Raw genomic sequence first — 112,358 nt, 5'->3', positions numbered from 1 at the left:
CCCTCGGCGGCATGACCGGGCAGGCGCTGGCGATGCGGGCGCCCGAGCGGGTGCTGAGCCTCACCCTGATGGCCACCGCCGCCGAGATGCCGAGCGAGCAGAGCTGGAACGAGCGCGCCGCGACCGTGCGGGCGGAGGGCACCGCCGCCATCGTCGACGCGACGATGGAGCGCTGGTTCAGCCCGGATTTCCCGCGCACCAGCCCGGGCGCGGTCGAGCCGGTGCGGCGCCAGTTCGTCGAGACTGACCGGGCGGGCTACGCGGTCTGCTGCAACGCGATCGGCCGGATGGACCTGCGTCCCGGGCTCGGGCGCATCACCGCCCCGACCCTCGTCATCGCCGGGCGGGACGATCCCGCGACGCCGCCGGCCAAGTCGGAGGAGATCTGCGCCGGCATCCGCCACGCGGAGCTGGTGGTGCTGCCGGGCGCGCGCCACCTCCTCGCCGTCGAGCGGCCGGACGCGACGGCCTCGCACCTCCTCGCCTTCCTGGACCGGCATCGCGGCGCGGCCGGGGCGGCGACCGGGGCGGTGGCCTTCGCCGAGGGCTTGGCGAACCGGCGCGGCGTGCTCGGCGAGGTGCATGTGGACCGCTCGCTCGCGGCGGCCGGGAGCTTCGCGGGCCCCTGGCAGGACTTCATCACGCGCATTGCCTGGGGCGAGATCTGGGGAGACCCGCGCCTGCCCTGGAAGACCCGCTCCCTGGTCACGCTCGGCCTGATGGTGGCGCTCGGCCGCGAGGAGGAGTTCAAGCTCCACGTCCGCCCGGCCCTGCGCAACGGGGTCACGCCGGCGGAATTGCAGGCCCTGCTGCTCCAGGCCGCGGTCTACACGGGCGTCCCGGCCGCGAACGGCGCCTTCCGCTGGGCCAAGGAGGTGCTGGGGGACGAGCTGGAGTAGCCTCCGCCGGCCCCGTGTGGTCCGGGGCTGTCCGGTGCAGAGGCGCTCGGCACGCAATCTGCGCCGGGTCCAAGCCCCGAAGGGCCAGCCTCGTCGACGTCGAACGGCGGCGTCGGCGAGCGCTGCGCGGGTTCGTGCGAACAGCGCGAGGTCGTTCGATCGCGCACGCGCTTCCGCGGGCGGCCTCGAACGGCCGCGCCGAACCCGATGCTGACCCTACATACGTTTCCCGGAAGCTCACTTCCGGGAAACGTATGACAAGCCCGCGCGGCGCCTGAGCGAAGCCGACATCCGCATTGCGAAGCAATCCGTCGGATGTCGTATGACAAGCCCGCGCGGCGCTTGAGCGAAGCCGACATCCGCATGGCCGAAATGGGAGATGGCGAAGCAATCAATCGGATTTCGTATCAAACGTGAACCGCATGGGTCGCTCCGACCAGGCGCGAGCGCGCCGCGATGGCGACGCGCCCGGCCTCTCAGCGCGGCGAAGGGCGCAGGTTCGCCTGCGGCGGGATCGGGCGGCAGCGGCCCTTCTGCCACGCGCATAGGCGGCTGGCGTCGAAGCGGAGGTCCCGGAGGGGTCCGGCCGCGGAAGCATCCGGCCCGTGGCGCGGGGCCGACAGGATCATCGGTCGGTTCTGGTGCGCGGCGCGCTCGACGGTGCTGGCGAGACCGGTGGCGTCGGGGGCGACGAACCCTGCCGGCCGGGGCCGCGCCAGGACGTCGAGGAACGCTTCGGCGGCGAGGACGTAGTTGGGCGAGGCATCAAGGGTGCCTTGCGTGATGGTGTAGTTCCCCGGCTCGCTCTGCGCGGTAGCGGCCGTGGCGAGATGACCGGAGAGGCCGTCGCCGCCGACGAGGCCGCGCACAGTGTAGGTCAGAGCCGGATTCGCGTCGCCTTAGGCGCGCGTGAGGGAAGCCGGAGTCACGACGAGGGCGCGCGGACGCACTGGTTGGTGAGCGTGCCGGCGACCGTGAGGGTCACCGGGCTGTCGGCGACCCCGGTCCGCGCCGTGATGCCGAAGCTGTTGGACAGCCCGGTCAACACCTCGACGCCCTGCCCTCCCTGGAGACCGCTGGCCGCCAAGCCCGGATCGGTCGGGCGCTCGCCATAGATCGAGGCGCCGGAGCGGGCCGACACGACGACGGGGGCAGGCGTCACCGTCAGCGTGCCGCTCGCCGGCAGGCGGTAGTTCGACGCGAGCCCGTTGCCGCCCGCGACCGCGAGAACCAGTCCGGCCAGAGGCGAGCCCGCGTAGAGGCCGGCATCCGATGCCGCCGTACGGCCATTGCCCGCGACGAGCGTCAGGCGCTCTCCATCGGCGGCGCCTGCCACCTGGAGCGTGCCCGTGCCGAAGCCGGTGGCGGCGTCATAGGTCCTGCGCCCCGTCAGCGTCACCGGCCGCGGCGTCACGGTGAGGTCGGCGCCCCGGTAGATGAGGATGTAGTTCGGGGACACGGCGAGAGTGCCCTGCCCGATGGCGTACGCGCCGATATTGCTGGCGCCGTCGGCCGCGGTGGTGAGCGCACCGGCGAGCGCGTCGCCGTTCACCAGGCCCATGCCGCCGACGCGGTAGCTCAGGGCCGGGTTGGCCTCGCCGTAGACCCGGCTGACCGGCCCGCCCACGACGGTGAGCGGCCGCGGCGTGATGGCGAAGCGGGGCGCGTCCGGCGCCAGGGTCAGCGTGTAATTCGCGCCTGCCGCGAGCGAGCCCAGCGTGTACGCGTAGGGGCCGTCCGCCACTGTCTCGCCCGGCGCGCGGCCGAGCGCGCCGGAGAGCCTCAGCCCGCTGTCGTCGACGCCGAGCCCCGGATTCACAACGAGGCCCGTCACCCCGTAGCGCAGGCCCGGATCCGCGCCGCCATAGACCTTGGACTGGCCGGCCTCCGGCGTGACCGTCAGGGTCGCCGGCGCGACCGTCAGCCGCCCGCTCGCCGCGAAGGCGAAGCCGTAGCCGGCGGGCGAGCCCAGCGTGCCCGCCGCCACGATCCCGTAGGGGGCCGCCCGCCACCCCGGCCGGCGCGCCCGCCTCGGGGGAGGTGACCCTCGGCGCCCCGGTGACCGCGCTCGCTGCGTCGTCGCCGCGATTGGCCCCGGCCACGCCCGGGTCGAAGCCGGTGATCCGGTCGGCGCCGGCCACGATCGCGGTCGCGTCCTCCCCGTAAGTCTTGGCCGCATCCGCCGTCGTCACGGTGAGCATGCGCTGCGCCGCGAAGACGTAGCGGTTCCCGCCCGGCGTGACGCGCCCGCCCGCGGCCGAGTTCCAGAGCGCCGCATTGCCGCTGTCGAGCCCGCCGAAGCTGTCGCCGGCCGGATCGGCCGAGTAGATCAGCCAGCGCCCGCCGCTCGTGCCACCGCCTCCGCGCCCGCCCGGTTGACGAAGGCGCCGGAGGTCGCGAGCGCGACATCGCCGGCCGCCCGCACTCCTGCCCCGGTCGCCAGGGTCAGGCTGCCGGCCGCCGCGATCAGCGTCACCGTTCCGCCGGGATTGCTCACCCCGTCGCCGGCCGCGCCGGTGCCGATCGTGAGGGCGCCCGCATTGGTGAAGGCGAGGTCGCCGCTGCCCGCGTTGGTGAGGCGAGCGAGCCTCCCGACCTGGTTTGCCGCGCCCAGGGCGAGGCCGCCGGCGGCGCTCGCCGTGAGCGTGCCGGCCGTGAGCGTTCCGGCGGTCTGGGCGACGACTCCGGCCGCCGCGAGGGTGACGGCGTTGCGGCCGGCATCGAGGGCGGCCGCCAGGGTGATGGGTGCGCCGGCGGCCGTGGTGGTCACGGCGAAGTCCCCGCCGGAGGCGACGGCGCTGTCGAGGGTGAAGGAGGGCCCGTGGGCGCTGATGCGGGTCGAGGACGACGCCAGAGCGGTGTCGAGGGAGGTGAGGAGGCCCGCCCCGAACGTGGCGGCGAGGCCGGCGCGCAGGCCGCCATAGGTGGTGGCGGCGGTGATCTGCCGGCTCAGTCCGGCCGAGAGGGTGCCGAGGGAGAGGAGGGATCGGTCGAAGGAGCCGTCGTCGGTGGCGAGGAGCCCGGCGGCGGTGTCGGCGCCGGCGGGCGTCACGGTGGCGCCGATGCGGATGCCGGAGGATGGCAGGGTACCGGCCGGGAGGATCGCGTAGACAGCGCCGTTGGCGCCGGCCGAGACCGTGCCGCCGAGCGGGGTGCCTGCCTGGTAGAGGCGGATCTGGGCTGCGGCGAGGGCTGCGCCGGCAGCGTCCCGCGCGGCGGCGGTGATGGCCTGGACGCCAGTGGGATAGAGGTTCCGCAGGAAAGGGTAGAGTATTGTAGGAGCCGCTCAGCAATGAATATGAACAGGATATTTATCTGAACAATATGATAAGGCATATCAACTGCAGCGTGAAGGAAGGTCTCCACGAGATAGCGCGCCACGGCGTGAACCTATCAAAATACACTGGATGGCAAATACGATCTAGTGCAAAGACGCCCACGAACGCACCACACGCTGGTTCCCCAATTGCTTGCAAAAGCACGGGAAAAGACGCTGATCTTTGTACGTTTTGAAGGCGTCAGCGCACTAGGTTGCGGTGTGATCAGCAGGGACCAACTCAGTAAAATCTGAGCGTACATGATCTCACGACGGGTGGCTTGCCGTCGTGCCGCGCGTCGGTCCGTCCCGGGCCGGTGGTGCCGAAGGCTCTCTCGGGGGCTGCCACGTGGCACTGCTCTGCCCTCAGGCGCAGCGCCGCCGCGGGTTCGCCGGCAAGGTCCGGTCCGGGGCCCCGTCGCGGGTGGGAGCGCTCGCCGAGGCGCATCCCGCCTGACCCTGCACGGCGGGCCGAGCGGCCCGCCGTCCGTGCGCCGCGGCCGCCTCGCGCAGCGCCCGATCAGGTTGCAATCGGACGCTGCCCTCGGTCATTGATTGTGCCGCCTTGTCCTCGACGAAGCAGATGCTGCTTCGTCGAACCATGCTCTAGCGCGCGCCCGGCAGGCGCTCGGCCATGGCGAGGTGCGATTCCATCGAGGGCAGCACCTGCTGGGCGTAGGTGCGCAGGGCCGGGTTCGGGCCAGACTGCAGATAGGCTTGGTGGGCCGCGATCGACATCCGGTGCGACTGGACCTGCATCCGCGCGTAGGTGCGGTCGAAGCGCGGACCGGGCGGAGTCTGGGCGAGTTCGGCCAGCATCGCCTGCTGCTCGGGGCTCAGCGGCACCACGCTGGTGGCGGCCGTCGTGGTCACGTCGCCGTCGACGAGGTCCGCCCCCGCCCGGGCGCCGCGGGCCGCCCCGGCGCCGAGCCCTTCGAGGCCCCCGACCGGGCCGCCCTGCAGCGTGCCGCTCACCGCCCCGGCCGCCGCGCCCGTGGCCGCCCCGACCGCGCCGCCGGCGATCTCGAACGGCGCCGCCACGAGGCCGCCGATGCCCGTCGCGCGGGCCACGTTCTCTCGCCCGCCGAGCAGCGCCACGTTCGCCGCGCGATGGTCGCGGATCATCTCCCGGGCGTATTCGCGCACCCGCGGGTTGCGGCTCCTGTCGAGGGCGATCTGGCTCGAGCGCACCTCGAAGGCGTTCGACATCAGCGCCATCTCGCGGAAATCGCCCATCTGGGCGAGAGCGGGCGTCGCCGCGAGGGCGGCGAGCGTCGCGAGCGCGAGCTTGGTCTTCATCGGGTCTCTCCGGTTTCTCTGCCTGGTCTCGGGACGAGGGGCGGCCGCCGCAGCGTCACGGCCCGCGCACCGCCGCGCTCGTCCGTTCGGCCCGACAACGACGCTCCTACCGCTTGGTTCCAACCCAGCGTCATGCAGCGGCGGACCAGGTTTCGCGGCGGGCCGAGCGGTCACTCCGGGAGATCGGTCCCGACCTCGACGACGCGGACTCCGTGCTCGTCGCAGAGCTCGCGCAGGGGACGCGAGGGCAGCGCGTCGGTCACGAAGACGTCGAGCTCGCCGACATGCCCGACCCGGATCGGCGCCGTGCGGTCGAGCTTCAGCTTGTCGGCAACCAGCATCACCCGCCGCGAATTGTCGATGATGGCGCGGGCGACGCGCACCTCGCGGTAGTCGAAATCGAGCAGCGCGCCGTCCTCGTCGATCGCGGAGGCGCCGATCACGGCGTAGTCGACCTTGAACTGGTTGATGAAGTCGACCGCCGCCGAGCCGATCACCGCCCCGTCCGCCCGCCGCACCGGGCCGCCCGCGACGATCAGGCTGATCCGCGGGTGCCGGTAGAGAAGCGTCGCCACGTTGAGGTTGTTCGTGATGACGAGCAGGTCCTCATGCTCGACGAGGGCGCGGGCGACCTCCTCGGTCGTCGTGCCGATGTTGATGAAGAGCGAGGCGCCGTGGGGAATGAGCCTGGCCGCGGCGAGGCCGATCGCCCGCTTCTCGGCGTGGGCGACGAGGCGGCGGGCCTCGTAGGCGACGTTCTCGACCCCGCTCGAGAGCACGGCGCCGCCGTGCACCCGCGACAGCAGGCGGCTGTCGCAGAGCTCGTTCAGGTCCTTGCGGATGGTCTGGGGGGTGACGTCGAACCGGACCGCCAGATCCTCGACGCTGACCCGGCCCTGCTGCCGGGCGATCGCCAGGATGTCGTGCTGGCGCGGAGAGAGGGTGTCGCTCAAGGGGGGTCCGGTTCACGGGGCGGGCCGCCCGCATTGTTCCGGGAAACGGAAGGGGGCGCAACGTGCGCCCGGGCGGCCGGCGGGGGCCCCGCCGTCCGGGCCGGAGCCTCAGTGCCCGTCGGCGCCGCCGCGGCGGCTCGCCTCGTAGAGGAACCAGGTGCGCTCCTCGGCCTGGTCGATCCACTCCTCGATCAGGCTCGCCGTCGCCACGTCGTTGTGCTCGTCGCAGAGGTCGTGCAGCTCGCGCATCCGCGACGTCGTCGCCTTGTTGTCGTCGCGCAGCTCGGCCAGCATGTCGAGCGGGTCGACGTAATCGGCGTTGTTGTCGACGATCCGCGCCTTCTGGGCCGCTTGGCCGAGGGAGCGCAGCGTCGTGCCGCCGATCTTGCGGGCCCGCTCGGCCACGTCGTCGGTCGCGGCGAGGATCTGGGACGCCTGCTCGTCGAGCAGCAGGTGGTAGTCGCGGAAATGCGGCCCGCTGACGTGCCAGTGGAAGTTCTTGGTCTTGAGGTAGAGGGCGAGGAAGTCCGAGAGCAGGACCGTCAGCCCCTCCGCGATCTCCCGGGAGGCCTCGGGCGAGAGGTCGGAGGGCGTGTTGAGCCGCTCGGCGGTGACGCGCACGCGCGCGTCGGAGGCAGCGGTCTTCGGCTGCGCGGCGCGGCCGATGGGCACCGCGGCGGCCTTGGTGGAACGGGCCATTGGGAAAGTCTCCGGATCTGCGCGCGCCGCGAGCAGCGCGCTGTTCGCTCGCCAATTCGAGCGCGGCCGGTTGGTTCCGCAGGGGAGCCGCCGGACTTGGCCGTGCGGCATCAGGTCCGGGGCGTCGCGGCCGACCCCTGCGCGCGCGGGGCCGGACCCTGCGCGCGCGGCGCCGAACCGGGCTTCGGCGCGGCCAGGGGCGCCGGAGCTCCGGCGGGCGCGGGAGCGGCCGCGGCCCTGGCGGCGGGCCTCGGCGCGATCGCGGCCGTGGTGGCCACGTCGGGCGCCGGCTTCTCCGGGCCGGCGCCGTCGAGGTTGTAGACGTCGTCGCGGAAATGGGCCCGTCCGTCCGGGGTGGCGTAGCCCGTCAGGTACACGAAGGTCACGGGCACCGGCTTGGCGAGCTTGATGTCGCGCCGCTCGCCGGTCGCGATCCCGGTCTCGATCTCGATCGGGCCCCAGACCGTTCCGGGCCCGCCGGGACCGGGCGTCCCCTCGAGCAGCCACGCGACCAGCCCCTTCACTTCCGCCACCCGCACGCAGCCCGAGGAGTGGAACCGGATCGTGCGGGTGAACAGGCTCTTCGAGGGCGTGTCGTGCATGTAGACGGCGTGGCGGTTCGGCATGTCGATCCGCACCTGGCCGAGCGAGTTGTCGAAGCCCGGATCCTGCCGCACGGTGTAGTTCACCGCCTTCTCGGTCGACCAGTCGATCGCGGTCGGCTGCACCTCGTTGCCCTGCCCGTCCAACATCCGGATGTGCATCTTGGCGAGGTAGCCCGGGTCCTTCCGCATGTGCGGGATGATGTCCTTCTTGATCAGCGAGACCGGCACGGTCCAGGTCGGATTGAAATTGACGTTGGTGATCCGCGTCTCGACCATCGGCGAGGCGCGGTCGGGCTTGCCGACCACGGCCACGTAGCGGCGCACGACGGCGCCGCGCTCCACCGCCTCGACGGCGGCGGCCGGGATGTTGGCGACCACGTAGCGCTCGCCGAAGGGGAAGCGCGAGCCCATCAGGCGCGCCGCGGAGGCAGCGAGCTGGCGCTGGCGCACGCTGGCCGGCACGTTGAGCGCCTTGACCGTCATGGCGCCGACGAGCCCGGTCTCGGGCAGGCCGTGCCGGTGCTGGAAGCGCGTCACCGCCGCCACGAGCGCCTCGTCCATGCGGTCGGAGACCGGCGCGTCGGCCGGGAGATCCTCGGTCGCCGCGAGGCGGCGGCGCAGGGCCAGCACCCCCGGATGCCGGTCGCCGGGCTTGAGGGACAGGCTGGCGGGGACGGAGGGCCAGCCGCCGGCCTGGACGATGGCCTGGTAGCGGTCCGCCATCCGCAGCGTGTCGAGGAAGGTGGCGGGCGTGAGGGTCGGGGTCGGGTCCTGGGAGACCGGCGCGAGGACGAGCGGCGGCAATTCGCGCGAGGCGCGCCGCGGCGCCTCCCTGGCGGGCGCGGGGCTCTCCTCGGCGGCGGGCGCGGCCGGCGCGGATGCCGCGGGGGCGCCGGCGGGGCCGGGCGCCGCGACCGGGCCGGCGGGCGCGGCCGCCCTGCCCGCCTCGGGGAGCGGGGCCTTGGCGGGGTCCGGCGCGGGCGCCCCGGAGGCGGCGGACGCCTCGGCGGGCACCAGGACGGCGGCGGGGGGCACGGGCGGCGCCTGCGCGACCACCGCCCCCGCCCCGAGCAGCCAGGCCGCCGCGGCGAGCGGCAGCACGGGCCGGGCCGACCCGGACGGGGGGACAAGCTGACGACGCATGATGGCCGGCCTCGTGTGCGGACGCGGGCGGAGCATCGCCCGGCCATGGTTACGGAAACCCTGCCGCGCAGGAGCCGCCCGCGCCGCGCGCCGGTTGCGGCTGCCGGGCTCCGCCGCTCCCGGCAACGATGGGCCCAAGCTTGGTCCCGGTCCGCGGCACGGTAGCGCGACCGCGGCAAGGTCCCTCCCCGGTCATCCGCGTCGAGGAGACCGATCTTCCGGCTGATCCGGGATCCGCGTGATCAAGGTGGATCCCGGATCGCGAGCCTGCGCGGCGCCTGAGCGACGCCGACATCCGCATGGCCGACATCGGAGATGGCGAAGCCATCAACCGGATGTCGGATGATGCGCCGCGACCGCACATGCGGTTCTCCTGCGCTGCTGTTCCCGCCTCGGCCAGGCCTTGGTCGGAAACTTGCCTTCTTCTCGTTCGACAGCGGGCGGCGAGAATGAGCGCCTGACGAGGACGACGGCGAGGCCGGGCCATGGGGCAGAGCGAAGTGCGGCGGCGCGTCGGAACGGCCGCGTCGGCCTGCGTGACCTTCGGGGCGGTGGCGCACCTCGCCAATTGTCTCGACGGCACCTCCGGTCTGCTCGCGGAGGGCGCGGCCGGACTCCTGCTCCTGGCGGGCGGCGCGGCCGCCCTCGCGGCGGGGTTCGCCGGGCTGCTCGGCCGGGCGGCCCGGCGCCCGGCCCTCGGGCTCGCCGGGCTCGGGCTCGGCGCGGCCCTCGCGCTCGCCACCCAGGTCTATCCCGCCCTGTCGCGGGGCCTCACCGAGCGCTTCGGCCCACCCGAGGACATCCCCGACACGCTGCTCGCGCTGGGGCCGGGCGGGCGCGACGTGCGCCTCTCCGGCACGCTGACGGCCGGGGCCGGGGCGCGGCTCGCGGCCCTGCTCGCCGCCAATCCCCGGGTCGAGCGGATCCACCTCACCAGCGACGGCGGCCTCGTCGAGGAGGGGCTGGCGCTCGGGGAGGCGATCGCCGCGCGCGGCCTCTCCACCTACGTGCCGGATTACTGCGTCTCGGCCTGCACCCTCGCCTTCCTGCGCGGGCGGGAGCGCCTTCTGATGGCGGAGGCCCGCCTCGGCTTCCACTCCCCCTACGAGACCGGGATCTTCGGCGAGATCCTGGCGATCGACAGCGCGCCCGAGCGCCGGGCGTACCTGCGCACCGGCCTGTCGCCGGACTTCGTGGAGGCGGCGCTGCGCGTGGCGCCGAAGGAGGTCTGGACGCCGACGCCCGAGCGCCTGCGCGCGGCCGGAGCCGTCACGGGGATCGTCGGCGCGGACCGCCTGCCCGATTCGACCCTCGACGACGACCCGACCCTCGCGGGGGCGCGCGCCGCCGTACTGAGCGCGGTCGGGCTGATGCGCCCCCTCGCGGAGGGAGCACCCGCGCGCCTCGACGCGGTGGCGGCGCGCTACCTCGACGCCTACCGGCAGGGCCGCAGCGAGGCGCACGGGCAGGACGTGATCCGGCTCCACGCCGCCCGGCAGATCGCCGAGGTGCTGGCCGGCGCGCCCGACGCCGTGCTCCTCGATCTCGGCCGCTTCCTGCTCCGGGCCGCGCGGGCGAGCGACCCCGACGAGGCGGAGGAATGCGCGGCCCTGGTGCGGGAGGCCGACCTGGTGAGCGCCGCCGAGATCCTCGGGCGGCGCGAGCCGCGGGCGGCGGAGAGCGCCCGCGCCCTCCTGGGGCGGGCGCTGGAGGGGCGGGACGGCGCGGGCGCGATCCGCCCCCGGCGCCGCCCCCTTGCGTCCCCCGCCCGCCTCCTCGGCTGCGGCGACCTGCAGGACGCGCTCGCCCGCGACCTCGCCCAGCCCGAGGCGGCGGCGCACCTGCGGGCCCTGCTGTTCCCCGGCGCCCGCCCGCCCGGCGCGCAAGACGCGCGAGTCGCGCAAGACGCGCGAGTCGCGCAAGACGCGCGAGTCGCGCAAGACGCGCGAGGCGCTCGCGAGGCGACGGCGCGGCCGCGGGAATAGGCCCCTGGACAAGCCGGCATCGCCCGCCAAGGATGCCCGGCCCCGGATCAGGGAGGTTCACTGCCGCATGTCCCCGCTCGACCGCATCACCGCCCACCTCGACGAACTCGTGGCGATCCGCCGCGACCTGCACGCTCACCCGGAGATCGGCTTCGAGGAGACGCGCACCAGCGCGATCGTGGCGGAGCGGCTCGAAGCCTGGGGCATCGAGGTGCATCGCGGCGTCGGCCGCACCGGGATCGTCGGGGTGCTGACCGGGCGGGGCACCTCGTCGCGCCGGATCGGATTGCGCGCCGACATGGACGCGCTCCCGATCGAGGAGGCCACGAATCTGCCCTACCGCTCGACGCGGCCCGGCACCATGCATGCCTGCGGCCACGACGGGCACACCGCGATGCTCCTCGGCGCCGCCAAGTACCTGAGCGAGACCCGCGACTTCGACGGCACGGCGGTGTTCATCTTCCAGCCCGCCGAGGAGGGCCTCGGCGGCGCCCGGGCCATGCTCGCCGACGGCCTGTTCGCGCACTTTCCCTGCGACGAGGTCTACGGCCTGCACAACCAGCCGAACGGGCGGCACGGGCAGCTGTCGATCCGGCGCGGGCCGGCCATGGCGGCGGCCGACTTCTTCGACATCCGCATCGGCGGCCGGGGCGCCCACGCGGCCCAGCCGCATCGCGGCGTCGACCCGGTGGTGATCCAGGCCGCGCTCGTCCAGGCGTTGCAGGCGGTGGTGAGCCGCAACACCGACCCGGTGCAGTCGGCCGTCCTGTCGATCACCCGCGTCCAGGCGGGAGCGGCCTACAACGTGATCCCCGAGGAGGCGCACCTCGCCGGCACGATCCGCACCTTCGACGACCGCGTCCGGGCGATGGTGGCGTCCCGCCTGCGGGAGACCTGCGCGGGCCTCGCCGCCGCGTTCGGCGCCGAGATCGCGGTCGAGATCCGGGACGTCTTCTCGGTCCTGCGCAACAGCGAGGCGCAGACCGAGGCCGCCCTCGCGGTCGCCCGCGAGCTGTTCGGGCCCGAGCGCGTGGAGGACGACCCTGACCCCAAGATGGGCAGCGAGGATTTCGCCGACATGCTGCTGGCCGTTCCGGGCGCCTATGCGTGGCTCGGGGCGAAGGCGGGTGTGGCGCTCCACAACGCCGCCTACGACTTCGACGACAGCATCATCCCGCTCGGCGCCGCCTACCTGGCCCGCCTCGTCGAGCGCCGCGCCGCCGCCGGCCTGTGACGCCGGCTCCCTGAGAGCCCGAGCGGAGCGGCCGCACGCCGTCCCGCTCCGGCTCCCGCCGCCGCATCACCGCTGCGGCCCGACCGGTGATCCCTTCGGCGACCCAACGCTCAGCGGAGCCCTCATGACCACGCCCGCCTACGACCCGAACAACGTCTTCGCCAGGATCCTGCGCGGCGAGATCCCCGCCCACCGCGTCTACGAGGACGCGCATTGCCTCGCCTTCATGGACGTGATGCCGCAAGTGGACGGGCACACCCTGGTGGTGCCCAAGGCCCCGAGCCGGGGACTCCTCGACGCGGATCCGGCCTCGCTCGGCCCGCTCTTCGCCGCCGTGCAGACGGTCGCGGCGGCGGTGAAGACCGCCTTCGCGGCGGACGGCCTGGTGGTGAGCCAGTTCAACGAGCCGGCGGGCGGTCAGACCGTGTTCCACCTCCACGTCCACATCCTGCCCCGCCACGAGGGCGTGCCGATGCGCCAGCACGCCCGCGGCATGGCGGACGGGGCCGTGCTCGCCGCCCACGCGGAGAGGATCAGGGCGGCGCTGGCGGCGCGCCCCGCCTGATCCGGGATCCGCTTGATCGAAGCGGATCCCGGATCCCAAGCCTGCGCGGCGCCTGAGCGCGGCGCCTGAGCGACGCCGACACCCGCATGGCCGAAATCGGGTATGGCGAAGCCATCAACCGGATGTCGCATGAGGCGGCGCGGCGTCCCGGCCGCGGGGCCGCGCCCTCAGCGCTTCTGGAACAGCGGCTGGGCCAGGGCCTCGGCGCGGGCCATCCACAGGTCGCGCTCGGCCCGCAGCTCGTCCGTGCGCTTGATCTCGCTCTCGACGTGGTGGCGCAGGGCGCGCAGCTCCTCGGCGATGATCGCCTGGAGCTCCTCGTAGCGGTCCGCCTCGCTCTTCAGGCGCGCCTTGAGGACCATGTTCTCGGCCATCAGGGCGGCGATGTCCTCGTCCTCCGTCGGAGCCTCGGGCGCGGGCGCGGGGGCCGGCGGCGTGGACACGATGCGCGGCTCCCAGGCCGCGGGGGCCTCGGTGGAGCGGCGCAGCTCGGGCTCGGCGCGCTCGGGCGCGCGGGCGGGCGCGGCCGCCCCGTCGATGCGCGAGAGGGTCGCGAGCCAATCCCGCAGCGGTCCCGCGGGCTGGCGCGCCGGGCTGGACGAGGTCTTGTAGGCGGGTTCGGACACGCCGCGTCTCCTGGAACTGATTGACGCAGAAGAGATCTCATTAAGGTTAACGGGCCGTAAATGATCCGGCCGGGGCTGGACCCGGGGCGCCGGACGCGCTACGTGCCGGCCATCCTCCTCATGACCCGTGGGACTGCGCGCGATGGTCGGGGCCGCTCGGGCGGCGTGACCGGATTCGGGCGTGACTCCGCTTCCTCGAGCGGTCCTGCCCGCGCGTCGTCACCTGGGACGTCCCTGCTTTGGCTTTTCCTCCCCTCCCCGCCCCCCTCGCCCGGGCGCTCGACGCCCGCGGCTACGACGAGCCCACTCCCGTCCAGGCCGCCGTGCTCGAGGCCGACCATGCGGGCCGCGACCTCCTGGTCTCGGCCCAGACCGGCTCGGGCAAGACCGTCGCGTACGGCCTCGCCCTGGCCGAGACTCTGCTCGGCGAGGCCGAGGCGTTCGGCGCCCCCGGCGCCCCGCTCGCCCTGGTGATCGCGCCGACCCGCGAACTCGCGCTCCAGGTGCACCGCGAACTCGCGTGGCTCTACGGGGCCGCGGGGGCGCGGGTCGTCTCCTGCGTGGGCGGGATGGACCCGCGCCGGGAGAGCCGCGCCCTGGCGGAGGGCGTGCACATCGTCGTGGGCACGCCCGGGCGCCTGCGCGACCACCTGGAGCGGCGCAATCTCGATCCGTCGCGGCTGCGCGCCGTGGTGCTCGACGAGGCCGACGAGATGCTGGACCTCGGCTTCCGCGAGGATCTCGAATTCATCCTGGGCGCGACGCCGGTCGAGCGGCGCACCCTCCTGTTCTCCGCGACCCTGCCGAAGGGCATCGTGGCGCTCGCCGAGCATTACCAGCGCGAGGCGCGCCGCATCGCGGTGGCGGGCGAGCGGCGGGGCCACGCGGACATCGAGTACCGGGCCGTGCGCATCCTGCCGCGCGAGACCGAGCTCGTCGTCGTCAACACCCTGCGCCTCGTCGAGGCGCGCACCGCCATCGTGTTCTGCAACACCCGCAACGCGGTGCGCCACCTCCAGGCGGTGCTGACCGAGCGCGGCTTCGCGGCGGTGGCGCTGTCGGGGGAACTCGGCCAGGGCGAGCGCAACGCGGCGCTCCAGGCCCTGCGGGACGGGCGCGCCCGGGTCTGCGTCGCCACCGACGTCGCGGCGCGCGGGATCGACCTGCCCGGGCTCGGCCTCGTCATCCACGCCGAGCTGCCGCACGACGCCGAGGTGCTGCAGCACCGCTCCGGCCGCACCGGCCGGGCCGGCCGCAAGGGGATCAGCGTGCTGCTGGTCCCGGGCTCGCGCCGGCGCAAGGCCGAGGAGCTGATGGCCCAGGCGGGCGTGGTGCCGGTCTGGTCGGGGCCGCCGCCGGCCGACGAGATCCGCGCCCTCGACCAGGAGCGGCTCCTGGTCGACCCGCTCCTCACCGAGGAGACGAGCGAGGAGGACCGGGCGATGGCGCAGGCGCTGCTCGCGCAGCGCTCCGCCGAGGATCTCGCGGCGGCCCTGGTGCGGGCCTACCGGGCCCGCCTGCCCGCGCCCGAGGAGGTGACGGATCCGGGCTTCGCGAGCGGGCGCCCGACCGCGGCCCGGCGCGAGGGCCCGCGGCCGGCGCTCGGCCCGAGCGTCTGGTTCCGGCTGAATGTGGGCCGGCGCGACAATGCCGACCCGCGCCGGCTGCTGCCGATGCTCTGCCGCCGCGGCGGGATCACCCGCGAGGAGGTCGGAGCGATCCGCATCTTCGATCGCGAGACCAAGTTCGAGATCCGCGGCGGCGCCGCGGCGAACTTCGCCGACAGTTTCGGGCGCAGCGGCTCGGCCGACCTGCGCGTCGAGCCCCTCGACGGCACGCCCGAACTGCCCCGCCGCCCCGCCCGGCGCCGCGGCTGAGACCCCGTTCTTCGGCGGCTTCGAAATCGCCGAAGAACCCGCACGAGACGGCTGGACAGGCGGCCTTCGCCTGACTATACCCCCGCCATCGCCGCTGCCCCGCAGCCCGGCGCGCCCAGGTAGCTCAGTTGGTAGAGCATGCGACTGAAAATCGCAGTGTCGGTGGTTCGATTCCGCCCCTGGGCACCATCAGCCTTTTAAGGCTCTGATCCCCAAAGAACTTCAGCCAGATCATGTAGTTAGGCGGTTCCGCGTGCTACACCGCGGTACTACACACATGGTCCTGTCGATGTCCCGACCTCAGCTGCATCCGCGCACGCAGACGTACTGGCTGCGTAAGCGGGTACCTGCCGACCTCGTGTCGGTCGTCGGTCGGAAGGAAGTCACCCTCAGCCTTCAGACGAAGGATCCTGCCGAGGCAAAGCGGCGCTACGCTGAGGAGCTGGTCAAACTCGAAGCGCGCTGGGCGGCCTTGCGGAAGGGGCCGCAGAAGTTGAGCGAGCGCGAGGCGCATGAGATCGCGACCACTGTGCATGACTCTTGGCTGGCCCGGCATGCCGACGAGCCAAGCACCCAAACCTTTTGGCCGGTCGAGCTGGGCAAACGGGTCTTCACGCGGCCGCCTCTCGACATCTCACGTCCGGCGGTAGAGGCCTTCTGCGACCCTCCAGAGATTGGCCGCCTGATGGTTCTGGAGCAGTGGTGTCGTGAGGCCGCTGACCACGAGCTACAGGTGCGCGGCCTGCTCGCTGACGAAGATACCCGCACGAAGTTGGCAAGGGCGATTGGTGCGGCAGTCCAGAGGGCGAGCCTCAGCCTCCAGCAGATGGCGCGAGGTGAATGGCCCAACGGATATTCGCTGCCGGCCTCCTTGCCGGCGCGTCGGTCGATAGAAGCGGCAGCGAAGGTGGCCGCACCACCGCACGCGAATCAGGCTCCCAACAGAAATGCGGGGTTCGTGACGTTGAGCGGTCTTGTAGAGAAGTGGTGGCTGGAGGCGGAGAAGGCAGGCAAATCGCCCTCCACCCGTGAGTCGTACACGAACACGTTTAGAAGTTTGGTGAACTTCCTGAAGCACGACGACGCTACGCGGGTCACCTCTGAGCATGTGATCGCGTTTAAGGACCACAGGCTGGCGAGCGTCGGGCGCAACGGGAAGCCGATCTCGCCACGTACGGTGAAGAACAGCGATCTTGCTGGCCTGAAGTCCGTGTTCGGCTGGGCGGTGGCGAATCGGCTGCTAGCGGACAACCCTGCTGCGGGCGTGACGGTCCAGTCTGGAGCACGAGTGCGCACGCGTGATCCGTCATTCACGGAGGAGGAAGCGACTACGATCTTGCGGGCCGCGCTGCACTTCCAGCGGGGCGGCGAGTTGGCTCAGACGTATGCTGCCAAACGGTGGGTGCCATGGTTGCTGGCTTTCACCGGCGCTCGGGCAGGCGAGATCGTTCAGTTGCGCCGGCAGGACGTGCGTCGCGTGGAGGTAGCTGGGCATCCCGGGGGCACATGGGTGCTGACGATTACGCCCGAGGCCGGCACCGTGAAGACGAAGCAGGCACGCGAGGTTCCCGTCCATCCTCAGCTCGTGGAGCTTGGATTCGTGCGCTTCGTGGAGAGCGTGCGGGAGGAGCGACTGTTCCTCGTACCTGACGCGAAGGGCGGCGTGGCGGGGCCTCTGCAGGGCGTGAAGAACCGGCTGGCGGAGTTCGCACGCGAGCAGGTCAGCGATCCGGGGGTGAGCCCGAATCACGGTTGGCGGCACCGCTTCCGCTCGGTGGCGATCGAGGCAGGCGTGTCAGAGGGCGTCATAGACGCTCTGTGTGGCTGGGCGCCGAGGAATGTCGGTGGCCGTTATGGAAGCGTCTCGCTGAAGGCCCGCGTTGACGCGATTTCGCGGCTGCCCCGGATTTTGCTCTGATGATCGGAGCGATGCTGTCTATCACGGTTCGTGCGACGGTTGGCCTAGCCTCTAGGGGTCTGGGCATGGACATCCTGCGGGGCTGGGCTGTAGCCGGTCCGCTCTCCGAGGAAAAGTGACGGCGGAGTATCGTCGAATGGCGCTCGTCGCCGACAGAGCTGCCTTTGATCTCGCCGGCCGCTGCATCCGCCCTCTTGGATTCGGCCTTCCCGGCGACGAGCACTACGGCATGCCCATGATCGAGGTCGACGCGGGCAGCGGACGCCGCGACCGTAACCTCATCATCGGTCTGCAGGGCAGCTGCACGCTGATCTCCTACCGCGGATGGCCATTCGTCCTCTTCACGCGCCACCAGATCGCCGAACCTGCCCGTAGGACACCCGAGGACCTGCAGCGGAACATGGATCTCGCGTTTGTCATGCTGAGTGACGGCCGAGATACCGTCAGCATTCCCTTGAACGGTCTCTTGGCTCCCTTCGAAGAGGATCAGGAAGACGAGAACGATTTCCTGATTGCAGTCGTCGAACCATCGATGCTCGATGACTTCGCGGCGTCGCACTTCTTTCCCGTATGCACGGCGGATCGCGGACAGGTTGGAGACGACGCGGTCTGCGGCGGCTATCCGCTACACCGCCAGGAACTGCTCATGGAGCGAGGGGGTCAGCGAACCGAACCTGTCGCGCAGACCGGCACGATATCGCATCGCACTGCACACTCGACGGGGATCGTCGACTATCCCCCGGACGGCGAGCCTCTGAACGGTTCGAGCGGCGGGGCCGTCTTCGCGATCAGGCCGGAGCATGGTCTTGTCGAACCGGTCCTGCTCCTCGACGGCCTTATCCAGCGGGGTGGAGGCGGTCGCGTCAGGTACCTAACCATCGAACGCATCCTGTCGAGGATCGACGTCGGTTTCACAACTTGCGCATCGGACCCGTCGGGAAGCGGAATGCGCGACTAAAGGAGCGGCGCGGCGGCGAGTTCGATGACAGTCGGCTAGCGCGGGGTTACGGCGTAGCTGATGGGCGCCAGTAGCGTTTCTCGACGTCCTGGGGTTGGTCTTCAGGGCGGCGGAATCGTTCCTCTCTCACCGAGATGCCGAGATGACGATGGAAGAGTGCCACATAGTCTAGGTCGTCCTTTAGATCGGTAGCGACAGTCCCGAGGCGCTCCGCGAGCTTCAGCGCAGCCCCTCCAGTCGAAACTACAGGTACGACCGCAGCGTTCCGCTGGAGCCGACTGAAAAGATCAAACTCGTCGACGATCCCACCCATGCCGCCGATGAATACGGCTGCCTTGAACTTGTGATCAGTGAACATTTTTTCGCGCATAGCGCGTAGACTTTGCTCCCGGTTCCCTTGTACCTCGTCAACGTATGTCACGTTCTGGAATCGTGCGTTGTCTTCAGGGAACTCGTCTTGAAAGAAGCGCGATTGGTAGAGCTGAACCCACCGGCTATAGTCGACTCCTATCTCTTCAGCTACTACGCAGATCATTGGAGTTATAGCGGGATGACCGCCCCACACTAGGGGACGACGGCCGAGGGTCACATGTACCAGCGCGGAAACCGCTGCAGTAATCGCGACCGTATCAGCTGTCGTGGCATACTCCGCCCCCCTTTTCGGGTCAGGTACTCCTGCCGACAGGAAGATTGCCTCCCCCATGATTAGCCCTCCCACGCGGCGAGTGCCCAACCAGCTTCCGATACCTTTATGGCTCGAACGGCCTGAATGTTCTCATCCAGCCACTTCAGATGGGCACTCCAGGCATCTCGAATTCCGACGTGATCGTAGACCAGCACAGGGATTTCGGCTTGATCAGCTCGCCGAGCCTTTTCCGCTACGTCGTTCAGAACCTCGGCTGTGGGAACGCCGACGACTGGATAGGCCCAAACCTTTTTGTCATTCAGGAGTCGGACAGCGATGGCTCGGTGTGCGCCGATGCCTTCGACCGCGGCGCCGATCTTCTCGATGTCAGCTCGCAGCTTCCCTGTGATCGACATGTAACGGGCGGCGATGCTTCGGCTCCTCAGCTTTTCCACCCCGAGAACGATGGCTTCCGCCTTGTCGGCCGTGATTGGACCGTCCGGCCCCGCTAGATCCGCAGACTCCAGGTAAATTGTCTCGGCGAGGTCCGTTAGCTTGCTCGGCGTGTGCTCAGGCCAGATGACGCGCAGCACCTGAATGTCCTTGGCGCGTGCGCGACCGATCTCCTGGCGGGTCCAACGACTGTCGAAGTACGATGGTGTATCGAGCATTACCATTACGTCGGAGTCGACGAGTCGATGCCAGAGAACATCTTGGAATGGGTCGCCTGGGCGGATATCGTGAGTATCGAGGAAAACATCGAAGCCGCGCGCCGAGAGTGAATCATGGAGCTGTAGCGCGGCAGCCCGAGACTCCACCCTGCGATAGCTGATGAATACGCGACGTTGACGCCGCAGTAGCCCCACGCATTCGAGCAGCGCTGCCGCGAGTTCCGTCATCTCTGGGTCGTCGGCGCGGCGGCGCAGACCGTTTGCTGCCTGCAAGAAATCGGGTATCGCGACGCTAAAATCTTCGTTCGTCGCAACAGTTGGTATAACTGGCGCACTCTTGAGTAGTAGTGCGTGCGCGGCTTCGCGGTCTGGGTGGCCCGCGCCGCCGAAGTAGACGGCGGCGAAGGCAGCATGCTTGTCGCGATCGGCTACGGTGTCAGCGTCATGGATCATCAACTCCGTGCCCGACGCGAGCCCGAAGTCCGCTACCATCTGCCCAAGCGTGTTGATGAGGCAGCTGCGTTCGTCCGGGGTGGCCGCTCCTAGAACGGCCAGTTCATAGATTGCCACGGGATGTCACCGTCCAGCCGCTTTCGCAGCATTCTCGATCCACACCGGCATGTTAGCGTAGCCGTTGTCACGAACCCAGTCGTAGCTTTTGTGGAGGCTTGATAGAGGAACGTCACGGCCGCCCTGCTTTACAGTGACGTAACCAAGAGGGTTTTCTCCTTGGAAGTCAGTTCCCAGCTGCGGATCCTTCACGTTATGGATATCGATGGCTAGGAGACCTTTACCGAGTTCATGGCTTCTCTTGATCTCATGCAGCACCCAGGGGCGCTTATAGGTCTCCGCCCCAAATAGGACCACGGTGACCGACGTTCCCTTGAGCTGCTCCTCGATCCAGTTCGCGATGCCGCCGGCACGCCGCTTCGCCTCCTCAAACTCCGCTTTGTCGTAGAACGGCTGTGCCTCACCACCCGGACGGACGACCCAAGAGTTGCGTACCTGCACGATGCGCCGAACATCGCGGTCGTAGTGGAAGCTGAAGAACACCCTACGGGCCATGCCGCTCCTCCGTATATGGCAGCGCTTCTAGCAGCGGGACAGCGACGAGTCAGCCTTCCTCGGAAGCCCCTGGCCGTTGTAACGGCTAGCCTCTGGAGTAGGCGCGCAAACGGAGCGAGGGAGCGAAGAAACGGAATGGAACCCTGCACATCTGCGTCTAAGCCATTGAGAAGAAGGCGGCTTTTTTAGGCGCGAACAAAGCCCGCGGACGGGCCTTTCCGGTCACGTCAGATCACGCCGAGGCGAAGGAGCCAGGAGGGGTGGCCGTGCCGGCAGACGCCGTCCGGCTCGACGAGGCACCCGTCGGTGGCGTCGGCAGCGGCGTCGAACAGGAACTGCGCGAGGGTGACGAACTCCGGCTCTGGGGTGATGGGGGCGGGCCAGGGCAGGCCGGTATCGGGATCGTAGGTGACATGCGGAACGGGCGCGTCGTCGGGGTCGTCAGGGAGCGATTTGGAGAGCTGGATCTGGTTCATACGGTGATCCTCCCGGCAGTCTGCGCCTCTGCAGCGTAGGCCGAGAGTGGGCGGTTCGCGCGGAAGTGGATGTCACGTTCGACAGGCAGACGAAGGCTGCCCCGGAGGGCCGCGAGTTCGAGCAGGCAGACGTAGCCGAGTTCGGGCGAGCCGAGGCCGGTGTCGCAGAGGCCAAAGGCACGCGTTGGCTCGGCCGGATCCATCTCTGTGAGGAGCCAGGTGCCGGCGCCGTCAGGCATGAACAGCTTCACCACCGGAGGCGGATCGATCTCTTCGCCTCGAGCAGTTCGGCGGCCATTGGCGAGAAGCTGTTCCCGCTGAGAGAGCGTGAGGAGCGGCTGGGCCATCAGCGCACCTCCGAAACAGCTGGTATGATCCCCTCGGCGGACGAGTCCAGCTTGCGCCGCCCGACCCTGCTCGGGGCTTTGCCGATGGACGGCCGCTTCTGTCGCGTTGTGGCCGAGGGTGGAGACCCTCGCCGGGAAGAACGGCGACGTGGTGCAGTCGTGAGAGCCGGGTCGGTGTTGTCGATGCTGGATGAAGTGGCCGCAGCGTCGTTGGGTGTCGGCGCAGGCAGAGCGAGCAGAGGCGCAGCCGGAGGCGGTTCATCGTCCGGAGCGGTGGCTTGGGCCAGGACGAGGTCAAGGACGGGCCTCAGGTCGAGGTAGCGGTGATGAAGGTAGGCCGCTTCCGCACCGCCGCCCGCCTGCGCCAGCGCGGCGACGAAGGTCTCCAGCGTGTGGGCGGTGTAGCCGACGGTGGTGGGCGATGAACCTGCTGGATCGGTCAGTTCGGCGGCGTAGAGGCGGGTGGCTGTACGGACGCGGCGGTTGCGCTGCGGGTAGAGGACCAGCAGGTGCGCCCGCGGCGTGACGCCGTGTTGGACAGCCAACTTCGAGAGAAGATGAAGCCGCCAGAACTGCTCCAGCATCGTGGAGCGGAGTGCGGGCGCGTCGGGGTTGTGATGAAGGGCGGCCTCGCGGCTGGCTTCCTCGTAGCGAGGGCGGTGCGTGGCAGCTGGACCGGTGCAGCCCTCTGAAAACTTCACCTCGATGAAGACTGTGGCCCGCTCCTTTTCCGGCGTGATCACCGTCAGCGCAGCGTCGAAGGCAGACGCGTCGTTCAAGTAGCGGGGATCGTGCCGACCCGGTGAGGTTTCGAAGCGGATAGCAGTGACGCGATCGACGAAGTCCGGCAGGAGCTGTCGGAAGACGGCGGTCGCGAGGTCGAGGTTGAGGGCCAGCGGGGCGAACAGATTGTACGTGAGCGCCTCGGAGCTGAGCAGATTCCGATGAAGCCGGTCGTAGTGGACGAGGGCTCCTTCTTCTCTGAGGACGAGCGTGCGGCTGACGAAGGCGTAGACGGCGGGGCTGAGGAAGTTCAGGCCGCGGGCAGCGTCGGCCCGCTGAAGGAGGGAGCCCAGAGGGGCGCAGGGCAGGTTGCGGCTGCCACCGGGGCGATGAAGGCCGGCCGGTAGGCCCTGCTCCTCGCGCCAGATTGACTGGCGCAGGCGAGCGGCGGCGCGGAAGCGGGTGTCGCCGAGGATGAAGCAGGCGTGCTGACGAAGGAGTGGCTCGGGCACGAGCGGTGCGCGGACGAGTGGCTGAACTACGGTTGATGCTAGATTGGTAGTGCCGTCAGACGAAGGGCAGTGGTCCATCAGACTGGCCTCGGGCTGCGAGTAGGGACAGCCGGAGGTTCAGGGCGGCGTGAGAGAAGTTGCGGGCACCGGGATGACGGGCGATGTCAGCGGTGCGACAGGTAGGTAGGCAGGCGGAAGGGGTAGCACTGAGAGCGGAGGTTGGGAGGTACGTCGGCAGGGTGAGCGTGGCGGTGTATGGACGGAGTGGCCCTGGAGGAGAGAGCTTCCCTGTGACCCTCTCGGCTACGCAGACAGGGATTCCATAGTCACCTTCCGCCGGATCATCTCACTTGCCGGGGTTACAGGGGTTGTGGATCTATGTAGCTCGCCAACCAGCGAGCGCGCAGGCCAAAGTGCGCCTACACCCCCAGCCTTTTACGGGACACCGAACCGCGCCGCGCTTGAACGATGAGCGGCAGAGATGCGCCATCACCAGACCTTCGCAATTCAGCAGCGGAGGGGCCGCTTTAGGTGTACGAGCGGACCTCTCAACGCTGCTTGGCTGGTGGCGCCAGCGTCCTCGTCTGAGACGTAGGTTCCGGCGAGACGCGGAGGATCACGCCGTACGTGTCGGTTAGGTGCTAGTCAAACCGCTCGTGGCTCTCGCCGCACGCCTCCACCTTCACGGCGACCAGGGTGAAGTCATCCATGGCGCCAGATCCTCAGCCGTCTGCGTTTGAGCCGCTCAGCGTTAGGTCGAGGTGGGGCTAACGTTCAGCTCACCGGCTTCAGCTACCGGTGGAACCGGCCGCCGCGGAAGCCTCCGCCGTGGAAGCCGCGCCCGCCCGCGAAGCCGCCCACACGCCGCCCGTAGACGCCGCGACCGCCATAGACCCGGCCGCCATAGACGCGCCGCCCGTATACGGCGCCGCCGCGATAACCATAGACGGCACCGCCGCGGTAGCCATACACGGCGCCCCCGCCGTAGTACCCGGGGCCGCCGTAATAGCCTCCGTAGACATTTGGCCGGCACACGCCGTAGGGCCCGCGATGGAAGCCGATCCCGCAGCCCCCCGCGGCTTCGGCGGTGTCGACGCCGATCCGGCCCTTCTCCAACGCGCCGAGCCCGAGCCAAGCCCCAAAGGCCAAGGCAAAGAGCGCCACCAATCCCCTGCTTTGCATAGCGTGCACTCCAGCGTGAGCCCGGGCTGGCCGAGCGGATGGTTGTGCCGGCGCCCCTCCTACCGCTCGCCGCCCCTGACGAGGCGCGACGGACGGAGGGACTAGAGCGCCGGCCCGCGGGGGTGTCACCGCTGTAACAGTAACAGTGATGACATCGGAGTCAGGGAGCGGAGAGGATCTCCCGGCGGGTGACCTGAGGCGGGTGGGCCCGCGCTACCCAGGTCCGACGGAGCGGTCCGGATGCTAATTCTTCGCGACGAGCGGACGAGGCTCCGGGGCGGCCTTCGGGGGAGCCACCCAGAGCGGGAAGGCGACGGACACGAACAGGGTCGTGCCGGCGAACCGGTTCTGCACCTCGACGTCGCGCAGCACCTTCACTCGCGTCGTGACCGGGGTCTGGCCCACCTTGAAGTCGTAGCCGAGCATGCCTCCCAGCGCCGTCACCCGGCCGCGGAACGGGCCGATGCGGTTGCCGGAACCGCTGTCATCCGTGAACTGCTGGTAGTGGAAGCCGACGAATCCGAGGGTGAACTCCTTCGTCAGGAACTTCGTGGCCGACCACTCGACGTGGAACTCGTTGCCCGAGATGTAGCGGGTCGCGGGGTTCTCGAAGTTGAAGGTCACGCCGGGTATCACCGAGAGCTCGTAGCCGGCGACCGGGTCGAGGTAGGTGAGCGCGCCCGTGAGATCGATGGCCGGCCGGTTCAGGGCCACGTTCGAGAGTTGGCCGACCTCGTATGCGCCCGCCGGGATGTTCCCGCTCAGGTTCAAGCTCCAGTGGAAGTTGCCGGCATGCCAGCCGACGAAGGCGGACACGAAGGGGTCGCCGGCGTTGAAGGTCGAGTCGCTCACCCGTCCCCCGACGAGGCGGTCGATGCGGGGCGAGTACAGCACGGCGGCCGCGCTCACGGTGGGCTCGCCGAACGGTATCGCGACCGAGAAGCCGAGCTGTCCCCCGAAGATCTCGACCGGCGTCACCCAGAGCGGGGTGACCAGATTGATGCTGGTGTCCTGCCGAACGTTCGCGGCCACCACGCCACCCGACTGGAAGACGCGGCCGCCGCCGAGCGCTCCGGAGTAGTGGTAGAAATCGTTCTCGAAGTAGAAGCCCGGCGGCGGCGTGATCCCGGCCAGGGGGCCTCGAATACCCAACAGGTAAACACCCGTCGCGGCCTCGGCGGCCTCGGCCTCCCGCTCGAACGGGAGGCTGCCGAATACCGCCGCAAGCGCGAGGGCGGCAATGGCCCTCAGCGAGCTTCCGAAAGTGGCCCCGTTCCCTTGCATGGTTGGCACCCTTCGCCCCGGCGTCGTTGCTACTAAGATGAGGCTATGGAACACCCCGGATGAAATAAATAGAAAAACGTACCATCTCCTAGGTATCGCGACAGGTGTGGAGTTATTGCAACGGCATCTCGCCGACGAGCTGCCGTGTCAAGATCCATGAACGCAGATGCGGAGCGGCATAAGATGCGGATGAACGCCCTTATTACTTGCATGGCTCTCCTTGCATTGGCTTCTCCTGCGCCCTTGGAGTCCGCGCAGGCGGCTCCGCTGCCCGTCGCCGCAATGACCGACGTCGGTCCAGACGCGATGCTGGTGCCCGTCGCGCGCCGACACAACTTTCGCGGCGGCTTTCGCGGTGGCGGCTTCAGGGGCGGCTTTGCAGCGCGCGGAATGGGAGGCTTCCGGGGCGGATTGGGGCGCCCGGGCTTCGCGGGCGGCGGCATCCGCCGCCCTATCGCCGGCAGGGTCCGGCCCGGCTGGCACGGCGGCGGCGTCCGGCGCCCTATCGCCGGCCGGGTCCGGCCTGGCTGGCATGGCGGCGGCGTTCAACGACGCGGCGTAGTCGTGCGCCGAAACGTCGTGGTGGGCGGCGTCTACCGGCCTTACGGGGCTTGGTGGCCCGCAGGGGGAGCCCTTGCAGCCGGCGCGGCGCTCGGCTTCGTGGGAGCCGCGACCGCAGCGGCCTGGGCGGGCTCGCCGCCGGCCCCCGGCTACTGCTGGTACTACACCGACTCCTCTCGGACGAAGGGCTTCTGGGACCGCTGCCCGGCCTAAGCTTAAGAGGCTTCCATGGACATCCGCAAGTGCGCGGCCGAGGCCGTCGGCACGTTCTGGCTCACCTTCGCCGGCTGCGGCTGCGCCGTCGTCGCGGCAGCGTTCCCCGAGGTGGGCATCGGCTTGGTCGGGGTCTCGCTCGCCTTCGGCCTGACCGTCGTCACCATGGCCTACGCCATCGGTCACATCTCGGGCTGTCACCTCAACCCGGCCGTCACCTGCGGACTCACCGCAAGGGGGCGCTTCCCGGCACGCGAGATCCCTCCTCACGTCATGTCGCAGGTCGTCGGCGGCCTTGTCGCTGCGGCTCTTCTCTGCGTCATCGCGAGCGGCGCGCCGGTCTTCGACCTAGCCAAGGGCTTCGCCGCCAATGGCTACGGCGAGCACTCGCCCGGTCGCTACGGCCTGATGTCGTGCCTCGTAGCCGAGGTGGTGCTAACCATGATGTTCCTGTTCGTCATCATGGGGACGACGCACGGCAAGGCACCCGTCGGCTTCGCGCCGCTGGCCATCGGGCTTTGCCTGACGCTCGTCCACCTGGTCGGCATCCCGATCACGAGCCTGTCGGTCAACCCGGCGCACAGCACGGGACCGGCCCTGTTCGTGGGTGGCTGGGCAATCGCGCAGCTCTGGCTGTTCTGGATCGCGCCGGTGCTCGGCGGCGTCCTCGGCGGCATCCTCTACCACTGGATCAGCAAGCAGCCCTCGGCTCAGGTGACCAGTCTGACGCCGCCCGCCCCGGCAGAGTGAGCCGAAAAACGCGCCCGACACCCCCGACGCTTTAGGTCCGGGCCGGCGCCACGTGCACCCGGACCTAGGATAAAGACCTACCCTTCAGGAGCTGACCATGAGCGAGACACGCCGACCGAACGACGTCGATGCAGAGGAGGCCGCGAGCCGGGCATTCAGCCGCCGTGCGATGCTCCTGGGGGGAACCGCGCTGGCTGCATCCACGATGGGCGCCACGCCGGACGCGCGCGCGCAGGCGCCAGCGCCGGCCCCGCAGCCCGCTCCCGCCCGGACCGGCGGCTCAGGCCGTCCGGTCAACATCCTCGTGATGTTCGGCGACGATATCGGACAGTCGAACATCAGCGCCTACACCTTCGGCTTGATGGGCTACCGCACGCCCAACATCGACCGCATCGCCCGCGAGGGCATGATGTTCACCGACTATTATGCCGAGCAGAGCTGCACGGCCGGCCGCTCGTCCTTCATCACGGGGCAGTCGACCCTGCGTACGGGGCTGTCGAAGGTCGGCGTGCCCGGCGCGACGGTGGGCCTGCAGAAGGAGGACGCGACCCTCGCCGAACTCCTCAAGCCGCTGGGCTACGCCACGGGGCAGTTCGGCAAGAACCACCTCGGCGACCGGGACGAGTACTTGCCGACCAACCACGGCTTCGACGAGTTCTTCGGCAACCTCTACCACCTCAACGCCGAGGAGGAGCCCGAGCAGCGGACCTACCCGCGCGATCCCGAGTTCCGGAAGAAGTTCGGCCCCCGCGGCGTCCTCAAGGCGTCCGCGGACGGCAAGATCGAGGACACGGGCCCGCTCACCAAGAAGCGGATGGAGACCATCGACGACGAGACCTCGGCCGCCGCGATGGATTTCATGGAGCGCCAGGTTCGAGCCGACAAGCCGTTCTTCTGCTGGTTCAACTCGACCCGGATGCACTTCCGCACCCACGTCGCGGCGGACCGCCGGAGCCCCCCGGGCCTCACCGCCCGGACAGAGTACGCCGACGGGATGGTCGAGCACGATGGGCACATCGGGCAGCTCTTGAAGAAGCTCGACGAACTCGGCATCGCGAACGACACCATCGTCCTCTACACGACCGACAACGGCCCGCACATGAACTCCTGGCCGGATGCCGCGATGACGCCGTTCCGGAGCGAGAAGGACACCAACTGGGAGGGCGCCTTCCGGGTGCCCTGCATGATCCGCTGGCCCGGGCACATCCAGGCCGGCTCGGTCTCGAACGAGATCGTCAGCGGGCTCGACTGGCTGCCCACCCTGATGGCTGCCGCCGGTGACCCCGACATCACCGGCAAGCTGCTGAAGGGTCACACGGCCGGGGCGAAGACCTTCAAGGTCCACCTCGACGGATACAACCAGCTTCCCTATCTGACCGGGCAGCAGGACCGTAGCGCCCGCAACAAGTTCTTCTACTTCAACGACGACGGCGACCTCGTGGCGATGCGCTACGAGAACTGGAAGATCGTCTTCGAGGAGCAGCGCGCGCCGGGCACGATGCGGATCTGGGCCGAACCCTTCACGACGCTGCGCCTGCCGAAGCTGTTCGACCTGCGGGCGGACCCTTACGAGCGGGCCGACATCACCTCGAACACCTACTACGACTGGTTCGTCTCGCAACCCTACCTGATCTTCCCCGCCCAGGAGGAAGTCGCCAAATTCCTCGGAACGTTCCGCGAGTTCCCGCCACGCCAACGGGCAGCCAGCTTCAGCATCGACCAGATCATCGAGAAGATGCGGCGTGCCACCGAGGCGCAGGGCAAGTAGCGCGTCAGGAGGCAGGCGATGTCTACCAGGGGAGGTACCTTCAGCCGCCGCGGACTGCTTGCGGCCGCGGCGGCCGTCCCTATCCTTGCGGGGCCGCCATGGGTGAGCGCGGCCCGCTCCCAGGATGACCCGCTGCCTTCCTGGAACGACGGCGCCCCGAAGCGGGCGATCCTTGATTTCGTCGGGCGCGTCAGCCATGGGAGCGGCCGGGACTTCGTCGTGCCGGCCGAACGCGTCGCGGTGTTCGACAACGACGGCACCCTCTGGGCGGAGCAGCCGATCTACTTCCAGATCGCGTTCGCCCTGGATCGGGTGAAGGCGCTCGCGCCGGAGCATCCGGAGTGGAAGGATACGCAGCCCTTCAAGGGCATCATCGAGGGCGACCCCAAAGCCGTGGCGGCCTCCGGGGAGCGAGGCCTGCTCCAGGTCATGGCCGCGACCCACGCCGGCATGACCACCGAAGCCTTCAACGGCATCGTCGCGGACTGGCTGAAGACCGCGCGCCACCCCCGCTTCGGCAGGCCCTACGACAGCCTCGTGTACCAGCCGATGCTGGAGCTGCTCGCCTACCTGCGCGCCAGCGGCTTCAAGACCTTCATCGTCTCCGGCGGAGGCGTCGAGTTCATGCGCGTCTTCGCGGAGCGGACGTACGGCGTCCCGCCCGAGCAGGTCGTGGGCTCGTCTGGTGCCACGAAGTTCGAGATGAGGCCCGACGGGATGCCGGTGCTCGTGAAGGAGCCCAAGGTCGAGTTCATCGATGACGGTCCCGGCAAGCCGTCCGGCATCAACCGCTTCATCGGGCGCCGGCCCATCCTCGCCTTCGGCAACTCGGACGGTGACCACCAGATGCTGCAGTGGACCGCCGCCGGAGCCGGGCCCCGCTTCCTGGGCCTTGTGCATCATACCGACGCCGAGCGCGAATTCGCCTACGACCGCCAGTCCCACGTTGGACGCCTCGACAAGGCCCTCGACGAAGCCGAGCGGCGCGGGTGGACGGTCGTCGACATGCAGCGGGATTGGAACGCGGTCTTCCCGCCCGCGCCAAGGAGCGCCCGATGACGGATACGGCCCTTCTCGACCGGCCCGCCGCTTCGGATGCGGTCCGGGATATGGTCTTCCTGCCCGGCGGCACGTTCCGCATGGGTTCAGACCGGCACTACCCGGAGGAGGCGCCGGTCCACCGGGTCCGTGTCGATGGCTTCTGGATCGACCCGACGCCGGTCACGAACGCGCAGTTCCGGGCGTTCGTGCGCGCCACCGGCTACGTGACCATGGCCGAACGGAAACCGGACGCCGCCGACTACCCCGGCGCTCTGCCGCACATGCTTCAGGCGGGCTCCCTGGTGTTCAAGCCGCCGAAGGGGCCGGTCGACCTGCGGGACTGGAGCGCATGGTGGCGCTTCAAGTTTGGTGTGCACTGGCGCCGCCCCTACGGGTCCGGTTCGTCAATTGCCGGGCTGGACGACCACCCGGTGGTGCACGTGGTCTACGCCGACGCCGAAGCCTACGCGGCCTGGGCGGGCAAGGAACTGCCGACCGAGGCCGAGTGGGAATACGCCGCGCGCGGTGGCCTGGACGGGGCGGAGTTCGCCTGGGGCGACGAACTCGCGCCCGGCGGCCGCCACATGGCCAACACCTGGCAGGGCGCCTTCCCGCACCAGAACCTGGCCGAGGACGGTTACGAGCGCACCTCGCCGGTCACGGCCTTCCCGCCGAACGGCTACGGCCTCTACGACATGACCGGCAACGTCTGGGAGTGGACGACCGACTTCTACGTCCCGAAGCATCCCGCCGACGCGGCGAAGGCCTGCTGCATCCCGCAGAATCCCAGAGGCGGCCGAGCGGACGAGAGCTTCGACCCGAACCAGCCCGAGATCCGCATCCCGCGAAGGGTGGTCAAGGGCGGCTCGCATCTCTGCGCGCCGAACTACTGCCGCCGCTACCGCCCTGCCGCCCGTCATCCTCACCCGGTCGACACCTCGACCAGTCACATCGGGTTCCGCTGCATCCGACGGACGGGAGGGCCCCGATGAGCGGCCGGGCCCGGTGGGCGGAAGGTCGGCGGCAGCTACTCCTGTCGCTGATGATGATCGTGCCCATCAGCGCGGCGGTTCCGCCTCATGCGCACGCACCGCCGTCCAACGTCAATGGCTGGGACAACGCCTACTCCCAGATCCTGACGGAGAGCCTGCGCCGGGCCGAGCGGGGGAAGTGGGTCTACACCTCCGATGGTCACGCCATCAGTCGCATCACAGATGTCCACACCGCGCCGTACGGCATGCACGTGGTCGCGGTCGTCCGCGTGCGCCGTCTCCTGGGCGGCGGGATCGCGCTCCCGGTCTATCGCCTGAGCCGGCGGAAAGGCCGAATTGTCTCTGCGGAGGACCTTTCGGCCATCCGCGCGATGGCGCACGTGGACGTGGCAGTGAGGGACGGACGCGCATGAGCCGCCGGTCGGGTCGCGCGCTTGCCCTTGCTTTCCTGTGCGTCATCCTGTTCATCGAAGCTGCGGAAGCACGCGGAGCTACCTCCACGGGTTCGGACCGCATCCGTGTCGTCTACGAGGCCCCGAAGAAGGCGGCCTACCGCGAGATCTACGATTCCATGCGTCGGCAGCGTGTGCTGGAGCGTGTCGGCGCCATCGTCGGACTGGCCCGCCTACCGACCCGGCTGACGTACCGCCTCAAGGAGTGCGCCGGGGAGCTGAATGCCTGGTACGCGCCCGAGAACCGGAGCGTGACGCTCTGCTACGAGTTGGTCGCCAGCATCCACAAGATCGCGCCGAAGACCAAGTCGCCCGCCGGGGTCTCCCACCACGACGCGCTCGTGGGTCCCGTGGCCCAGATCCTCATGCACGAGAGCGGGCACGCCCTCTTCGACCTGCTCCGCGTGCCTATCCTCGGGCGCGAGGAGGACGCTGCCGATCAGGTCGCGTCCTTTGCCCTGCTCCAGCTGGGCGGCAAGGAGGCGCGCACGGTGGTGAACGGGAGCGCCTACTTCTTCGCGACGACGGGCAAGTACGAGCCGGTCGACAAGGGCGGCTTCGCGGACGTCCACGGCTTCTCCTGGCAGCGCTTCTACAATCTCGGCTGCCTGGCCTATGGATCGGACGAGAAGCGGTTCGGCTACATCGTGGCCAAGGGCTACCTGCCCAAGGAGCGGGCCGAGAGCTGCGGCGAGGAGTACGACCAGGTCGCCTTCGCCTTCGACAAGCTGATCGTCCCGCACCTGCGCGTCCGACCGGGCCGCGGGGAGCGGCTGCGCCGTGCGTTCGAGCGCGCCGCGAGGGGGCGGTAGGCACCGCGGCACCGAGTTCAACGGGGTTCGGCTCGCCCGTCGCAGAGTGCTCGCTCGATGCGCGTGATGTCCGCGACCGACAGGCGGATCTCCAGGAGGAGGAAGACCAGGGCGCTCGTGAACAGCGCCAGGGCGGCGATGAATAGAACCGCGATGGCCGGGCTGTTGTGGAATCCGAACAGGGCGTCGACGAAGGTCAGGATGACCATCCAGCCCGTGACGATGCCGCTGTGCACACAAAGGGTAATGGCCCACCGCGTGTGCCATGCCCGCCTGAGGGCATCTCGAAGCGTGGCATCCACCCATCGCCCGTCGGCTCGCTCGCGGTCCGCCACCAAGGTGCGGATGAGGTCCGCGATGCGGGTGAGGCGCAGGACCAGGAGCGACAGCAGCCCGGCGACGGCCCCCAGCAGGAATGCGGGCGCGGTCGCGAGACCGATGACGCGCGTGATCTCGTCGACCGGAACGTCCTTGAGCATCGTCCTCGCGCCGGGCTGAGCCCGAGACTGAGTTCGCAGCCCGTCCCCGCTTGGCAAGGCTGTAACGGTAACAGGACTGAATTGGGCACTGGCTCGGCCACACTCCCGCTGGGTTCGCAAGGCTGTAACGGTAACAGGGCTGACTTAGGCGCCCGCTCGTCCAGACTCCCGCCGGGAGCGCACCGGCATGTTGCAGGACATCCAAGACCGAGCAGACGTGGGAACGGGCTCCGCGGCACGCGCCGCCGTCCTCGACCTGCAGGCGCGCATCAACCGGGACATCATCGGCCAGGAGCGCGTGGTCGAACGCATCGTCATCGCGCTGCTCGCCGACGGCCACGTCCTCCTTGAAGGGCTGCCTGGCCTCGCCAAGACCCGGGCGATCAAGAGCCTCTCGAAGAACCTGGAATCCGACTTCAGCCGCATCCAGTTCACGCCCGACCTCCTGCCGTCGGACGTCACCGGCGGCGAGATCCTGCGCAACGACGGGCGGTTCGAGTTCCGCAAGGGCCCGGTGTTCGGGAACTTGGTGCTGGCCGACGAGATCAACCGCGCACCCGCCAAGGTGCAGTCCGCCCTCTTGGAGGCGATGGAGGAGCGTCACGTGACGGTGGCGGGCAAGCGCTACGACCTGCCACCCCTCTTCATGGTGCTCGCGACCCAGAACCCCATCGAGCAGGAGGGGACCTATCCGCTGCCGGAGGCGCAGATGGATCGGTTCCTGATGCATGTTCGGATCGACTATCCCTCGGATGCCGACGAGGTGCGGGTCCTCCGGCTCGTACGGTCCGAGCAGGCCCCGGCGGGAGCGGCCGCACCCAAGCCGCCGAAGATCCCGCAGCAGGTCATCCTCGACGCCCGGGCCGAGATCGACCGCGTCGTCACCAAGGATGCCGTGGAGGCCTACATGGTCGGCCTCGTCGCCGCCACGCGCCGTCCCGCCGAGTTCGGCGACAAGCTGAAGGCCTGGGTCGCCATCGGGGCGAGCCCGCGCGGCTCCCTCGCCCTCGACCGCTGTGCGCGCGTGACCGCGTGGCTGCGCGGGCGCGACTACGCCACGCCGGAGGACGTCCAGGCGGTGGCGCACGACTGCCTGAGGCATCGGGTCTCCCTCAGCTACGAGGCCAGCGCGGACGGGGTGACGGCCGACGGGGTCCTCGACGAGGTGATCAAGCAGGTCGCGGTGGCGGCCTGACACGGGGCACGCGATGGCGCAGTTGAAAGAGCGGCGCGGCGACGGGAGGGGCGGGAAGCCGTCCGCCGGAGCGCTCGCCTACGTCAGCCTCGACGAGCTTCTGCGACTCAGGCATCGGGCGAAGGGCTTCAGCTTCCTGCCGCGGCAGCCGGTGCACAGCCTGCTCTCCGGCCGGCACGCCTCCCGCCTGCGGGGACGGGGCCTGAACTTCGAGGAGTTGCGCCACTACTTCGAGGGCGACGACACTCGCACCATCGACTGGCTGGCGACCGCCCGCCTCGGAGCGCCCCACATCCGCGTCTATTCGGAGGAGCGCGACCGGCCGGTCCTGCTCCTCGTCGACCAGCGCACCACGATGTTCTTCGGGAGCCGGCGGGCGATGAAGTCGGTCGTGGCGGCCGAGATCGCGGCTCTGGCGGCTTGGCGAGTCACGTCGCTGGGCGACCGCGTCGGTGCGGTCGTGTTCGGCGACGCTGACATGACCGAGGTGAGACCGCAGGGGCGGGATACGGGGGCCGTCAGGGTCATCGCCGAGGTCTCGCGGCGGAACGGGCTTCTCGGCGCTGGCGCCGCGTCTCCCGGAGCTGACGGGCAACTCAACGAGGCCCTGCGCCGGGCCGAGCGCCTGGCGACGCACGACTGGCTCGTTTGCCTCGTCACCGACGCCGCGGGCGAGGACGCGGAGACCGCGCGCCTCGTCACCCGCCTCACGGCCCACAACGACGTCCTTGCAGTCCATGTCCATGACCCGCTCGAACTGGAGCTTCCGGACGTTGGCCCCGCGGTGTTCAGCTCGGGCGAGGCACAGGTCGAGGTCGATTCCTCCTCGAAGAACTTGCGCAGCCGCTACTCGGACGAGCGCACCGAGTGGCGGGAGCGCCTGGGCGCGCTCTCGCTCCGACGAGCCATCCCCGTGCTCCCGGTCTCGACCGCCGAGGATGTCGCGACCCAGTTGCAGAGGCTGATCGGGAGAAGGGCCGAGCGACGTCTCTCCGGCGCCAAGGGGACTTCCCCATGAATGCGGATCCCGGCAGCCTGGAGAACCTACGGGACCTGGCGGTGCCGGCCCCGGTGGCGTTCTGGCCCCCTGGGCCAGGTGCCTGGATCGTGTTGACGGGGCTCGCGGCCATGCTGGCGCTTCTCCTGCGAGACCTGCGGAGACGACACCGGGCCAATGCCTATCGACGCGCGGCCCTCGCGGAACTCGACGCCACCGCGGCCTCGCCCCGGCCGGATGCCCGCTCCATCGAACGGGTCTCGGAGGTGATGAAGCGGGCGGCGCTGGTGGCCTTCCCTCGCGAGCAGGTCGCGCGTTTGAGTGGTGCGAACTGGGCCGATTTCCTCGCCGGAAGCGGAGGGGGCAAACTCGATGCCCCCGCGATGCGCAGGCTGCTGAGCCAGGCCTACGGCGCTCATGGTCCCGAGCCTGCCGAGGTGCGCAGGTTGATCGAGCAAGCCCGGATCTGGGTCGCCCAGCACCGCTCGACCGGCAAGGCAGGGGCGGGCTGACCGTGCTCACGTTCTCCTATCCCTGGCTGGTCCTCATCGCTCCCCTGCCGCTCCTGGCGTGGTGGCTCCTGCCGGCGCACGTGACATCCCACGCGGGACTGCGCGTCCCCTTCTTCGACCGCCTGGTCGCACTTACGGGCCGGAACCCTCACCCGGGCGGGCTGGTGGCCCCGAGAAGCCTACCGCGCCTCGCGACGCTGGTTGCCTGCTGGCTTCTCGCGCTCGCAGCCCTGATGCGCCCGCAATGGATCGAGCCGCCCCTCCACCGGGACCAGCCGACGCGCGACCTCCTCCTGTTGGTGGACCTCTCCGGGTCGATGGACACGAAGGACTTCGCCGATGCGTCGGGCAGGACGGTCGACCGGCTGACGGCCGTGAAGGCCGTGCTCGACGACTTCCTGTCACGCCGCAAGGGCGACCGCGCCGGGGTCGTGGTCTTCGGCGACGCGCCCTTCGCGCTCGTGCCGTTCACCACGGACCTCGACCTCTGCCGCGAGATGCTGCGTGACACCGTCGTCGGGATGGCGGGTCCTCGCACGGCGCTGGGCGATGCCATCGGGCTCGGGATCACCCTGTTCGACCGGAGCACGGTGAAGGCCAAGACCATCATCGCCCTCACCGACGGCAACGACACGGCCAGCCAGGTTCCGTCGACCGAGGCCGCGGGTGTCGCCAAGGACAAAGGCATCGTCATCCATACGGTCGCCATCGGGGATCCGTCGACAGTCGGCGAGGACAAGCTCGATGAGACGACCCTGAAGGATGTCGCCTCCGCGACGGGCGGCGGCTTCTTCCGCGCCCTCGACCGCGACGAACTCGCCCGCATCTACGACCGGCTGGACGGGATCGAAACCCGCCGGATCGACACGGTCACGTTCCGGCCGAGGAAGGACGTCTACTGGGTCCCGCTCGCGGTAGCCCTGCTCGTCTCGCTCCTCGCGCAGGCCGCTCACCTGCTCCTTCGGGGCCGCTCCCCATCGCGTGCGCCCCTGCCCGGACCCGCGCTGGCCTCGAAGGTGGGGACCTCGTGATGAGCGCATTCGCGGCCTTCCATTTCGAGCGCCCGGCCTGGCTCCTGTTGCTGCTGCCGGCAGCGGCGCTCTGGTACCTGGAGCGGCGGGGATCGGACGAGACCCAGCGCTGGCGGCGCGTGATCGACCCGGAACTGCTCCGGCACCTGCTCGTCGGGCGAAAGAGCCGGTCGTGGTTCTCGCCGAACGCGCTGCTCCTCGCTGTCTGGGTCCTCGCCGCGTTCGCCGTTGCGGGGCCCGCGTGGGAGCGCGAGCCGTCACCCTTCGCTGATGCCAAGCCCCCGGTGATGGTCGTCCTCCGGGTCGCGCCCACGATGATGACCCCGGACCTGGCGCCGACCCGCCTCGACCGGGCGCGCCAGAAGCTGGCCGACCTGCTCAAGCTGCGCGAGGGCGCTTCCACCGGCCTAATCGCTTACTCGGGATCCAGCCATCTCGTCCTGCCGCCGACGCCGGATGCCACCGTCGTCCTGAACCTCGCGCAGGCCCTCTCGCCCGAGATCATGCCACGCGAGGGAGACGACATCGCGGGCGCCGCTGCCCTGGCCGACCGCGTCCTCGCAGGAGGGGGCCACGGCGGCTCGATCCTCTTGGTGGCCGACACCACGGCCGGCGCAGCCGGCGGCCTCGGCCCATCCCGCCTCGGTCACCCCGCGACTGTTTTCGCGCTTCTGCCTCCGGACCAAGATCGCGGACGCCTAGCCGACGTCGCGCGGTCCCTCGACGCGGACCTCGTTGCGACCACGGTGGATCAGGCCGATGTCGAGGCGGTAGCCCGACGGCTCGACCGCACCGGTCGCGCGGCCGAGGTCGCGGGCGAAGGGCAGCACTGGAAGGAGGCGGGTTACTGGCTGACGCCGCTCCTCGCCCTCCTCACGCTGCTCTGGTTCCGCAGCGGTTGGGTGACGGCATGATCCGCCTCGCCAAGCCCCCGCACCCGTACGTCCTCCTGTCACTCACCGTCGTCCTGGCGCTTGGCGCGACCGCCTACCACGTCGGCTTGCGAAACCTCCTGCTCACGCCGGACCAGCGCGGGCGCTTCCTGATGGAGCGAGGCCGTCCGGGCGAGGCGGCTTCCGCGTTCCGCGATCCGATCTGGCGCGGCGTGGCCCTGTTCCGGGCGGGCGACTTCAAGGCTGCGGCGCAAGCGTTCGGCGGCGTCGACACGGCGGAGGGAGCCTATGACCAGGGCAACGCCCTGGTGATGCTCGGCAAGTACGACGCCGCCGTGAGGCGCTACGACCGGGCCCTGGCGCTCCGCCCGGGTTGGGAGGCCGCGGCGGCCAACCGCGAGATCGCGCGCCTCCGGGCCGAACGCATGCGTCAGGAGGGCGGCGAAACCGGTGACACCGAGTCGAGCCCCGACGAGGTTGTCTACGACAAGGGCAAGAAGGGCAGCGCGGACACCACGGTCCAGGGCGACGGGAAGCCCATGTCGGACGAGGCGGTCCGGGCCCTCTGGTTGAAGCGGGTGCAGACGCGGCCGGCGGACTTCCTGCGGGTGAAGTTCGCCTACCAACTCCAAACGGCGTCCGGTGCCGATTCCGGGGCTCCGCAGGGGGGGCGACCATGAGGAGGCCGGTGGTTATCCTCGCGCTGGCGGTCGTGAGGGCGAGCCCCGCACCGGCGAAGGCCGCCGAGGTCGTGGTCCGGACCCAGGTCAATGAGACGGGAGGCATTGTCGTGGGCCAGCCGGTTCACCTCCGCGTGGACGTTCTCTTTCCCGGCAGCATGCCGCGCCCGCCGCGGGTCAAGGTCGGTGACGTCCCGGGCGCCCAAGTCCTGCGCTTCGAGACACAGGGCGTCACCACGAACGACCAGATCAATGGCCAGCCCTACGTTGGGCAACAGTTCGAGTTCGTCGTGTTCCCGCGCCGTGGAGGGGCCATCGACATCCCCGCCGCCGAGGTCACGCTGCTCGACGCGGCGGGTGACCGGACGGGAACGGCGAGTGGCGAGGCGCGGCGCATCGTCGTCACCGTGCCTCCGGGGCTCGACCCATCCGGACCCGTCATCGCCGCGGACGAGGTCGACGCCACCCAGGGCTGGGAGCCCGACCCTGCGCAGGCGCGGCTCAAGCCCGGCGGCGCCTTGGTCCGCACGATCCGCCGCAGCGTCGACGGTGTCCCCGCCATGGGCATGGCCGACCTCGCCTTCACCGCTCCCGAGGGGGTCCGGATCTACGTCGACCCTCCGCGCTCCGAGGACCGGGTGAACCGCGGCGCCCTCACCGGTTCTCGCCTCGACAGGGTGACCTACGTCTTCGAGGAGCCGGGCAGCTACGACCTGCCATCCGTCGTCCAGCCCTGGTGGGACCTGGACGAAGCGCGCGCACGCGCGGTGACGCTTGCCGGCGTCCGGGTGGCCGTAACTCAGGCGGCATCGGCGACGGAGCCCGTGCCTCGCCGTGGAAGGACATGGGTTTGGGCCGCCGGAGCGTTGCTCGGGATTGCTTTGCTGCTCGGTATCGCAGCGGCCCTCCGACGACGCCGGGTCCGGAGAGTCGACACCTCGGAAGCGACGGCACGGTCCGAGTTGCGCCGGGTTGCCCGGAGCGGCGACGCCCCGGCGACTTACCGGGCGCTCGCGACATGGCTTGCCCGGCTACCTTTCAGCGTGCGGCAGCGCGCAAGGCGGGATCCGCGCCTGGCGCCGCTCGCCGACGAACTGGAGCGCACCTTGTTCGGTGAGGGGGGCTCCTGGTCGGTCGACATGGGGCGGCAGCTCCGCCACGTCGTCCCGAAGGTCCGCAAGGATCTGGCGAAGGAGGCCACCGGAACGAAGCGAATGGACCTGCCGCCGTTGAACCCCGCCGCGCCTGCATCCAGCAGCCGGCCGGCGTGAAGGCCGTCCTCCGGTAGGACACCTCTAGCGTGCAGGTTGACCGGCTCGCTGAACCGCTGGCGGTGCCCATGAACCGTCGACTACGGCGGTCCTCGGCCAGTAGGCCCGGACGTAGAGCGAGAAGTCCCCGTCCTTGGGCGCCGGCAACCAGTTGTCGCGCTGGGCCTCCGGCGGGGGCTCCGCCTGCACGTACACCGTAAGCGAGCCGTCTGGACCATACTTCATGGTCTTGTTCTTGGTGCCGAGCGAGTAGCGCTGAATCTCGTTCGGCACGAAGAAGTGTGCCGCGTCGTAGAGTGTCAGCGACCAGAAGCCGTCGACCGGCGGGGTTCCTCCCTTCGGAAAGGTCACCGTGTAGCGTTTGGCGCCGTTGAGCCGCGCCCCTGACGCATCGAGATCTTGATAGTAATACTTTGTCTCCGTGGGTGCGTTGACGAAGATGTTCGATTTTGCGGCCGCCGTGCGAGTGAAGTAGTCGACGCCGAACGCGGCGTTGTTGGACGTCGTGCTCCAATGATCCTTGAGCTGAACGCCCCAGTTGCGAAACTGGAGGAGCGGGTCGATCATCTCCCTCTCGGCCTTCGAGGCCTCGTCGGCCATGGCCTGCTTGAGGGCCGGGTCGCGTCGAGCAGCGGCGAGGACGGCCATGACCTGCGCGTACCGGGCTTCCTCGCCCGGCAAGGGCGGCGCGTCTTTCAGCACCAGCGGCAGCTCGTCGAAGAACTTCTCCGGGAACACCCACTTCGTCTCTCCCGAGCCTCCTCCTTCCGCCGGCGAGCCCAACTTGGGCAGCCGCTGCCAGTCGTGCTGCTTCATCGTTCCGTCGAACTGCGAGAGCGGATAGGCATCGATCCCGTCGATGGCCGACTGGATGGCTTGGCGGTCCTCGGGCGTGTCGTCCATGAAGACGCGAGGCAGCACGAACGCCGTGCCCGTCTTGGCGCGGAACACCCGGGCAATCCCCTTCGGGACCTCTCCCGTCCAGTTCGGGCCGACCAGCAGGTAGAAGCCCGGCCGTGTGCCGTACATGGAGCCGAGTTGGGCGAAGCCGTCGGTGCGGGTATCCACCACTTGGTAAACCCAGAATCGATTCCCGAAATCGGGGACTTGAACCACGACTGGCGTCTCGTCGAGCGCCGCGATGGACGCTCCGTACACGACGTCCTGGTTCGGGCAGGCGACCCAGCGCTGCTCGGGCGCGATGTAATCGTGCAGCATCGCCATGGCATTCAGGGGCGCGTACGGCAGCACGCCGTTCAACAATCCCGCCTCACGGGCCTGCTTGTTGGCCTGCCGTCGATTGTAGATGTTCACCATCGGCCAAGCCCAAAAGTAGGCGTCGCGCGCGACCATGCGGGCATAGGCTTCCGTGATCTTGACCGTGCTGTCTGGCGCGGGCGGCATCGCTGCCGTCCAGTTGGGAGACGGCGCGAGCGTTTCGGCCTTCGAGGCCGGTGTGGCCGCAAGCAGCGCGAGCGCGACCGCTGCCGAGACATGGTGCCTTCGGGTCATGGGCGGGCTCCCTCGATCCTTGTGACTGACGGCGGCGTCCACTCGCATCGCTCCACCGCGTCCTTGGGCACGTAGGCGCGGAACGTCAGGGAGAACGGCCGGCCATCGGCCGAGGGAAGCCAATTCGTCTCCGGGATGCCGGCGACCGGCTTCGGCCCGACCGCGATTTTCAGGGAGCCGTCGGCTTCCTTAGTCAGCGTCGAGAGATTGTTGAAGTTGAAGCGGTTGAGGGGGTTGGGGACGACGCGGTAGTCGGGCACCCCGACCAGGATCACGGACCAGTAGGCGTCGACCACGGCTTCGGGTAATTGGTTCGCCGCGAAATGCAGGACATAGCCCTTGCTTCCGTCGAGCGGCTTCTCGTCGGCGTCCCGGGTTGCGACGAAGTAGACGACCTCGTCCGAGGTGTTCGCCCAGATCCCGGCGTAATTGGCCGCGGTGCGCCGCCGGAAGTCACCCCCATAGTTGCCGCTGCCCGTCGCGCAGAGCCAATGATTGCGGTACGGGGCGGACTTGGTCAGGGCATCTTCCCGGAATCGGCGGATCACGTTGCGCAGCTTCTCGTCGACCTGGGCGCGCGCGCCCGCGCCCGACGCCGCGTAGGCCGACACGGCGCGAACCTTCTGCTGCATCTCGGCGGCGCCGGGAGCCACGTCGAGCGCGCTCGCGAGCTTGGCGTCTGCGTCGTCGAAGATCTCGACCCCAACAAGGTCCTGGTTGCCGAACATCGGGAGCGGAGGCGGGGGAGCGGCCTCCGGCGTGCCCAAGGTCGTCACCTTGAAGGCGCGTTGCAGCGCCAACGCGCCGTCGGGGTCGCCCTTGATCTCGACCCGCGCGAGCATCTTCGCCTTGCCGGAATGAAGCTCGATCCGCCCGACACCGGGCGGGACGACCACGGTCGAGCCAGGCTTCACGAGGGCGAAGGTTCCGTAGGGCTTCGTTGGGAAGGTGCGCTCGTTGATGTTGACGATGACCTCGCCCCACTCGTCGAGGATCTGCGCCGTGTAGTAGCGTCCTTTCACCTGGGGAATTTCCAGCAGCGCCGCCGCCTTGTCGTCGGTCGCGAACCAAGCTTCGAGATAGGCCACGTCGAAGTTCGGGTTAACGAAATCGGCCGACCCAAGAGGATTGTACTTGATCCAGTTGTAGGAAAAGTCGGGACCGCTCCTGTCGATCATCTCCTGGCGGATGACCAGGGCACGGCCGAGCAGGTAGACGTAGGCGTCGTCGATGTCCTTGTCGGTGACAGGTGCCGTCTGGGCCGCGGCTAGGCTGGTGGCGGTGATCAGCGCCAGCACCGTGAGGCCCAACTTCCTCGTGAGGGTGGTTCCCATTCGCCGCCTCGTTCAGAACGGGTTGACGTAGTTCAGGATCGCCGACTGCCGGAGCAGGACCTTCCGGATGACGTGGGCCTGCTGCACGTGGGCCGTGTAGATCGCGGCAGTCCCGGTGCTTCCGGCCGGCAGGCGGCGGGCCACCTCGGCATCGTCGAGCGTGAGGCGGACCACGAAGGGTGCGGACTGGATGTCGGTCGGCGCCACCGCGGATCCCCCGAACTGCGCCTGCCCCGTCGCTATGGCCTGCAGAACGGCCTCGACCCGCCCGGAGTGGACGGTCCCCGGGAGCGTCTTGAAGGTGATCTCGACGGGCTGGCCGGGCTCGATGTAGCGCGCGTAGATTTGAGGGATCTCCGCGCCGATGAGGGTGTCACCTGTGTCGATGAAGGCCATCACCGGCGACTGCGCGGTGACGCGCGCGCCAATCCGTAGAGTTAGGTTGGTCACGTAGCCGTCGGCTGGAGCCCGCACGGTGGTCTTGTCGAGGTTCCACTTGGCGCCCTCAAGCTGGGCGCGCAACTGGTCGGCCTCGGCCTGTCGCTGCTCGACGTCGAACATGCGCCCGGTCCCCCGGCTCTGCAGTTGGGACATCTCGGCGAGCCGTGTCTCGGCGAGCTTGAGCTGAGCCGCGATGACCTCGACCTGCGCCCGGTACGGCGTCGCGTCGATCCGGAAGAGGACGTCGCCTTCCTTGAGCGCCGTATTCGCCTTGACCGGGACGTCCACGACCTCGCCGGCTACCGAAGGGACGATTTGGACCGAGTTGCGGATAACCGCTGCCGGCCCAGAGGGCGCTCCCCAGCCCATCGGAATGAACAGCCCGACAAGCAGCACGATGAGGACCAGTGCGGGCGAGAGCTTCCAGAACAGGTTGAACGGGATGAACCGAAGCCAGACGAACAGGACCAGGAGGGCGATGTAGCTGTTGAGCAGGAAGACGATCATTCACCCGCGTCCTGCTTGGCGGGAGCATCGACGTAGGCCCACACCAGGATCAGCGGCCAGAACACGAAGCCGAAGACCAGCGTGGCCCAGCTGCCGACAGTCACAGCCTGCGCCCAGGGGTGCCCGCGACTACGAGCGATGCGGCCGGGCATCACGCCGAGCGCGACGAACGTCGCGACGAGCGTCGCGGCGACGACCAACAGGACGATCCAGGCGAAGATGTCGATGAAGGGCATAGCCATCGTGCGTGATGGTCGCACGCGCGCGGATGCCCCTGAAGCCTGTAACCGTAACAGCGTTCAGACGCGAAGCCGTGTGGGCCAAGGAGCAGCCTCGCCCCGCACGCGGCGGTCAGGTGCAGGCGTCCGTCACGCTTTGTGCGACGGTGTCGGCGAGAGCATCGATGCGTGCTCCTGCCGGGACGACGTCTTCCACTCCGTCGACGGCATCGGATGCCTTTATCTCGCCGCTGTGCAGGCCGTTGAGCGACCACGAATAGCGGTAGCCTTCCGCAATCTCATGCACGGCGATGTCGAGGGCAAAAACTTCGTCGGGCCGGGAGAGCAGTTCCTTCATGGCTTGCGCGGCCGCCCTGCGCTCTGGGGGAGGTGTCACGAAGACGCGAAACCCTCGGCCGGCGAGGGCCTTGACGATGGCGTGGACGTACATGTCACCCCTCGCCATCGCGCACCTGTCACGCCGGTCGCTCCGGTGCGTGACCACCACGGCCACTTGGACCCGACCGGTCGGGGCATCTTCCGCGTTGGGAGTCAGAAACCGGCAGCCGGAAGTATCGGCCGAGGGTGCAGTTGGCGGCTGGGCCGCCTCGCAGACCGGTATGTACGACCCCGGCCGCAGGACGAGCCGAACTGGATTGTGGGCGCCCGGGCCCGCGTAATAAGCGGCGAGGGCCGACCTGATTCGGGTCGCCTCGATCCGGATGATGGGGTCCTTGCCTGGGTCGAAATCCGGACCGCGGCCGAAGACGTCCACCCCGATGGTGTAGGCTTTGACGCGCTCACCACGCCCGGCCAGCGCCTCTTCGACTACGAACGAGAGGAAGCGACGATTGCGCTCGGACAGCCGCAAGCCTGTAGCAGTTACAAGTTCGCGGAACACCCGTTCGAGCTCTGGTGAAGGCTCGTTCGAGTTAGCCGACGCATAATCAGCATCCATCGGATCCTCCGCAGGCTGCGTTAGAACCAAGGTGGATCTTGCCCACTAACCGTGGTCGGGCGACCCCTCATCAGCCGGGGAAGCTACGAACAGGTTCATGTCCTACCCTAAGTTGCGCAGGATGTCTTCCTCGACGGCGTTCGCGAGCTGTCGGTATTCGCACGCGCGCTCAGGCCCGATTGGCTGGGTCGATTTCGCCCAATAAGCAGCCGCCTCGCAGGCAGCCTCGTAGGCGTCGCACAACTCCCGGAAGGTGGCGTCTTCCGCGGCTTTGCCCCGGAGCGCCTCTCGGAGGTCGGGATAACGGAGCAAGAGCCTCGCGAGGCCACGTCTCTCGGAACGCTCCATGGAAGCCTCCGGGATTTTAGTTTGTCGGCTCCGTGCGGCCGCCCCCCATCATGCGCCCTGAATGCGCACGCAGGGTTTGTTACGGTTACATTCCCAAAATGGTTGCGCCGCGCTAGGCATTTCTAAGGGCGGGACAGCCAGCCGCTCCTTGCGTAGGAAGGCGGCTGGCTCTCGCGCGCAAGTTCGGCGCGGGCGGCGGGCGTCCACATCGTCGATTTGGGGTAGCGTCAGACACGCCTCCAACGCCCGCCAGGTCCGTCGCTCGCCCAACGGCCAAGCTCTCTAGTCCGTCTTGAAACGGGGTCTTATGGCCATCCAGTGCACGTCCGCTTCTCCCTCAAGTGCGGATCTCGAAAGCAGCAGGGCAAAGGTCTGAAAGGGGTCAGCTGCTGCCCCTTAGGGCGTCGATGAGAAGCCGATCCGCGGTCTCAGAAATCTCGCTTCGCCAGGCCAGGGGATGAAGCCAGCGCCCCGGGATAGCTGAGGCACCGTAGAGAGCGCCAGCGAACTGACCGGTGACAGCGCCGACGGTGTCGGCGTCCTCACCGAGGTTTACGGCCAAGATGAGCGCGTCCTCGAAGGTGGAGGTGGTGCCGACGGCCCAGAGTGCCGCCTCAAGGGTGTCAATGACGTAGCCGGACGAACGGATCTGATCGCGCGACTTCAGGCACCAGGAGCCAGCGGCGATCGCGGCGATGGCTGGATCGCCGGACCAGGTACGGGGGCGGAACACGTCGGGCTGGCCGAGGATGGCGTCTCGCAGGAGCTGGACGAAGTAGGCGCAGGCCTCGATCGCCTGCGGGGCCGCGTGCGTGATGCGGCTCTGGTCGCGGGCGAGTTGGTCGGCGGAAGCGGCGTCATGAAGGGAGAAGAGGGCGGCAGGCGCGAGGCGCATGAGGCTGCCGTTGCCGGCGGTGCGCGGGTGTGAGGAGCCTGCGTACGGCTCGCTGGTATGGATGAAGCGGGCGAGCGCCTCTTGAGTGGTGATCCCGATGTCGCGGCAGTCGCCAGTGCAGGAGTAGGCGCCTTCCTCCCACCAGCGCACGAAGCGGGTGGCGAGGTCGTGCGGATCGAGACCGTGGCAGCTGCCGAGGCTGTCGGCGAGGGCGAGCGCCATCGCTGTGTCGTCAGTCCACTGCCCCGGTTCGAGGTGGAAGGGACCGCCACCAAGCATCTCGGTGTGGAGGGGCTGGGTGTCGCGCTCGATGAACTCCAGCGTACTGCCGAGGGCGTCGCCGACGGCGAGGCCGAGGAGTGCACCGTGGGCGCGGTCTAGGATGGTGGGGGATAGGGTCAGGGGCCGAGTCCTTTCCAGCGGGCACAGCTAGAGCTTCATGGGAGCGGCCGCGAAGTTGCTCGCTAGCCGTCGCGCAGAAAATGGAGCAGAGCACTCAAGAAACGGAGCGGCCCGTGGCTAAGCTGCTGACACAGCTGACGAAGTTGGCTGGACCGCGTACTGCGTTTATCGGCGCATTAAGGGATCGAAGCAGCCGACCGTAGGGCCGAATGGTAGGATCGGAAAGGAGGAGCGGCAGCGGCTGGAAGTAGCGAGGAAGCGTAGGGGGAGACGTCCAGAGGGAAAGCTAAGGTAGGCAGACGTGCCGGGGTCTGCTGGGATGCCGTCATCTCACGGGGGTATGTGAGAATATGGAGCCGGAAGCAGCTCGCCGGCAGCGCCGCGCCCGCTCTTCTTGCGCTTGGGGGGTACCGTTTCGCAGCCGCAGTGTGCGGGTCAGAATCGATCTGTGTGGCGGCTCAGATCAGTGAGGATGACCCGCAGCTCAGGCCAGGGCGAGCAGTCGCGGAAGGCTTCGTCGGGTTCCTGCACGGCGAGGAGGACGAGGAGCTTGATGCAGATGCTGTCGTGGGTGTGAGCCGGCGCGGCGATGAGCGTCGCGGCGGCTTCACGAACGGCAGTATTGAGGGTGGCCTCCTGTTCCTGCGCACGAGTGAGGCCGCTGGCACGGGCACTGCGCGCCCAGGCTTGCTGCCGACGAAGCAGGACCTGCTGCAGGCGGTAGCGGCGCCGGCCCGGCGGGAGGTGCTGCGCGATGGTGTATGGATCTGCGGCGTAGCGGACGGGGGTGCCTGCTGGTGCCGGCAGTTGAACCCGAGGGTGATGGAGTTCGGCGAGAAGCCAGGCTTCGAGGCGATCGCAGCGCCAGAGTGCGGCCTCGTGCCGGATGACGGCCGCTTCGAACGCGCTGAACAGGTCGGGAATGGGATCCGCAAAGGTGTCAGTGTCGCCGCGGGGCACTGACCGGGTGGCGGTTGCGTTGGGGCCGACGGCGTGAGGGAGGCCGGCGAAAAGAGCGAGCAGGCGCCGCCGGGTCGGGGAGCGCGTGGCCGAGGTGCTGGCGGTGGCATGTTGATCGTCAGCGGTATTCATGAGGCGAGCCCCGTTCCGGTGGTGGACGGGGGTTCACGGCTGGCCCGGCGTTGTTGAGGGCCGGGAGTGGAGGCGCAAAGCCGCCGCAGCCGCTATGGGGCGGGCGACGGAAGGGCTGAAGATGTGCGAAACGCTCCGCGCGTCGAGCCGACGTGGCAAACAGCGAATATGCTGAACCCATGGGAGCTGCGTGCTTGTGTGGCCTCCGCCTGGAGTGAAGTCGATGGAGCCGAAGGGTAGCGACGTGGCCGGCATCTACATCCCGTCGCTGGAGGAGATCCAGGCGCGTAGAGAGGCGGCGCGCCCGTCTGAGCTGGCCTGGGCGGAGACGCGGAAGGCCGAGCTGGCGGCTGAGGCGCGCCGACGGAAGAGAGGCAACGCACAGAGGGAGACTGCCGAAGCTGACGCCGCGGACCCGGGGAGGGAGTTCCATGCCGGGATCGAAGGGCTGGGTGAGCAGCTACGGTTTCTGCGTGAGCATGGGCTCGAGCCGGAGGATATCGGACGACGGAACTGGGTCGGCGCTGAGTCGGCCGATCCGGAGGTGGTGCGGCATCAGGCGGTGTTCGGGCGGAATCAGCAGGAGTACGGCCGCGCGGTCGGCAGCTGGGGCCTGACCCAGGCGCTGTCCACGAAGCAGTTCAGGCAGGGCTACGAAGCGATTGCACTGGCGAACTGCTTCGGTAAAGTGCTGAATACCTTTTTGTCGATCACTTGGTCACGGGTAGGCATCACAGATCCTGCGGCCGTGGCGGAGGCACACCGACGTTATCTGGAGTTGCTGCGGAAGGCTTGCTTGTCCTGTCGGGATGAGGACGGAAAGCGCTGCGTTCCCTACGCCTTGGTTTGGGTGATCGAGAACGGGCGCCGGCACGGCCTGCACAGCCACATCCTGATGGTGATGCCGAAGGCCCGGAAGCCCTGGCTACGACGGCAGGTCGAATTCGCCGTGAAGACGATCTCGGGTCAGAGCGTGCAGCGGCGGCTTGGCACGCGGGCGGTGCGGATACTCCACCGGCATGACCGGGACGTGATCGCGCAATGGCGCCTGTTTCAGTACATGATGAAGGGCTTGGTGGTACCGAAGGAGCGGCGGCTGCTTGATCCGGAGCAGGCCAGGGTGCCGGTGCCGGTGCAGCAGGCGGCGCGAGTGAAGCTGCGCTCGCAGGGTCTGGTGGCGACGAAGCGGTTCGGGGTGAGCCGGAACTTGGATCGGATGAACGTAGCGGCGCTGCGGGAGCGGTACAGGATCCCGCCCTCGGCGCTGGCGTGCGGTGAGACCGATCCGCATGTGCTGTTCTCCACCGAGTACCTCGACGCGCATGACAAAAGCATGCAGCCGGAGCGCGAGGCGGCGGAACGGGCTGAACGTGAGCGCCGGAACATCGAACTGCTGACGACGCTCCATATCTGAACCGGACGCTTCAGTGTACCGTCGAGAAGCGGAGCCGGCCCAACAGAAAACGGAGCGGCTGGACAGAATATTCAGATTTTCCAGGTGGTTAGCGAAAGGGGCAGAGACCAGAGACTGGATAATCGAGGATTTGGCGACTCGAATGCGGCGGGCTCAGGATGCAGTTCCTGATCTCTCTCGATTGAGAGATCGGAGATTGCCTTGTCTCCTCCCGGAGGGGAGGCCTGAGGTGCTGTTGTGCCCGAGAGGGCACAGCTTCGCCGGTGACCGGCAGAAGCAGCGAGGCACGCGCACCCTCCCATGTGGGAGGCCGTCGGAGCCGGGGCCGGAGGTGAAACCTTGATCAGGCAGGCCGGGGTTGGGCTGTCGGCCTTTACTCACCGCTTCCCGCCATCTAGGCGGCCAACGCGGACGGATGCCTGCTCTCCGGACCCTTGGAGCAGGCGGTCGTCTTGGGGGCTTGGATGCTGACCGTTCCCCCATCCTGAGCGGCCCGGCAGACCGGGCCACCCTTGAGTGCCGATGCCCTTCGGCGCTTGATCCGGCGGTCCCCATCCCGCCTGACTAGCGGTGGAGGCTCGGAGCCCGTGAGGGGCCTGGCGTGTACGGCGATATGGCGAAATGACGTGCTTGCGAGGAGGTAGAGCCTGTGGTCTCGGGGCCGAGGTGGACGCGCTTCGACCTCGGCAGCGGCCTTGAGGTCTGTGCCACAGATGTGCTACACACCGAACCTGAGGGAGCTTGCTAACTTACTGATTTTGCTGGATCTTTGTACAGGAAGGCGCAGTCCGCCCCTGGGCACCACTCATCTCACGGTGATTGAGATTGCGTCGTCTCAGCACGTTTGCGAGATGTGCTGACAGGCGCGTGACCGCGGCCCGCTTCCTCTCTGTCCAGACTTTCACTGGACCGCTTATCGGCCAAGGGACGGGCCCGAATACCGCACCATTTGCGGCTGTCCTCGAAAGGTCCCGCGGCTTGGACGGCCTCTTGCTCCGCCGGCCGCCCCGTCCCGGCTTGTCGCCCCGGGGCTTGAGGCATCACGCGTGAGAACGGCCGGCGCCTCGTCGACGCGTTCGGCGCTGAGGCGAACCGGCTCGGCCAGGACACGCTGACCCTCGTCGGCGTCCCGCGCGGGCCGGTGCGACCGGCCGCGCGACGATGCCGTGCTCCTTCCCGGTCGCGCCCCGCCGAGCGGTCTCGCTCGCTGAACGAGCGCGCCGTGACCGCCGTCGATCCGTGAACGGATCCACCTTCCGTGGTGCGGCCCCGACCCGTCGCCCGGGAGATCGGCGCAAGCGGCGCCTCGTCATGGATCGGCACGAGCAAGACGCGACTCGGCTGCGGCGAGCGCGCGCGGGCCGCACCGGTTCAGTAGCTGGAACCGGGGCAAAAGGCCGACGGCACTCCCTCGGCGATCTCAATGCATCCGGCGAATGACAAGGCCTACGGACGTCGAGACGTAGCCCTCAAGCATCAACTTAAGGTGCGGAAACTGCGAGAATGGCGGGGTATCCACATAATTGTCGATGACGAGACTGTCGGGTGCAACTTTCAAGTCACTCATTTGGTGTCCCATAGCGCGCACATCATCGATCAGCTGCTCAAGATCTTGGCGACGATAGATGACGGTGTGGCCGCTCTCCACTGTGTTGGTGTTCGAACTGACGTTAAACTCGGTCGTGTGGATCGCCACGCCTCCGACTTTGAGAGTGTTGACGACGCTATTTTTGCTGAAATCCATGCCTGCTTTCAAAGTACCAAGATGCTCCAGGCAGCATGATGACCAACAGAAATCGTAGTCCTTGAAATCCGGATCGATGTTATTCATCTCACACTCGCGCCATTCCACCGAGCGCTCGAACTCGGCTCGGTCCATCGTTCCGGCCGGAAGGGTGGCGAGTGCCTCAGCGAATTGATCGCTGTTCGACCAGCCCGTGCTCTGCGCGATATCCGTGGGCGCGTCCGTCGCGGTGATGATGCATCCCTTCTGCGCGAACACGGCGGGCAGCGGTTCCTGGCCAACACCGAAAACCAGCCCCCGCTTCCCCGGCCCGACCACGCCGGCGGTCTCGGCTTGGTGGATCAAGAACACCCATTCCCAGTACTTACGGTGAAAATCAAGAGGGACGTTAATCAGCCTGCTGATTCTCTGGAATTCCGGATGAAAGAAAGCACGCGCCGAACAGGTCGAGAATTGCATGAATGGTGCGGATGGATCCACGCGACAGATCTCCGTCGATGGAATTGTCATATTTTGCTTCCAAGGCTTATGCAGGGCGAGCCAAGCCTCAAATTTGGGAAGCAGTCGCTGAAAGAGTGTATCGATATTCTGATCGTCCATAGTTCCTTGCATATCTGTAGTGCACGCCTCGCGAGAAGCCCGATGTGCTGTTGGTTCGCGGCCGACGGCGAGCGCTCAGCATTTCACGAATCTTGGTCGGTCAATAAATCTCTTACCAGATCGAACAAGCGGAGCGGAACGTTAATTGGTGCGATGGGTTCCGTCCTGTCACGAATCACTGCCCTCTGCATCGCTGACGCATTGGAAGATCGATATCATTTGAGCCTCGGTTCGACCGACTCATTCGCAATCGGAAATGACGGAATGAGCATCCGATCCCGTGACCCGCGCGACAACCGTCGTCGGATGACGCGCGCCTCGCCCCTCCGGCCGTCCGTGTCTCGCCGCCACCCCCGCCGGCAGGCGCGAGAATGGGCCATTCCGGCGGGAGCAGGTCGATCGGAGTCCCTCTGGAGCGACATGGACGGCCAGCCTCCCGCCGCGGCGCACAGGACCGTCCAAAGGGAACCGCGTTCGCCGGTCGCGGTGGAACCGCGTGCCTGGGGCGTCCGCACAGGGAGCTCGACATCGCTCTTCCGCCGCACGTCCGGGGCATGTTCCGCCAAAGCGGCTGCCGCCACGACGCAGAACATGCGGCGTCATGGAGAATACAGGGCACGATCCGACCGCGACCTGATCGGATCCCGCTCTGTTTCCTTCCGTTCACGATGGCGACGCCGCTCGCAAAGATCCATCCATCGATCACTGCCTGTACCGATCATGGAATTCGTCCGAAGTTATGAATTTCTCAATCAGTTCCTGCCTGGTGAGAAGGCCTTCCGTCAAAGTACCCGTCCAACGTTGTAATCCATCATCGTCGGGGTCTCTGCCCAACATAGTTCTGTAAACGGCCGTCACGAATTCATAAGAGTCATCTTGATTTTTGACGGACCGCATTATACGATCAACATGAAACAACTGCAATGTTGACGGGATTAGTCTTCTCTGAATGTTGATATTACGATCTTCCGACCAATTATCACGATCTTTATAATTTTTCCTTCTAAGAATATACCTGCTGATTGTGTATCTGTACCCAGTTCCAAAGAAGACGCACTCGAACAATGTCCTACTTTCCTTTAAGAAGAACGTCTTAGAGACATAGGATATCTCACCGCGCGCCGGAATAGCAATGTCCACGATGACTTCAGCACCAGCATTTGTCGACAGTACCAGCCGCCCGCAAGTGCCAGACCGATTCTCTGTCCTTATTGCAGCCTCAAATAGATATACTCCGGCCAAAATATTGATGTACGGGCCATGCACAATCGCGCCATGTACGGCATCACAGACGATTTCACCATCGCGTACATATGCGTCTTTTATAACAATCATTGTAGACGGCGACTCGAATACGGTCTGCCAGTCCGATCTGGTTTCGTACAGTAGGATGGCCCGATTGATATATTCGCTTGTTTGCCTGACATCATTACGGCGGCACCAATTGTTTGCTCTGCTCAGCGTCTCGGTAAAAAAACCAATACTTTTCCTAGTATTATCAATAAACTGTTCGATACCGGACGCGATATCGTCCGGCGTATACCCCGGTAGTTTATAAACCAGATCAGAAACGTCGTCGAAAATTCGACTCGGTGTCACGGCGATCGGCACTCCCGCACTCAAGCAGGTGCGGACGGCAGCGCTTGATGACTCACCAGTCCTTTGATAAGGGAGGACGATAAGCTGAGCTTGTCGTAGCTTGGCAACACTCTCATGTTCGTCCAGGTAATCAGTGGACATTTCCACAAGGTCGGATATACCGAGTTGTTCTATTTCCCGAGAAACGGACCGAATTTCATTCTCTGACAAGCCGGTGCGGTCTTGGTAGTGCGCATTGATCATGAGTAGTCTGACGCGAACATCGCGGGCGGACAGGATCTTGAGGGCTCGCGCCAGTTCGCCGAGGCCCTTCCCCGGAAGAAAGAAACCGTAGGTCGCCAGGGTGAAGGGCGTGGCGTCCCGCCGGGTGGGCGTGTCGATGTCGAGGTTCAGCACGCCCTGGGGGACGCAGACGACATCTCGGGTCAGACCGATCTCGGCGAGCCGCCGAACGTCGTTGCCCGTGTGAACAAAAATCGACGTTGCGCCAGCCAATTGGTTTACGATGAAGGGCAGCCGCTGCTCCTCGAAAGGGCTTTGATCGACAGTTGAATGCATAAAGATGTAAACCGGAACGTTGTTGATCACCTGTTTTCTATGAGAGCGCCAATCGCGCGGAGGTCAAAAAAACCGAAATTGAATTGTATGACGACGGCCTCCGGTTCATAAATATCAAGTTCCGCCCGCAAATCACGCAAATCATCATCCTTGCCGGAATTCCAACACCTCACGATAGCGACATTGTCGAGCTTGTTTTCGCTGACTAAACACTCGCTCTCCGCAAGGCGAGGAGCAAATACTCTGATTGTATCTTTGAAATTCGCAATGATCCGCTCGGAATACGATGCGATTCCGCATTTGGTTTGATAGCTCGAAATCCAAGCCAGCTTGGCTTTCGCTGGCCTCGGCTCGGCAGAGATGCCCAGCGCGCTCAACCTTGCGCAATCATCGAGCACTCGCCTTTCGGAGGCGAGGAGCGGGACGCCATTGATGATGGCGGGCGCCCGGGCGAGGGCGACCGTCCGGGACCTTCCGGAACCCCTCCGCTCGACCGTCTCCCTGATCGTATCCAGCGCGATCCGGGCGGATTTCGCCCAGCTGAAGTTCGCCCGATGCGTCCGAGCATGGCTTTTCAATTTTTCGATAAAACTCTCATCCGTCAACGCGCGATTCAACGATGTCAGAATGTCGAGCTCGGAATCCGGGTTGAACAGCGCGTCGTTCAACCCGATCACCTCGGCGATGCTGGTCGTGTTCGAACCGATGACGGGAGCGCCGCACGCCATCGCCTCGACGGGCGGCAGGCCAAGGCCTTCCCAACGACTCGGAAATACGAAAAGCTTGCAGCAATTGTACAATGCGACGAGTTCTTCGTCGTCGACCCGTCCCGTGAACACCACGCTGTTGCGACCGAGCCCGCAAGACTCTGCAATGTTCCACAGATTTTCATAAATTTCCGGCCACCCGTTTCCAACAAATACGAGAATATATTTGTCTCTTAAACTCTTTTCCAAGGCGGCGAAAGCTCGAATAAGCCCGGCATGGTTCTTGCGTTGGTCAAAACTAGCAGTGTAAAGAATATACTCCTTATTAATACAATTGCGTTGGAATACACTCTGGTTCTTGAAATATGCGGCCTCGACCCCGCGGAACTTCTTATCGACTCCTCCCGATATGTTCACCACCGGGCCTACGAAATCCGGAAAAGTGGCGGAGAATTCATTGGCACTGAAATTCGATATTGCCAGCGCACAGTCTGCATTTGGCAGCTGATTGAATTTATCATAGTAATGCGAACGCGCTCGGAGATCCCTGAGGTATACCTCTCTCTGATAATGGGGGATCAGGTCGTAGACAGTCACAGCCGTCACGCAACTGCCCGTCCCCTTCATGGGAATAGAAACCACCACCTGATCGTGAAGGCCCTCAAATAAGCTGGTGATATGAACCGCGTCGACTTTCATATTTTCGATAAAGGCGAGGCGTGCTGCCTCGGCGGCTCGCGTGATCGCATGATTATTGGCAATGTACGGAATACCAACCGGTGAAAAAAATGTCTTTATACTGCTTGCTGGGAGAAGTGACTGGAATTCTGCCTTTACGGATTCCGTGATTTCCGGGTACAAATTGTTGAGCAACACGGAAAACTCGAAATCGCCCGCTGTTGCAATCATCGCCTTCGCTAAATCGATCGAGTACCGACCAATTCCGCCATGACGGCTGCCGGACTGAGCACTCTGCATATCGAGTAATATTCTCATTACTTATCAAGCCTCGTTCTGTACTACGTGCTCAGCGCTAGCATCAACTGAGCGCAAAGCCCCCAAGAGGATGCCGGTCAGATCATATCTGGAGCATGTTGTATCCACAGCCGACCTTGCCAATCCATGCGGTCACCGTGGAAGCGATTACCGTGGCGACACTTCGCGCCGGGACACGATCGACGGAGGCGGCGCGGATTGCCGCAGATGCCAGCAAATTTGGCTTTTGGCAACAGCTAGGAAAGATTACCCATCGAACCGTGTGGTCTCGGCATCGATGCTTTGAAGAGCGCAGTCAAAAAGTTTTTTGCTTCATGCAAGTACCAGTTTTTAACGAATTGATAGAAATGATCTTTATTTATATATCAGTTGTTGCGGAAATCTCTTCTGGTGTCTTAGCCATGTGCATTTGTCATTTGGAGGCTTACATGTGTAAGATAGCAGCATATCATTATTTTCTATAGGTTTACGGTAGCGCCCCGGGAGCGTGACGTCCGAATCGGGCGTCGATGGTCTGGAGGATGATGCCGAAGATGTGAACCTTCGAGAGGTGAGCCGTGTCGCCGGTCATGGGCATGTCGGCCTCGTCCTCGGCTGCCCACATGGAGCGTGAATCGTTCGCGGCTTTCTGTTGCACCACCGCCGGGCACAGCGCGCTCACACCGGCATTCTTCGTGACCGCCACGCGGCCGGTATGGTCGAGAAGGACCGAGCGGATCGAGGGCTCGTCCGAGCCTGGCTTGCAGAGCGCGCGTCGGACCCGTCGGCTGGTGGCGGCTTGGAACTCCGAAAGCCGCCATTCCCGCGCGCGGCGCTTGGCCGAGACGGTCGAGGTGGCCGGATCGGTGACGATGGCGAGCGCGGATCCCAGGCGAAGCTGCTGGCGCCGGCGCGCCGGGTCGTCGCGGAGCCTCCACGGCCGGCAGCCCCCCGCGAGGGATCCCGCCCGCTGCAGTGCTGTCGCGCGGAACCCGCGAACGATCTGCTCTCGTGAGTGTGGCGGCGTCGCACGGCGTCGTGATCACCCGAACCGCGCGTGGCATCGAGGCTCCTGCGCTGCCGGCAGCCGACCCACCACGCTTACGGGCTCGGCACTGCGCCGTCCGCGGAAACCCCTGGCGGTCGAAGAACCGCCTGCGGCGGCACGGGCGCGCTCATCTATACGCGGGGCGGACGTCCCGGTAGGGTGATGCGGCCCTGTCCCGCCACGCTTCGGGCCGGCCTGCGCGCCCGCGCGTCACCCCATCGGATCAGACCCGACCATGCGGTACGGCAACATCAAGAAGATCCTGGTCACCGGCGGTGCGGGCTTCCTCGGCTCGCATCTCTGCGAGCGCCTGCTCGCCCAGGGGCACGAGGTGCTCTGCCTCGACAATTTCTTCACCGGAACCCGCGCGAATGTCCGGCACCTGCTCGACGAGCCCAATTTCGAGCTGATGCGCCACGACGTGACCTTCCCGCTCTACGTCGAGGTGGACGAGATCTACAATCTCGCCTGTCCGGCCTCGCCGGTGCACTACCAGTTCGACCCGGTCCAGACCACCAAGACGAGCGTGCACGGCGCCATCAACATGCTCGGCCTGGCCAAGCGGGTGAAGGCGAAGGTGCTGCAGGCCTCGACCTCGGAGGTCTACGGCGACCCCGAGGTGCACCCGCAGCCGGAAGAGTACTGGGGGCGTGTCAACCCGATCGGCTTCCGCTCCTGCTACGACGAGGGCAAGCGCTGCGCCGAGACGCTGTTCTTCGACTATCACCGCCAGCACAACCTCCCGATCAAGGTGGTGCGAATCTTCAATACCTACGGCCCGCGCATGCATCCGAACGACGGCCGGGTGGTGTCGAACCTGATCGTGCAGGCGCTCCGGGGCGAGGACATCACGCTCTACGGCGACGGGCTGCAGACGCGCTCCTTCTGCTACGTCGACGACCTGATCGAGGCGATGCTGCGGATGATGGCGACCGGGCCGGAGGTGACCGGGCCGATCAACATCGGCAATCCGGGGGAGTTCACCATCCGGGAACTGGCCGAGATCGTGCTCGAGGTGACCGGGTCGCGCTCGCGGCTGGTGCACCGGCCGCTGCCGCCGGACGATCCCAAGCAGCGCCGACCCGACATCGCCAAGGCCAGGCGCATCCTGAACTGGGAGCCGCAGGTGGACCTGCGCGCCGGCATCGCGCGCACCGTGGCGTATTTCGACGCGTTCCTGAGCGAGCAGGCGCGGATCTCCGCGGAGTGACGCCGCCGGGCGCCGCGCCGGCGGCGTCCCACCGTGATCCCCGGCCCACCGGGACGGGATCGCGGCGCCCGGACTGCCCCTCGTTCGGGATGGTCCCGCTCGCGGCGACCGTGACCGGGATGCCCGGACAGCTCACCAGGGTGACGAGCGGTCGCCCGGTGTGGGTCGCCGAGATCGTCACCCGCCAGAGCTCGGACCCGCCGACGATCCGACGTCATGGCGCGTGGGGCTCTGACGTGGACGATTCCTGGAATACCGATCGATAGGCCTTAGCCGCGGCATGCGGCTAGACTTGGCCCAGCTCGCGACCGCTCGGGCAGGACGGCGGCGCCGCATCGCCCCGCGGCGGCCTCGCGGCAGGCGCGGGAGAGCCGGGGCGCGGCCGCGCCGCCTCGACCCGCGCATCGCCGATCCCCGGGCCGACCTCGTCGCGCGGTGCGCCCCCGTGGGACCGCTTTGCCCCGCCTCACCCGGCCGAGCCGGCGAGCGCGATGCCGGTGAGCAGGATGACCAGCATGGTCGAGTAGGCCAGGACGCGCATCATGGTCGACCTCCCTGTCGGGAACCGCGCGATTATCGCACGGGGCGCGCCGGCCCGGAAGAAAATGGTAGCGCCGCCAGGAGCTTGGCTACGTGTCCGACGGCCCCGCCGCCCGTCCGTCGCGGGAATCCGGGTCCGGGACGCCCGCTCGCGCTCACCGGACCGAGTGCGCTCGGAAGGCCGCCGACAGTCCCAGCAGGGCGGCCGTCCGCTCCACCCAGCCCTTGCGCAGCGCGATGGCGTGGATCTCGGGGGTCCGCAGCACCTTGTAGCCGCACTCGATTTCGAACGAGGCGAGGAGGTCGCCCATCGGGCCGTTGACGAGCGCGAGGGTCTGCCAGACGCAGGTCTCCAGGGTCCCGCCGCGCGCGTCCCGCAGCCTGCCGCCCATGTACCACGCCCTCAGGATGGCGGGGCGCTCGAGATACAGGTCGAACTCCATCGCTCCATCCCCCTCCGCGCGGGCCCGCCCGCGCTTCCGCCGCGGATCATTGCACACGAGGAGGTCGGACGCGACTGCCTGTCGGGCGATCGGAACGGGGCCGTCCCCTGCCGAGTGCGGCCGGCTCCGCCCGCACCGGGAATTCGCCGTCATCCTCCGGCAAGCCTCGCGCCCGACCTTCCCGCGCCGACAGAATTCATGACCGCTGCCCCTTCCTCCGACACCCTGACGGCGCTCCGGCGCGGCGACCTCGATGGCGCGAAGGTGCTGCGCCTCGGCGGCGGCCTCTCCGCCGTCCCGGACGAGATCTTCGGCCTCGCCGACACCCTGGAGGTGCTCGACCTCGGCGGGAACGCCCTGACCAGCCTGCCCGACGGCATGGGGCGCCTGCGCAAGCTGCGGGTGCTGTTCTGCTCGGGCAACCGGTTCGAGCGGCTGCCGCCCAGCCTCGGCGACTGCCCTTCCCTGAGCCAGGTCGGCTTCCGCGCCTGCGGGCTGCGCGAGGTGCCGGGCGAGGCGCTGTCGCCCCGGCTGCGCTGGCTCATTCTCACGGACAACCGCCTCGGCGCGCTGCCCGCGGCGCTCGGCGAGCGTCCCGCGCTGCAGAAGCTGATGCTGGCGGGCAACCGGCTGCGCACCCTGCCGGAGACGCTCGCCGGGGCCGAGTCTCTCGAACTGCTCCGGCTCGCGGCGAACCGCTTCGAGGCGCTGCCGCCCTGGCTCACCGCCCTGCCCCGCCTCGCCTGGCTGGCGTGGTCGGGCAATCCCTGCGAGCCCGTGGCCGGGGCGGCGCGCGTGCCCCGGGTGCCGTGGTCGGCCCTCGCCTGCGAGGCGCGGCTGGGCGAGGGCGCCTCCGGCGTGGTCCACCGCGCCCTCTGGCGCAGGGCCGCGGGCGCGCCGGGGGAGCCGGTCGCGCTCAAGCTGTTCAAGGGCGCGATGACGAGCGACGGCCTGCCCGAGCGCGAGATGGCGGCCTGCCTCGCGGCGGGCGCGCATCCCCACCTGACCGGGGCCCTCGGCCGGCTCGACGGCCACCCGGAGGGCGCGCAGGGGCTCCTGCTGCGGCTGCTGCCGCCGGAATGGCGCGTCCTCGCCGGCCCGCCGAGCCCGGAGAGCTGCAGCCGCGACGTCTACGCCCCGGACCTGCGCCTGACCGGGCCGGCGGCGCGGCGCCTCGCGCGCGGGATCGCGGCCGCCGCGTCCCACCTGCACGCGGGCGGGCTCATGCACGGCGACCTCTACGCCCACAACGTGATCTGGGACGGGGCGCGGGGCGAGGCGGTGCTGAGCGATTTCGGCGCCGCCTCGGTGCTGCCGGCCGGCGCGGCGGGGGCCGCGCTCGCGCGGGTGGAGGTGCGGGCCTGGGGCATCCTCCTCGACGAACTCCTCGCCCGGATGCCGGCCGCCGAGGTCCCGCCCGCGCTCGCCGCCCTGGCGGGGGCCTGCACGGGCCCGGATCCGGCGGGGCGGCCGTCCATGGCCGAGGCGCTCGCGGCGCTCGACGCGGAGGCCCGGTGACCGGCGCGGTGCAACCCGGCGCCCCGTCCCGCGATGAGGAGGAGACGGAACCGGGAGACATCGCATGATCCGCCACGTCGCGAGGCTCGCGGCCGCCCTGACCATCGCCGCCAGCGCGGCGAGCGCCGCGGTGGCCGCCCCGCGGAAGGCCGCCGTATTCGATTTCCAGTTCGCCAATCTTGGCGCCTCGCCGCCGACCGAGGCGGATCTCGGGCGGCTCGGCCGCCTCACCGAGCAGTTGCGCGCCGCGCTCCAGGACAGCGGACGCTACGCGCCCGTGCCCCTCGCGGCCGTGGCGCAGGAGGCCGCCAAGAGCGACCTGCGCCACTGCAACGGCTGCGCCGAGGACCTCGCCCGCAAGGCCGGGGCCGAGGTGGCGATCACCGGCGAGGTCCAGAAGGTCTCCAACCTGATCCTGAACATCAACGTCTACGTGAAGGACGTGGATTCGGCCGCGCCCGAGCGGGGCTACAGCGTGGACATCCGGGGCGACACCGACGAATCCTTCGAGCGCGGTCTGCGCTACCTGATCAGGAACAAGCTGCTGGCGCAGTAGCCCCGGCGCCGGGGCCTGCGCGGCGCGCTCCCGCCCTCCACGACAAGAGGCCGCCCCGAGGGGCGGCCCGAAGTCTGGGAGGATGAAGAACGTCCAACGCTGGACGGGACGACCCTGCCACCGGCGCCCCCCGGCGTCCGTGCGCGCGCGCACGGATTGATCAACCACCGATCGAGATCACCCCGGACGAGCGCGTTGCCGCCGGCAATCTTCTCTGGCTACGCTATCCCCTCCGATCCAGAGGAGCCGGGATGACATCCTTTGATTTCGTGTCATGGCTCGAGGTTGTGCGTAAGCTCCATGGCTGGGACAAGGATACCGCCCTGGCCGAACTGGGCGTGGACCCGAGGGCCGCCGAGAACTGGACGCGCCCCTACGGCCGCGGCCCGGGATTGACCGTCGCGCTCGCCTGCGCGGCGCTCGCCCGGCGCAACCCGCTGAAGCCCTGGAGCGCGGCGGACGAGTAGCCTTGCGCGGGACATCGCCGCGGCCGGATTCCGACCCGGGTCTCGCCGCCGAAGAACGCGATGCCGCCCGGGCGACAGGGCCGGTAAGACTGCGGAGACGCTGCGTCAGCAGGCGAAGGCACGCTTGAGGCATCAAGCTTGGCAGTCTAAACCGATCCACGTTGAAGATCGGAGGCCAACATCATGGACGCGCAGCAGCAGGAAGCGTTTGCGACGCGGTTCAACACTGATGAAGTTTTTCGTCACGCGGTGTTGGCCGACCCGAACCAAGTCATCAAGACCGAGTTCGGGGTCGACCTGCCGTTCTCGCTGAAAGTCGAAGAGAGCCGGAACGGATACCGGTTCCTGCCCGTGGCGGCCGCCGGCGAGGCGATCGACGAGGCGCAGCTCGACGCGGTGGTCGGCGGCGCGGGACTGAGTTTCAGCTGGGGATCGATCTCGAGCTGGTTCTCGACCACGTTCTTCGGCGGCGGCGCGAGGCTGATCTCCGAGCACGGGGCCGGCATCGTGGCCGGGAACACCAGCCGCATCGTCGCCCCGAACACGAGCCGCTGAGGATTCCCCGCCCTCAGCGCCCGACCGCGTAGGCCTGCATCAGCCGGGGCGTCGCGGCGGCCACGATGAAGCCGTCGCGCAGCCCGGCCGCGCAGACGCGGCCCAGCGACCAGGGCGGCTCGACGCGCAGTTCGTGCCCGCGCCGGCCCAGTTCGGCGATGACCTCCGGCCCGAGCCGCTCCTCGACGAGGAGCCGGCCCGGCTCGAACAGGCGCGGATAGAAGCTCTGCGGGACGTGCCTGCTCGTGAAGAGCGGGAGGTCGATCGCCGCCTGCAGGTCGAGGCCGTGGTGCAGGTGGCGCAGCAGCACGGCCAGGGTCCACTGGTCCTGCTGGTCGCCCCCGGGCGTGCCCATCGCCAGGTACCCGGCCCCGTCGCGGGTGACGAGGGTCGGGGTCAGCGTGGTGCGCGGGCGCGCGCCGGGGCGCAGGGTCGAGGGATGGCCCGGTTCGAGCCAGCACATCTGGCCGCGCGTGGTGATCGAGAAGCCCAGGCCCGGCACGGTGGGCGAGCTCTGCAGCCAGCCCCCGGACGGCGTCGCCGAGACCATGTTGCCGTGCCGGTCGACCACGTCGACGTGGACCGTGTCGCCCCACTCCACCGGCAGGGGCGCGAAGGTCGGCTCGCCGTGGCCGATCCCGACCGGGATCTCGCGCCCGGCCATGGCGAGCACGCGGGCGATCCGCTCCCGCGCGCCGGGCAGGTCCCCCGGCAGGAGCTCCGCCGAGGCCCGGTCGGTCACCAGCCGGCGGCGCGCCTCCGCGAAGGAATCCGACAGCAGCGTCGCGAGCGGCACCTCGACGAAGTCCGGGTCGCCGTAGAACGCCTCGCGGTCCGCGTAGGCGAGCTTCATGCACTCGACGAGCGTGTGGACGAAGTCGGGTCCGGCCGGGTCCATCGCGCCGAGGTCGAAACCCTCCAGCAGCGCCAGGCTCTCGAGCAGGGCCGGTCCCTGGCCCCAGGGCCCGGTCTTGTGCACCGTGACGCCGTGATAGGCGCGCGAGACGGTCGGCTCCCGCCGGGCCGCGAAGCCGGCGAGATCCTCGGCCGCGAGGAGGCCGCGATGGCGCCGACCGCTCGAATCGACGAGCTCGGCCGTGCGGTAGAAGCGGTCCACGGCCTCGGCCACGAAGCCGCGGTAGAAGGCGTCGCGGGCCGCCTCAATCTGCCGCTCGCGCCCGCCGCCCGCCGCCTCCGCCTCGGCGACGATCCGCCGGTAGGTCGCGGCGATGTCGGGCGAGCGGAGCCGGGTGCGGGGGCGCGGCACCGCCCCGCCCGGCAGCCAGGCCGCCGCCGAGCTCGGCCACGCGGTGGCGAACAGGGTCTCGGCCGCCAGGATCGAGGAGGCGACCCGCGGCAGGACCGGGAAGCCGCTCTCCGCGTAGCCGATCGCCGCCTCCAGCACCGCGCCCACGCCCCAGGTGCCGTAGTCGCGCAGGAGCAGCATCCAGGCGTCGAAGGCGCCCGGCACCACGGCCGGCAGGAGTCCGGTTCCCGGCACCTGCGACAGGCCGAGCGCGGCGAAGCGCGCGGGCGTCGCGGCCCGCGGGAACCCGCCCTGGCCGCAGATCACGACCGGCTCGGAGCCCGCCGGCTTCAGGATGATCGGCACCTCGCCGCCCGGCCCGTTCAGGTGGGGCTCGACGATCTGGAGCACGAAGCCGGAGGCCGCGACGGCGTCGAAGGCGTTGCCGCCCCGCTCCAGCACCGACATGCCGACGGCGCTCGCGATCCAGTGCGTGCTCGCGACGGCCCCGAAGGTGCCGCGCAGTTCCGGGCGGGTGGTGAACATGGGGCTCCAGCGCGTGGGCGGGATCGATCGGGTCGGGCGGCGAGAATAGACCGGGGCGGGCGCCGGAGCCTCGGCGCGGGCGCAGGGCTGCCGCACCGCCGGCGCGCTCCTCGGGCCGCGGCCGGGGCTCTAAGGTTGCGCGCAGCAGGAGGCAGCATGTCCCCATCGACCGAGGCCGACGAGGCCGGCTCGTCCGCGTGGCGCGTCGCGCCGGGCGCCTACCTGGAGGCGCGCCCGCCCTGCTTCGCGCAGCCGGCGGCGCCGGAATCCTGCTACGTGACCATGCGCGACGGCTGCCGCCTCGCCCTCGACGTGCACCTGCCGCGGCCGCTCGAGGGCGGAAGCGCGCCCGGATCCTTCCCGACCATCCTGCTCTTCACCCCCTATTACCGCCGCTTCAAGCTCCGGCCCGGGGCGCGCGGCGAGGCGAACCCGAATTCGGGCAAGTTCCGCGACCTGTTCGTGCCGCGCGGCTACGCGGTCGTGATCGTGGACGTGCGCGGGACGGGCGCGAGCTTCGGCACCCGCGACAGCTTCCGCTCGCCGAAGGAGCGGGAGGACAGCCGCGAGATCACCGACTGGGTGGTGGCGCAGCCCTGGTCGAACGGCCGCGTCGGCGCCACCGGCGTGTCCTATCTGGGCGCGGCGGCGGATTTCCTCGCCAGCACCGGCCACCCGGCCGTCAAGGCGATCGCGCCGCTCTTCTCGGTCTGGGACACCTACAGCGACAATTACTTCCCGGGCGGGATCGCCCTCAAGGAGCTGACGCGGGTCTACGACGAGCTGATGGTCGGGCTCGACCACGACAGGCGCGACCTGCTGAAGAATTTCGTCTACTACGCGAACCCGGACTTCGCCGGGCCGCAGCCGGTCGACGAGGATCCGGACGGGATCCTGCTCGCCCAGGCGATCCGTGAGCATCTCGGCAATTTCCGCCAGACCGAGTTCATGCCGGAATTCCGGTTCCGCGAGGAGCCCCTGCCCTACGATCCGGGCTTCAGCTCGGCCTCGTTCAGCCCCTACGCGGTCTCGGACCGCATCCGGCCGGACGTGGCCGTCCTGTCGGTCTCCGGCTGGATGGACGGGGCCGGCTACATGAACGGGGCGGTCTCCCGCTTCCTCACCCTCGACCGCAACCCGCGCCACCTGCTACTCGGGCCCTGGGACCACGGCGCGCGCATCGACGTCTCGCCCTGGCGCAGGAGCCAGGAGGCGTGCTTCCCGTATCTCGGCGAGGTGCTGCGCTTCTTCGACCACTACCTCGCGGAGCGCGACACCGGCCTCGCGGCCGAGGCGCCGGTGCACGTCTACGCGATGCACGCGGAGGCGTGGCGGGAGGCCGCGTCCTGGCCGCCGGTCGCGGAGACGACCGACCTCCATCTCGGGGCGGAGGCGCGCCTGCTCGCCGAACCCGGCGCGTCGGGCGCGGCCGAGCACCGGGTCGATTTCGCGGCGGGCACCGGCCGGGGCACCCGCTACGAGCGCATCGCCGGCATCAACAGCACGGAGTACTACGCGGACTGGGCCGGCCGCACGGACCGGATGCTAAGCTTCACCTCCGCCCCGCTCGCGGCCGACCGCGAGCTGATCGGCCACGCGCTCGCGGATCTCTGGCTGTCGAGTTCGGAGCCCGATGCCGGGCTGTTCGTCTACCTGACGGAGATCGAGGCGGACGGGGCCGAGCGCTACGTCACCGAGGGGCTGCTGCGGGCCCTCCACCGGGCGGAGGCCCCGGCGCCGGAGCGCTACCGGACCACGTGGCCGTTCCGGACCTTCCGCCGCGCGCAGGCGGCGCCGCTGGTCCCGGGCCGGGTCGAGCGCATCCGCATCCCGCTCCTGCCGACGGCCTGGCGCTTCGCGGCCGGCAGCCGCATCCGCGTCTCGCTGGCGGGGGCCGATGCGGACCATTGCGGGCAGATCCCGCACGGCCGCCCGCCGCTCCTGCGCGTCCATTTCGGCGCGGACGCGCCCTCGCGGATCGCGCTGCCCCTCGCCCGGGCCTGAGCCTCCGGGCGCCCGCGCCCTCAGCGCGCGAGCGCGTCCTTCACGAAGCGGCCGCCGATCATGATCGCCGGCATGTGCCGGCCCTGGCCGGTGAGGAGCGAGAGGTCGGCGAGGGGATCGCCGTCCACCACGATCAGGTCCGCGTGCGCCCCCGGCGCCACGACGCCGAGCTTGCCCTCCTGGCGCACCACCTTGGCGGCGTTGACCGTCGCCGAGCGGATCACCTCGATCGCCGGCAGGCAGCGGCCGCGGATCACGAATTCCTCCGACTGGTGCCGGTGCATCTCGCCGAGGAGATCGGTGCCGTAGGCCATCATCACCCCGGCCTCGCGCAGGGTCTCCAGGGCGGCGAGGCCGGCCTCGCGCACGTCCTCGATCTTGGCCACCGAGGCCGGCGGCAGGCCGAGCGCCGCGCCCTCCTTGGCGAGCGCGTCGAAGGTCACGTTGGTCGGGACCACGAAGGCGCCCGCCTCGCGGATCAGCCGCGCGGTCGCGGGCGTCACGAGGTTGCCGTGCTCCACCGAGAGCACGCCGCATTCGACGGCCCGCCGGATCGCCTCGTCCGTGTAGAGGTGCCCCGCCACGTAGGTCTGGGCGTTGCGCGCCTCCTCGACCATGGCGCGGATCTCCTCGACCGAGTAGCCCAGGAAGGCGATGGGGTCGGTCGGCGAGGAGACGCCGCCATTCGCCATGATCTTGATGAAGTCGGCGCCGGCCTTGATCTCCTCGCGGGCGACCCGGCGCACGGCGTCGACCCCGTCGCAGACCCGCCCCATCGCGCCGAGCTTGGTGACGTAGTGGGAGACGTCGCGGGCGTGGAAGCGGCCGCGGTAATCGGTGTGGCCGCCCGTCTGCGACAGGGCCTTGCCGCAGATCACCAGCCGCGGCCCCGCGATCAGCCCCTCGCGCACCGCCAGCGCCAGCCCGTGATCGGCGCCGCCGAGGTCGCGCACCGTCGTGAAGCCGCGCATCAGCATGCCGTGCATGATCCGCGCCGCCCGCAGGGCGACGAGCGAATCCGGCAGGTCGGCATTGGCCCCGAGATCCGGGATCGTCGCGATCACGTGGACGTGGCAGTCGATCAGGCCGGGCATCAGCGTGCGCCCGGCGAGGTCGACCACCCGGGCCGCTTCGGCCGTCAGGGGACGGTCGGACACCTCGCGGATCGTGCCGCCCTCGACCAGCACGTCGTGGCCGTCGAGGGCCGTATCGTGGCGGCCGTCGAGGACGCGCGCGTTGCGGAAGAGGACGAGGTCGGGGCTCATGAGTTGGTCCCTCTCGGGCTGGACCCTGTGCGGGTGGGGGCGGGGCGGCGAGGCCCTCAGGCGGCGTTCCGGCTCCGCCAGGCGTCGAGCCAGCCGAGCACGGTGGCGAGGTCGCTGACGTCGACGTAGCGCCGGCCGAGGTCGCGCAGGTTGTCGCGGTGCGGCCCCTCCTCGATGTCGCCGACGCAATCCTCCGGCACGATCGTCCGGTAGCGGTAGCTGAAGCTGTCGATCGCGCTCGCCCGGATGCATCCGCTCGTGTTGCAGCCCGTCACGATCACGGTGTCGACCCGCTCCTTGGTGAAGTAGTCGGAGACGCCGGTGTTGAAGAAGATCGACGGGCCCTTCTTGGTGACCATCAGGTCGTAATCGGGCCGGTAGATGCGCGGGTCGAGGGCGACGCTCGGGTGGTCGTGCAGGAACGTGTCGCGCACGGCGGTGATCTTCCAGTACGGCATCTCGCGCTGGTTGAGATAGGCGGTGTTGCAGACCGCGACCGGCACGTTCGCGCGCCGGGCGGCGTCGAGGAGCCGCGCGGTGTTCTCGACCGCGCGGGCCACCAGGGGGGCGCCGCCGAGCGGGTATCGCGGATCCGTGAAGCCGACCTGGAAGTCCACCACCACGATCCCGGGCTTCGCGCCGAATCCGACCGGGATCTCGCCGTAGCTGCGGTTCGCGTAATCGTCCATCGCGCCCTCCGGGGTGGTCGTTCCGCCGCGGGCAGACTGGACAGAGCGAAAAAAACAGGCAAGCTTGTTTTTTTAGCGGGCGCCTCCGGCGCGCAACCGGGCGGGGAGAGTCGGTGTCGCGGACCGAACGCCAGCAGCAGGCGCGGAGCGTCGCCACCCGCGAGCGGCTGGTGCGCGCGGCCCTCGATGAGATCTTCGAGGTCGGCTACCACGCGGCCACGACCCAGCAGATCGCCGAGCGCGCCCGGGTCTCGCGCGGGGCCCTGCTCCACCATTTCCCGACCCGGGCCGACATCATCCTGGCCGCCATGGAGGTGCTGCTCGCGGACGGCACGGCGGAGATCAAGGCGGTCTCGGCGGATGTGCGCAGCGGGGCGCTGCCGCTCGCCGACTTCGTCGAGTTCCTCTGGCAGCTGTTCTCGGGCCGCTTCTTCTACCTGTCGATGGAGATGATCACCGAGGCGCGCCACGATCCGGCCCTGCGCCGGGGCCTGATCCCGGTCGTGCAGCGCTTCCACGCCGCCCTCGACGCGATCTGGGTCGAGTTCTGCGACGGGGAGCGGCGGCCGCCCCGGGAGGCGCGGATCATCCTCAACCTCACCGTCAACCTCGTGCGCGGCATGGGCGTGCAGACGGTGCTCCGTCCCGAGCCGGACTATTACCGCGACATGATCGAGGCCTGGAGATCCCTGCTGCCGCAGCTGATCGCCGGCCCGGCGGGCGACGCCGCCTTCGCGGGCCCGCGCTTTCGCGCCACGGGCCGGGAGGCTGTATCATGAGCCGGCGCGTCGGTCCGAGGCTCACCGGCCCGCGTGGCACCCGTCTTGCGGAACCGGTGGCGTCCCCATGAGCGTCGCATCCCTCTCCCCCGCCTCCGCCCCGGCCCTCGCCGCGAGGCCCGGCCTCTCGGTCCGGCTCGGCCGGGCGGCCTTCCAGGCCGCCGTCATCCTGGCCTACGCGGTCATCTTCGCGCCGATCGCCATGGTGATCGCGATCTCGTTCTTCGACCAGGAGATCGTCACCTTCCCGCCCGACGCCCTGACCCTGCGCTGGTACGTCAACGCCTGGGCCCAGCGCGACTTCGCGCGCGGCTTCGCGACCTCGCTGGAGATCGCGCTCGCCGCGACGGCAATCGGCGTGCCGCTGGGCACCGCCGCCGCGCTGGCGCTGGTGCGGGGCAGGATCCCGGGGCGCGGCCTGATCAACACCTTCCTGCTCGCGCCGCTCGCGGTGCCGGCGATCGTGGCGGGCTCGGCCCTCTACATGTTCTACCTGCGGGCCGAGGACTGGCTCGACATGGACATCAAGGCCACGTTCGGCGGCCTGGTGGCGGCCAACGTGCTGATCACCATCCCGTGGACGGTGCGCCTCGTCGGCGCGAGCCTCGCCGGCCTCGACCGGGCGGCCGAGGAGGCGGCGGCGAATCTCGGCGCCCGGCCGCTCACGGTGTTCCGCCGCATCACCCTGCCGATGCTGCGGCCCGGCATCGTGGCCGCCTCCCTGTTCTCCTTCGTGGCGAGTTTCGAGAATCTCGAACTCAACCTGCTCCTCGTCGGGCCGGGCCGCACCACCCTGCCGGTCGCGATGCTGAGCTACCTGGAATTCCGCATGGACCCGACGCTGGCCGCGGTCGCGACCGCGCAGATCGCCATGGTGACGATCCTGATGCTGGTCACCGACCGCTTCGTGAAGCTCTCCCGGGTGGTGTGATGGGCACGCTCCTCCTCGACGGCGTCTCGAAGCGCTACGGCGACGCGACGGCGGTCGCGCGCGTCGACCTCGACGTCCGCCAGGGCGAACTCGTCGCCCTGCTGGGGCCGTCCGGCTGCGGCAAGACCACCACCCTGCGCATGGTCGCGGGCTTCGTCGAGCCGAGCGGGGGCCGGGTGCTGATCGGCGGGCGCGACGTGACCCGGCTGCCGCCCTACGCCCGGGACACCGGGATGGTGTTCCAGTCCTACGCGCTCTTCCCGCACATGAGCGTCGCCGACAATGTCGGCTTCGGGCTGGAGATGCGGAAGGTCGGGCGGGCCGAGCGCGACCGGCGCGTTGCCGAGGCCCTGCGCCTCGTGCGGCTCGACGCGCTGGCCGACCGGCTGCCGCGCCAGCTCTCGGGCGGGCAGCAGCAGCGGGTCGCCCTCGCCCGCGCCCTGGTGGTCAGCCCGGCGGTGTTCCTGCTCGACGAGCCGCTCTCGAACCTCGACGCCAAGCTGCGCGCCGAGGTCGGGCTCGAGATCCGCGACCTGCAGCGGCGGCTCGGCCTCACCACCCTGATGGTCACCCACGACCAGGACGAGGCGCTCGCCATGGCCGACCGGCTCGTCGTCATGGAGCACGGCCGCGTCCTGCAGGTCGGCAGCGCCGAGGATCTCTACGAGCGCCCGGCCAACACCTTCGTGGCCGGGTTCGTCGGGCGCTGCAACCTGCTCGCGGGCGAGCGCGAGGGCGCGGACCTGTTCCGGCTGCGCAGCGGCGCCGCCGTGCCCTGCGCGCCGGACGGCGGCGCCCGCGCCGGCATGCTGGCGATCCGGCCCGAGCGGGTGACCGTCTCGCCGGGCCCGGGCGAGGCCGGCTCCGCCGCCACGCTGAAGGCCCTGACCTACCTGGGCGCGCGCACGGAGTACCACCTCGACCTCGCCGGCGAGGCGATCGTCGCCGTCACGCCCACGCCCCTCCCGGCGGATCCGCGCCGCCGCCTCGCGGCGGGCGACCCCGTCCGCATCACCTGGTCCGCCGACGCCGCCCGCGTCATCCCGCTCGACAGCGCAGGAGCCCCCGCCCGATGATCACCCGTCGCACCATCCTCGCCGGAGGCGCCGCCCTCGCGCTCGCCGGCACCCGCGCCCGGCCCGCCCTCGCCGAGACCTCCTCGATCGTGGTCGGCACCTGGGGCGGCGATTACGGCGCGCTGCTGCAGCAGAACATCGACATCCCGCTCGTCAAGCCGCTCGGGATCGAGGTCTCGCAGGACATCGCCAACAACGATCCGCGCCGCACCAAGCTGATCTCGGAGAAGACCAGCCGGCGCGGCAGCATGGACGTCGCCTGCATCAACGACATCGACAGCTACGTGCTCAGCCAGCTCGGGGTGCTGGAGACGGTGCCGGCCAGCGCGGTGCCGCGCCTGTCGGCGGTGCTGGACGTCTTCCGCAAGCCGCACTCGATCCCGCATATCTACTCGGCGCTCGTGGTGCTCTACAACCCGAGCAAGGTCACCGCGCCGCCGAAGAGCTATGCCGACCTGTTCGACCCGAAGTACAAGGGGCGGGTCGGCTTCTCGGACATCCTCTACAGCTACAACATGGCCGGCGCCAATATCGGGGCGGGCGGCACCATGGGCGACTTCGCCAAGGGCAAGGCAGCGCTGTTGGACCTCAGGAAGCTCGACCCCAAGGTCTACCCGTCGAACGAGGCCCTGGCGGCGGCGCTGAAATCCGAGGAGGTCTGGCTCGCGCCGATGTGGCTGGCGCGCGGCTTCATGTGGAAGCAGGCCGGCATCCCGGTCGAGATGGCGGTGCCCGAGGAGGGCGCGGTGCCGATCCTGTTCGAGGCCGGCGTGCCCAAGAACTCGCGCGCCAAGGACGGGGCCTTCAAGTACCTGAACGCCATGCTCGACCCGCAGGCGCAGGTCGCCTTCGCGGCCAAGATGGGCTACGTGCCGACCGTGAAGGACGCCAAGCTGCCGGAGGATCTCGCCCGGCAGATCAGCCTGACCGAGGCCCAGCAGGCCAAGCTCCACCCCCTCGACTACGCCTACATGCAGCAGCAGCAGGCCGCCTTCACCGACTTCTGGAACAAGGAGTTCAAGGCCTGATCGGCCGGCTCCGCCATGATCGCCCTCATCCTGCCGGCCGTGCTGGTCGTCGGCGCCCTGCTGATCGGGCCGATGGTGCTGCTCGCCCGCATCTCGCTCAACCAGTACAGCCCGACCCAGCTGATGATCGAGGCGACGACGGCGCAGAACTACCTCAACGCCGTCGCCGACCCGTATTACCGCGGCGTGATGGCGACGACCCTGGTCATGGCCTTCACCTGCACGGCGGTGACGCTGGCGCTCGGCTTCCCGGCCGCCTACCGGCTCGCCCGGATGGAGAGCCGCTGGAAGAGCCTCGTCACGGTGCTGACGCTGATCCCGCTCCTCGTCGGCAACGTGGTGCGGGCGGCGGGCTGGATGGGGCTGCTGGGCCAGGACGGGCTGATCAATGCGGGGCTCCAGGGCCTGCGGCTGACCACGGAGCCGCTCCGGCTGATCTACACGCCCGGGGCGGTGGCGGTCGGGACGATCGCGGTCGTGCTGCCCTACATGATCCTGACCCTGGCCTCGGTGATCGAGAGCATCCCGCGCGCGGTCGAGGAGGCGGCGGCGAATCTGGGCGCGGGCGCGCTCACGGTGTTCCGCCGCGTCGTGTGGCCGCTCGCGCTGCCCGGCACGGTGGCGGGCTGCGTCCTGGTCTTCATCCTGTGCATGAACACCTACGCGACCGCCGTGCTGCTCGGCGGCTCGCAGTTCAAGATGATGGCGCCCGCCGTCTACGACCAATTCTCGAAGGGCATGAACTGGCCGTTCGGCGCCGCCCTCGCCTTCATCCTCCTCGCCGCGACCCTGATCCTGACGGTGCTCGGCACCGCCCTCCTCGGCCGCCGCTACGCCCGCTGACTCGACTGGAGTGGACCCGATGACCGACGCGGCGATCCCAGCCGGCACCCTGCCCGGCAACGAACTGGCGGCCGAGCGGGCGAGGGCGGGCCAGCCGCCGCTGGTCCCGGCGACCGCGCGCGACCGCGGGATCGGGCCGCATCGGCGGCTCGTCCTGCGCGGCGCGACCGTGATCGACGGCACCGGCGCCCCGCCGATCGGCCCGACCGACATCGTGGTCGAGAACGGCCGCATCACGCTCCTCAAGAAGGTGACGGGCAACCTCGCCACCAGCGCGAACCGGCCCGCCCCGGGCGACCACGAGATCGATTGCCGCGGCAAGTGGGTGACGCCCGGCTTCGTGGATTGCCACGCCCATGCGGGCGTCGCCTACCACGCGGCCAACGGCTGGGTGCCGCCGGTCGAGTACGTCTACAAGCTTTGGCTCGCCCACGGCGTCACCACGGTGCGCGAGATGGGCTCGTTCAACGGCCTCGACTGGATGCTCGACCAGAAGCGGCGCTCGGCCGAGAACACGATCGCGGCGCCGCGGCTCCTCGCCTACAGCTACTTCCCGGCCGTCAACGACATGCTGAAGCTGGTCCACACGCCCGAGGAGGGGCGGGCCTGGCTGCGCAGGCTGAAGGAGCGGGGGGCCGACGGGGTCAAGTTCTTCGGGGCGCCGCCCGCCATCATGGAGGCGGCCCTCGACGAGTGCCGCCAGCTCGGCCTGCGCGCGGGCTGTCACCACGCCCAGATGGCGGTGACGCGCATGAACGCGCTCACCACCGCCAAGTGGGGCCTCACCAGCGCCGAGCATTACTACGGCCTGCCCGAGGCCCTGTTCGAGGACAGGGTGGTCCAGAACTTCCCGCTCGACTACGATTACAATGACGAGTATTTCCGCTTCTCGGTCTCCGGCCAGATGTTCAGGCAGGGTGCGGAGCCCGGATCCAGGAAGTGGAACGAGGTGCTGGAGCAGTTCCTCGAACTCGGTTTCACCTTCGTGCCGACCTTCACCATCTACGACGCCAACCGCGACCTGATGCGGGCGCGCCAAGCCGATTGGCACAAGGAGTACACCTGGAAGTCCATGTGGGACTACTTCACGCCGCAGCGCGGCGGTCACGGCTCCTACTGGTATCGCTGGTCCACCCAGAACGAGATCGAGTGGAAGGAGAACTATCGGCTCTGGATGGCCTTCATCAACGAGTACAAGAATCGCGGCGGCCGGGTCTGCGCCGGTTCGGATTCGGGCTTCATCTATCAGATCTTCGGGTTCGGCTATATCCGCGAGCTGGAGCTGCTGCAGGAGGCGGGGTTCCACCCGCTGGAGGTGATCCGCGCGGCGACCTCGCAGGGGGCGGCCCTGTGCGGGCTGGAGGACGAGATCGGCACCGTGGAGGTGGGCAAGCGGGCCGACCTGCTCGTGCACGACCACAACCCGCTCACCGACTTCAAGCTCCTGTACGGGACCGGCGCGCTGCGCCTCGACGAGGCGACCAACGGCGCCACCTGGCACCGCGGGCTCGCCAAGACGATCAAGGACGGGGTGATCTACGACACGGCCGAACTCCTCGCCGACGTGCGCGCCCTCGTCAGCGCGACCTGGGAGGTGGCGGTCCCGGCCCGGTACGCCGCCGCGCAGGCGCCGGGCGCGTGACGGACAGCCTCGACTTCGTCGTGCTGACGGGCTTCCTCGGCTCGGGCAAGACCACGCTCCTGCGCGACTTCCTCGGCCGCCCCGAGGCGGCCGATACCGCGATCATCGTCAACGAGGCCGGGGAAATCGGCCTCGACGGGCTCATCCTGCGCGAGACGGGCGGCGACGTCCCGATGAGCATGCTGTCGAACGGCTGCGTGTGCTGCCAGGTGACGAGCGACCTCGCGCGGACCGTCGAGGCCCTGCTGTCCGCGGAGAGGCCGGACGCGTCGGGGCCGCTGCGCCGCATCGTCCTGGAAACGAGCGGCCTCTCGAAGCCGGGTCCCGTGCTGCGCCAGCTCGCGAGTCTCGCCGCCCTCCGGATGCGGGTGGCGGTGGTGGCGACCTACGACGCCGCGAGGGGATGGGCGACGACCGGGTTCGAGGAGGCGGCGGCGCAATGGGCCGCCGCCCACCGCATCGTCCTCACCAAGCTCGACGCGGTGCCGGAGGCGCGCCGCGACGCGGCGCGGGCGGAGAGCGCCGCCCTGAACCCGCTCGCCGAACTGGTGACCGACCCCGACCGCGGCGCCGCCGTGGCGGCCGCCTTCGCGCCCCTGGCCCATCCCGGCCGCGAGCCGGCGACGCCGCTTCCGGTGCCGGGCGGGGCGCATCCGCGCGTGGCGGTGCGGCTCGGGCGGCCGGCCGGTCCCCTCGCCTACGACGACCTGGCCGCCTGGCTCGACAACCTCGCGGGCCGGCTCGGCGACCGCCTGCTGCGCCTCAAGGGCCTCGTGCGCGTCGCGGAATCCGAGCGCCCGCTCCTGGTCGAGAGCGTCGGGACGCTGTTCTCGCCGCCCCGCCCGTTCGGCCGCCCCGGCGAGGGCGCAGCGCCCTTCGTCGTGGTCATCGCCCGCGACCTCGCCCCGTCCGACCTGGAGGGCGTCGACCCCGTCGGCCTGTTCCGGTTCGCGCCGTGGAGGGACGGCAACCCCTTCCTCCGCGCCGCGCCGGCCGGCAGGCCGCGGGCCGAGCCCTGACGCGCGGCCCGGCGCGGGCGAGGCGCACGGGCGGGCGTCGCCCTCTCGCGGCCGTCAGTGCAGCCGCGGGTAGCACTGGCCGCCGGACGCGTACCAACCGGACCCGCAATTCAGGCGGCCCGTCCGCTTGATCGGCCTCACCGGCCGAGGCGGCCACGGCCGGGTGTCGGTTTTCGGATAGCAGCTCGGTCCGCAGATGGTGCCGCCTCCCGTGTTGGGGGACGCCGCGGAGGCGCCGCCCAGGCTCGCGGCCCAGAGCGAGGCCGCGAGGGCACTCAGGATGATGGTCCTCATGGCGTTCCTGCCTCGGATCGGTTCGAAGGTCGTGGTCGGCCTCGCGGCGGAACGGCGCGGCGTGCCTGACACCCTTCCTACGGCGCCCCGCAGGGACCGACCGTGTGCCGCCACACCCGGTCGCCGTCCGGGCCCGGCGCGCCGGCGGGCGCCTTCGGCGCGGCTGCGGGAGGCCCGGCGCGGATCACCCGGACGGGGTCCGCGGGGCGGGCGCCGCGTCGTCAGCCCTGCCCTGTGCTCTGGCGCACCGACGCCTGTTTCTGCGAGGCAGAAACAGGCGAGCGTGACCTTCGGCTATGGACCGGACATTCGGAGCACCAATCGTCAGGGAGAAAGACCATGAGAGCATGCTGCCTCCTCACAGTCGCATTTCTCTTCACGGTTCCGTCCGACGATGCCTCCGCGGCGAGTGATCTCGACCGCTTCGACGATCACGTGTCGAGCAGGATCAGCACCAAGACCATCGAGGCGCATCTCAGCCGGATTCAGGATGCGTTCCGGCGCGCCCGCACGAGCTGGTATCATCCCGTCCGCTACCGGACGGCCTTTCCGACCCTCGGCCGCTGATCCCGGCAGCCGCCGCGAACGGCGTTCGTCGCCGCGCCGCGGCCCGCGGCGAACCTCCGGCCCCGCATCGACGGTCCGGTGACGGTGCGATGGCCCTGCCGGGCGCGGGCCGCCGCGGCGGGCTCGCCGCGGGCGGCCCGTCAGCCCGTGGCCGCGCCCATCTCCGCGGCCGGACGGACCGCCCGGCTCGCGTCGAGAGCGTCCCGGACGACGCGTCGGGCCGTGGCGGGCGCGAGCCGGTCCGCGCGCGGCGGGATCGGCCCGTGCTGGGAACGCAGCCACGCGGCGGCCGCCAGGAGCGCGGCGCGGTCGAGCCGACGCGCCAGTTCGTCCTCGCGCAGCTGCTGGGCCCGGACGCTCAGTCCGGCGAAGTGCAGGAGGAGCCGCTGGGGCACGTCGTCGAGGAGCAGCCCCGGCGGGACCGCCTGGGCCATCGGCGTCTCCTGCGGGTCGGTCCGGATCGCGGAGGTCGCTGGGGCCATCGGCGGCTTGGGCTTGCGGTGATCTGATTTATCGGTCGGCACGGCCTTGCGGCAGGCGGCCGCGGCAGCAGACCTGTGCCACCACCGTCGCTCCTTCCGAGCCGGTTAAGCTTCTATTAAATCAAGAGAGAAGGCCAGGGCGCTCAATGCACGAACAGCAATATCATAGCAAAACTTGCGCCCGCCGTTCCAATGAGACCTGCAGTTGCAATCATCTCAACGATCATTTCAGCCTCGCGATGAATTGTGACAAGTCGTACCGGGCTCGGACGGGTTTGGCAACTGGTCCGCTAACACCACGGACGGCTGGACGGAGGCGCCACGCGGACCGGAAAGGCAGTCCGTCCCGTCGTCGGCCGACGGCCTAAGTGCCTCGGCCGGCTGACGGCCGAGCTTGTCCCGGTCGGGCGCAGGATTGCAGTGCGCTGAAGATCGGGGTCGAAAGGTGAGGTGAAATCAGCACAGAAGATTGCCACGAGTGTGTCAACGTGAGCACACTGGTGGGATGTCCTGGAGCACGCCCACGTCGCACTTCCAGCTCTGGCTCCTGTGGCCGCGACCGGACGGCGTCGGCGTCGTGACCGATCACCAGGATCTGGGCGTCGCCACCAGGGAGGTGGCGGTCGCCGCCGCGGCGGATCGGGCCTGCGAGCTGTTCTCTCGGTCCGAGGGCGTCGTGATGCTGCTGGACGCGGCGGGCCAGCTCGTCTGGTCGCGGCGGAGCGGGATGAAGCGGCCGGGCCAGCCCTCCGGGCCGTGACGGCGGCGCCTCGCGGGCGCCGCTCCGCCACGGCGATCAGGACCGCGAGGAATCCGGCGCCGCATGCGGCCCCTACGTAGTCCTCCGAGCTGCGCCGGTCGCGCGAACGGACAGTCCATCGGAACCTGAGCGGCAGGGACATACTTGTTTATGTAGTAGAGACTGTTGTCGGGAGGGAAAGCGCGTGCCGTTTGACCTTGTCGGCGAGGTGAAGGCTGCTTCGCCTGTTCCTCCCGTGCTGCCGCCGTTCCTGCGCGACGATCTCGGCGGGCGGTTGCGCGCCGGCTACGCGGCCTTCGTGGCCGAGCCGCAGCCCCGCGCCCTGCTCGATCTCGTCGCGCGGCTCGAGGACGCCCTGGCCCGGGCCGAGGCGCCCCGTGACTCGTTCCGGGACGAGCTTCTGGCCGCGATGCCGGCCCTGCGGCTCTTCGCGATGACCCTGGCGGCCGATGCGCATCAGGCCGAGGACCTCGTGCAGGAGACGCTGCTGCGCGGCTGGCAGCACCAGCAGCGCTTCCAGGCGGGCACCTGCCTGCGGGCGTGGCTGTTCACCATCCTGCGCAACCAGTTCTACACGACGTGCCGCAAGCGGCGCCGCGAGGTCGAGGATGCCGACGGCAGCGCGGCGCAGCGCCTCGCGGTTCCGGCGGATCAGGACGACGGCGTCGCGTTGCGGGAGACCTGGGAGCAGGTCGGCAGGCTGCCGGCGCACCAGCGCGAGGCGCTGCTGCTCACCGCCCTGCAGGGGCTCTCCTACGAGGCCGCCGCCCGCGTCATGGGCTGCCGGGTGGGCACGGCCAAGAGCCGCGTCAACCGCGCCCGGATCGCCCTGGCCGAGGCGCTGGGCGGCGAACCCGCCCCGCCGTGAGGCGGTCGGCTCGGAGAACGCCGCTCTCGCCGGGGATAGAAGTATAGCGGCGCGCCAGGACGGTATCGTTCTGCATAGAGGTGTTGCGCTCGCGTCCCTATCACGCTCCGAACGTCCCCGCGCGCCCGGGCAGCGTAGCTTTTGCGGTTCGGCTTCGTATTCTCCGGTCGGCCGTCACGCGTGCGGCAACCCGGGGGAGACATGACCATCAAGATGATTGCTGCCAGCGTCGGGATCGCCGTCGCCGCACTCGCCTTTCCGGCCCTCGCGCAGGGCACCGCGGAGCAGCAGCAAGCCTGTACGCCGGACGCGATGAGCCTGTGCGGCGAGCACATCCCGGATGCCGGCCGAGTGAAGGCCTGCCTGATCAGCAAGCGGACGAGCCTGAGCCCGGCCTGCCGCGCGGCGATCGCCGCCAACGATCCCAAGCCCGCCGCTCCCCGCAAGCGGCGCCGCAAGCACGCGTGAGCGGCGCGCCGGCGGGGTGGCGCGCGCAGGCGCTCCGCCACCGCCCCGTCGCCTCGCGGCGCTCCGGCGTCGGCATCGGCCGCGCTCAGGCGGCCATGCCTCGCGAGAACTCGCGCACCTGCAGGGTCGCCTCGTTGACGCGCTGGGTCGAGGACGCGATCACGCCGATGCTCCGGGAGATGTCGGCCACGGCCGAGGTCATCGCCTGCATGTTGGAGGACATCTCCTGGGCCACGGCGGCCTGCTGCTCGACGGACGAGGAGATCGCCGCCGAGATCTGGTTCACCTCGCCGATGGTCGCGCCGATGCCCGCGATGGCGGCGGCGGCCTCGCGCGCGGCGCCCTGGGTCTGGGCGATCTGCGCCCCGATGCTCTCGGTCGCCTTGGTGGTCTGCGCGGCGAGGGTCTTCACCTCCGCGGCGACGACCGCGAAGCCCCTGCCGGCCTCCCCGGCCCGCGCGGCCTCGATCGTGGCGTTGAGCGCCAGCAGGTTGGTCTGACCGGCGATCCTGTCGATCAGATCGACGACCTCGCCGATGCGCTGGGCCGCGGCGGCGAGGCCGCCGACCACGGCCGAGGTCGCGTCGGCCTGCGCGACGGCGCGGCCCGCGACCTGAAGGGCGCGCTGGACCTGCCCGCTGATCTCGCCCACCGAGGCGGCGAGTTCCTCGGCGCCGGCGGCCACGCTCTGGGCGTTGCCGGACACCTGCTCGGCGGCGCTCGCCGCGCCGACCGCCTGCTGCGAGGCCTGGGAGACGGAGGTCGCGATGCTGTCGAGGTCGCTGTCGACGGCCCTGTGCAGGCGGGCGCGCTCGAGGCGTTCGGTCACCGCGGCGGTGACGTCGGTGGCGACCTTGACCACCTTCACGAGGCGGCCGGACGCGTCCGCGACGGGGTTGTAGGTGGCCTGGATCCAGACCTCGCGGCCGCCCTTGCCGATGCGCTTGTACTCCGCCTGCTGGAACTCGCCCCGGCGCAGCGCCTCCCAGAAGCGGGTGTAATCCGCCGATTGCCGCTCGGCGGGATCGACGAACATCGCGTGGTGGCCGCCCCTCACCTCGTCGAGACCGTAGCCGACGATCGTCAGGAAATTGCCATTGGCAGTGACGATGGTGCCGTCGAGGGCGAACTCGATGATGCCCTGCGAGCGGTCGAGCGCGCGCATCTTGCCCTCGAAATCGGCGTTGCGCAGCTTCTGGGCCGTGACGTCGGCGGCGCATTTCAGCACGGCGTAGGGCTTGCCGCCGCGGCCGACGAGCGGGTTGTAGGACGCCTGGATCCAGACCTCGCGGCCGCCCTTGCCGATGCGCCGGTACTCGCCCGTCTGCGGCTCGCCGCGGCGCAGGGCGTCCCAGAACAGCCCGTAGGCGGCGCTGTCCCGCTCAGCCTCGGTCACGAACAGGCTGTGAGGCCTGCCCCTGATCTCGTCGAACTCGTAGCCGAGGACGGACAGGAAATTCCGATTGGCGGTGAGCACCGTGCCGTCGAGGGCGAACTCGATCATGGCCTGCGACCTCGAGATGGCGCTCAGCCGCGCAGCGGCACCGGTTAGAAGCTTGAACATCACGAGCCCTCTTTCGTGCGAACCTTGGCCTTTCGCGTCGGCGATTGGCGACAGCCGGGCTTTCGAAGTTCTTGACGCAATTGCACAGCCGACAGCCGATCTCGCAAGCTGCCGTAGGCAAGCCAGACTAATCTTGTGCCGATTGCGAGCCAGCGGCTGGCGAATGACAACCTTTTTTGAGCAACACATTCCATGCCGGTAGCCCAATCCGCCGAGACCGGCCGCGAAAAATATCCATGTGAAATGCGTAAAATTGTAATTGAATGCAAAATAACCGTAGGATCCAGGCCCTGCTCGCTGCAGAAATGCTGTCCGGAGAGTCGAATTAGGACGAATTTCATCAATGCGAGGAGCTAGGCCGCAATCCGAGGCCGCCGGGGTCATCGCGACCACCTCACCGATCCTCCTGACGGCCGACCTCGCCGGACGCCTCAAGGCCGTCGATTGGGGCCGTCACGATCCTCGCCGCCTCAGGGAGCCGCCGTCGCCGCGGCGGCCGTCCCAGGGACCGGGATCGTATTTCGAGCTGAATGGATGGTGCCGCCGGGGAGGATTGAACCTCCCGACCTCGTCGAAGCGCCGTGCGGAGGCCCTGACACTTGAGGCATTGATCGGCGATTGGGATCGGAAGCATCTCAGCCACGGACGGGAGACGTACCGGCGGGACATGGTGGCGCGAATCAAGCGTACGCTGCCCGGTCTGCTGACATGCCCGTCGGCGTCGCTGACGCGGGCGGACGTGAGGCGGGCGCTTGATGCCGCACGGAAGGGCGATCACCTCGCAAGGAACGGCGAGGCTAGCAATGCCGCCGCCCGTGCCGAGCCCTCCCGAGATGCCTCGATTGCCGCGACTGGGGCCGGCTGTCGGGCCATGTTCAAGTGGGTCATCAAGGCCGAGCTGGTGACGGCCAACCGGTTCCACAACCTCCCGCTCGCCCCCGTGAAGCCCGAGCGCGACCGGTGGCTTGACGCGGACGCGGTAGGGGCGGTGTTCGCAGCAGCGGCGGCGACGCCGTACCCGTTCGGCCCGTTTTTCAAGCTGCTTGTGCTCACCGCACAGCGCCGCAATGAGGCCGCGGGCATGCGGTGGTCCGAAATCGATCTTGAGCGCTCAACATGGACGATGCCGGCAGACCGGCAGAAGAACGGCAGGCCGCATGTGGTTCATCCAAGTGCGCCCGCCCTTGCGGTTCTGCGCGAACTCGCGACCGTGCGTCGTGGAAGCGACCTCCTGTTGACGACAACGGGCACAACGCCGATCTCCGGCTTCTCAAATGCCAAGGATGATCTCGACGCCCGTAGCGGAGTCACGGGATGGCAGTGGAAGGATCTCAATCAGTTCGACCTCGTAGAGAGCACTGCAAGTGGTTCGCTGCATCCGCGCAGATGTAGGTGTCGAGGTACCGGGAAATCCCGTAGGAGCTTCGGCACGGGGCCGCGGAGGGTCCGATCGGGTCGGGCCGGACGCTCGCCCTCCAGCGACGTGCAGCGATCAGCACGACAGGCACACCGCCAAGAGAAGGCCACCTCGCATCTGGATGGCTTCGATCGTGGAGAGCAGGCCCTGCCGAAGGGGCGTTGTCGCGAACCAATCGAGTTTCTTGGCCGCGTCAATTGGATCTGCGATCTGTTCGCGCTCCATCAAGCGGTTGGGGACGTTCCCAAAGGCTAGTAGGTCAGGCTTGCCCATAAGTTCGCCAATAAGTCTTAGCAGATCGCACAATCGGGTTGCCTTCCCGGTCCCGATCTCAATCGGTTTGACATCGGACAGATCAGCAATGCCTGCGCGCAAGAACGCGTCTATTACATCATCTACATAAACCCAATCGAGCAGACGATCGCCTCGAGAAAGATGGGCTGTCCTTCCCTCTAAGAGAGTCTGTATGGTGTAGGGGATGACCTTATAGTCTTTCTGCCCAGGTCCGTATGTCATCATGAGGCGCAGAGTGGTGACCGGAAGTTCGTAAAGCGACGCGAACATGCGGGCGTAGCCGCAGGACACCCATTTGGCGGCCGCATAAGGGGACGATGGCACGGCGTCGTCCGCGCTGCCCTTCGGCTCCTCGAGGGAGCCTGTCATCACCATGCGTCCGATGCTGTGCCGAGTCGCTTCGGTCAGCACGTTCGTTGTTGCAATGACGTCGTTGCGTAGACTGTCGGGAATCAACGTGAGTTCTTGGCCTCCCCGACTGTCACTCGTGAGCTGATAGACGATGTCGGGCCGCACCGCCCGGAACACCGCCGCAACCTGCTCGGCGTCGCTCGCGTCGCAGCGATGCCATTCGGCGCCTAGGTTTCGATGCCCCGGATCTGCGCTGCGAGACGCTCCAGTCACGCGGGCTCCGCGGCTGACAAGCGCCCGAACGAGATGCTGACCCAGGAACCCAGTCGCGCCGAAAACGAGCACTCTGGCGCCCCGAAGCTTATCAAGATCGATGGACGTCATGGCTGACACCTTAATATGTAAAATCCTGTGCCGCCAAATCGGCTGCGCCCTGCGTATCGGATCGGAAATAGAGACATGACGACGCACGGCTCTCCGGTGGGTCGGTCTCTGCGGAGAATAATGCAGCGGCCAAGCCTTACGTGATGCAGAGGCTAGATCGAATTGCAGGCTTGGGCCTGGTGAGAACTCAAGCGAATGCAACCGAGTTGGCGGTCGGTTCGGACGAACGTCGGCTTGAGTTGCGGGCTATGGCGGGCTGATCGGAAGACCGCGCTGGCCGTTCCGGCTGATGATGGCTCGACCAAGGATCCATGAGCGACGGCGGCATTGGATGCGGACGTGCAGGAGCCTGCGCCACCAGCGACGGTGACGTGCTCGGGCGTCTTCTTGGGCATTCACCCCAACCCGCACGGACGCTCCCTCATCATCGGCGAATGATCGCACGAGCAAGCCGTCTCCCCCGCTTCTTATGGGGCGAGACTGCCTAGCGCTAGATTTTTTGTCTATCGCGCGCGTCGCCGAGGCAACTTGCGTTGTGTCAATTCCGCCCGATGATCGCCTCAGCAACACAAAGAGGGCCGGGGCCGGGGCCGACCGGCGCCTGCCCCGGACCGATCAGGGCGTCCGATCGCGTGCTTTGCCGAGGTCCAATAGGGCTTCTAGAGCATTTTCCGACGACCTGCGGTCTGTCCAGCGCATCTGGGACGCACACCGCCTGCGGCCGCATCGGGTGCGCAGCTTCAAGCGCTCCACCGACCCTGCCTTCGCGGCGAAGGTCGAGGATATCGTGGGCCTGGACATGGATCCGCCGCGCCACGCCGTGGTGCTCCCGCTTGACGAGAAGAGCCAGATCCAGGTGCTGGAGCGCACCCGCCCGAGCCGGTCCGTGACGCCCGGTCGCCCCGAGACCCAGACCCACGACTACGTCCGGCACGGCATTGCCGCGCTGTTGGCCGCGCTGAACGTGCTGGACGGCACGGTGATCGGCCGCTGCATGCAGCGTCACCGCCACGAGAAGTTCCTGCGCTTCCTCACCACCATCGAGGCGGCGGTGCCGGCCGGCAAGCTGATCCGCGTGATCCTGGACAACTATGCCACCCACAAGCACCCGAAAGTGCGGGTGTGGTTGGCTCGGCATCCGCGCTGGACCTTCCACTTCACCCCGACCTCGGCCTCGTGGATGAACGCGACCGAGGGCTTCTTCTCCGCCCCCACACGACGTCGGCTCCGGCGCGGCAGCTTCAGCGGGATCGTCGAGCTCCAGGCCGCGATCAACCGCACCATTGCCGAGCACAACGGCAGGCCCAAGCCCTTCGTCTGGACCAAGCCGGCCGCTGCCATCCTCGATGCTGTCGACGGCACCGCTGCCGGAGGCGGTCTGTCGCGCCATGCGATGAGGCCGCGCGGATGATCCTCTGTTCGCGAGCAGTCCGGAAGCGCGGCCAGCGAGGCTCTCACAGAATCAAGGGGTGTTCCGATGCGCTATTCTTCCATCCGCACCAGTGGCGGCAACACGCTCGCCATCCGGCGCGACGACGGGATCTACGATCTGCGCATGGTCGATCCGGGCCTTCCCGATGGGGTGGGCGGGCTCGTGGCGGGCGAACCCGAGTTCATGGACCGTGCGAAGAAAGCCGCGGGGGCTGCCACCGGGGCTGCCCGGCTCGACGAGGGCTCGCTCCGCTACCGACCTCTGATCGAGCGGCCCGGCAAGATCATCTGCATCGGTCGCAACTACGCCGCGCATGCCCGGGAGGGCGGCGCCGAGCCGCTCGACTACCCGGACGTGTTCATGCGCGGAGCCAACTCCCTCGTGGCGCATGGCGAGCCCCTGATCAGGCCGCGCTGCTCGGACAAGTTCGACTACGAGGGCGAACTCGTGTTCGTGGTCGGCCGGAAGGCCCGCCACGTCGGCCTGGATGAAGCCTGCGGCATCATCGCCGGCTACTCGGTGTTCAACGAGGGCTCGATCCGCGACCACCAGCGGAGGGCGACCCAGTGGACGATGGGGAAGAACTTCGACGGAACGGGCGGCTTCGGGCCGGACCTCGTCACACCGGACGAGCTGCCCGACGGGGCGGACGGGCTGCGGCTCACAACGACTCTCAACGGCCACGTCATGCAGGACGGCAACACGCACGACTTCATCTTCCCGGTCGCCCGGATCGTCGCGATCCTCACCGAGGCGATGACGCTCGAACCGGGTGACGTCGTCCTGACCGGCACGCCCTCCGGCGTCGGCTATGCCCGCAACCCACCCGTCTTCATGAAGCCGGGCGACGTCGTCGAGGTCACGAACGAGAAGGTCGGCACGTTGCGCAACACCGTGCGGGACGAGGCTTGACGCGGGTCGTGCGTGCCCGGCGGACAGGTCGAACGCGGCCCGTCGGACCGTGCCTGTCGCGCTCGGCTGCGTGAATCGCCGGAGTTCGAGCGGGAGTGCGTGGAGCGGTCCTCCCGGTGCCAAGGGTTCAGCTCTCGCCTCTGCAACAAGCTGCCCGGAGCCAGAAGCTGCCGAACAGCGCTGGCTGCGACGTTCGCGCGAAGGCCCGGCCAGGATAGCTCCCGCGGTCTCCCGGAAGTTCCCGCGCGTCTACCATCCCAAAACCGTTCCTGCAGGAACGGTGGATTGAGCTAAATGTTGGTGAGCGCGCTGGTATCCGAACCCAGGTGGACCTCGTGGCGACCGGCCTGCGACCGAGCACCGTGCCACGTGCGCCTGCCGCCACGGAGGAGATCTGAGACCGTGCCGCGTCCGCTCGATCCGATCACCATCTCCGTCGTCCAGCACCGACTGTCGGCGATCGTTGAGGAGATGGGCGAGGCGATGCTCCGCACTTCCTACTCCCAGATCCTGAATGCGAGCCGCGACTTCTCGATCGCGATCTGCGACACCCGGTGCCGGCTGATCGCGCAGGCCGACCACATCCCGGTGCATGTCGGCGCCCTGCCCTGGGCCGTCCGCGCCGTCGAGGACAAGTTCCAGGGCGCCGTCCGGCCGGGCGACGTCGTCCTGCTCAACGATCCGTCGACCGGCGGCTCGCACCTGCCCGACGTCACCGCCTTCGTGCCCGTCTTCGGCGAGGGCGTGCGCCGCTATTGGGCCGTCGTGCGCGCCCACATGAGCGACATCGGCGGCGCCACCCACGGCGCCTACAACCCGGCCGCGACGGAAATCTGGCAGGAGGGGCTGCGCATCCCGCCATTGAAGCTCTACGACGCGGGCACGCTGCGGGACGACGTGCTCGACCTCATCGCTCTCAACGTGCGCTTCCCGCGGGACTTCCGGGGCGACCTCGCCGCCATGATCGGGGCGGCGCATCTGGGCGAGCAGCGCATCGCCCGACTCTTCGGGGAGGTCGGGGCCGACCGCGTCGACGAGGCAGTCGAGGCCATCCTCGATGGCGCCGAGCGCCGGACGCGGGTCGTGGTCGGCGGCTGGGCCGACGGCATCTACCGCGGTGAGGCCTTCCTCGACGACGACGGGCGCGGCCGGGAGGATGTCCGGATCGTCGCGACTGTCACCAAGAGCGGTTCGGACATCGCGGTCGACCTGAGCGAGAGCGACCCGCAATCGGCGAGCTTCGCCAATTCCTCGCACGCCAACATGCAGGCGGCCGTGGCCATGGCCTTCGCCTACCTGATCGACCCCGACATCCCCAAGAACGACGGCTGCTTCCGGCCGCTCAGCGTGACGGCGCGGAAGGGCAGCGTGGTCTGGGCGGACGACGCGGCCCCCGTGACGCTCTGCACCACCCACCCGGCCAACGAGATCGTCGAGGCCATCGTCAAGGCCTTGAGCCTCGCCTGCCCCGAGCGGGCCATGGGCGGCTGGAGCCGGCGCTTCCGCATCTCGATCACGGGCGACAACCCGCGCACGGGCAAGCCCTTCATCTGGCACATGTTCCACGCCCGTCCGGGCGGCGGGGCCTCCCCGCGCGGGGACGGCTGGTCGGCCGCGGGCGAGTGGCATTCGGTCGGCGGCATCAAGTTCGGCAGCGTCGAGGTCGCCGAGGCGCGCTTCCCGCTGCGCTTCGAGACGCACGAGTTCCGGCCGGGCTCCGGCGGCGACGGCCAGCATCGCGGCGGGCTCGGCACGGCGATGGACCTCGTCGTCGAGGTGCCGGCCTACGCCCACACGGCCGGCGAGGGCGCGCGCCACGGCTCCGCCGGCATGCTGGGCGGCCGGGACGGCGCGCCGCACGACTACCGGATCGTCTCGCAGGACGGGGAGCGGACGCTGCGCACCAAGGAGTTCGGCATCTCCATCGCGGCCGGGGACCGGCTTGCGGTGCGGTCGGCCGGCGGCGGGGGCTGGGGACCGCCGGAGCGGAGGGCGCCCGAGGACCGGCAGCGCGACCGCGAGCGCGAGATGACCGACGAGCGAGCCTGAGCCGCGCCATGCCCGAGACCGACCGCATCCCGAAGCCCTATCGTATCGGCATCGACGTTGGCGGGACCTTCACCGACCTCGCCTGCGTGGACCCGAGCGGCGCACTCACCTTCGTCAAGACGCCCTCCACCCCGGAGGACCAGTCAGTCGGCGTCCTGACGGGCTTGGGCGACCTCGCGGCCCGCCTCGGCCTCGATCTCGCGGGCCTGCTCTCGGCGACCGACCGCATCGTGCACGGCACGACCGTCGCCACCAACGCGCTCCTGGAGCGCAAGGGCGCTCGGGTCGGCCTGCTGACGACCCGGGGCCATCGCGACGTGCTGGAGATGCGCGAGGGGCTGAAGCCGAACCGCTACGACCTGCTGATGCCGCCGCCCGAGCCGCTGGTGCCGCGGCACCTGCGCCGCGGCGTACCCGAGCGTGTAGGACACGACGGCACGGTGGTCACTCCCCTCGACGAGGCCGCGCTCGACGAGGAGATCGCTCGGCTGAGGAGCGCGGGCGTCGAGGCGGTCGCGGTCGCCTACCTGCACAGCTACCGCAATCCGGCGCACGAGCGGCGCACCGCCGAGCGGCTGGCGGCGCTCATGCCGGAGGCCTACGTCACCCTGTCGAGCGAGGTGTTGCCGCAGATCAAGGAGTACGAGCGGGTCTCGACCACGGCCGTCAACGCCTATGTCGGCCCGGCCGTGCGGCGCTACCTGGGCAGCCTGGAGCGGCGCCTCGCCGAGGTGCGCTTCGAGGGGGGGCTGTTCATCATCCTGTCGCAGGGCGGCGTCGTGCCGCTCGGCGAGGCGGCCCGGCTCGCGGCCGCGACGGTCCTCTCGGGGCCGGCGGGCGGCGTGGCCGGGAGCCGGCACGTCGCGGCGCTCACGGGCGCGTGCAACCTCATCCCCTTCGACATGGGCGGGACCTCGACGGACATCTCGCTCGTGGCGGATGGGGCGATCGCCCTCTCGGCGGATGGCGGCCTCGCGGGGGAACGGATCGCGCTGCGCAGCCTCGACATCATCAGCATCGGGGCCGGGGGCGGCTCGATCGCCCGCGTCGATGGGGGCGGCATCCTGCAGGTCGGGCCGGAGAGCGCGGGCGCGAAGCCCGGCCCGGTCTGCTACAGCCAGGGCGGGACCGAGCCGACCGTGACGGATGCCAACCTATTGCTCGGCTACCTCGACCCCGAGCACTTCCTCGGTGGCCGCCGCAGGCTGGACGCGGCCGGCGCCGCGGCCGCCATGGATCGCCTCGCCGCCAGCCTCGGCGCGAGCCGCGACGAGGCCGCGGCGGGCATCTACCGGCTCGTCAACCTGAAGATGGCGGACGGCATCCGGCTGATGACGCTGCGACGCGGGGTGGATCCGCGCGGTTTCGCGGTCCTCAGCTTCGGGGGCGCTGCGGGCCTCCACGCGGTCGAGGTCGCGCGGGAGATTGAGGTGGGACGCGTGATCGTCCCCGCCATGGCCTCGGTGCTCTCGGCCTGGGGCATGCTGAACGGCGACCTGCGCTACGAGGTGGCGCGCAGCCACCTCGCCGACACCGCGGGCCTTAATCCGTCGGCGCTCGCCGCCCTGTTCCGGCCGCTCGAGGCCGAGGCAACCGAGCGGCTCCGGGCATGGTTCGACGGTCCGATCCGCCTCGATCGGTCGGCCCAGATGCGGTACGGCGAGCAGATCTTCGAGGTCGACGTGCCGCTCGAGGGACTGGACCTCGCGGCGCCCGGATCCGTCGCGGCGCTCGTCGAGCGCTTCCACCGCCGCCACGAGGATCTCTACACATACGCCTCGCCCGGCCAGGAGGTGGTGCTCGTCAACGTGCAGGTCGCGGCCGTGGGCCGTGTCGAGGCCGTCGATCCCGCCGGGGCAATGCCTGCGGACGACCAGCCGGTCGCCCCGTTGCGGATGCAGCGGGCCTACTTCGACGGCTGGCGCGAGGTCCCGGTCTACGCCTTCGGCACGCTGGGGGCCGGCTGCCGTCTGACCGGGCCGGCGCTGATCGAAGCCGAGACGACGACGGTCGTGCTCGGCGCGGGCGACACCCTGACAGCGGACCGGTTCGGCTGGCTGGACATCAGGTTGAGACCCGCGGCGTGACCGCGGAAGCGGCGGCGCGCCCCGGCGCGTCGCCAAGACGGTGGCAGCCGCCGCACCGACGGCGGGATCGAGGGGGATGGCCATGAAAATGCGGTCTGGTTCGTGGGTGCTCGCCGCCCTCCTGTGGTCCACGGCCGTCCGGGCGGACGTGGTCGTCGGTGTCGTCGTGCCGCGCACCGGGCCCGTCGCGGCGATCGGCGACCAAGTGCTCAACGGCGTGAATGCGGCCGTGAAGGACGTCAACGAGAGCGGTGGCGTGAACGGCGAGAAGCTTGTGCTCGACGTTCAGGATGATGCCTGCGACCCGAAACAGGCGGTATCTGTGGCGAACCGCTTCCTCCAGAACAAGGTCGGGCTGATCGTCGGGCACGTCTGCTCAGGCGCGACCATGGCCGCCTCCGAGATCTACGCGGAAAACGGGGACGTGATGGTGACGCCCTCCGCCAACGTCGCGAAGCTGACGGAGCGGGGGCTGTCTGGGATCTTCCGCGTCTGCGGGCGGGATGACCAGCAGGGCGAACTCGCGGCCCGCACCATCGCCGAGCGCTTCCCGGGCAAGAAGGTCGCGATCCTGCACGACAACCAGCCCTTCGGGCGCGGGCTCGCAGACGCAACGAAGACCAACCTCAACCGGATTGGCGTCAAGGAATCCCTGTTCGCCGCGATCACACCGGGCGAGCGGGACTACACTTCCGTCATCACACGGCTGAAGTCGGCCGGCATCGACGTCGTTTACTACGGTGGCTATCACCAGGAGATGGGAACATTGGTGCGCCAAGCCTCCGAGCAAGCCTACTCAGCGCAGTGGATCGGCACCTCCGGCATTGCAAGCAAGGAATTCGCCGCGATCGCGCACGGCGCGGCGGACGGCGTGCTGATGACCTTCAACCCGGACGCCCGGAGGCGCTCTGAGGCCAAGGCCGTGGTCGACCGTTTCCGTGCGCAGTCGATCGAGCCGGAGGGGTTCACGCTGTACGGCTACACCGCCGTGCAAGTGCTGGCCCAAGCCGCCCGAAACGCGCAATCGACCGACCCGAAAGCCGTCGACCGTGCCCTTAAATCGGGGACTTTCGGCACGATTTTGGGCAATGTCGGTTTCGACAGAAAGGGAGACATTTCTGCTCCCGGTTACGTTCTGTACCGGTGGTCGAATGGAGATTTTACGCAGATAAATTGATAATATTGAGTCTTTAAGCGTACCATCAGCGATGAAATTGGCATCAAGTTTTGATCTTTGCGGTTTTCTTGGTTGTCATCGTTGCAGATGACCCAGGGTAGACGTGACGGCTGGACTGCTGCGAGGTCACGTCAAAGTCCCGTGGCAAAGGTTGCAATGCGCTGACCTCCGAACCCCTGCACTCCTTCGCCGGCGCACGAATCCGGGATCAGCTGACAGGTGTAGCGGCATAAGCCACCGGCCGAGCCGAGACCGGACGGGTCAAAATGACCCAAAGCGGCCCCTCATAGCGCATGCCGGGAAGGTCCGATTGCGAGGGTTTTCCCGACATTTGTTTTCCTGATACCGCCGCGCTTATAGTTTCACCTGTTCAAGGTAGGGGTAGGCGGTGAGCGAGCGGAGCCGTCCGACCCCGGCGGTGAGCGCGGTCCAGGCTTGACAGCAGGCATTCACGACGGCGTCGTAGTCGGCCAGGAGCCGATGGGACAGGGAGCGCTCGCGCAGGGAGAGCCAGACGCGCTCGACTGCGTTTCCATGCTACCTCTCTACGTCCGGTTCCTGCTGCTTGGCGGTAGCGCCGCCGCTCTGACCTGGTCCAGCTCGTCGCCGCTCATCCGCACGATCCGGATGCGCTGGTCCCAAGGGCCGCCATGCGCCCCCGCAGGCGCCCGTCTTGCAGCCAGCGGTAGGCGGTGTGCCGGTGCACGCCGAGCCGCTTGGCCGCCTCGTGCAGGGTCCATTCGGTGCCGGGCTCGCGCGCGGCGCTGCCGCTCCAGATCGGCCGCCCGCTGCCCAGCCCGTAGCGGAACACCAGGCGCTGGACCATGGACGCGTCGAACCCCTCCCGCTCGGGCGGCCGCCAGCCGGCAGCGTTCAGCCGATCGGCGATGGCCGCGGCCGAGCAGCCCTGCCCGCGCAGGTCGCGGATCGTGGCCAGCACCTGCTCGCACCCGCGCAGCTGCTCGAACCGCCGGACGGGCCGGACCAGCGCGTGGCGGGTCCGCGCACCGCCGGCCCGGTCGCACGCGACCTCGACGTGCTCGCTGCTGCCGTCCACGCGTACGGCGACCTGCTCCAGCATCAACCGGGCGATCGCCTGGCGGTCCCGCTGCGTCGTCGGCGCATGCCACAGCGCCCTTGGGGCGCGGTTTCGGCGAGGGCAGGAGCGGAGCGATCTCAGTCCAGAGATCGTCAGGGAGCAGCGGACGGGCCATGCAGCCCAACGCGCAAGCCGCCCGTCCGTGCCGTTCTGTTAGGCGCGCTAGAGCATTTTCCGACGAAGTGGATGCCGGTTCGTCGCAGAAAATGCCGCAAGATCAAAGACCGAGAGCAGTACCCGATTGCAACGTGATCGGGTACTGCTCTAAGCTGGCAGTGGGGGCTTTGCACCCTAATCCATGATAGGTTCGGAGCCGCTCGGCAGAAAGGCCTTACTTCTATGGCTGCTTCGACCCGATCGGCCTCTTCTATTGAGGCGCGCCTGGAAACGCAAATACGGAGTGATGCTCGTGAGTGATGCGCTCAGTGCCGAAGACGTCGTCACGCTTTTGGGACTGGAGCCGAACGCAACATGTGGTTGTGTTCGCGCAACCTACCATAGCGCGCGCTGTATTGCGCCTGGTGGGCTGGCTGAACCCTTTGGAGATGGGCGTCCATTAGGGTCAGCGCTGTACTTCATGGTCACACCACTAGTGCCCGTAAGGCTGCACCGGATCCAAAACGATCAGCTCTACCATTACTATCTCGGTAACCCCCTAGAGGTATTTCTTCTACACCCAAACGGCGCCGCCCAGCGGGCAGTTGTAGGACCAAACCTGCGCAATGGCGAGCGCGTTCAACTGCTGATCCCTGGCGGCGTATTCCACACTGCACGGCTCATCGGTCAGGAAGGTTGGTTTCTGGGCGCGAGCACGGCCTGGCCTGGTGTGACGCCAGCGGATGCGGAGATCGGCGATGTCGAGGAACTGAGCACGAGGTTTCCAGTATTCGCCGCCGACCTGCGGGCGATTGCAGGGTCAGCGCAAGCTTCCAGACCGCCTAAAGGCCACAATTAGTAACCAAAATCTAGAAAAGGCCCGCCACAACAGGATCGGGCGGAGTGAAAATCTGTGGTGATTCCGGATGCTGAGAACCGGAAGAAGCTCGGCAGCCGTCGCGCCGGCGAAGTCGCAAGAGAAGCCAGCCGCGGCCGGACCGGGCGGGCTGAAAGGTTACGATCCACGTTTCGGGGGAACTGGAACGGGCGTGCGTCAAGCATATTCTGAGTGCCGTTGCATCTCGTATTCAGAGCTAATCCACAATAACGAAAGAAATCTCGCCACGGCGGGGCGCCGGGTGGGCTAAGGCTCTGTAGAGTAGAAGCGGGCCAGAAAAGCATGCTGGATTCCAAGCTGGCAAGGCGCTGCCGAATCGGCTCCTACACAATCGTCTTCGCAACGTAGTCTGCACGTTCTGCAGGCCGAACGCTGTCGCGTCGACGAAGCCTGCTATTCGCATAACCCCATTACGGACGCGCCTCGGCGTTACTGCCAAGCCACCGCACGTAAATGCACAGAGGATTGCGTCCCTATTGAGCCGGGCATAGCATCACATGCCTGACCCGCAAGGGAGGCAGTCATGTCGGTGGTGAAGTTCCTCGAACTCTCCGCACAATCCCCGCAAGGCTACGAGGACGCGATCAAGCAAGCGGTCGAGCGCGCATCCAGCACGCTGCGCGGCATCCAATCCGTCTGGGTCAAGGAGTTCGAAGCCGTTGTGGAGAACGACAAGGTGACCCAGTTCCGGGCCACCGTGAAAATCTCGTTCCTGCTTGAGGGCTGAGGCGCGGGCGCCGGCTGAAAGGGGCGTTCTGATCGAGCCGTTCAGCGGCCTTGTAGGTCACGCGAGGACCCAAACCAAAACACGAGTGCCTGCGATGAGCGCGGCCGCAATCCTTCAGCCACAGCTGGTCCTTGTCTGGGCTGGTGTGCTGCTTTTTATAGGCGGCCTCCTGCTCACAGCCTTCACGGCGCTCTGGGGTGGGCGCTTCAAGGCCAAGAGCCGGACGGATAGCGCGGCCGGCTTCAGCCCTCGGGCAAACTGGCCGGGGCTGGTGATGCTGGCAGCGGGCATCCTCTGCTTCCTGGCTGCCGCTGCGGTCTAGAGCGGCACCCGATCACGTTGCAATCGGGTGCCGCTCTCGATCTTTGATCTTGCCGCATTGTCTGCGACGAACCGGCATCCACTTCGTCGGAAAATGCTCTAGACAGAAACGAGCGGACTTGTGAACCGCTCCGGGTTTCCCGGAGGCTCCAACTCTTGAGAGGATGGAGCCATGACGAAGCGCAGCACACCCTTTTCGCCTGAAGTCCGCGAGCGCGCGCTGCGGATGGTGTTCGACCATCAGGGCGAGCATGGCTCGCAGTATGCGGCGATCCGCTCGGTCGCTTCCAAGATCGGATGCTCGGGCGAGACGCTGCGCAACCGGGTTCGTCATGCCGAGCGGGACCAGGGCCAGCGCGCCGGACCGACGACGGACGAACGCGAACCGATCAAGGTGCTGGAGCGGGAGAACCGCGAACTGCGACAGGTCAACGAGATCCTCAGAAAGGCGTCGGCGTATTTTGCGATGGCGGAGCTCGACCGCCGGTCGCGGACATGATCGCCTTCATCGACGATCACCGGGAGGCCTACGGGGTCGAGCCGATCTGCCGCGTGCTGCCGATCGCCCTGTCGACGTACTACGCCCAGGCCGCGCGGCGCGCCGATCCCGACAGGCTGCCGGCCCGGGCTCGCTCGGACGCGGCGCTGATGGTCGAGATCCGGCGCGTGTTCGAGGAGAACTTCTGCGTCTACGGCGTGCGCAAGGTCTGGCGGCAACTCGGCCGGGAAGGCGATCTTGGACAGGTCCACGCGAGCCGTCATGCCCGCAGGGGTCGATGGCGGCCAATAAGCTTAGCCATATGACGGCCGGGCAGAGGCCAAAACTGAGATGTTCGGTCCCGGCACGAGGGCGACGGGGGCGAATGGCGACGCAGCTCGGCCTTCCGAGTTCGGCCACCCTGCCGCGGGCGTCACACATTCTGCACGCTTGTCGCATACCTAGCCAGCAACCATTTCACCCCCACACGAAAGCTCCACTGCCGCTCGGCCGAAAATCCGCCGGCTTCAGCATGGAGGACCGCCCAGGCATGACCGCTGACTGGAACTACGAGCCGCCTGTTGCGCACGTGTTCGACGATGCCATCGTACCGATTTATACGACGGACGCTGACGGCTGGCTGACGTACTACAATCGGGCAGCAGCGGAGCTTTGGGGATATCATCCGGAGATTGGCCGCACCCGCTGGTGCGGCTCATGGCGCATATTCACGCCTGCCGGTTCAGAGTTGCCGCTCGATCAGTGCCCGATGGCGATCGCTTTGAAGGAGGGGCGGCCCGTTCGCGACGTGTGGGCCGTGCTGGAGCGGCCCGAGGGCACGCTGATCCCGTTCATGCCCTACCCGACCCCGATCCGCGCCCCGTCAGGAGTGATTATTGCAGGCTCGAACATGCTGGTGGCGCTCGGCTCAAGGCCGATGCGGCACTCATTGGAGCTGTCAGGTGCGGTTACGGTGTCAACCCACTCCCCGGATATTTTGAGAGGCGCGGAACTGGATGATTTGACAGGCCAGTTACAATCCACGTTGGGCGCCATCGCTGATATTGAGGTTGCTTATCAGCTCGACTGCGAGCGCCTGGACGACTGGACCGGACCAAGCGCTGAGAAAGAACGAATTCTCATGCAGCTACAAACCAAACGGGAGCGGAAGCGGACGGCTTTGATGAAGCGGCTGAACGATCTGCAAGAGCGGGCAGTCTCTCTGAAGCCGCTCTCGCGTCAGGAGCCATCCACTCTACACTGAAAGGCTGATCGCTGGCTTGACCTCGCCTCAGGACTGCCCCGCAACTTGCAGAGTACCAGCCACAGGATAGTGGTGTGGGGCTTTGTACACGATCAACGCCACGGATCGATTGAGAGCGTCGACCTCGTCCTGATCGAGCCCGAGCGTGGAGGCCTCTTCGCAAGTCGTTCCCCGCTCAGCGGGCCGCTCGCTGCTGCTCTCCATGAAGTGCTTGATCTTCGGCACAACCTCGGCCTGGAAGCGCGAGCCGTTGAAGATGCCGTAGTGACCCGCTCCCGCCTGGAGATGGTACGCCTTCTTCTCGGGCGGCAGGTTGGGCGTGAGGTCGAGAGCCGCCAGCGTCTGTCCGACGCCCGTGATGTCGTCCTTCTCGCCCTCCACCGCCATCAGAGCGCAGCGGCGGATCGCTCCGAGGTCGACGGCCTTGCCGCGATGCTGCATCTCACCCCGCGGGAGCCGGTGGCTGATGAACACCTGCTCGACCGTCTCAAGGTAGAATTCGGCGGTGAGGTCCATCACGGCGAGGTACTCGTCGTAGAAGGCCCGGTGCTTGGCCGCGGAGTCGCCGTCACCCTCGACGAGATGGTTGAACATGTCCCAGTGGGCGGTCAGGTGGCGGTCGAGGTTCATACCCATGAAGCCTCCCAGCTGAAGGAAGCCCGGGTAGACCGCGCGGCCGTTGCCCGGATGGCTCGGCGGCACGGCATGGATGCAGTGCTGCCGGAACCACGTGATGCCGCGCTCCCGCGCCAGTTCATTCACCGCGGTCGGAGAGCGACGGGTGTCGATCGGACCACCCGCGAGCGTCGCCGAGAGGGGAACCAGGGGGTGGTTCTCGGCCTCCATGCGGGCAATGGCGGCCAGGACGGGCACCGAGGGCTGGCAGACCGCCATGACGTGCAGGTCCGGCCCGAGCGCCGCGAACATCGCCATGCAGTAGTCGATGTACTCGTCCAGCCCAAAGCGCCCGGCCGCGCGCGGCACCTGCTTGGCGTCGGTCCAGTCGGTGATGAACACCTGATGCGTGTCGAGGAAGGCCGCCACCGTACCCCGCAGCAGGGTCGCGTAGTGGCCCGACATGGGAGCCACGAGCAGCAGCTTGGGCTTGTCACACGGCTCGCCGAAGGCGATGACCCGGCAGAAGGGCTGCTCCCACACGATCCGCTCCGCGGCCGGCAGGCCGAAGGCGGGTTTGGGATAGGAGCGGGTGGCCCGCTCGAAGATCTCACACGAGGCCGCAATCGAACGGCCGGCTACCGTGTAGGTGAGAGGGTTGAGCGGGTTCTCGCACGCGAGCTTCGCGAGGTCTGCGGCGACGCGGGCTGGCGTGAGCATCAGTTCGCACGACTCACGCATGAGGTACATCATACGCATCCACCTCTCAGCAGCCCGGGCGCTCAGCCCTTCGGCGACACAGTAGGCGATCAACACCTCTGATTGCTGTTTGGTTTCGCACCATGCGCTATCGCCTTTGGTTTTGCTCAAGCTTCAAGGGCGCTGGAGAGCTATGGACGAGTGCGTGGGTGCGATGCGTCTCCACTGGGCCCGCACCGATCGGCACCTCGTCGCAAGTCCTGGATGGAAGCGGAACCAAACAGGGACCATGTTCGGGCGGATGGCAGTGGCCCAGCTCTGGAAGTGGTCTCGTGGCTCTGCTTAGCTGAGGGGGCGGGAGCCGGTCATGGGTCCCGCGGGGACACACGAACCAGATGGTCCGGCCCAAGCAGGTCGAGAGGAACGGCCCGATCGAGGCCCTCGCGGGCACGGTCGAGCGCGTGACGTTCCACTCGCCCGAAACCGGCTTCCGCGTGCTCAAGGTGCACGCTCGCGGCAAGCGCGACCTCGTGCCGGTGGTCGGGCATGCGCCCGCGATCGGCGCGGGCGATCGGATCACGGCGACAGGAATTTGGCTCACCGACCGCGCCCACGGCCTCCAGCTCTAGGCCGAGACCCTGAAAGCCACCCCGCCGACCGGCGCCGCGGGCATCGAGAAGTACCTCGCCTCCGGCCACATGCGCGGGATCGGCCCCGCCATGGCCAAGCCCATCGTCGGCGCCTTCGGCGAGAACACCTTCGAGTTCATCGAGGCCGAACCCGACCGGCTTCAGGAGGTCTCCGGCATCGGGCCGTGGCGGGCCGCCAAGATCGTTGCGGGCCGGGCCGAGCAGAAGTGCGCGACTCTGGAGAGCTACCATTCCTGGTATCTCTTTGGACAAGGCAGGCCCAAGATGTTGTCTTCGAGCGCTTCGCGCACAGGTCTCATAAGTCCACTTGAGGGCGAGTAGAGGACAAGAGGTGTCCTGGTGCTTTCGTCGAGAAGGCCTCAACCGCCCTCGCCCCCGAGCACCAGCCGAAGCGAGCGGGCGAGCTCGTCGCGGCGATAGGGCTTGTTTAGCACGGGCAACTTGCCCTGGCCGATGACTTGCCCCTCGTCGGGATTCGCCACGTAACCGGAGGTGAGCAGGATCCTGATGCCCGGGCGCACCCGCTGTGCCTCGGCCGCAAGCTGCGACCCGTTCATGCCGCCGGGCATGACCACGTCCGAGAACAGGATGTCGATGCGCTCCACACCCTTGAGATGCTCCAACGCCTCGGCGGCGTTGCGGGCGACGATGACCCGGTAGCGCAATTCCTCCAAGCTCTCGACGGCCATCCCGAGCACCTGCTCGTCGTCGTCCACCAGGAGCACCGTATCGCCCTCACCCGCGCGGCGAAGTGGGATCGCGCCGACGGGCCCGATTCCGGCCTCCTCGTCGGCCGGGTCGGTGGAGCGCGGGAAGTACAGGCGAACCGTCGTGCCCTTGCCGATCTCCGATTCGATCTGCGCGAAACCCCTGGCGCTGCGCGTGAAGCCGTACACCTGGCTAAGCCCGAGCCCCGTTCCCTTGCCGACCTCCTTGGTGGTGAAAAACGGCTCGAACACGCGCTGGAGCGTATCAGGCGGGATGCCGCTGCCCGTGTCAGTGACCGACACCGCTACGTAGGGGCCGGGCGGCACGCCCAGGTCGGTGACGGCGCCAGTCCCAAGGTGGACGTTGCGGCTCGTCACCACGATGCGGGGGTGCCCCTCGCTCCCCTCCATCGCGTCGCGCGCGTTGACGATCAGGTTCAGCACCGCCGCCTCGAACTGCGCAGGGTCGATGCGGATTGGGTCGAGCGCCGGATCAAGGTCGAAGACCAGCTCGACGGCCCCGCCCGCGGCGCGCTCGGCGAGAGGCTTGAAGTCGAGCAGCAGGCGGTTGGGGTTGAGCGTCTGCGGCCGCAGCATCTGCCGGCGCGAGAAGGCGAGTAGCTGCTGGGTCAGTTGCTCGCCGCGCTTGGCCGCGCCCATGGCCGCCTCGGCCAGGCGCTTGACCCGCTCGACCTGCTCGGGCCGGCGCAGCATCATGTCGAGGCCGCCCACGATGACCGTGAGCAGGTTGTTGAAGTCGTGGGCGACCCCGCCCGTCAATTGCCCGATGGCCTCCATCTTCTGGGCTTGCCGCAAAGCCTCCTCGGTGGTCCGTTGGTCGGTGCGGTCCATCAGGATCCCGGCGACGCGCAGGGGCTTGCCGGCCTCATCGTGCTTCACCTGCCCCCGCATCGCGATCCAGCGCACCGCCCCGTCGGTGCGCCGGATGCGGCATTCCAGGTCAAGCGTGCCCGTCGCCGCCGTCGCCGCGAGCGCCCTCTCGGCCACATCGCGGTCCTCCTCCACGACGTGGGCGAGCAGGGCCTTCCGGTCCCAGTGTGGCGCCGCATCCACGTAGCCGAAGGCGGCGTCGAAGCGGGGCGAGCGCCGCGACGCGCCGGTGCGGCAATCGAGGTCCCACGACGCCATGCCGGCCGCGTCGAGTGCGAAGGCGAGGGTCTCGTGCGCGGCCTCGACCTCCCCCGTGCGTTCGGCCACGCGCCGCTCCAGGTCCTCGTTGGCGCGCCGAAGCTGCTCCTGGGCTCGCTCGCGCTCCAGGAGATGCTCGCGGGCCTGGTATTGGCGGCGTCGCGCTCGCAGGGCGGAGGCGGTGGCGCTGACGAGCGTCTCCGCGTTGATGGGGCGTTCCAGCAGGACCACGTTGCCGAGCCGGGCGAGCAGCGCGGAGGCCCTTTCGGAGCGCGGCCCGGTCTGGCGCGTCGCCAGCACGACGAAGGGGAAATCCGACCAGGCGGGCTGCGCGTCGAGCCACGCGAACAACTCAGCCGGCTCGGCGCCGAGCGCCTCCTCGGTGACGAGCGCGGCGCCCGCGCCGGCCGAGAGGCAGTCCAGCCAGCTCGCCAGGTCCGGACACGCGGCGGCGCGCGCGCCCGCCCGGGTGAGCACCTGCTCGGCCACGAGGGCGTCGCGCCCTCGTGGCGCCAGGATGAGGACGCGCTCGTCGTCCGCCACCGATGCGGTCACCGGACTTCGCCGCCGGCAGGCGCTTCGCCCGTCAGCATCGGCACCCTGCCCCGGTAGGACGGCAAGCCGGTGAGTACACCCTCGAAGTCGGTCAGCGCCCTCCCGACCTGTATCCCGTGCCCCGACAGCTTCATCTCGCGGATGGTCCGCTCGTGCGCGTTGACGCGGCTCTTCACCACGGAGAGCGCCGTGCGCACCTCGCCCTTCGCCTCGAAGAACCGGAACAGCAGGATGCAGTCGCTCAGGTAGCTCAGGTCGACGTCGGTGCGCACCTCGCCGACGACGCCGTGTTGGCCCAGGACCAGGAGCGTGGTGATCCCTTGCTGGTTCAGGTAGCTCAGCAACTCGTGCATCTGCAAGATGAGGAACTCCTCGCCCGGCATGGCGTGCAGGTAGGCGTTGAGGCTGTCGACCACGACGAAGGTCGAGCCACGCTCCTCGACGGCCTGCCTGGTCATGCTGGAGAACTCGCCGGGCGAGAGCTCGGCGGGGTCGATCTGCGTGATGATCAGGCGCCCGGCCTCGATATGCGGGGCCAGGTCCATGCCGAGCATCGCGGAGCGAGCGAGCAGCGTCGCCAGCCCCTCGTCGAACAGGTAGTAGGTCGCCTTCTCTCCGCGCTCCAGGGCGGCCACCATGCAGCGGATGGCCGTCGTGGTCTTACCGACGCCGGAGGGGCCGAGCAGCAGCGTGTTGGTTCCCGGCACGAGGCCTCCGCCGAGCAGGAGGTCGAGTTCGTCCGAGCCGGTCGAGCGCGCCCTCGCGTCGAAGGCTGAGCGGTGCTCGGCCGCGATCAGGCGCGGGAACACCTGGACGCCGCCGGTCTCCAGGACGAAATCGTGGTAGCCGCCGCGGAACTTGATGCCGCGCATCTTGACGATGCGCAGCCGCCGCCGTTCAGAGCCGAACTCGCGCGGCGCCTGCTCCAGGGAGACCACCCCGTGCGCAATGCTGTGGAGCTGCAGGTCGCCCGTCTCCGAGGTACGGTCGTCGAGCATCAACACGGTGCAGGCCCGCGTGGCGAAGAACTGCTTGAGCGCGAGGATCTGTCGCCGGTAGCGCAGCGGGTTCTGGGCTAGCAGCCGCAGCTCCGAGAGGCTGTCGAAGACGACTCGGTCAGGCCTCAGATCGTCGACCCGGGCGATGACCTCCTTGACGGTCTCGCCGAGCTCGATCTCGGAGGGGTGCAGGATCGACTGCTCGCCATCGGGGTCGAGGCCCATCTCATTGACGAGCTCGTAGACCTCGATTCCGTCGAGCGCCCAGCCGTGGGTCGCGGCCGCCGACCGGAGTTCGTCGGCGGTCTCGGACAGGGTAACGTAGAGGGTGCGCTCGCCGCGACCCGCGCCATCGCGGAGAAACTGGAGCGCGAGGGTGGTCTTACCCGTCCCGGGATTGCCCTCCAGCAGGTAGAGCCGGCTCGGCGTCAGGCCGCCGCAGAGAACATCGTCCAGGCCGACCACGCCGGTCGAGATGCGCGGTCCCACGCTGGTCGGCGGGCTCGTCGAAGTATCGGTCATCGGTTCGGTTGAGGCTCCGTGGCGTAGAGCGCGGCCCCGGGTCGGCGGGCACCGTAGAGGTCCGCCAAGCCTAAGTCAGCGCACGGGACAACGCATCGTGGGGATCCTGGCTCCCGCGGCAGTGCCGACCCGAACGGCGCCCGAAGGGCTTGCGCTGCCTCGGATGCGGACCTCAGCCAGCCTTGCTGGCGTAGCGATCATCCTCCAGCCGGTCGCGGCATTTCCTACTCCTGATTCGGCTGCCTATCTTCTTCAGATTGTCGGGTGAGAGGAGCACCTTGTGGAGGGCGACACGGCGAATGACTCGGGACTTGAATTGGGGCGCGGCCTCGGCCGGGTTCGTGGCACGGCGCTCTGTCAGGAACTCGGCTAGCTTTTCGTGAAGCGGCCCTCCTTCTGTCCGCATTCGACTCATGACCCGACCTTTTGCGACTTAAGATCGGAGGCCAGGAAGTGGCGCATAGCCGAACACGCCGGGAGTGATCCGGCCCGGCCACCGCCTGGGCGAACCCGGAATGGGTGGTGAACGGTGGCAGGCCGTCGCACGTCGACCCGCCCCTGGTCGCGGCGTATTGGCATCAGCTCGGCCGACTCGTTCACTCCGGTGCCGTTCTCACACCATCCGAGCCGAGGTGCGCCATTCCGAGCCTGTGCCAGAGCTGTGAGTACGCCTCGGTCAGGAGCCGCTTTCGGCGGCCTATTCCCCCTGGCTCATCCGCCTCCGCTGCGGCGTACGCGCGGGCGCAGGAGCAGAGATCATCCGCCGCGGCATGGATGCCGGGATCACGCGCGACGAGCTGCAGGATCTCGACAAGCTGGGCTCGGACGTTCTCGATTTCGGCCGCGGGATTGCCACCCGAGGTCAAGTGCTCGAGGGCTTGGGCGACCGCAGTCATCCGGGCTTCGAGCGTCTCAAGAAGCAGTGCGGGACCCATGAGCTTCGCCCTCCGCAGCCACGCGGCAGGCTACGCCGGGACGCTCCCGGACGCACCAGGACTGGGCCGGAGTTCACTGCCCGAGAAGCGAGCGGCGGCGACAAGGTGGGCAGTTCGCCCTCCCCTGCCCCCCGGCCAGCACGTCCGGTCGATGGTCGCCCACGCCCGTCCTGAGGCGCTGTGAGAGCCGGCGCATTGCGCGACCGACGTGACGAGAGGAGGCCTGTGAGCTGCCTCCGGACCGCTGAGAAGGCTGGCTTCGCGTTGCATCCGTGTTGCACGGAGCCGCGATGCAGTGAGCGCTATTATTCTCATTGCATATTCATAACCCGTAAAACTTGCAAGAAATAAAATATCTGCCGCTATCGAGTAGCTTAAGGCGCGCGACTTGCCCCGGGGCTGTCGCTCAACCGGCCAAGCCACTGCTGAATCCTGCAAACGCGGGTGTCGACCCCGACACGTCTAACCTCCAATGGGAGGGGCGGATATAAGCCCGGGCTCGGTTCGGATGTGGGATGGAGGGCTTAGCAGCGCCTCGGGGCAGGGCACCGGCCACCAGAGACGGCCGTTGGGACGGTACTCTGGGCTTTCTGCCGATCGAAGCGCCGAGCTCGCTCGGCACTTTGCGCGTTCACCCTGGTACGCCCTCCCCTTGCGGGCCCTCAGGGCTGCTCGGGTCACCCAGGAACAGCTACCCCAGATCCTGGCTGCCACCCCTTCCTGGGCGCGCCTGGGATCTGATGATCGCGCTGCTGGTGATAGGGGCCATATTCGGCTTCCATCCTGCCGCGGCGCCGATCTTCCATGCCTACCGGAAAAGCGAGCTCGCGCGGCGGCGCCGGATCAAAGCGCGGGTGACGGGCGGATGGACCGGCGTGCATCGCGCGGCCAGCGCGCGTAGGAGAGGTGAAGGCGTGTGCTGACGGGCGAGGCTGACGTGGCTGGACATCCTCATGGGCGCGCCAATTGGGCGGATGCCGCGGTGGCTCACTATCGGAGCGCCGCGGGCGTCGGCCTTCCCGTAATGGCCGCGGCGATGGCGAGCAGTGCCCTGGCCTGCGCCACACCTTTCGCGGCCTTCGCGACCTGGGCAGCCCTCCGGCTACCCCGCCGGGCCGGTCTCCTTCTCATAACTGCCGTCTGGCTGACGAACCAAGCCGTCGGCTTTGGCCTACATGGCTACCCACTCGACCCGAGCACGATCGGCTGGGGCCTGGCGATCGGCTCGGGGATGCTGCTGGCCTGGGCCGCCGCCGCGGCCACATCCCGGCTCGTGAGAGCCGAATGGCCCGCCATTCTGCCGTCGTTGGTCATCGCCTTCCTGGCTTGCGAACTCGCCTTGTGTACGGCAGGCTTCGTGCTGCCAGGCGACGCGGAGGCGTTCGCGCCCTCGGTGGTCGCACACCTCTTTCTCATCAACCTCGCTGCCTTAGGCGGCTTCGTGCTGCTGCAAGCGGCCGGCGAAGAGGTCGCGCACAGATGGGCGGCTCGCAGGCTGCAGAGCGCGTGAGAGAAGGGTCGTGCGCGGTTTCCCGCCGGAGCGGATCGTCTGCCTGACCGAGGAGACGGTCGAAACCCTTTACCTCCTCGGCGAGGAGCATCGCATCGTCGGGGTCTCGGGCTACGCGGTGCGGCCGCCGCGGGTGCGGCGCGAGAAGCCGCGCGTCTCGGCCTTCACCAGCGCCGACCTGCCCAAGATCCTGGCGCTGTCGCCCGACCTCGTACTGGCCTTCTCCGACCTGCAGGCCGGCATCGCGGCCGACCTCGCCCGCGCCGGGATCGCCGTGCACCTGTTCAACCAGCGCGACGTGGCCGGCATCCTGGCGATGATCCGCACCCTCGGCGCCCTCGTGGGGGCGCCCGGACGGGCCGAGGACCTCGCGCGGGGCTACGAGGAGCGCCTCGGGCGCGTCGCGGCCGAAGCCGAGGGACGGCCTCGTCCGCGGGTGTATTTCGAGGAGTGGGACGATCCGCTGATCTCCGGCATCGGTTGGGTCTCGGAGTTGATCGGCGTCGCAGGCGGACAGGACGTCTTTCCTGACCTGGCGCGGCAGGCGGCGGCGAAGGACAGGATCGTGTCGCCCGACGCGGTGGTCGCGGCCGCACCGGAGGTGATCCTCGCCTCCTGGTGCGGGAAGAAGGTGGTGCCGAGCCGCATCGCGGCCCGTCCGGGCTGGTCGGCCATTCCGGCGGTGGCGCGCGGGCGGATCACCGAAGTCAAGTCGCCGCTGATCCTGCAGCCTGGACCGGCGGCACTGACCGACGGCCTCGACGCGATCCGCGCCGCGCTGCGTCCCGCTGATCCTTCGCCCTGAAGATGCAGGATACATGCGCTCAGGGTGCTGTTCAGAGAACCGAGCCACCTCTCGTCGACAGCGAAGCGCAAAGTCTCAGCTTGCGCGAACCGGCCTCCTCCGCGGCGGCGTATCGCCGGCCACGAAATAGGCTGCCTGGCTGCGCGGCAGGGGGGTCCGGCCGCGAATGTCGTCGGCGATCTTCTCCGCGATCATGATCGTCGGGGCGTTGAGGTTGCCCGTGACGATCTGCGGCATGATCGAGGCGTCGACCACGCGCAGACCCTCCAGCCCATGCACCCGGCCCCGGCCGTCGACCACCGCCATCGCATCCTCGCCCATCTTGCAGGAACAGGAAGGGTGGTAGGCGGTCTCGGCATGGGCGCGCACGAAGGCGTCGAGCTCCGCGTCGGAACGTAGCGCCGCGCCTGGGCTGATCTCGCGCCCGCGGTACGGATCAAGGGCCGGCTGGGCCATGATCTCGCGGGTGATCCGAATCGCAACGCGGAACTCGCGCCAGTCCTGGTCGGCCGACATGTAGTTGAACAGGATGCTCGGATGGGCGTGCGGGTCCCGCGAAGTGAGCCGGATCCGACCCCGGCTCGGTGAGCGCATCGAGCCGACATGGGCCTGAAAGCTGTGCGATTTCACCGCGTGGCTGCCGTTGTAGCTGATCGCCAGCGGTAGGAAGTGATATTGCAAGTTCGGCCAGGCGAATTCGGAGTCGGAGCGGATGAAGCCGCCCGCTTCGAACTGGTTGCTTGCGCCGATCCCCGTCCCCGCGAACAGCCATCGCCCGCCGATGGCGGGCTGGTTCCAGGGCTTGAGGGCGGGTGCCAGGGAGACGGGCTGCCGGCACTCGTATTGCACGTACATCTCAAGATGGTCCTGCAGGTTCTCGCCGACGCCGGGCAGGTCGAGAACGAGGGGGACGTCGAGATTGCGCAGGAGATTGGCAGGCCCGACGCCGGAGCGCTGCAAGATCTGCGGCGAGGCGATCGCGCCGGAGCAGACCAGCACCTCGCGGCGTGCCCGCGCAAAGGACGGCTCCTTGTTCCCGCGCAGATAGACGACGCCGCTCGCGCGTTTGCCATTGAACAGGATGCGGTCGGTGAGTGCGTGGGTGACGATAGTGAGGTTGGGCCGCTCCCGCGCCTGGTCGAGGTAGCCCCGGGCGGTGCTTGACCGGCGTCCCTTCGCGGTGACGCTCCTGTCCATCGGACCGAAGCCTTCCTGCTGGTAGCCGTTGAGGTCCGCGGTGCGGGGGTAGCCCGCCTGCACGCCGGCCTCGATCATGGCCTCGAACAGAACGTTTCCGCCGGGCTTGGCCGCGGTGACGTAGAGCGGTCCGTCTCCGCCGTGATAGGTGTCCGGCCCAAGGTCGCGTGTCTCCGCCCTGCGGAAGTACGGCAGGCAATCGCCGTAGGACCAGTCCGCGAGGCTGGGCAATCGCGCCCAGCCGTCGTAGTCGAGGGGATTGCCGCGGATGTAGCACATGCCGTTGATCAGCGACGAGCCGCCGAGCCCCTTGCCCCGGCCGCACTCCATGCGCCGGTTGTTCATGTGAGGCTCCGGATCGGTGAGATACGCCCAGTTGTAGCGCCGCCCCTGGAGTGGATAGGCGAGCGCCGCTGGCATCTGGGTGCGAAAGTCGAAGCGGTAGTCGGGACCACCCGCCTCCAGGAGCAGGACGCTGACGTCCGCGTCCTCGGTCAACCGGGCGGCCAGCACGTTTCCGGCCGAGCCGGCACCGACGATGATGAAATCGTATTCCTGCGTCATGGTCGGATGGCCGGTGAGGTGGCACGGGAAGCCTCGCGCTCAGCATCAGGGGCGCTGAGTCCGACGGCTCGACCCGGATCGATGTGCTGCGCGTGTGGCGCTCCAAGGTCTCGAAGCCAAGCTTCAGCGCCGCCGGCACGAGGATGCACTCTGGCTGACGCCAACACGATTAACTTGGTCGAATGATACTGCGCAGGGCGAAAGCTCTGAAGCGGGACAAGGGAGACGGGCGGTATTGGCCGCAAGCACCCTGACCGGGATGGTGGTCGGGACGTTGGATGCCCCTGGCCAGAACACTTGGACCCGCATAGCACGAGATCATCCTACCGCTTCTGCCCCTCCCCGCTCAATTGACCTGATCGGTATTTTGGACCGGGCCGAGTGCGAGGCTACTGCATGGCCGTTGCCAGGGGTAGCCGGAAGGCCGGATCCGGGAAGGTGACAGGCGCGGGCGGGCGATAGCCCAGGGACGAATGCGGCCGGACGCGGTTGCAGGTGTTCTGCCGTAACCCGATCACCGTCTGCGCGTCCCTCAACGCGTAGAAGATCTCCTGCTTCAGGCACTCGTCGCGCAGTTTGCCGTTGAAGCTCTCGCAAAACCCGTTCTCCCATGGAGAGCGCGGCGCGATGTACTGGATCTGCGGGCCGGTCTTGGCGAGCCATTTGCGTCGCGTCTTCGAGATCATCTCAGGGCCGGTGTCGCAGCGAACGTGCTCGGGGACGCCGTGCAGGCACATGGCGTCGGCCAACGCCTCGAGCACGCCGAGGCTGTTGATCCGCCGTGCCACTTTCAGAACCAGGCACGCCCGGCTGTGCTCGTCGATCAGCGTCAGGATGCGCAAGCTCCGGCCGTCGTGGGTCTGCCCCTGCACGAAGTCGAAGCTCCAGACGTGGTGCGGTGGAGCGGTCGCAGCCGCACGCACGAGCCGTCGTTCAGCCACCGGCGGCTACGTGGTCTCTGTCGGCTGGGGACCTTCAGCCCCTCGCGACGCCAGATGCGCTGAACCCGATCCTTGCCCACCTGCCAGCCGGCTGCCTGCAGCAGTGCGGTGACACGGCGGTAGCCGTAGCGTCCGTACTCGGACGCCAGGGCGACGATGGCACGGGTCGGCGCAGCCTCGTCGGCCGGCGGCGTGGGCACGTAACGCTGCGTGCCCCGGCCACGAGCTGCGGCAGCCGCGCGTTCTCGCGCTCCAAGTCCTTCATCTTCCTGGCCTGATCAACTTGGAGACCGCCGTACTCCTTGTGCTAGAGCATTTTCCGACGAAGTGGATGCCGGTTCGTCGCAGACAATGCGGCAAGATCAAAGATCGAGAGCAGCACCCGATTGCAACGTGATCGGGTGCTGCTCTAGCGGTCATAGCTCTGCTCGGAGATCTCCGCCTCCGTGCAGGCCAGGGCCAAACTCTTGCCCTGTGCCGTCTGCACCTCAATCTGGCGCAGCTTGAGCATCACCTGCTCCGCGCTCGTCTTCTGACCTCGCCGCATGTCCGACTCCTTCGGTCCGGGCTGATCCTCTCAATCAGCCCGGTCCGAAGCCAGCCGGTCAGGTCACTGGGGAGGCCGCCGCTGATCCGCACCACCCGCACCCGACCCTCGCCAGAAAACACAGTCAGGGTGGCAGGGACGGTGACCGATCGGCCGCGCGCAAGGGCGGTCACGACACCGCTCGCTCGACGAGCCACAGGATGAGCATCGCAACCAGCCCGGCGACCACCACCTGAACGATGAACTGTGTTCCCGCGCCCCATCCAAATTCTGCCTCCAGGTATCGCTTGACGGCGGTGCTGGCGAACCAGCCGAGACCGCCCGCAATGAACATCACGAAACGGCTGCGGTACCACGGTCGAGGATCCTGCGGCTTGGCCATGGTCGGCGATGCGCCTCCTGGGTCTCGAAGCTAACTGCCGGTGCGACCGACCTGGCTGCTTCACGCGCTGTCGGGCGGGGTGGCGTGAGTCGCCAAGCTGGCGACTTACGCGAACACTGCAGCTAATCGCATTGTTTGATCTGGATGTGCAAAGGTATGACAGGCTTGTCTTGAAATATAATCCCAAAAACATTGCTAACTCTGCTGCTTGCAGAGAAGCCCGGAGGAATAGGTTGAGGATTTAATCCAGCTACGGTTTCGAAGAGCTCGTCGTCGCTCAAGGTATTATGAGTGCAATACTTTGATTTATACTCTGGATTTCTAAGTGTGAACTGTTTCAAGGATTTGAGCATAGAAGCCTCCCGAGGCAACATCATTGCCCTCCGAGAGAATGCAAGTCCAACACGCCACCCGATGTGCTCAGCCGCACATGCGTCAGCCCCACTCCTAGCCCAACCTCCGGCCTAAGCTAAGGCTGCTCCAACCGTGCGAGTGGTTGTATAGCTGCTCGCACGCGTGAGACCGGCCCCTTCGCATAGGCACGTTCACGGAGCCGCTCTTTGGGCAATCTTGGCGATGTGCGCCCGGCGGCACCCGGTCGCCGCCTGGATCCGCGACCACGTCATTCGGCACGGCCGACCGAGGCCTGTAGCGTGGCCTGAAGCGGTTCCGGCGGGGATGGGCGAACCGGGATTGAGCAAAGCGGGATCGGTCCGTGCTGTGCCCGTAGCCATGCCGCAACCGCCAGGAGAGCGGCACGGTCGAGCCGATGCGCCAGCTCGTCCTCACGCTGCTGCCGGGCCCGGGCGCTCAGGCCGGCAAATCGCAGCAGCAGCTGCTGGGGCACGTCGTCGAGCAGCAGCCCCGGTGGAGCGATAGCGGCCGGCAACGGCTCGCCGAGTTCGATTCGGCTGGCTGAGCTTGCTGAAGCCACGCTGCTGCGACACCGGGTCAAGAGGGAAGACGAACGCGGCGGTAAGCGCGCCGACCGGGCGCCTTAAAATTTGGTTAAAACTGAGACAAGGCGCCGCCGTGCTTAGTGAAGAAGCAGCATTATTATAGCGAAGCTTGCGCTCGCCGCGCCAATAAGGCCGACACTTGCCATTGTTTCCGCAATCACCGCCGCCCTCTCTTATTTATTGAGGCTGGCCATATCGAGTGTTGAGTGATTTGGCAACTCGGATAGGCGGCTTAGGGCTTGCTCAGACCGCATCCATCTGAGGCCGGTAATTAAGTTGTGCACGCTGCAAATAGCGGCCGTAAGTGCCTCGGAATGCTAACGATCAAGCTGTCCGGAGCATGCACGGACGTTGAAGTAAGCTGTGGAACTACCCTGGTCTGTGCGACAAACTCAGCACAGAAGCTTGCCCCGGTGTGTCACCGCGAGCACACTGGCACCATGTCTCGTAGCCCGCCCACGTCGCACTTCCAGCTCTGGTTACTCTGACCACGGCCAGACGGCGCCAGCGTTGTGACCGATCATGAGGAACTGGGCGCCGTCACCGAGGAGACGGCAGTCGCGGCGGCCGCGGACCGGGCTTGCGAACTGTTCTCGCAGTCTGACGCGGTCGTCATGCTGCTGGACGGAACGGGCAAGCTGATCTGGTCGCGGCGGTGCGGCATGCCTCGGCCGGGTGACCTCCTCGGCAAACGAGTGCAGGAGACCACAGGGGGCGCTGGGGAGCTGGTGCCCCAGGTCACGGCGATCATGGCGGGGCAGCTGAGCGGCGTCGCCTCGCTCCGACCCGCTTGGCGATCGTGGCAAGGTGAGCCCGACTGTACCCGGTCGCCGCCTGAACCTGAGACCACGTCATCCCGGCCGACAGCATCGCGGCGATCCCCGCGTTGCGCTCCGTGTCCTCCGCCCGGCCCCGGCAGAGGCCCTGCGCCTTCGCCCGTGCCTGTTGAAGGGTCACGCGGGCCCTGTTGAACCAGCTCCGGGCTGGTTCGCCAGGGGTATACCCTTCCTGAACCGATGCGGGCACGCCTGGTGCCGGGCCGCAGTCTCCGCAACGGCCCTATGACGGGGAACGATCGATACACTACACGATAAATATCTTTGATCTCGCCGACTATGAATTCGTGTTTCGGCCCTTGTTTATCTATCGATTTTCTTACAAATTTTCTAATATGGTCACGAATTCTCTCGCTTCTCTCTGATGAATTGTCAGTCGCGTCATGTGCTTCGGTCATGAACGGGTCGCGCATCGATCGGGTTCCCGGCGCCAGAGAGCCCGCATATTCAACAGAGAGCCCAGCCTCTTAGGCAGGGCGACATGTCGGTGTGACTACACAACCTATTCTGCCCTAGTCCTGCTGTATAGTGCAACGTTCCCAAAGTCATGTAGTCGTTACGGCCCATGCGTGATCGTGCAGTTGATTTCGAAAGTCTTCGTTGCGCGGATTAAGCTTACATAAACGAAGTATGCGGATTAACTTGCTGTCGGATACGTAGCCTGCCGGACGGAGCCGCGCACTCCCGTCCTCGCAGAAAAGGACATAGTCATGCGGCACTTCTACTTCGACCTCGCCGACGGGGTCACTACCATCCGGGACGAGGAGGGGGTCGAGGCCGCGAACCTGGATCAGGCCCTGGAGGCGGCCGAATCCGTGATCCGGGAGATGCGAGCCAATGGCGTGCTGGCGCACCTCGGAGACGGCTGGACCCTCTGCATCCGTGTGGAGGCCGAGACCGTCCTGGCTATCCTGCCCGTGGAGTAGCGGCTGATCGCACGGGGTGTGGCGCTCGACTTCGCGGCGATCCTGGTGGCGAGGCCGATGCAGGCCGGCACGCTCGGCAGGCCCCACTACACCTCGGGGGAGTATTGGGCCGTCATGCGGACCACTGGCCCGATCGCCGATCCCGCCGCCCTGGTCTGCGCGTGGAGCCGCGGCCTCGCCTCCCTCTCCCCCGGCCAGCCGCCCTGCCCCGGCTTCCGCCTGGACGACTGGGCCACCAGCCTGGAGAACTGCCGCCGCTTCGTCGACGAGTTCGGCGCCGAGGCGGCGCGGCTCGGCTCGGCTGGGACGCGCTCACCCTGTTCTCGGTGCACCCGCAGGCCGGCATCGTCCGGGGCGACTGCTGCGGCGTGATGATGCCCTGCTCCTACCCGGTGTTCGAGCTGGCGGAGGCGTACTTGACGACACACCTCTGGACCTCGCGGAAGGCCAAGCCCGGGCGCTGCCGCGGCGTGACCGTCTGGGAGTTCGGGAAGGCGGCCTAGCGGGATCACGAACTCCGCCGTAGCCTGCGCCGATCAGGGCGCCGATCTCACCCGTGCCGATCCGACCCGAGCACCGCGGCTTCGACCCGATCGACTGGCCCCAGCTCTCCGACGTGATCCGCTTCCTGTCCGCCGGCGGGCGCTGCGAGGGCTGCGGGCGGCCCCACCTGCAACGGGTCGCCTTCAGGGCGGGCGCTGGTTCGACGCCGCGACCGAGATGCGGCGCGACGGGCGCGGCCGGATCCTGCGCAGCCGCATGCTCCCGGAGGACCTGCTCCACACCGTCCGGTTCACCCGCGTGGTCCTGGCGACGGCGCGCCCGGCAACCTCGCCGCCTCCTGCCAGCGCTGGCACATGCTGCACGACCGGCCCGAGCACCAGCGGCGGCGCCGGTTCACCCTGTTCAGCCGCAAGGCGGCCGGCGATCTGTTCCATGGGCTCTACCCGGGTAGATGGGACACCATAGAATGAGCGTAGCAGGTGTCGTTGGCCCGATAGGCTCGGCATCCCTACTTTAAATGGCTGATGCGCAACGCACTCCAGGAGAACACGCTGCAAATCTGATTATAACAAATTTGTAGGCGAGCCATGTCCGTGCACTATCTACGGCCGTCGCCAAAGAAAGAGGCGCCTCAGTGGGCCGCTCTTGTTGCCGTTGCAGCCTTCGCGTATTTCGAGTTCGAGGTACTTAGGCCCACAGTGCAGAAAATGGGTCGGGAGGCTTATGTTGAAATCATGCACCTGTCAGAGGAAATGTTCTGCATGGGAACCGCGGCGAGCAGGGCTGCTTTCTGCGGTCACTAAAACGCAAGTTTCCGTCGGTGGGCGGTAGCATACAGGGCTGTACATCACCCTCATGTCCAAGGCCGTCACCGACGAGCGTGTGAACGCCGCAGTCTCCGGCTACCTCGACGATCCCACGCCGGGACTGCGCCTGATCGCCGAAGGCGTCGCCGTGGACCTCGCGGCGGTGATCCTTGCGAACGTCCACGCCCGGGGGGCTGGTCCTGACGAACGCCCTTGAGGCGCAGCGACGGATGGCGGTGCGCGCGGCCATCCTACTGACGCGGGCCGGTTGAGCGAGACAATCACGCCCTCGCTCCCGACCCTCATGGAGGGCGCTCTCACCCGAATGAGTGATGAAAGCTTGGCCTTTTGGGCATACACCAAGTCCAGCGCTCGCCACCCAAGGAAGCCGTGCGATGGATGCCAATCTCAGGACCGTTCTGTCCTTCGCCGCCGTGTACGCGGTCATCGCCATCGCCCTGCTCGCCGCACAGCCGATTGCTGGTGCAACTCAGACGGCGGATGCGGCCGGCAACTTCGAAGCACCCGTGAGCCGCTGGTTGCACGTCGTGATCGCCTCGGCCGAGTAGCGACGATCACGGTCCTTCCGGGGGGGCCGGCTGATACGCGCACGCAATCCCCGCCGCGCCTGCGACGAGCAGGGCCGCGAGATACCACCGCCCACGATCGGCTGGCCCCGGTCCGAGGAGGGCGACCGCACGGCCTTCGTGCACTGCAACGCGACCGATTGCGGCCACGAGGCGACGATCAGCACGGACCGCTTCCCGGCCGACTTGCCCTTTCTCGACATCGCCCTGCGGGTGCGCTGCTCGGCCTGCGGCGCGAAGCCGGTCGGCGTGATGCGCGACATGCTGGGCGTCTACGCCCGGCTGCACGCGAAATACAGCTGGGGCATGAGCGTGTCCGGCCCGCTACCGGCGAGTTATCGCGTCGTAGGGTGGGACGTGCCGTGGCCGGATGAGGGCGGCCGCACCGCTTAAGGGGGACACGGACGCTGCCCTTCTCGTATTCAGGCGAGAACTACCTCAAGCTCAACTCGCTCGCCCGAGTGTCCAAGAAAGCGGTGATGTTCTTGATCCGGTTCAACGCCTCCTGCTGTGTGCAGGTGTTCACGTCCGACCCGTAGAACAGGAGTCCGTACCGCCTCCGTATGGCACAGTCAGTCTGGGTTAACAGTATGAACGCGGCCATCAGCACGATCGCTATCCAAATCGGCCGCCTCGCTGTCAGATGAAGCATGCCGATCGGCATAACCAGAACTGATCTTAATTCGACACCCTTCTTAGGTCTTCGCTGGCGTGCGGAAAAGGCATCCTGATTTGCCTCACGGTTGGCAAGTAGCCTTTCCAGGCGCAGCACTGCACGATTTCGTATGCGCAGCATAGGGAGCGTCCTTCTCTCCCGTAGCATAAAACGCGACCACCTCTTAAATGCGGCTGTACTTGCGCGTAAAACTGCGACGTTTTATTTTGCATTAAGTTCGATTTAAGTTCACCAAATGGCCGCGGGCATCTTGCCGGCGCCAACGGGAACCCAGATAGGCACAACATTAGGGATGCCGCTTCAGGCCCGCAGATTGATCCAGGATAGAAAAGGCCCGCCGCTACCGGAGCTGAGCGGGCCGAAGATGTCCCCAACACGATTGAGAGCTTCTAACAGAACCAGGGTTGGCGCCTTAGCGGCCGCGCCGAGCTCACGGGTGTCCTGTTCGTGTTGCGCTCGGGCACGCCATGGGAAGTCTGCTATTGCAACTGTTTTGTTCAGTCTGTTCCTTTCGTCAGTTGCTGCAATATTTGGCCAAACATCTGCACAGGATCGCTCTGTCCTGCCGTAGAATTTGATGATATTCCTAAGATCCTCTTGAAGAACCCGCCCGCAATTCCATCAAGTTCTTCATCGGTCAAGAGCCCGATCTCCTCTGACGTTCTGATTTGCTTTGACGTTGAAGCGCGGTCCTGTTGGCACGTGTTCATGGGGCATCTCCCTCGCGGGTTGGCTGCCTCTCCGGCGGGGCTCCGCCGTGGTGTTGAGGACAGCCTGAAGCCCGCGAACCAGAAATCTGTGCGCGGCTGCACAGAGCCGGTTCCGTGGGTACGTGGCTCTACCACCGCCCGCAAATTGTCAGAGACGAGGGGCTTGGTGCGTATTCCGACGAAGCCGGCCGGGGGTTCCAAGTTGAAGCCGGCCGTCATTCCGAGGCGAAGCCGGCCACCGTTCCGATCTGAAGCCGACCGGCGACGGGGC

100 protein-coding genes, 1 tRNA gene, 9 pseudogenes and 1 other annotated feature (1 of these 111 cut by a window edge) are annotated in these 112,358 nt (G+C 68.2%); of the genes and pseudogenes, 63 read left to right on the top strand and 47 right to left on the bottom strand.

Annotation, left to right across the window (positions count from 1 at the left end; all coding sequences use genetic code 11):
- Positions 1 to 899, top strand: the 3' portion of a protein-coding gene (gene pcaDC / locus MET2598_RS0101795; protein ID WP_018259684.1) for a bifunctional 3-oxoadipate enol-lactonase/4-carboxymuconolactone decarboxylase PcaDC. Its footprint begins 283 nt before the window's first position; the window shows 899 of its 1,182 coding nt (coding positions 284-1,182); its start codon lies beyond the left edge, outside the window; its stop codon occupies positions 897 to 899.
- 476 nt (positions 900 to 1,375) lie between these two features.
- Here pcaDC and MET2598_RS0101790 read toward each other — a convergent pair.
- The 7 genes and pseudogenes from MET2598_RS0101790 to MET2598_RS0101760 all read right to left on the bottom strand — a co-directional run.
- Positions 1,376 to 1,786: pseudogene (locus MET2598_RS0101790) on the bottom strand (MBG domain-containing protein); the annotation flags it as partial.
- Positions 1,787 to 1,824: 38 nt separating this feature from the next.
- The gene (locus tag MET2598_RS0101785) at positions 1,825 to 2,886 is read right to left on the bottom strand and encodes an MBG domain-containing protein (protein WP_018259682.1); all 1,062 of its coding nucleotides are present in this window, start codon (positions 2,884 to 2,886) and stop codon (positions 1,825 to 1,827) included.
- Between the two features lie 342 nt (positions 2,887 to 3,228).
- On the bottom strand, positions 3,229 to 3,951 hold the full coding sequence (locus MET2598_RS0101780) for a hypothetical protein (RefSeq protein ID WP_018259681.1): 723 nt from the start codon (positions 3,949 to 3,951) through the stop codon (positions 3,229 to 3,231).
- 870 nt (positions 3,952 to 4,821) lie between these two features.
- Positions 4,822 to 5,514 (bottom strand): DUF4142 domain-containing protein, encoded by a 693-nt coding sequence (locus MET2598_RS0101775; protein ID WP_018259680.1) that lies wholly within the window; start codon positions 5,512 to 5,514, stop codon positions 4,822 to 4,824.
- 170 nt (positions 5,515 to 5,684) lie between these two features.
- Positions 5,685 to 6,467 (bottom strand): DeoR/GlpR family DNA-binding transcription regulator, encoded by a 783-nt coding sequence (locus tag MET2598_RS0101770; protein ID WP_012334388.1) that lies wholly within the window; start codon positions 6,465 to 6,467, stop codon positions 5,685 to 5,687.
- A gap of 108 nt (positions 6,468 to 6,575) precedes the next feature.
- On the bottom strand, positions 6,576 to 7,166 hold the full coding sequence (locus MET2598_RS0101765; RefSeq protein WP_018259679.1) for a Dps family protein: 591 nt from the start codon (positions 7,164 to 7,166) through the stop codon (positions 6,576 to 6,578).
- A gap of 110 nt (positions 7,167 to 7,276) precedes the next feature.
- Positions 7,277 to 8,914: a L,D-transpeptidase family protein gene (locus tag MET2598_RS0101760; protein WP_036270232.1), complete on the bottom strand. Its 1,638-nt coding sequence runs from the start codon at positions 8,912 to 8,914 to the stop codon at positions 7,277 to 7,279.
- Between the two features lie 485 nt (positions 8,915 to 9,399).
- Between MET2598_RS0101760 and MET2598_RS35850 the strand changes: the two genes are divergently transcribed.
- The 3 genes from MET2598_RS35850 to MET2598_RS0101745 all read left to right on the top strand — a co-directional run bounded on the left by MET2598_RS35850 (position 9,400) and on the right by MET2598_RS0101745 (position 12,698).
- Positions 9,400 to 10,899, top strand: a complete 1,500-nt coding sequence (locus tag MET2598_RS35850; RefSeq protein ID WP_018259677.1) for a hypothetical protein — start codon at positions 9,400 to 9,402, stop codon at positions 10,897 to 10,899.
- Between the two features lie 67 nt (positions 10,900 to 10,966).
- Positions 10,967 to 12,133, top strand: coding sequence for a M20 aminoacylase family protein (locus MET2598_RS0101750; RefSeq protein WP_018259676.1), 1,167 nt, complete (start codon positions 10,967 to 10,969; stop codon positions 12,131 to 12,133).
- A gap of 124 nt (positions 12,134 to 12,257) precedes the next feature.
- Entirely contained in the window at positions 12,258 to 12,698 is a 441-nt protein-coding gene (locus MET2598_RS0101745) for an HIT domain-containing protein (protein WP_012334393.1), read from the top strand.
- A gap of 167 nt (positions 12,699 to 12,865) precedes the next feature.
- Here MET2598_RS0101745 and MET2598_RS0101740 read toward each other — a convergent pair whose 3' ends face one another.
- A complete protein-coding gene (locus tag MET2598_RS0101740; RefSeq protein ID WP_018259675.1) occupies positions 12,866 to 13,324 on the bottom strand; it encodes a hypothetical protein in 459 nt (152 codons plus the stop codon).
- Positions 13,325 to 13,563: 239 nt separating this feature from the next.
- Here MET2598_RS0101740 and MET2598_RS0101735 point away from each other — a divergent pair, with 239 nt between their 5' ends.
- The 4 genes from MET2598_RS0101735 to MET2598_RS0101715 all read left to right on the top strand — a co-directional run bounded on the left by MET2598_RS0101735 (position 13,564) and on the right by MET2598_RS0101715 (position 18,077).
- A complete protein-coding gene (locus MET2598_RS0101735; RefSeq protein WP_012334395.1) occupies positions 13,564 to 15,201 on the top strand; it encodes a DEAD/DEAH box helicase in 1,638 nt (545 codons plus the stop codon).
- 113 nt (positions 15,202 to 15,314) lie between these two features.
- A tRNA-Phe gene (locus tag MET2598_RS0101730) sits at positions 15,315 to 15,390 on the top strand.
- 88 nt (positions 15,391 to 15,478) lie between these two features.
- Positions 15,479 to 17,119: a DUF6538 domain-containing protein gene (locus tag MET2598_RS0101725; protein WP_018259674.1), complete on the top strand. Its 1,641-nt coding sequence runs from the start codon at positions 15,479 to 15,481 to the stop codon at positions 17,117 to 17,119.
- A 136-nt stretch (positions 17,120 to 17,255) separates the two neighbouring features.
- Positions 17,256 to 18,077: a hypothetical protein gene (locus tag MET2598_RS0101715; protein WP_018259672.1), complete on the top strand. Its 822-nt coding sequence runs from the start codon at positions 17,256 to 17,258 to the stop codon at positions 18,075 to 18,077.
- A gap of 46 nt (positions 18,078 to 18,123) precedes the next feature.
- On the opposite strand, the gene MET2598_RS38510 is transcribed toward MET2598_RS0101715, so the two are convergent.
- The 8 genes from MET2598_RS38510 to MET2598_RS0101680 form a co-directional block, all read right to left on the bottom strand.
- Positions 18,124 to 18,780 carry an SLOG domain-containing protein gene (locus MET2598_RS38510; RefSeq protein WP_084673748.1) on the bottom strand — a complete coding sequence of 219 codons (657 nt, stop codon included), beginning with the start codon at positions 18,778 to 18,780 and terminating at the stop codon, positions 18,124 to 18,126.
- 2 nt (positions 18,781 to 18,782) lie between these two features.
- A complete protein-coding gene (locus MET2598_RS0101710; RefSeq protein ID WP_018259671.1) occupies positions 18,783 to 19,943 on the bottom strand; it encodes a toll/interleukin-1 receptor domain-containing protein in 1,161 nt (386 codons plus the stop codon).
- Positions 19,944 to 19,949: 6 nt separating this feature from the next.
- A complete protein-coding gene (locus tag MET2598_RS0101705) occupies positions 19,950 to 20,438 on the bottom strand; it encodes a TIR domain-containing protein (RefSeq protein ID WP_018259670.1) in 489 nt (162 codons plus the stop codon).
- Positions 20,439 to 20,665: 227 nt separating this feature from the next.
- Complete coding sequence (locus MET2598_RS0101700) at positions 20,666 to 20,914, bottom strand: hypothetical protein (RefSeq protein WP_018259669.1); 249 nt, start codon at positions 20,912 to 20,914, stop codon at positions 20,666 to 20,668.
- The gene (locus tag MET2598_RS0101695; RefSeq protein ID WP_018259668.1) at positions 20,911 to 21,261 is read right to left on the bottom strand and encodes a DUF2958 domain-containing protein; all 351 of its coding nucleotides are present in this window, start codon (positions 21,259 to 21,261) and stop codon (positions 20,911 to 20,913) included. Before MET2598_RS0101695 ends, MET2598_RS0101700 begins: the two co-directional genes overlap by 4 nt.
- Positions 21,261 to 22,496, bottom strand: coding sequence for a PGN_0703 family putative restriction endonuclease (locus tag MET2598_RS35845; RefSeq protein WP_018259667.1), 1,236 nt, complete (start codon positions 22,494 to 22,496; stop codon positions 21,261 to 21,263). Before MET2598_RS35845 ends, MET2598_RS0101695 begins: the two co-directional genes overlap by 1 nt.
- Positions 22,497 to 23,288: 792 nt before the next feature.
- Positions 23,289 to 23,678 (bottom strand): GCG_CRPN prefix-to-repeats domain-containing protein, encoded by a 390-nt coding sequence (locus MET2598_RS0101685; RefSeq protein WP_018259666.1) that lies wholly within the window; start codon positions 23,676 to 23,678, stop codon positions 23,289 to 23,291.
- 243 nt (positions 23,679 to 23,921) lie between these two features.
- Entirely contained in the window at positions 23,922 to 24,962 is a 1,041-nt protein-coding gene (locus tag MET2598_RS0101680) for a SphA family protein (RefSeq protein ID WP_018259665.1), read from the bottom strand.
- A gap of 564 nt (positions 24,963 to 25,526) precedes the next feature.
- On the opposite strand from MET2598_RS0101680, the gene MET2598_RS41995 reads away from it, so the two are divergent.
- The 7 genes from MET2598_RS41995 (at position 25,527) to MET2598_RS0101650 (ending at position 31,551) form a co-directional block, all read left to right on the top strand.
- A complete protein-coding gene (locus tag MET2598_RS41995) occupies positions 25,527 to 25,736 on the top strand; it encodes a hypothetical protein (RefSeq protein WP_236728650.1) in 210 nt (69 codons plus the stop codon).
- Between the two features lie 15 nt (positions 25,737 to 25,751).
- A complete protein-coding gene (gene aqpZ, locus MET2598_RS0101675) occupies positions 25,752 to 26,486 on the top strand; it encodes an aquaporin Z (protein WP_018259664.1) in 735 nt (244 codons plus the stop codon).
- A gap of 97 nt (positions 26,487 to 26,583) precedes the next feature.
- Positions 26,584 to 28,254, top strand: coding sequence for an arylsulfatase (locus MET2598_RS0101670; protein WP_198292994.1), 1,671 nt, complete (start codon positions 26,584 to 26,586; stop codon positions 28,252 to 28,254).
- An 18-nt stretch (positions 28,255 to 28,272) separates the two neighbouring features.
- The gene (locus MET2598_RS0101665; protein WP_084673746.1) at positions 28,273 to 29,313 is read left to right on the top strand and encodes an HAD family hydrolase; all 1,041 of its coding nucleotides are present in this window, start codon (positions 28,273 to 28,275) and stop codon (positions 29,311 to 29,313) included.
- The gene (locus MET2598_RS0101660; protein WP_018259661.1) at positions 29,310 to 30,287 is read left to right on the top strand and encodes a formylglycine-generating enzyme family protein; all 978 of its coding nucleotides are present in this window, start codon (positions 29,310 to 29,312) and stop codon (positions 30,285 to 30,287) included. The genes MET2598_RS0101665 and MET2598_RS0101660 overlap by 4 nt, the downstream gene beginning before the upstream one ends.
- Entirely contained in the window at positions 30,284 to 30,700 is a 417-nt protein-coding gene (locus MET2598_RS0101655) for a hypothetical protein (protein WP_018259660.1), read from the top strand. Before MET2598_RS0101660 ends, MET2598_RS0101655 begins: the two co-directional genes overlap by 4 nt.
- The gene (locus tag MET2598_RS0101650) at positions 30,697 to 31,551 is read left to right on the top strand and encodes a DUF4344 domain-containing metallopeptidase (protein WP_018259659.1); all 855 of its coding nucleotides are present in this window, start codon (positions 30,697 to 30,699) and stop codon (positions 31,549 to 31,551) included. The genes MET2598_RS0101655 and MET2598_RS0101650 overlap by 4 nt, the downstream gene beginning before the upstream one ends.
- Positions 31,552 to 31,568: 17 nt before the next feature.
- Here the strand turns inward: MET2598_RS0101650 and MET2598_RS0101645 are convergent, their stop codons facing one another.
- On the bottom strand, positions 31,569 to 32,030 hold the full coding sequence (locus tag MET2598_RS0101645) for a DUF2721 domain-containing protein (RefSeq protein ID WP_018259658.1): 462 nt from the start codon (positions 32,028 to 32,030) through the stop codon (positions 31,569 to 31,571).
- A gap of 217 nt (positions 32,031 to 32,247) precedes the next feature.
- Here MET2598_RS0101645 and MET2598_RS0101640 point away from each other — a divergent pair, with 217 nt between their 5' ends.
- Genes MET2598_RS0101640 through MET2598_RS0101610 form a run of 7 tightly spaced genes read left to right on the top strand, consistent with a single transcriptional unit; the run spans position 32,248 to position 38,609 of the window.
- Positions 32,248 to 33,225, top strand: a complete 978-nt coding sequence (locus MET2598_RS0101640) for an AAA family ATPase (RefSeq protein ID WP_018259657.1) — start codon at positions 32,248 to 32,250, stop codon at positions 33,223 to 33,225.
- A gap of 13 nt (positions 33,226 to 33,238) precedes the next feature.
- Positions 33,239 to 34,243, top strand: coding sequence for a DUF58 domain-containing protein (locus MET2598_RS0101635; protein WP_018259656.1), 1,005 nt, complete (start codon positions 33,239 to 33,241; stop codon positions 34,241 to 34,243).
- Positions 34,240 to 34,734 carry a DUF4381 domain-containing protein gene (locus MET2598_RS0101630; protein ID WP_018259655.1) on the top strand — a complete coding sequence of 165 codons (495 nt, stop codon included), beginning with the start codon at positions 34,240 to 34,242 and terminating at the stop codon, positions 34,732 to 34,734. Before MET2598_RS0101635 ends, MET2598_RS0101630 begins: the two co-directional genes overlap by 4 nt.
- Positions 34,735 to 34,736: 2 nt before the next feature.
- Positions 34,737 to 35,765, top strand: a complete 1,029-nt coding sequence (locus MET2598_RS0101625) for a VWA domain-containing protein (RefSeq protein ID WP_018259654.1) — start codon at positions 34,737 to 34,739, stop codon at positions 35,763 to 35,765.
- A complete protein-coding gene (locus tag MET2598_RS0101620; RefSeq protein ID WP_018259653.1) occupies positions 35,765 to 36,679 on the top strand; it encodes a VWA domain-containing protein in 915 nt (304 codons plus the stop codon). The genes MET2598_RS0101625 and MET2598_RS0101620 overlap by 1 nt, the downstream gene beginning before the upstream one ends.
- On the top strand, positions 36,676 to 37,338 hold the full coding sequence (locus MET2598_RS35840; protein ID WP_018259652.1) for a tetratricopeptide repeat protein: 663 nt from the start codon (positions 36,676 to 36,678) through the stop codon (positions 37,336 to 37,338). Before MET2598_RS0101620 ends, MET2598_RS35840 begins: the two co-directional genes overlap by 4 nt.
- 8 nt (positions 37,339 to 37,346) lie before the next feature.
- Complete coding sequence (locus tag MET2598_RS0101610) at positions 37,347 to 38,609, top strand: BatD family protein (protein WP_020493634.1); 1,263 nt, start codon at positions 37,347 to 37,349, stop codon at positions 38,607 to 38,609.
- A 24-nt stretch (positions 38,610 to 38,633) separates the two neighbouring features.
- Here the strand turns inward: MET2598_RS0101610 and MET2598_RS35835 are convergent, their stop codons facing one another.
- The 8 genes from MET2598_RS35835 to MET2598_RS40635 all read right to left on the bottom strand — a co-directional run bounded on the left by MET2598_RS35835 (position 38,634) and on the right by MET2598_RS40635 (position 46,316).
- The gene (locus MET2598_RS35835) at positions 38,634 to 40,121 is read right to left on the bottom strand and encodes a DUF1254 domain-containing protein (protein ID WP_018259650.1); all 1,488 of its coding nucleotides are present in this window, start codon (positions 40,119 to 40,121) and stop codon (positions 38,634 to 38,636) included.
- Complete coding sequence (locus MET2598_RS0101600; RefSeq protein ID WP_018259649.1) at positions 40,118 to 41,455, bottom strand: DUF1214 domain-containing protein; 1,338 nt, start codon at positions 41,453 to 41,455, stop codon at positions 40,118 to 40,120. Before MET2598_RS0101600 ends, MET2598_RS35835 begins: the two co-directional genes overlap by 4 nt.
- Positions 41,456 to 41,467: 12 nt before the next feature.
- Complete coding sequence (locus tag MET2598_RS0101595) at positions 41,468 to 42,403, bottom strand: HlyD family secretion protein (protein WP_018259648.1); 936 nt, start codon at positions 42,401 to 42,403, stop codon at positions 41,468 to 41,470.
- Complete coding sequence (locus MET2598_RS0101590) at positions 42,400 to 42,639, bottom strand: DUF3302 domain-containing protein (protein ID WP_018259647.1); 240 nt, start codon at positions 42,637 to 42,639, stop codon at positions 42,400 to 42,402. Before MET2598_RS0101590 ends, MET2598_RS0101595 begins: the two co-directional genes overlap by 4 nt.
- 115 nt (positions 42,640 to 42,754) lie before the next feature.
- On the bottom strand, positions 42,755 to 43,579 hold the full coding sequence (locus tag MET2598_RS0101585) for a hypothetical protein (protein ID WP_063824135.1): 825 nt from the start codon (positions 43,577 to 43,579) through the stop codon (positions 42,755 to 42,757).
- A 102-nt stretch (positions 43,580 to 43,681) separates the two neighbouring features.
- Positions 43,682 to 43,927: a hypothetical protein gene (locus tag MET2598_RS35830; protein WP_018259645.1), complete on the bottom strand. Its 246-nt coding sequence runs from the start codon at positions 43,925 to 43,927 to the stop codon at positions 43,682 to 43,684.
- Between the two features lie 382 nt (positions 43,928 to 44,309).
- Positions 44,310 to 45,206 (bottom strand): ADP-ribosylglycohydrolase family protein, encoded by an 897-nt coding sequence (locus tag MET2598_RS0101575; RefSeq protein ID WP_236728884.1) that lies wholly within the window; start codon positions 45,204 to 45,206, stop codon positions 44,310 to 44,312.
- 453 nt (positions 45,207 to 45,659) lie between these two features.
- On the bottom strand, positions 45,660 to 46,316 hold the full coding sequence (locus MET2598_RS40635) for a hypothetical protein (RefSeq protein ID WP_157182069.1): 657 nt from the start codon (positions 46,314 to 46,316) through the stop codon (positions 45,660 to 45,662).
- 223 nt (positions 46,317 to 46,539) lie between these two features.
- Here MET2598_RS40635 and MET2598_RS0101565 point away from each other — a divergent pair, with 223 nt between their 5' ends.
- Positions 46,540 to 47,730, top strand: a complete 1,191-nt coding sequence (locus MET2598_RS0101565) for a hypothetical protein (RefSeq protein ID WP_018259641.1) — start codon at positions 46,540 to 46,542, stop codon at positions 47,728 to 47,730.
- Positions 47,731 to 49,150: 1,420 nt separating this feature from the next.
- Here the strand turns inward: MET2598_RS0101565 and MET2598_RS0101560 are convergent.
- From MET2598_RS0101560 to MET2598_RS38495, 3 genes are all read right to left on the bottom strand, one after another.
- Complete coding sequence (locus tag MET2598_RS0101560; RefSeq protein ID WP_157182068.1) at positions 49,151 to 50,074, bottom strand: hypothetical protein; 924 nt, start codon at positions 50,072 to 50,074, stop codon at positions 49,151 to 49,153.
- A 702-nt stretch (positions 50,075 to 50,776) separates the two neighbouring features.
- On the bottom strand, positions 50,777 to 52,261 hold the full coding sequence (locus tag MET2598_RS38500) for a DUF4214 domain-containing protein (RefSeq protein ID WP_084673745.1): 1,485 nt from the start codon (positions 52,259 to 52,261) through the stop codon (positions 50,777 to 50,779).
- Complete coding sequence (locus tag MET2598_RS38495; protein WP_157182067.1) at positions 52,258 to 53,916, bottom strand: glycosyltransferase; 1,659 nt, start codon at positions 53,914 to 53,916, stop codon at positions 52,258 to 52,260. The genes MET2598_RS38500 and MET2598_RS38495 overlap by 4 nt, the downstream gene beginning before the upstream one ends.
- 113 nt (positions 53,917 to 54,029) lie before the next feature.
- Between MET2598_RS38495 and MET2598_RS40630 the strand changes: the two genes are divergently transcribed.
- Positions 54,030 to 54,398 carry a hypothetical protein gene (locus MET2598_RS40630; protein WP_157182066.1) on the top strand — a complete coding sequence of 123 codons (369 nt, stop codon included), beginning with the start codon at positions 54,030 to 54,032 and terminating at the stop codon, positions 54,396 to 54,398.
- Positions 54,399 to 54,400: 2 nt separating this feature from the next.
- Here MET2598_RS40630 and MET2598_RS40625 read toward each other — a convergent pair whose 3' ends face one another.
- The gene (locus MET2598_RS40625) at positions 54,401 to 54,619 is read right to left on the bottom strand and encodes a hypothetical protein (RefSeq protein ID WP_157182065.1); all 219 of its coding nucleotides are present in this window, start codon (positions 54,617 to 54,619) and stop codon (positions 54,401 to 54,403) included.
- 577 nt (positions 54,620 to 55,196) lie between these two features.
- On the opposite strand from MET2598_RS40625, the gene MET2598_RS0101545 reads away from it, so the two are divergent.
- Complete coding sequence (locus tag MET2598_RS0101545) at positions 55,197 to 56,171, top strand: UDP-glucuronic acid decarboxylase family protein (RefSeq protein ID WP_012334396.1); 975 nt, start codon at positions 55,197 to 55,199, stop codon at positions 56,169 to 56,171.
- 695 nt (positions 56,172 to 56,866) lie between these two features.
- Here the strand turns inward: MET2598_RS0101545 and MET2598_RS0101535 are convergent.
- A complete protein-coding gene (locus MET2598_RS0101535) occupies positions 56,867 to 57,154 on the bottom strand; it encodes a hypothetical protein (protein WP_018259636.1) in 288 nt (95 codons plus the stop codon).
- A gap of 198 nt (positions 57,155 to 57,352) precedes the next feature.
- Between MET2598_RS0101535 and MET2598_RS0101530 the strand changes: the two genes are divergently transcribed.
- From MET2598_RS0101530 to MET2598_RS0101515, 4 genes are all read left to right on the top strand, one after another.
- Entirely contained in the window at positions 57,353 to 58,672 is a 1,320-nt protein-coding gene (locus MET2598_RS0101530) for a leucine-rich repeat-containing protein kinase family protein (protein ID WP_018259635.1), read from the top strand.
- Between the two features lie 64 nt (positions 58,673 to 58,736).
- Positions 58,737 to 59,228 carry a DUF3280 domain-containing protein gene (locus MET2598_RS0101525; RefSeq protein ID WP_018259634.1) on the top strand — a complete coding sequence of 164 codons (492 nt, stop codon included), beginning with the start codon at positions 58,737 to 58,739 and terminating at the stop codon, positions 59,226 to 59,228.
- A gap of 251 nt (positions 59,229 to 59,479) precedes the next feature.
- The gene (locus tag MET2598_RS0101520) at positions 59,480 to 59,695 is read left to right on the top strand and encodes a hypothetical protein (RefSeq protein WP_018259633.1); all 216 of its coding nucleotides are present in this window, start codon (positions 59,480 to 59,482) and stop codon (positions 59,693 to 59,695) included.
- A 183-nt stretch (positions 59,696 to 59,878) separates the two neighbouring features.
- On the top strand, positions 59,879 to 60,250 hold the full coding sequence (locus MET2598_RS0101515; RefSeq protein ID WP_063824133.1) for a hypothetical protein: 372 nt from the start codon (positions 59,879 to 59,881) through the stop codon (positions 60,248 to 60,250).
- A gap of 13 nt (positions 60,251 to 60,263) precedes the next feature.
- On the opposite strand, the gene MET2598_RS0101510 is transcribed toward MET2598_RS0101515, so the two are convergent.
- Complete coding sequence (locus tag MET2598_RS0101510) at positions 60,264 to 62,042, bottom strand: gamma-glutamyltransferase family protein (protein WP_018259631.1); 1,779 nt, start codon at positions 62,040 to 62,042, stop codon at positions 60,264 to 60,266.
- A 156-nt stretch (positions 62,043 to 62,198) separates the two neighbouring features.
- Here MET2598_RS0101510 and MET2598_RS0101505 point away from each other — a divergent pair, with 156 nt between their 5' ends.
- Positions 62,199 to 64,046 carry a CocE/NonD family hydrolase gene (locus MET2598_RS0101505; protein WP_018259630.1) on the top strand — a complete coding sequence of 616 codons (1,848 nt, stop codon included), beginning with the start codon at positions 62,199 to 62,201 and terminating at the stop codon, positions 64,044 to 64,046.
- Between the two features lie 20 nt (positions 64,047 to 64,066).
- Here MET2598_RS0101505 and MET2598_RS0101500 read toward each other — a convergent pair whose 3' ends face one another.
- Together MET2598_RS0101500 and MET2598_RS0101495 are read right to left on the bottom strand one after the other, a co-directional pair.
- Entirely contained in the window at positions 64,067 to 65,311 is a 1,245-nt protein-coding gene (locus MET2598_RS0101500; protein WP_018259629.1) for a metal-dependent hydrolase family protein, read from the bottom strand.
- Between the two features lie 56 nt (positions 65,312 to 65,367).
- Positions 65,368 to 66,000, bottom strand: a complete 633-nt coding sequence (locus MET2598_RS0101495; RefSeq protein ID WP_012334405.1) for an isochorismatase family protein — start codon at positions 65,998 to 66,000, stop codon at positions 65,368 to 65,370.
- Positions 66,001 to 66,113: 113 nt separating this feature from the next.
- Here MET2598_RS0101495 and MET2598_RS0101490 point away from each other — a divergent pair, with 113 nt between their 5' ends.
- The 8 genes from MET2598_RS0101490 to MET2598_RS0101455 all read left to right on the top strand — a co-directional run bounded on the left by MET2598_RS0101490 (position 66,114) and on the right by MET2598_RS0101455 (position 74,179).
- Entirely contained in the window at positions 66,114 to 66,779 is a 666-nt protein-coding gene (locus MET2598_RS0101490; RefSeq protein WP_018259628.1) for a TetR/AcrR family transcriptional regulator, read from the top strand.
- 67 nt (positions 66,780 to 66,846) lie between these two features.
- Positions 66,847 to 67,710 (top strand): ABC transporter permease, encoded by an 864-nt coding sequence (locus MET2598_RS0101485; protein WP_018259627.1) that lies wholly within the window; start codon positions 66,847 to 66,849, stop codon positions 67,708 to 67,710.
- Complete coding sequence (locus tag MET2598_RS0101480; RefSeq protein ID WP_018259626.1) at positions 67,710 to 68,786, top strand: ABC transporter ATP-binding protein; 1,077 nt, start codon at positions 67,710 to 67,712, stop codon at positions 68,784 to 68,786. The genes MET2598_RS0101485 and MET2598_RS0101480 overlap by 1 nt, the downstream gene beginning before the upstream one ends.
- The gene (locus tag MET2598_RS0101475) at positions 68,783 to 69,814 is read left to right on the top strand and encodes an extracellular solute-binding protein (protein ID WP_018259625.1); all 1,032 of its coding nucleotides are present in this window, start codon (positions 68,783 to 68,785) and stop codon (positions 69,812 to 69,814) included. The genes MET2598_RS0101480 and MET2598_RS0101475 overlap by 4 nt, the downstream gene beginning before the upstream one ends.
- 15 nt (positions 69,815 to 69,829) lie before the next feature.
- Entirely contained in the window at positions 69,830 to 70,657 is an 828-nt protein-coding gene (locus MET2598_RS0101470; RefSeq protein WP_018259624.1) for an ABC transporter permease, read from the top strand.
- A gap of 19 nt (positions 70,658 to 70,676) precedes the next feature.
- Entirely contained in the window at positions 70,677 to 72,299 is a 1,623-nt protein-coding gene (locus MET2598_RS0101465; RefSeq protein WP_018259623.1) for an amidohydrolase family protein, read from the top strand.
- Positions 72,296 to 73,318, top strand: coding sequence for a CobW family GTP-binding protein (locus MET2598_RS0101460; protein ID WP_018259622.1), 1,023 nt, complete (start codon positions 72,296 to 72,298; stop codon positions 73,316 to 73,318). Before MET2598_RS0101465 ends, MET2598_RS0101460 begins: the two co-directional genes overlap by 4 nt.
- 633 nt (positions 73,319 to 73,951) lie before the next feature.
- Complete coding sequence (locus MET2598_RS0101455) at positions 73,952 to 74,179, top strand: hypothetical protein (protein WP_018259621.1); 228 nt, start codon at positions 73,952 to 73,954, stop codon at positions 74,177 to 74,179.
- Between the two features lie 140 nt (positions 74,180 to 74,319).
- On the opposite strand, the gene MET2598_RS0101450 is transcribed toward MET2598_RS0101455, so the two are convergent.
- Positions 74,320 to 74,613: a hypothetical protein gene (locus MET2598_RS0101450; protein WP_236728649.1), complete on the bottom strand. Its 294-nt coding sequence runs from the start codon at positions 74,611 to 74,613 to the stop codon at positions 74,320 to 74,322.
- Positions 74,614 to 75,166: 553 nt separating this feature from the next.
- Between MET2598_RS0101450 and MET2598_RS0101445 the strand changes: the two genes are divergently transcribed.
- The 3 genes from MET2598_RS0101445 (at position 75,167) to MET2598_RS0101435 (ending at position 76,757) form a co-directional block, all read left to right on the top strand.
- A complete protein-coding gene (locus tag MET2598_RS0101445; RefSeq protein ID WP_012334416.1) occupies positions 75,167 to 75,421 on the top strand; it encodes a hypothetical protein in 255 nt (84 codons plus the stop codon).
- 184 nt (positions 75,422 to 75,605) lie between these two features.
- A complete protein-coding gene (locus MET2598_RS0101440) occupies positions 75,606 to 76,289 on the top strand; it encodes a sigma-70 family RNA polymerase sigma factor (protein ID WP_026190448.1) in 684 nt (227 codons plus the stop codon).
- Between the two features lie 201 nt (positions 76,290 to 76,490).
- Complete coding sequence (locus tag MET2598_RS0101435; protein ID WP_018259619.1) at positions 76,491 to 76,757, top strand: hypothetical protein; 267 nt, start codon at positions 76,491 to 76,493, stop codon at positions 76,755 to 76,757.
- A gap of 85 nt (positions 76,758 to 76,842) precedes the next feature.
- On the opposite strand, the gene MET2598_RS0101430 is transcribed toward MET2598_RS0101435, so the two are convergent.
- Complete coding sequence (locus MET2598_RS0101430) at positions 76,843 to 78,321, bottom strand: methyl-accepting chemotaxis protein (RefSeq protein ID WP_026190447.1); 1,479 nt, start codon at positions 78,319 to 78,321, stop codon at positions 76,843 to 76,845.
- A gap of 343 nt (positions 78,322 to 78,664) precedes the next feature.
- Here MET2598_RS0101430 and MET2598_RS43645 point away from each other — a divergent pair.
- A pseudogene (locus tag MET2598_RS43645) lies at positions 78,665 to 79,564 on the top strand (tyrosine-type recombinase/integrase); the annotation flags it as partial.
- A 249-nt stretch (positions 79,565 to 79,813) separates the two neighbouring features.
- On the opposite strand, the gene MET2598_RS35820 reads toward MET2598_RS43645, so the two are convergent.
- Positions 79,814 to 80,767 carry an NAD-dependent epimerase/dehydratase family protein gene (locus MET2598_RS35820; RefSeq protein WP_026190446.1) on the bottom strand — a complete coding sequence of 318 codons (954 nt, stop codon included), beginning with the start codon at positions 80,765 to 80,767 and terminating at the stop codon, positions 79,814 to 79,816.
- A gap of 685 nt (positions 80,768 to 81,452) precedes the next feature.
- Between MET2598_RS35820 and MET2598_RS35815 the strand changes: the two are divergent.
- The 5 genes and pseudogenes from MET2598_RS35815 to MET2598_RS0101400 form a co-directional block, all read left to right on the top strand.
- Positions 81,453 to 82,178: pseudogene (locus tag MET2598_RS35815) on the top strand (IS630 family transposase); the annotation flags it as partial.
- Positions 82,179 to 82,244: 66 nt separating this feature from the next.
- Positions 82,245 to 83,111: a fumarylacetoacetate hydrolase family protein gene (locus tag MET2598_RS0101415; RefSeq protein ID WP_018259615.1), complete on the top strand. Its 867-nt coding sequence runs from the start codon at positions 82,245 to 82,247 to the stop codon at positions 83,109 to 83,111.
- Between the two features lie 402 nt (positions 83,112 to 83,513).
- Positions 83,514 to 85,160, top strand: a complete 1,647-nt coding sequence (locus MET2598_RS0101410) for a hydantoinase B/oxoprolinase family protein (protein ID WP_012334423.1) — start codon at positions 83,514 to 83,516, stop codon at positions 85,158 to 85,160.
- Positions 85,161 to 85,168: 8 nt separating this feature from the next.
- On the top strand, positions 85,169 to 87,247 hold the full coding sequence (locus MET2598_RS0101405; protein WP_018259614.1) for a hydantoinase/oxoprolinase family protein: 2,079 nt from the start codon (positions 85,169 to 85,171) through the stop codon (positions 87,245 to 87,247).
- A 76-nt stretch (positions 87,248 to 87,323) separates the two neighbouring features.
- The gene (locus tag MET2598_RS0101400; protein WP_012334425.1) at positions 87,324 to 88,424 is read left to right on the top strand and encodes a branched-chain amino acid ABC transporter substrate-binding protein; all 1,101 of its coding nucleotides are present in this window, start codon (positions 87,324 to 87,326) and stop codon (positions 88,422 to 88,424) included.
- A gap of 610 nt (positions 88,425 to 89,034) precedes the next feature.
- Here MET2598_RS0101400 and MET2598_RS0101395 read toward each other — a convergent pair.
- Both MET2598_RS0101395 and MET2598_RS40620 read right to left on the bottom strand, forming a co-directional pair.
- A complete protein-coding gene (locus MET2598_RS0101395) occupies positions 89,035 to 89,505 on the bottom strand; it encodes an excisionase family DNA-binding protein (protein ID WP_018259613.1) in 471 nt (156 codons plus the stop codon).
- Between the two features lie 52 nt (positions 89,506 to 89,557).
- Positions 89,558 to 89,638, bottom strand: a pseudogene (locus tag MET2598_RS40620) (IS5/IS1182 family transposase); the annotation flags it as partial.
- A 288-nt stretch (positions 89,639 to 89,926) separates the two neighbouring features.
- On the opposite strand from MET2598_RS40620, the gene MET2598_RS38485 reads away from it, so the two are divergent.
- From MET2598_RS38485 to MET2598_RS0101370, 5 genes and pseudogenes are all read left to right on the top strand, one after another.
- Positions 89,927 to 90,478, top strand: coding sequence for a cupin domain-containing protein (locus MET2598_RS38485; RefSeq protein WP_084673742.1), 552 nt, complete (start codon positions 89,927 to 89,929; stop codon positions 90,476 to 90,478).
- 562 nt (positions 90,479 to 91,040) lie between these two features.
- Entirely contained in the window at positions 91,041 to 91,244 is a 204-nt protein-coding gene (locus tag MET2598_RS0101390; protein ID WP_012334428.1) for a dodecin family protein, read from the top strand.
- 94 nt (positions 91,245 to 91,338) lie between these two features.
- Positions 91,339 to 91,566 carry a hypothetical protein gene (locus MET2598_RS0101385; protein ID WP_012334429.1) on the top strand — a complete coding sequence of 76 codons (228 nt, stop codon included), beginning with the start codon at positions 91,339 to 91,341 and terminating at the stop codon, positions 91,564 to 91,566.
- Between the two features lie 171 nt (positions 91,567 to 91,737).
- Positions 91,738 to 92,297, top strand: a pseudogene (locus MET2598_RS38480) (IS3 family transposase); the annotation flags it as partial.
- Positions 92,019 to 92,135 (top strand) — a sequence feature (AL1L pseudoknot). (Overlaps the previous pseudogene by 117 nt.)
- Positions 92,298 to 92,593: 296 nt before the next feature.
- Positions 92,594 to 93,307, top strand: coding sequence for a PAS domain-containing protein (locus MET2598_RS0101370; protein WP_236728648.1), 714 nt, complete (start codon positions 92,594 to 92,596; stop codon positions 93,305 to 93,307).
- Between the two features lie 27 nt (positions 93,308 to 93,334).
- Here the strand turns inward: MET2598_RS0101370 and MET2598_RS0101365 are convergent, their stop codons facing one another.
- Positions 93,335 to 94,675 carry a polyhydroxyalkanoate depolymerase gene (locus tag MET2598_RS0101365; RefSeq protein WP_012334433.1) on the bottom strand — a complete coding sequence of 447 codons (1,341 nt, stop codon included), beginning with the start codon at positions 94,673 to 94,675 and terminating at the stop codon, positions 93,335 to 93,337.
- 341 nt (positions 94,676 to 95,016) lie between these two features.
- On the opposite strand from MET2598_RS0101365, the pseudogene MET2598_RS40615 reads away from it, so the two are divergent.
- A pseudogene (locus MET2598_RS40615) lies at positions 95,017 to 95,478 on the top strand (helix-hairpin-helix domain-containing protein); the annotation flags it as partial.
- A gap of 152 nt (positions 95,479 to 95,630) precedes the next feature.
- On the opposite strand, the gene MET2598_RS0101345 reads toward MET2598_RS40615, so the two are convergent.
- The 3 genes from MET2598_RS0101345 to MET2598_RS0101335 all read right to left on the bottom strand — a co-directional run bounded on the left by MET2598_RS0101345 (position 95,631) and on the right by MET2598_RS0101335 (position 100,137).
- Complete coding sequence (locus tag MET2598_RS0101345) at positions 95,631 to 97,682, bottom strand: ATP-binding protein (protein ID WP_012334434.1); 2,052 nt, start codon at positions 97,680 to 97,682, stop codon at positions 95,631 to 95,633.
- Positions 97,679 to 99,202, bottom strand: a complete 1,524-nt coding sequence (locus MET2598_RS0101340; RefSeq protein WP_018259606.1) for an ATPase domain-containing protein — start codon at positions 99,200 to 99,202, stop codon at positions 97,679 to 97,681. The genes MET2598_RS0101345 and MET2598_RS0101340 overlap by 4 nt, the downstream gene beginning before the upstream one ends.
- A 596-nt stretch (positions 99,203 to 99,798) precedes the next feature.
- A complete protein-coding gene (locus tag MET2598_RS0101335) occupies positions 99,799 to 100,137 on the bottom strand; it encodes a hypothetical protein (RefSeq protein WP_018259605.1) in 339 nt (112 codons plus the stop codon).
- Between the two features lie 740 nt (positions 100,138 to 100,877).
- Between MET2598_RS0101335 and MET2598_RS40610 the strand changes: the two genes are divergently transcribed.
- From MET2598_RS40610 to MET2598_RS0101325, 3 genes are read left to right on the top strand one after another with little or no spacing between them, the layout of a single operon-like run.
- The gene (locus MET2598_RS40610) at positions 100,878 to 101,060 is read left to right on the top strand and encodes a hypothetical protein (protein ID WP_150108715.1); all 183 of its coding nucleotides are present in this window, start codon (positions 100,878 to 100,880) and stop codon (positions 101,058 to 101,060) included.
- Between the two features lie 59 nt (positions 101,061 to 101,119).
- Positions 101,120 to 101,647, top strand: a complete 528-nt coding sequence (locus MET2598_RS0101330; RefSeq protein ID WP_236728647.1) for a hypothetical protein — start codon at positions 101,120 to 101,122, stop codon at positions 101,645 to 101,647.
- 10 nt (positions 101,648 to 101,657) lie between these two features.
- The gene (locus MET2598_RS0101325) at positions 101,658 to 102,452 is read left to right on the top strand and encodes a cobalamin-binding protein (RefSeq protein WP_018259604.1); all 795 of its coding nucleotides are present in this window, start codon (positions 101,658 to 101,660) and stop codon (positions 102,450 to 102,452) included.
- Between the two features lie 75 nt (positions 102,453 to 102,527).
- On the opposite strand, the gene betA is transcribed toward MET2598_RS0101325, so the two are convergent.
- From betA to MET2598_RS40605, 4 genes and pseudogenes are all read right to left on the bottom strand, one after another.
- Complete coding sequence (gene betA, locus MET2598_RS0101320) at positions 102,528 to 104,213, bottom strand: choline dehydrogenase (protein ID WP_018259603.1); 1,686 nt, start codon at positions 104,211 to 104,213, stop codon at positions 102,528 to 102,530.
- Between the two features lie 389 nt (positions 104,214 to 104,602).
- Positions 104,603 to 105,458 (bottom strand): annotated as a pseudogene (locus tag MET2598_RS35810) (IS3 family transposase); the annotation flags it as partial.
- A 104-nt stretch (positions 105,459 to 105,562) separates the two neighbouring features.
- A pseudogene (locus MET2598_RS42570) lies at positions 105,563 to 105,701 on the bottom strand (IS3 family transposase); the annotation flags it as partial.
- A 169-nt stretch (positions 105,702 to 105,870) separates the two neighbouring features.
- Positions 105,871 to 106,083 carry a hypothetical protein gene (locus tag MET2598_RS40605; protein WP_157182064.1) on the bottom strand — a complete coding sequence of 71 codons (213 nt, stop codon included), beginning with the start codon at positions 106,081 to 106,083 and terminating at the stop codon, positions 105,871 to 105,873.
- Between the two features lie 769 nt (positions 106,084 to 106,852).
- Between MET2598_RS40605 and MET2598_RS41990 the strand changes: the two genes are divergently transcribed.
- The 7 genes and pseudogenes from MET2598_RS41990 to MET2598_RS0101270 all read left to right on the top strand — a co-directional run bounded on the left by MET2598_RS41990 (position 106,853) and on the right by MET2598_RS0101270 (position 111,094).
- Entirely contained in the window at positions 106,853 to 107,002 is a 150-nt protein-coding gene (locus MET2598_RS41990) for a hypothetical protein (RefSeq protein WP_018259600.1), read from the top strand.
- Positions 107,003 to 108,588: 1,586 nt separating this feature from the next.
- Positions 108,589 to 108,804, top strand: coding sequence for a DUF6894 family protein (locus MET2598_RS0101295; RefSeq protein ID WP_018259599.1), 216 nt, complete (start codon positions 108,589 to 108,591; stop codon positions 108,802 to 108,804).
- An 18-nt stretch (positions 108,805 to 108,822) separates the two neighbouring features.
- Positions 108,823 to 109,176 carry a hypothetical protein gene (locus MET2598_RS35805; RefSeq protein ID WP_236728646.1) on the top strand — a complete coding sequence of 118 codons (354 nt, stop codon included), beginning with the start codon at positions 108,823 to 108,825 and terminating at the stop codon, positions 109,174 to 109,176.
- A gap of 184 nt (positions 109,177 to 109,360) precedes the next feature.
- Positions 109,361 to 109,778: pseudogene (locus tag MET2598_RS42565) on the top strand (hypothetical protein).
- Between the two features lie 385 nt (positions 109,779 to 110,163).
- Positions 110,164 to 110,331, top strand: coding sequence for a hypothetical protein (locus tag MET2598_RS41985; protein WP_018259597.1), 168 nt, complete (start codon positions 110,164 to 110,166; stop codon positions 110,329 to 110,331).
- A 178-nt stretch (positions 110,332 to 110,509) separates the two neighbouring features.
- A complete protein-coding gene (locus MET2598_RS41980; protein WP_012334445.1) occupies positions 110,510 to 110,683 on the top strand; it encodes a hypothetical protein in 174 nt (57 codons plus the stop codon).
- A gap of 138 nt (positions 110,684 to 110,821) precedes the next feature.
- On the top strand, positions 110,822 to 111,094 hold the full coding sequence (locus MET2598_RS0101270) for a hypothetical protein (protein WP_018259596.1): 273 nt from the start codon (positions 110,822 to 110,824) through the stop codon (positions 111,092 to 111,094).
- A 780-nt stretch (positions 111,095 to 111,874) separates the two neighbouring features.
- Here the strand turns inward: MET2598_RS0101270 and MET2598_RS40595 are convergent.
- Entirely contained in the window at positions 111,875 to 112,018 is a 144-nt protein-coding gene (locus MET2598_RS40595; protein WP_157182062.1) for a hypothetical protein, read from the bottom strand.
- Between the last annotated feature and the right edge of the window lie 340 nt (positions 112,019 to 112,358).

Source organism: Methylobacterium sp. WSM2598, assembly GCF_000379105.1.
GTDB lineage: Bacteria > Pseudomonadota > Alphaproteobacteria > Rhizobiales > Beijerinckiaceae > Methylobacterium.
Note: the sequence above shows the minus strand (reverse complement) of the source record. Positions and strands in the feature narration are given on the sequence as shown.

What these genes read in the sequence shown, in the direction of transcription:
- MET2598_RS0101650 (WP_018259659.1), top strand. Translation starts at nt 30,697, where the DNA reads ATGAGCCGCCGGTCGGGTCGCGCGCTTGCCCTTGCTTTCCTGTGCGTC.
- MET2598_RS0101495 (WP_012334405.1), bottom strand. Translation starts at nt 66,000, where the DNA reads ATGGACGATTACGCGAACCGCAGCTACGGCGAGATCCCGGTCGGATTC.
- MET2598_RS38485 (WP_084673742.1), top strand. Translation starts at nt 89,927, where the DNA reads ATGCTCGTGAGTGATGCGCTCAGTGCCGAAGACGTCGTCACGCTTTTG.
- MET2598_RS0101695 (WP_018259668.1), bottom strand. Translation starts at nt 21,261, where the DNA reads ATGGCCCAGCCGCTCCTCACGCTCTCTCAGCGGGAACAGCTTCTCGCC.
- MET2598_RS0101470 (WP_018259624.1), top strand. Translation starts at nt 69,830, where the DNA reads ATGATCGCCCTCATCCTGCCGGCCGTGCTGGTCGTCGGCGCCCTGCTG.
- MET2598_RS0101340 (WP_018259606.1), bottom strand. Translation starts at nt 99,202, where the DNA reads ATGACCGATACTTCGACGAGCCCGCCGACCAGCGTGGGACCGCGCATC.
- MET2598_RS0101715 (WP_018259672.1), top strand. Translation starts at nt 17,256, where the DNA reads ATGGCGCTCGTCGCCGACAGAGCTGCCTTTGATCTCGCCGGCCGCTGC.
- MET2598_RS40635 (WP_157182069.1), bottom strand. Translation starts at nt 46,316, where the DNA reads ATGAATACCGCTGACGATCAACATGCCACCGCCAGCACCTCGGCCACG.
- MET2598_RS0101400 (WP_012334425.1), top strand. Translation starts at nt 87,324, where the DNA reads ATGGCCATGAAAATGCGGTCTGGTTCGTGGGTGCTCGCCGCCCTCCTG.
- MET2598_RS0101405 (WP_018259614.1), top strand. Translation starts at nt 85,169, where the DNA reads ATGCCCGAGACCGACCGCATCCCGAAGCCCTATCGTATCGGCATCGAC.
- MET2598_RS0101685 (WP_018259666.1), bottom strand. Translation starts at nt 23,678, where the DNA reads ATGCAAAGCAGGGGATTGGTGGCGCTCTTTGCCTTGGCCTTTGGGGCT.
- MET2598_RS0101660 (WP_018259661.1), top strand. Translation starts at nt 29,310, where the DNA reads ATGACGGATACGGCCCTTCTCGACCGGCCCGCCGCTTCGGATGCGGTC.
- MET2598_RS0101595 (WP_018259648.1), bottom strand. Translation starts at nt 42,403, where the DNA reads ATGATCGTCTTCCTGCTCAACAGCTACATCGCCCTCCTGGTCCTGTTC.
- MET2598_RS41990 (WP_018259600.1), top strand. Translation starts at nt 106,853, where the DNA reads ATGCGCCAGCTCGTCCTCACGCTGCTGCCGGGCCCGGGCGCTCAGGCC.
- MET2598_RS0101390 (WP_012334428.1), top strand. Translation starts at nt 91,041, where the DNA reads ATGTCGGTGGTGAAGTTCCTCGAACTCTCCGCACAATCCCCGCAAGGC.
- MET2598_RS0101705 (WP_018259670.1), bottom strand. Translation starts at nt 20,438, where the DNA reads ATGGCCCGTAGGGTGTTCTTCAGCTTCCACTACGACCGCGATGTTCGG.
- MET2598_RS0101510 (WP_018259631.1), bottom strand. Translation starts at nt 62,042, where the DNA reads ATGTTCACCACCCGCCCGGAACTGCGCGGCACCTTCGGGGCCGTCGCG.
- MET2598_RS0101370 (WP_236728648.1), top strand. Translation starts at nt 92,594, where the DNA reads ATGACCGCTGACTGGAACTACGAGCCGCCTGTTGCGCACGTGTTCGAC.
- MET2598_RS0101620 (WP_018259653.1), top strand. Translation starts at nt 35,765, where the DNA reads ATGAGCGCATTCGCGGCCTTCCATTTCGAGCGCCCGGCCTGGCTCCTG.
- MET2598_RS35820 (WP_026190446.1), bottom strand. Translation starts at nt 80,767, where the DNA reads ATGACGTCCATCGATCTTGATAAGCTTCGGGGCGCCAGAGTGCTCGTT.
- MET2598_RS0101335 (WP_018259605.1), bottom strand. Translation starts at nt 100,137, where the DNA reads ATGGGTCCCGCACTGCTTCTTGAGACGCTCGAAGCCCGGATGACTGCG.
- MET2598_RS0101560 (WP_157182068.1), bottom strand. Translation starts at nt 50,074, where the DNA reads ATGGACGATCAGAATATCGATACACTCTTTCAGCGACTGCTTCCCAAA.
- MET2598_RS0101525 (WP_018259634.1), top strand. Translation starts at nt 58,737, where the DNA reads ATGATCCGCCACGTCGCGAGGCTCGCGGCCGCCCTGACCATCGCCGCC.
- MET2598_RS0101680 (WP_018259665.1), bottom strand. Translation starts at nt 24,962, where the DNA reads ATGCAAGGGAACGGGGCCACTTTCGGAAGCTCGCTGAGGGCCATTGCC.
- MET2598_RS0101455 (WP_018259621.1), top strand. Translation starts at nt 73,952, where the DNA reads ATGAGAGCATGCTGCCTCCTCACAGTCGCATTTCTCTTCACGGTTCCG.
- MET2598_RS0101775 (WP_018259680.1), bottom strand. Translation starts at nt 5,514, where the DNA reads ATGAAGACCAAGCTCGCGCTCGCGACGCTCGCCGCCCTCGCGGCGACG.
- MET2598_RS0101635 (WP_018259656.1), top strand. Translation starts at nt 33,239, where the DNA reads ATGGCGCAGTTGAAAGAGCGGCGCGGCGACGGGAGGGGCGGGAAGCCG.
- MET2598_RS0101725 (WP_018259674.1), top strand. Translation starts at nt 15,479, where the DNA reads ATGGTCCTGTCGATGTCCCGACCTCAGCTGCATCCGCGCACGCAGACG.
- MET2598_RS0101655 (WP_018259660.1), top strand. Translation starts at nt 30,284, where the DNA reads ATGAGCGGCCGGGCCCGGTGGGCGGAAGGTCGGCGGCAGCTACTCCTG.
- MET2598_RS0101530 (WP_018259635.1), top strand. Translation starts at nt 57,353, where the DNA reads ATGACCGCTGCCCCTTCCTCCGACACCCTGACGGCGCTCCGGCGCGGC.
- MET2598_RS0101365 (WP_012334433.1), bottom strand. Translation starts at nt 94,675, where the DNA reads ATGATGTACCTCATGCGTGAGTCGTGCGAACTGATGCTCACGCCAGCC.
- MET2598_RS40630 (WP_157182066.1), top strand. Translation starts at nt 54,030, where the DNA reads ATGTTGTATCCACAGCCGACCTTGCCAATCCATGCGGTCACCGTGGAA.
- MET2598_RS0101700 (WP_018259669.1), bottom strand. Translation starts at nt 20,914, where the DNA reads ATGAACCAGATCCAGCTCTCCAAATCGCTCCCTGACGACCCCGACGAC.
- MET2598_RS0101485 (WP_018259627.1), top strand. Translation starts at nt 66,847, where the DNA reads ATGAGCGTCGCATCCCTCTCCCCCGCCTCCGCCCCGGCCCTCGCCGCG.
- MET2598_RS0101515 (WP_063824133.1), top strand. Translation starts at nt 59,879, where the DNA reads ATGGACGCGCAGCAGCAGGAAGCGTTTGCGACGCGGTTCAACACTGAT.
- MET2598_RS0101445 (WP_012334416.1), top strand. Translation starts at nt 75,167, where the DNA reads ATGTCCTGGAGCACGCCCACGTCGCACTTCCAGCTCTGGCTCCTGTGG.
- MET2598_RS0101505 (WP_018259630.1), top strand. Translation starts at nt 62,199, where the DNA reads ATGTCCCCATCGACCGAGGCCGACGAGGCCGGCTCGTCCGCGTGGCGC.
- MET2598_RS38510 (WP_084673748.1), bottom strand. Translation starts at nt 18,780, where the DNA reads ATGGGGGAGGCAATCTTCCTGTCGGCAGGAGTACCTGACCCGAAAAGG.
- MET2598_RS0101535 (WP_018259636.1), bottom strand. Translation starts at nt 57,154, where the DNA reads ATGGAGTTCGACCTGTATCTCGAGCGCCCCGCCATCCTGAGGGCGTGG.
- MET2598_RS0101450 (WP_236728649.1), bottom strand. Translation starts at nt 74,613, where the DNA reads ATGGCCCAGGCGGTCCCGCCGGGGCTGCTCCTCGACGACGTGCCCCAG.
- MET2598_RS40605 (WP_157182064.1), bottom strand. Translation starts at nt 106,083, where the DNA reads ATGGCCAAGCCGCAGGATCCTCGACCGTGGTACCGCAGCCGTTTCGTG.
- MET2598_RS0101565 (WP_018259641.1), top strand. Translation starts at nt 46,540, where the DNA reads ATGGAGCCGAAGGGTAGCGACGTGGCCGGCATCTACATCCCGTCGCTG.
- MET2598_RS0101520 (WP_018259633.1), top strand. Translation starts at nt 59,480, where the DNA reads ATGACATCCTTTGATTTCGTGTCATGGCTCGAGGTTGTGCGTAAGCTC.
- MET2598_RS0101385 (WP_012334429.1), top strand. Translation starts at nt 91,339, where the DNA reads ATGAGCGCGGCCGCAATCCTTCAGCCACAGCTGGTCCTTGTCTGGGCT.
- MET2598_RS35850 (WP_018259677.1), top strand. Translation starts at nt 9,400, where the DNA reads ATGGGGCAGAGCGAAGTGCGGCGGCGCGTCGGAACGGCCGCGTCGGCC.
- MET2598_RS0101760 (WP_036270232.1), bottom strand. Translation starts at nt 8,914, where the DNA reads ATGCGTCGTCAGCTTGTCCCCCCGTCCGGGTCGGCCCGGCCCGTGCTG.
- MET2598_RS0101665 (WP_084673746.1), top strand. Translation starts at nt 28,273, where the DNA reads ATGTCTACCAGGGGAGGTACCTTCAGCCGCCGCGGACTGCTTGCGGCC.
- MET2598_RS35840 (WP_018259652.1), top strand. Translation starts at nt 36,676, where the DNA reads ATGATCCGCCTCGCCAAGCCCCCGCACCCGTACGTCCTCCTGTCACTC.
- MET2598_RS0101745 (WP_012334393.1), top strand. Translation starts at nt 12,258, where the DNA reads ATGACCACGCCCGCCTACGACCCGAACAACGTCTTCGCCAGGATCCTG.
- MET2598_RS0101585 (WP_063824135.1), bottom strand. Translation starts at nt 43,579, where the DNA reads ATGGATGCTGATTATGCGTCGGCTAACTCGAACGAGCCTTCACCAGAG.
- MET2598_RS0101630 (WP_018259655.1), top strand. Translation starts at nt 34,240, where the DNA reads ATGAATGCGGATCCCGGCAGCCTGGAGAACCTACGGGACCTGGCGGTG.
- MET2598_RS35830 (WP_018259645.1), bottom strand. Translation starts at nt 43,927, where the DNA reads ATGGAGCGTTCCGAGAGACGTGGCCTCGCGAGGCTCTTGCTCCGTTAT.
- MET2598_RS0101500 (WP_018259629.1), bottom strand. Translation starts at nt 65,311, where the DNA reads ATGAGCCCCGACCTCGTCCTCTTCCGCAACGCGCGCGTCCTCGACGGC.
- MET2598_RS0101435 (WP_018259619.1), top strand. Translation starts at nt 76,491, where the DNA reads ATGACCATCAAGATGATTGCTGCCAGCGTCGGGATCGCCGTCGCCGCA.
- MET2598_RS0101750 (WP_018259676.1), top strand. Translation starts at nt 10,967, where the DNA reads ATGTCCCCGCTCGACCGCATCACCGCCCACCTCGACGAACTCGTGGCG.
- MET2598_RS0101415 (WP_018259615.1), top strand. Translation starts at nt 82,245, where the DNA reads ATGCGCTATTCTTCCATCCGCACCAGTGGCGGCAACACGCTCGCCATC.
- betA (WP_018259603.1), bottom strand. Translation starts at nt 104,213, where the DNA reads ATGACGCAGGAATACGATTTCATCATCGTCGGTGCCGGCTCGGCCGGA.
- MET2598_RS40610 (WP_150108715.1), top strand. Translation starts at nt 100,878, where the DNA reads ATGATCGCGCTGCTGGTGATAGGGGCCATATTCGGCTTCCATCCTGCC.
- MET2598_RS0101430 (WP_026190447.1), bottom strand. Translation starts at nt 78,321, where the DNA reads ATGTTCAAGCTTCTAACCGGTGCCGCTGCGCGGCTGAGCGCCATCTCG.
- MET2598_RS35835 (WP_018259650.1), bottom strand. Translation starts at nt 40,121, where the DNA reads ATGACCCGAAGGCACCATGTCTCGGCAGCGGTCGCGCTCGCGCTGCTT.
- MET2598_RS0101600 (WP_018259649.1), bottom strand. Translation starts at nt 41,455, where the DNA reads ATGGGAACCACCCTCACGAGGAAGTTGGGCCTCACGGTGCTGGCGCTG.
- MET2598_RS0101475 (WP_018259625.1), top strand. Translation starts at nt 68,783, where the DNA reads ATGATCACCCGTCGCACCATCCTCGCCGGAGGCGCCGCCCTCGCGCTC.
- MET2598_RS0101645 (WP_018259658.1), bottom strand. Translation starts at nt 32,030, where the DNA reads ATGCTCAAGGACGTTCCGGTCGACGAGATCACGCGCGTCATCGGTCTC.
- MET2598_RS0101670 (WP_198292994.1), top strand. Translation starts at nt 26,584, where the DNA reads ATGAGCGAGACACGCCGACCGAACGACGTCGATGCAGAGGAGGCCGCG.
- MET2598_RS0101465 (WP_018259623.1), top strand. Translation starts at nt 70,677, where the DNA reads ATGACCGACGCGGCGATCCCAGCCGGCACCCTGCCCGGCAACGAACTG.
- MET2598_RS0101295 (WP_018259599.1), top strand. Translation starts at nt 108,589, where the DNA reads ATGCGGCACTTCTACTTCGACCTCGCCGACGGGGTCACTACCATCCGG.
- aqpZ (WP_018259664.1), top strand. Translation starts at nt 25,752, where the DNA reads ATGGACATCCGCAAGTGCGCGGCCGAGGCCGTCGGCACGTTCTGGCTC.
- MET2598_RS0101590 (WP_018259647.1), bottom strand. Translation starts at nt 42,639, where the DNA reads ATGCCCTTCATCGACATCTTCGCCTGGATCGTCCTGTTGGTCGTCGCC.
- MET2598_RS0101395 (WP_018259613.1), bottom strand. Translation starts at nt 89,505, where the DNA reads ATGCTGGAGCAGGTCGCCGTACGCGTGGACGGCAGCAGCGAGCACGTC.
- MET2598_RS0101545 (WP_012334396.1), top strand. Translation starts at nt 55,197, where the DNA reads ATGCGGTACGGCAACATCAAGAAGATCCTGGTCACCGGCGGTGCGGGC.
- MET2598_RS41985 (WP_018259597.1), top strand. Translation starts at nt 110,164, where the DNA reads ATGTCCAAGGCCGTCACCGACGAGCGTGTGAACGCCGCAGTCTCCGGC.
- MET2598_RS41980 (WP_012334445.1), top strand. Translation starts at nt 110,510, where the DNA reads ATGGATGCCAATCTCAGGACCGTTCTGTCCTTCGCCGCCGTGTACGCG.
- MET2598_RS38495 (WP_157182067.1), bottom strand. Translation starts at nt 53,916, where the DNA reads ATGCAGAGTGCTCAGTCCGGCAGCCGTCATGGCGGAATTGGTCGGTAC.
- MET2598_RS0101765 (WP_018259679.1), bottom strand. Translation starts at nt 7,166, where the DNA reads ATGGCCCGTTCCACCAAGGCCGCCGCGGTGCCCATCGGCCGCGCCGCG.
- MET2598_RS0101480 (WP_018259626.1), top strand. Translation starts at nt 67,710, where the DNA reads ATGGGCACGCTCCTCCTCGACGGCGTCTCGAAGCGCTACGGCGACGCG.